Here is a 113,137-nt window from a genome sequence, read left to right as displayed (position 1 = left end):
ATCTAGCGCAGCGTCTGCGGTCACGAAAATAGGTACAAACCCGCCCTTCACCCCTGTCCGGCGGCCGCCTCGTACCCCAGCGTTCAACCGGTAACGATCGCGACGCAATCCACAGATCCTGTGGATAAGCTTGTGGACTAACACCCGCCACCACGCTGAACGGCCGATCCCGCGGGCACGTCACTAGATCGCTGCAAAATGATGCAACAAATTTTCACATGTAAATCATATACTTAAAAATACGCCTTTGATCCATAAGTGTTTTTTTCGGGGGATTGACATCGCCTAATGCGTGTGGATAGCAGGGCGCCGTCCGGCCCCTCCGGGCGTGTTCTGCCGCAGCGCGCACACCCGGCTGCTACACTCCGGCCCATGTCGCTGCAATCGAATCCTCCTCCACTGTCGAGCGCCCAGACCGAGGTCCTCAGCGTCTCCGCGCTCAACCGGCTGGCCAGAACGACCCTCGAGCGCAGCTTTCCGCTGCTGCGGGTGGCGGGCGAGGTCTCCAACCTGACCCGCGCCGCCTCCGGACACCTGTATTTCACGCTCAAGGACGAGCAGGCCCAGGTGCGATGCACGATGTGGCGCAACAAGGCCCAGTTGCTCGGTTTCCGGCCGGAGAACGGCATGCAGGTCGAAGCGCGAGTGCAGGTCACGCTGTACGAAGCACGCGGCGATTTTCAGCTGAGCGTCGAAGGCCTGAGACAGGGCGGATCCGGTAACCTGTTCGAAGCGTTCCTGCGGCTCAAGGACAGGCTGGCTGCCGAAGGCCTGTTCGATGGGGCACTGAAGCGGGACATTCCGCGTTTTCCGCGCCGGGTCGGCATCGTGACCTCACCCGCGGCTGCCGCGCTGCAGGATGTCGTGGCCGCGATGCGGCGACGCGCACCGCATCTGCCACTGGTGCTGTATCCGGCTCCGGTCCAGGGAGACGGTGCCGGTCAGGCGCTCGCCAGCGCGGTCCGCACCGCGTCGGCACGCGCGGCCGAAGACCAGATCGATGTGCTGCTGGTCGTGCGCGGCGGCGGCAGCCTGGAGGACTTGTGGGCATTCAACGACGAGTCGCTCGCACGCAGCATCCGCGCGTGCGCGGTACCGGTGATCAGCGGAGTCGGGCACGAGACCGACGTCACGATCGCCGATTTCGTCGCCGACCTGCGGGCGGCCACACCGACCGGCGCCGCGGAGCTCGCGTCCGGAGGATTCGTCGACGCGGCCGCCCGCCTCGGCGTGCTCGAGCATCTGCTCGCCCAGCGCTTCCGGACGCGGCTCAATGCGCTGGAACAGCGTGTCGACCGGGCTGCACTGCGCTTCAGACATCCGCGCGACCGTCTGTCGCGCTCGGCCGAGCAACTCGACGCGCTCGCGCGCCGCCTGCGACTCGGGCTCGATCAGCGCATCGAGCGCGCACAGGCGCGGACCCGAATGCTGCGACTACAGTTGCGCTCGCCGCATCCCGCGCTGACACGACATCAGGAACACCTCCAGCGCCTGGCCGAACGCCTCGCTCAGGCCGGTCGAACCAGGTTGCACCGACACGACGATCGCGTCGCAGCGCTCGGCGCCCACCTCGCCCATCTCGCGCCGGCGGGCGTGCTCGCACGCGGATACAGCATCACCCGCGACGCACGGGGACGCATCCTGCGCTCGACCGATGCGGTCGAGATCGGCGACAATGTCTCGATCGAGCTCAGCGACGGCGAACTGGCCGTAACAGTATCGGACCTGCGCCGGCGCGCGTCGCCCGGGTCGTCACCGGACAGCGGCACCCGCTGAAGCTCGGAGGGTGACACGGACGTTGTCATCCCGCGCTAATCCCGACTAGAATAGTCAGGCTTTGAACCGTCCCGGTTCGATGAACCCTTCAGGACTCAACACAGGAGAATCTCATGGAACATACCCTACCCGCCCTGCCCTTCGCCAAGGACGCACTGGCGCCGCACATCTCCGCCGAGACGTTGGAGTTCCACTACGGCAAGCATCACCAGGCCTATGTGACCAACCTGAACAATCTGATCAAGGGCACCGAGTTCGAGAACCTCGACCTCGAAGCCATCGTCAAGAAGGCCCCGGCCGGCGGCATCTACAACAACTCCGCCCAGGTCTGGAATCACACCTTCTTCTGGAACAGCATGAAACCCAACGGCGGCGGCGAGCCGACCGGCGCGCTGGCCGACGCGATCAAGGCGAAGTGGGGCTCGTTCGAGGACTTCAAGAAGGCCTTCACCGCATCGGCGATCGGCAACTTCGGCTCCGGCTGGACCTGGCTGGTCAAGAAGGCCGATGGCGCGGTCGACATCGTCAACATGGGTGCGGCCGGTACGCCGCTGACGACCGGTGACACCGCCCTGCTCTGTATCGACGTGTGGGAACACGCCTACTACATCGACTACCGCAACCGTCGTCCGGACTTCGTCGCGACCTTCCTCAACAGTCTGGCCAACTGGGACTTCGCGTCGCAGAACTACGCGGCCTGATACGCTCAAAGCGCCAGTCGACAAGGCACCTTCGGGTGCCTTTTTGTTTGTGTGCGACGGATTCCGGACCAGATGCGAGGTGGTCGGCCGCGCCTGAAAACGCTCATCGGGCACGGCCAGGCGTCTCACACCCAGGCGCGTTTGTGCGGCAGCGGATCGCAGGAATATCGATATGCCATCCAGCCCTAAGCATTTTTGCTGCTAAGCAACACAGATCTGATTGGTTCACGGATTCTCTCCCAGACTCTTTAATGCACTCCCGCAAGCATTCGTTTAGCAACTGAAAACATTACCCTCGGGAGTCCCCATGCGTCGTTTCAATTTCCGCAAGCTCGCCCTGACCGCACTTGCCACCGCCACACTCGGCGTGAGCGCCCTCGCGTCGGCACAGACCAGCATCCTCAATGTCTCCTACGACCCGACCCGCGAGTTCTATCGCGAATACAACGCGGCCTTCCAGCAGCACTGGCAAGCGCTCAAGGGAGAACAGGTCGATATCCGTCAGTCACATGGGGGCGCAGGTTCTCAGGCGCGGGCGGTCATCGACGGGCTGGACGCCGACGTGGTCACGCTGGCGCTGGCCTATGACATTGACGCCATGCATTCGCGCGCCGACCTGATCCCGGCCGACTGGCAGAGCCGCCTGCCATCCAACAGTTCGCCCTACACCTCGACCATCGTATTGCTGGTGCGTGCCGGCAACCCGAAGAACATCAAGGACTGGGATGATCTGGTGCGCGAAGGGGTCGAGGTGATCACACCGAATCCGAAGACCTCCGGCGGCGCACGCTGGAACTATCTCGCTGCCTGGGGCTTTGCGCTGGAAAAGTACGGCAGCGAGGAGAAGGCCTACGAGTTCGTGCGCGACATCTACAAGAACGTACCGGTGCTCGACCCGGCCGCCCGGGGTGCGACCAACACCTTCGTGCAGCGACGCATCGGCGACGTGTTCATCGCGTGGGAAAACGAAGCCTTCCTGTCGGTAGAGCAGCTGGGCAAGGGTGAATACGAGATCATCGTGCCGTCGATCAGCATCCTGGCAGAACCGCCCGTGACCGTCGTCGACAAGAACGTCGACCGCAAGGGCACCCGCGAAGTCGCGCAGGCCTATCTCGAATTCCTCTACACCGAAGACGCGCAGCGTCTGGCGGGCAAGCACTATTACCGCCCGTCCAACCCGACCATCGCCGCCGAGTTCGCCGAACGCTTCCCTGCGGCCAATCTGTTCGGCATCGACGACGTGTTCGGCGGCTGGAAGACCGCCCAGGAAACCCACTTCAACGACGGTGGCGTATTCGACCGCATCCTGAGCGAAATTCACAAGTAATCGTGCGTCACCACCAGGGCCGGCTCCCCGACAGGGGCGCCGGCCCTGGCACGAGCGTCGCACCGATGGAGAACAAGCAATGGCTTTCGCGCTACGCCGGCAGAGCGTGATTCCCGGTTTCGGCATCACGCTGGGTTTCACCGTCTTCTATCTCGGCTTCATCCTGCTGCTGCCGATCGCAGGCCTGTTGATCTATACCGCTCAGATGAGCTGGGACGACTTCTGGCATGCGGTCAGCAGCCGGCAGGTGGTCGCGTCCTACAAGCTGTCGTTTGGCGCCTCCTTCATCGCCGCAGTGATCAACCTGGTGTTCGGTGCGATCGTCGCATGGGTGCTGGTGCGCTACCGCTTCACCGGCAAACGCATCGTCGATGCGCTGGTCGACCTGCCGTTCGCGATGCCGACCGCGGTCGCGGGTATCGCGCTGGTGACGCTGTATGCATCCACCGGCTGGATCGGACAGTATCTCGACGTGTTCGGCATCCGCATCGCCTACACCCAGCTCGGCGTCGTGGTCGCGCTGACCTACATCGGTCTGCCCTTCGTCGTGCGCACGGTTCAACCCGTGCTGGAAGACCTGGACAAGGAGGTCGAGGAAGCCTCGGCGATCATGGGCGCGACCCGGCTGACGACGATACGGCGGGTGATCCTGCCGGCGTTGCTGCCGGCGCTGCTGACCGGCTTCGCGCTGGCCTTCGCGCGTGCTGTCGGGGAATACGGCTCGGTGATCTTCATCTCCGGCAACCTCCCCTACCGTACCGAGATCACGCCCTTGCTGATCGTCGCCAAGGCCGAGCAGTACGACTATCCGGGCGCAGCCGCGATCGGCACCGTGATGCTGCTCACCGCGTTCGTACTGCTGCTGATCATCAACGGCCTGCAGTGGTGGACCTCGCGCCGCTACCGATGAGAGACAATCCGATGAGTTCGCTTGCTTCAGAAATCCGGGCCCCGGGTGGCGCGGCCAGTGCCGCCTCCGGCCACAAACTTGCATGGCACCGCGCCACCGAGGAGCCGGCGTGGCTGCGGCGCGTGCTGATCGGCGTCGCCTTGACCTTCCTCGCGCTGTTCCTGGTGCTGCCCCTGACGGTGGTCCTCTACAGCGCCTTCGAGCAGGGTCTCAAGGTCTGGTACGACGCCATCGTCGAGCCCGACGCCGCCGCTGCGATCCGGCTCACGCTGCTGGTCGTCCTCATCGTCGTACCGCTGAATCTGGTCTTCGGCGTGGTCGCCGCGTGGGCGATCGCGAAGTTCGAGTTCCGTGGCAAGTCCGTGCTGATCACGCTGATCGACCTGCCGTTCGCGATCTCGCCGGTGGTGGTCGGCCTGATCTTCGTGATCCTGCTCGGTTCCCAGGGCTGGCTCGGGCCGTGGCTCGCCAGTCACGATTTGCGCATCATCTTCGCCGTGCCCGGCATCATCATCGTGATCGCGTTCGGCACGCTCCCTTTCGTCGCACGCGAACTGATCCCGCTGATGCAGCAACAGGGCAAGGAGGAGGAAGAGTCGTCGCTGACACTCGGTGCCAACGGCTGGCAGACCTTCTGGCGGGTCACGCTGCCCAACGTGAAGTGGGGCCTGATCTATGGCGTGATCCTGTGCAACGCCCGCGCGATGGGCGAGTTCGGCGCGGTGGCGGTGGTGTCGGGCCGCATTCGCGGCGAAACCAACACGATGCCGCTGCACATCGAGGTGCTCTATAACGAGTACATGTTCACTGCCGCCTTCGCGGTGTCGTCGCTGCTCGCCGGGCTGGCGATCGTGACCATCGCGGTGAAGAGTTTCGTCGAATGGCAAGACGAGCGCGCACGCAAGGCGCAGCAGGACTGACCGGACCTAGGAAGAAGACACCATGAGTATCGAAATCGAGAACGTGAACAAACGCTTCGGCGACTTCGTCGCGGTGGACAATGTCAGCCTGTCGCTTCCCGACGGCCAGCTGACCGCGCTGCTCGGCCCCTCGGGCTCGGGCAAGACCACGCTGCTGCGCATCATCGCCGGGCTCGAACATCCGGATTCGGGGCGCATCCGCTTTCACGGCGAGGACACCACCGACGTGCATGTCAGCGACCGCGGCGTCGGCTTCGTGTTCCAGCATTACGCGCTGTTCAAGCACATGAGCGTGTTCGACAATGTCGCCTACGGTCTGACCGTGAAACCGCGCCGCATCCGGCCGGACAAGGCGGAGATCAAGCGTCGCGTGATGCGACTGCTCGAACTGGTCCAGCTCGACTGGACCGCGCACCGCCTGCCCTCGCAACTGTCGGGCGGCCAGCGTCAGCGCATCGCGCTGGCCCGGGCACTCGCGGTCGAACCCAAGGTGCTGTTGCTCGACGAACCCTTCGGCGCGCTGGACGCGAAGGTGCGCACCGAACTGCGCCGCTGGCTGCGGCGACTGCATGACGAGATCCATGTGACCAGCGTGTTCGTGACCCATGACCAGGAGGAGGCGCTGGAAGTGTCGGACCGGGTCGTCGTGATGAATCACGGCAAGGTCGAGCAGGAGGGCACGCCCGAGGATGTCTATGATCGTCCGGCCAACCCTTTCGTCTACAAGTTCCTCGGCAACGTCAATCTGTTCCATGCGCGCGTCGAGAACGGTCATGCACGCATCGGCGATCTGACGCTGCCCGCGCCTGAGCATGGCGAGAGCCGAGAAGGCAAGGGTTATGCTTATGTACGCCCACATGAGATCGAGATCCTGTCGAACGGACAGGATGGATCGGGGGCGCTGCCGGCGAAGATCGAACTCGTATCCGTGGTCGGGCCGACCGTGCGCCTGGAGTTGCGGGTCGAGAACGGCGAAGACCTGGTGCACGCCGAACTGCCGAAGGCGCGCTTTCGTGAGCTGGGACTCGTGCAGGGCGGACAGGCCCGGATCAGGCCCTTGACCAGTCGGGTATTTCTGGACGGCGATACATTGCCGTCGGTTGGGAGTACGACTTGAATTTTCAGCAGCTTCGCATCATCCGGGAGACGGTCCGGCGCAACTTCAACCTGACCGAGGTCGCGAACACGCTCTACACAGCGCAGTCCGGCGTGTCCAAGCACATCAAGGACCTCGAGGACGAACTCGGCATCGAACTGTTCGTCCGCAAGGGCAAGCGCCTGCTCGGCCTCACCGAGCCAGGCAAGGAGTTGCTGCCGGTAGTCGAGCGCATCCTGCTCGACACCCAGAACATCAAGCGTCTGGCCGATCAGTTCTCCAAGAAGGACGAGGGCCATCTGGCGATCGCGACCACGCATACGCAGGCGCGCTATGCGCTGCCGCCGGTCGTGTCACGCTTCAAGCAGACCTTTCCGCGCGTGCACCTGCAGTTGCACCAGTGTGGCCCGAAGGAGATCGTCGCGCTGTTGCGTGCCGGCCAGATCGACATCGGCATCGCGACCGAGGCGATCGGCGAGGAAGAGGACCTTGTGACCTTCCCGTTCTACCAGTGGCAGCATGCGGTCATCGTTCCGGAAGAGCACCCGCTCGCCCGGGCCAACCCGCTCACTCTGGAGGCGATCGCCGAATTTCCGCTGATCACCTACCAGGAAGGCTATACCGGGCGGGCACGTATCGATGCTGCCTTCGCCGAGCAGGGGCTGGTACCGGACATCGTGATGTCTGCCCTGGACGCGGACGTGATCAAGTCCTACGTGGAACTGGGCCTGGGCATCGGCATCATCGCGGCGATGGCCTACCACCCGAAGCGCGATGCCGGCCTCGTGCTACTCGATGGCAAGGGCCTGTTCGAGCTCAACACCACCTGGATCGCGCTGCGGCGGGGTCACTACCTGCGCGACTATGCGTTGCGCTTCATCGAATACTGCGCACCGGCGCTGACCGAGGACCGGATTCGGGACAGCGTGTTCCCAAAGCCGACGTCCGCCTGAGCCGCAAGCGGCCCGGGGCATGCGCCGGGCCGCTTGCGGCTCAGGCGTGCTCGGGGCAGAACACGTCCCGAATCATCGATATCAGAACCAGCGTGCGCTCGTCGCCGACCCGATAGTAGACCTTGTTGGCATCCTTGCGACGCGCCAGCACCCTGTCCTGATGCAGGATGCCCAGATGCTTGGACGCGCTGCTGTGCGAGATCGACAACGCTTCGGCGACCTCCTGCACGCACAGCTCCCGCTCGGCGATGATGCACAGCATGTGCAGGCGCAACGGGTCCCCGATCGCCTTGAACACGTCGGCCGCGATCTCGATCTGCTTGGCGGTGTGGAAGGGTCCGATACTGGCTTCCACGGCCGGTTGAGAGCGCCGCAGACCGGCCGGCTCGCGTGTGTTCATGGCGGGTCAAGCGTTAAGTTGCGCAGACGGGAAGGAACGCTCGACGCAAACGCCGCCGACGGCCCCAAATCGAACCATACGAGGGGTATTGCGTCGATCATTTGTGGCGCGTCGATCAGTTTCCGTGCTTCTCGAGATCGCGGATACCGCGTACCGGGAGAGGCAGAGGATTGACATAGGCGTAACCCTGGCTCTGCAGCAACACGATCTCCGGAAAACCTGCCGGAACGACCGTGACGAAACCGTGCATGTCTTCCGGCTTGTAACCTGCCGCGCGAAGCGCGTTGTTGCACATGCGGAACTCGACGCCTGACTGGGCAAGTTCATGCATCCGGTCGATGACAGCCTGATAGGTTTCGTAGTTTTCCTTGGCGAATGCCCTCAACTCCGGTCCGTGGGTCACGATCACGGTTTTTCCCGGAACCGCCTTTCGGGTGTTCGTGACGAAACTGTAGAGGATGTTCAGGTCCCGCGGGTTATCGTAATTGACGTCGAAGACCTGGTTTATTTCAGGGTAGGCATGCATGTCTACCTTCGCAGTGCCATAGGGCGCGAAGGCTTCGTTCGCCACGGCGGCCGCGGGCGCGAGGAGCACCGTAGCCAGGCTGCACAAAAGAACCCGTTTGAGCATTTTTCTTTCTCCATTCAAAGCTGACACCGGTTATCGGTAAAAGCATCCGGATTAGGATGCAAAGGGCCTGAGACGACCCCCTTGACCAAGATGCATCGGGCTCCAGTCTAGCGACCGGAACGAACATCCATAAGAACAATTTCTTCCTTAATAATCTGAAATATGTCGCTTTCGACATCGACTTCTGACCGACCGGGATGTTCGCGCCCGCGCCTGCGCATCGGTCGCAACTGACCGTGGCGGGCAGTTCAGTGCGCGAGTTCGTCAGTCGAGGCAGTGTTCATGCGACCTCGCTACGGAAAATACGCAAGCCGAGCGGCACCAACCGAACGGTCTGCCCCTCCGACAGACAAAGGGCCTGGACCCGCTCCCGCGGGAGGACGACCTCGTAGTGAATCGGTGGCCCGATCTCGGCATCTCGGCGGACACCGTCGAGTTCGATACGGGCGCTTGCCCCAAAACCAAGGATCCGGCTCACGACGGCCTTCACCCCCTCCGATGCATCCGGATCGGTCACGATCTCGAGCTGGTGCGGCCGCGCGAAACCGACGACTTCGGAACCGTGATCCGCATCCCGTCCGTCATGCAGCAGGCTCGCGTCACCGACGACCACATGCTCCCCCTCCACCCGGCCGTGGAACAGATTGACCGAGCCGAGAAAGCCATAGACGAAGGGCGTGGCCGGATGCTCGTACACCTCGTTCGGCGTACCCATCTGCTCGACCTTGCCATGATTCATCAATACCACCTGGTCGGCCACTTCCAGCGCCTCCTCCTGGTCGTGCGTGACGAAGATCGAGGTCACGTGCAATTCGTCGTGCAGACGTCTGAGCCAGCGCCGCAGTTCCTTGCGCACCTTCGCATCCAGCGCACCGAAGGGTTCGTCCAACAGCAGCACGCGCGGCTCGACCGCCAGTGCGCGCGCGAGCGCAATACGCTGACGCTGCCCCCCCGAAAGCTGAGACGGATACCGGTCGGCCAGCCAGTCGAGTTGCACCAGATCGAGCAGCCGATGCACGCGCCGCGTGATCTCGGCGTTGTCCGGGCGCTCCTTGCGCGGTTTCACCCGCAGGCCGAAGGCTACGTTCTCGAACACCGTCATGTGGCGGAACAGCGCGTAGTGCTGGAACACGAAGCCGACCTGGCGCTCACGCACATGGGTGTCGGACGCATCCTCGCCGTCGAGGATCACCCGACCACTGTCGGCGGTCTCCAGCCCTGCGATCACGCGCAGCAGCGTCGTCTTCCCGCAGCCGGACGGCCCGAGCAGCGCCACCAGTTCCCCGGACGGAAACTCGAGGCTGACATCGTCCAATGCGACGAAGTCGCCGAAGCGCTTGCTGATACCGCTGACTTGAATGCTCATACGCAGGGTGATGAAGACCAATCGAAATGCGGAGACGAAGCAAGCGGTCACAAGGCGCGCACTGCCCCGCCCACTTCGGAATTGACACGCAAGCTTAATCGGCAAGCGCTGGGAGGCATAGCACCCCCGAGGAATTAGCATATTCCAATCCGCGCGATATGGATTCGACGATGCGGGCCGTTCGCCGCTTCACGAGAAACCGCAACCCCGCATCCGGTTCAGGCCGCGTCCAGCGATGCGAAACGACGGGCGCCCTCACTCACGGTCACCTTCCCCCCGGGCCCGGAGGACCGGAATCGGCCACGCCTTACCAGAAACCGTGTCGCCGTCTCGCGCAAGGCCTCGTAGAACACATACCCCTCCGGCCAGGGTCCGTAACCGGAATCGACATTGATATGGCCCGCCGCACCGATGTCGATGAAGCGGCACCCCCAACGCAGGGCCCAGTAGCGCGCCGTGGCGACCGTCATCCATGGATCGTTCTGACTCCCCACCACCGCACTCGGAACGTCGAGGCTCACCGAGGCGAGCCGGTTCGACACCCCGAACTTCTTCGGATCGGCCGGCGCCACCAACATTGCCCCCTTGATCCGTCCGGGCCGCAACATCGACGCCCTGACCGACGCAAGGCAACCGAAACTGTGTGCGACGACAATGGCGCCGCCGTCGCAGGTATCGATCTGCTCGGCAACCCGCGCCGACCAACGGTCGAGGTCGGGATTACCCCAGTCATCCTGCTCGACACGCCTCGCGCCGGGTATCAGCGTCTCCATCCAGCTCTGCCAGTGGGTCGGTCCGCTTCCGTGCAGTCCGGGAACGATGAGGGTAGTCAGCATATGGGGTGCCTTTCGGCAGTTCGGAATCGTGCCTCGAAGTATCCGACAGCGCACACGCTCGCCGAACAACAAATTTGTGCATTGCATATACCAGCAAGATGCACATCACCGCGCTGTCCGCTTATGCGTTTTTCTGCCTATCATCTCGTTTCTTCTTCGTTCGCCTCGCTCGGCCGGACTCCTAGAATCGACGCTTTTTCGACGCGCGCAGGCTCGGCAGGGATGCGCGCCAGACTCGCGGACCGATCATCGACCAGGACGCCACCCCATGCAGGACCCTGAAGCATCACAGGCCCGCCCCGCTCACCCTTCATTCACCGAGGCCTTGCTCTACTGGCTGAAACTCGGTTTCATCAGCTTTGGCGGGCCCGCCGGTCAGATCTCGATGATGCATCATGAACTGGTGGAGAGGCGCCGCTGGATCTCGGAGCGCCGTTTCCTGCATGCGCTCAACTTCTGCATGCTGCTGCCTGGCCCCGAGGCGCAGCAACTGGCCATCTATCTCGGATGGCTGCTTCATCGAACCTGGGGCGGCATCGTTGCCGGCGTACTGTTCGTGCTCCCTTCGCTGTTCATTCTCGCGATCCTGACCTGGATCTACCTCGCCTTCGGGGACGTGGGTCTGGTGCAGGGCGTGTTCACCGGCATCAAGCCGGCCGTCGTCGCCATCGTGATTTTCGCGGCCTGGCGCATCGGCTCGCGCGCGCTGAAGAACGAGGTCATGTGGGCGATCGCCGCAGCGGCGTTCATCGCGATCTTCGTTTTTCGCGTGCCCTTTCCGCTGATCGTGCTGGGCGCGGCGACGCTGGGGCTGATCGGCGGCAGACTGATCCCCGCAAAGTTCCAGCTCGGCGGCGGACACGGCTCGGACGGCAAACGCTACGGCCCGGCGGTCATCGACGACGACACGCCGGCGTTGCCACATACCCGTTACCGCAGCACGCATCTGGTGAAGCTGCTCGCCGGCGGGCTGGCACTCTGGCTGGTCGGCATTCTTCTGCTGCCCGCGGGCATACTGACCGACATGGGCATCTTCTTCACCAAGGCCGCCCTGCTCACCTTCGGGGGCGCCTACGCGGTATTGCCTTACGTCTATCAGGGTGGCGTCGACACCTACGGCTGGCTCACCGGCACACAGATGATCGATGGACTCGCCCTCGGCGAGAGCACCCCCGGACCCTTGATCATGATCGTGGCCTTCGTCGGATTCGTCGGGACGTGGACGCACCCACTCCTCGGTCCGGACTCGTTGTTTCTGGCGGGTTTGATCGGTGCGAGCGTCGCCACCTTCTTCACCTTCCTGCCGTCGTTCCTGTTCATCCTCGCAGGCGGAGCGCTGGTCGAGTCGACGCACGGCAATCTGAAGTTCACTGCCCCGCTATCGGCGATCACCGCGGCGGTGGTCGGCGTGATCCTCAACCTCGCGCTGTTCTTCGGCTGGCAGGTGCTATGGCCGGATGCGGTTGCGGATGCGCCATTTTCGGGCGGCTTCGACGCTTTCTCGGCCGGCGTGGCCGTCGCCGCCTTCATTGCGCTATGGCGCTACAAGGTCGACATCCTGAAGGTACTCGGCCTTTGCGCAGTGTTAGGCTTGATTCACGGTTTCGCGTTCGGTTATTGAGCCGACGGCCTGACGATTGTCGGTCGGGCGAAGCCTGTGGAGGCATTTTGCCCAAGACGCAATTCGACACGCTCCGGGCGATCGGCCATGGGGCAGCCCAGAACACGGTTGAAATGCAGTGCCGGACCGGCTTGGTCGTCCTATTCGGCCCTGAAAGTCGCCAGTTCAGTCCGACCCTGGTTGTCGCGCCAGCCAACGCCGACTTCGTCGCCGCGGCTGACGCCGTCGAGCGCGAAGGTGCGACGTTGGCGAACACGATCGACACAACCTTGTCGAAATGGAATATGCATCGCAGCAAATATTATTGGCAGTTATAAAAATCAGAATGCACAGTGCGTCTCTCGTTCAATCAGGGGAGCACAAGCCATGACGATTCATTCCATCAATGTCCGCAACCAGTTCCGCGGCAAGGTCAAGGAGATCATCCGGGGCCCGGTCGTTTCCGAAATCGATGTCGACACCGCGCACGGCATCGTCACATCCGTGATCACGACCCGATCAGTCGATGAACTGGCGCTTCAGCCCGGCAGCGAAGTGATTGCGCTGGTGAAATCGACCGAGGTGTCGATCGCCAAGATCTGAGCCATTACGTATTCCATGAGCTGACGCTGATCCCGCGCAAGCTCGACGTGCATGCCATCGTGTGGCGACCGCAACACTGATCACGCCGATCCCTTTCCCTTCCTGGTAGGAGCACCGCCATGACCAAACCCGAACACGCGGTACCGGGCTACAAACTGCTCGCGATCGAACCCTATACGCCCAACATCGGCGCGATCGTGCACGACCTCGATCTGGCCACGGCGAACGGAGACCCCGTACGCGAGGAATTGAGACGGGCGCTCGCCGAGTTCCAGGTCCTGTTTTTCCGGCGCCAGCAGCTGAGCCTGGAGCAGCATCTGGAGGTCGCGCGCATCTTTGGCGATCCGGACAAGGCCAAGGCCTTCTTTCCCCGGCATCAGGAACATGGCGCGATCGAGGTCATCGAAGCGAAGCCGGGCGGACATCGTTACACCACCGACCAATGGCACGCCGACATCACGTTCTCGCACAACCCGCCGACCGGAACGGTGCTGTATGCACGCGAGGTGCCCGCCAGCGGCGGCGACACCATCTGGACGAGCGCGACCCGCGCCTATGACGCGCTGCCGGCAGCGCTGCGAGCATGGCTCGAACAACTGGAAGCAGTGCATTCCTTCGAGCACAGCGGCTGGCCGCGATACTTCCTCGAGAAACCCGATGGCGTGGAGGTATACCGCAACGCCCGCAGCGAACACCTGCCGGTCGTCCATCCGGTGATCCGGACCCACCCGGTCACCGGCAGGAAGCTGCTCTACGTCAATCCCAACTTCACCAGCCATATCAAGGGGCTGACCCGCCAGGAAAGCGATCCGTTGCTCGCTTACCTGTTCGGCGTGCTACAACGCCCCGAGTTCCATGCCCGGCTACGCTGGGAGAAGGATACCGTGGCGATCTGGGACAACCGCGCGACGCAGCACTATGCGGTCGCGGACTATCACCCGCAGTACCGTCTGGTGCACCGGGTGACCTTCGGCGAAGACCGGGCTTTCTGAGCCGACGATCATGAACGGACGAATTCAGGCTGTATGAAGAATGCATCGTTTGAGAAGCCGGAGTCGCCGATGAACACTCATTTGCAAGGACTGAAGGATCCGTCTCACAATGTGCGCAAATTCCTCGATGAGTTGCCGCTGCACAAGCAGGCCGGACGGCACTTGCGCCGGCTGGCCGACGGCAGCGTCGTCGGCGACTGGTTCGGGTGCGAGCTGTCGAGCGTGTTTCAGCCGATCGTCGACTCGCGCACAGGCAATACGGTCGGTCACGAGGCCTTCCTCCGATGCGTGGGCGTCGGCGGCCAGCGCGATCTGTCGCCCTGGACGCTGTTCTCGGCCAACGCCGACGACGAACGGGTGGTCGCGCTGGACCGGCTCGCGCGCACGATCCATGCGCTCAACGTCATATCCTCGCTCCCGGACGACGGGCTGCTGTTCCTGAATGTTCACGGACGCCTGCTCGCGACGGTGACGTCGGACCACGGCGCGGCCTTCCGGCGGGTCGTGGACGCCCTCGGACTGCCACCCGAGCGCATCGTGATCGAAACCCCGCTGGCGGCGAGCGAGCAGGTCGATCTGCTCGCATTCGTGCTACGCAACTATCGCCAGAACGGCTTTCGCGTGGCAGTGAACGTCGAATCAGAAGCGCAGTGGCGGGCGCTGTCGACGACCGTCCTGGCGCAGTACATCAAGATCGACGGCGCAAAGCTGATCGCGAACGACGGCGCGCAACAGGAACTGGCGCGCCTCGCAGAACAGTCCAGTCATGCGCAGATCATCGTCACGCGGCTGGATGCACCGCTGGAGGTCGACCGGTCGATCGGCAATGTGTGGCTGCAGGGCTACGCCTATGGCCTGCCCGAGCAGCACGCCGCCCTCGCACCCCCCACGCGCCTGATCCTGAACCGCTTCGCCTGGTGAACGCCGGCTGCGCGCGACATTTCGTGCGGACGCACCCGAAAAAGCGCAAGGCGTTTATGCCCCAAATGTTATATGTAAAGCATCATCTTTTACTTCCGCAACATAAATCGCCGATACAGAATTGCGGTCTGCAAATCTTACGGCGACTGCCCCGAAAGCGTTCATCCCGAAAGTCCGGTCCCGTTCCGCATGAAACCCCCGAAGGAGAAATCACCCGCCATGTTGAAAAAACTTCTGCTCGCCAGCACGCTCGCCGCAACCGTCGTCACCAGCGGCGCGGTCTTCGCTCAGAGCCAGACCATCCTCAATGCCTCCTATGATGTCGCTCGCGAACTGTTCGGCGAGGTGAATCCCCGCTTCGTCGCACACTGGAAGCAGCAGACCGGGCAGGATCTGACCATCGACCAGTCCTTCGCCGGCAGTTCGCGCCAGGCGCAGAACATCATCCAGGGCATGAAGGTCGACACCGTCACGTTCAACCAGGTCACCGACGTGAACATCCTCGCCGAGCGCGGACTCGTCGCCGAGAACTGGGCCGAACGTCTGCCCAACAACGCGTCGCCCTACTACAGCACCATCGCCTTCCTGGTGCGCAAGGGCAACCCGAAGAACATCCAGAGCTGGGACGATCTCGCACGTGACGACGTCTCGCTGATCTTCCCGAATCCCAAGACATCCGGAAACGCGCGCTACACCTACCTGGCTGCATGGCTGCACGCGAACGAGAAGTTCGGTGGCGACGAAGTGAAGATCCGCGAGTTCGTCGGCAAACTGTTGCACAACGTCGAAAATTTCCCCACCGGGGGACGCGGCGCGACCGTGGCCTTCGCGCAGAACGGACAGGGCGACGTGCTGCTCAGTTTCGAGTCGGAAGTGGTGAATATCTCCAGGAACCCCGAGTTCGGCACCGGCGAGTATGAGGTCGTCGTCCCGCCGGTGAGCGTGCTGGCCGAGTTTCCGGTGTCGGTCGTCGATCGCGTCGTCGACGAGAAAGGCACGCGCGAGGTTGCCAACGCCTTCCTCGAATTCCTCTACACGAAGGACATTCAAACCTTGCTGACGTCGTTCAACCTGCGCGTGCATCACCCTGAGGTCGTCGCCGCCACGGCCGATCAGTTTCCCGAGATCCGCCTGATCAATCCGGTCGACGCCTTTGGCAGCTGGCAGAACATCACCGCGACCCACTTCGCCACCGACGGCGTGTTGGACCAACTGCTGGCGAGCAAGCCCTGATCTTGCGAGCGACACCCACCGGACCAGAGCCGCCCCACAGGCGGTCAGCGCGTCCCCGGTGAACCTCGTTCAGCGTTGTCGCGCCGCGTCGCCGATCATTCGGCGACGCGGCCTTTCTCTTGCAGACTCCCCGTTTCCGACAGCCAGCCCTCGCATCCGTGACTACAGCCCATCTCGCATCGCTCGCGGCGCCCCGCAAATCGTGGTTCTTCGCCCAGACACCGGTTCTGCCCGGTTTCGGGCTGAGCTTCGGCCTGTCCACGCTCTATATCTCGCTCATCATCCTGTTTCCGATCTCCGCGCTGCTGATCTACGTCAGCGAACTGTCGTGGGCGCAGTACTGGGCCGCGATCACCGACCGTAGAGTGCTCGCGAGCTACCGCGTGACCATCAGCGCGGCACTGTACGCGACGCTGGCAGCGATGCTGATCGGCCTGTTGCTGGCCTGGATCATCACGCGCTACGAGTTCCCCGGCCGGCGGATCCTGGATGCGCTGGTAGATCTGCCTTTCGCGTTGCCGACCGCGGTGGCCGGGCTGACGCTGGCGGTGCTGCTTTCACCGGCCGGCTGGCTCGGGCAGTACTTCGCCGCGATGGGCTTGCGGGTCGCCTACGCCTATCCGGGCATCGTCATCGCGATGACCTTCACCAGCCTGCCCTTCGTCGTGCGTACCGTGCAGCCGGTGCTGCAGGACATGGGGCCGGAGTATGAGGAGGCGGCCAGCACGCTGGGGGCGAACAAGCTGCAGATCTTCTGGCGCGTGATCCTGCCGACGCTGGTGCCGGCGCTGGTCACCGGTGCATCGCAGGCCTTCATCCGCAGTCTCGGCGAGTTCGGCGCGGTGATCATGATCGCCGGCAACATCCCGTTCCGCACCGAGGTCTCGTCGCTGATGATCTTCGTTCGCCTGCAGGAGTTCGACTACGCGGCTGCATCGGCGATCGCATCGGTCATCCTGCTCGCGTCGCTGCTGCTGATGTTCACGCTGCAGGTGGTGCAGGGGCGGCTGATGGCGTGGCAGAGGAGTTCGCGATGAAACGGCCTCGGCACTGGCATCAGTGGGCCCTGGTGGTGCTCGGGGTCGGCATCGCCTTCCTGCTGCTGATCCTGCCGCTGATCCTCATCTTTGCGCAGGCACTGTCGGGTGGCTGGGGTCTGCTGGTGTCGAATCTGGACGAGCGCTTCATGCGTCACGCGATCGGACTGACGCTGCTGGCGGCGGCACTGACCGTGCCGATCAACCTCGCCTTCGGCATCCTGCTCGCGTGGTGCGTGACACATTACGAGTTTCGCGGCCGCAAGCTGCTGACAACGCTGGTCGACATCCCCTTCGCGGTCTCGCCGGTGGTCGCCGGTCTGTGCTATCTGGTCGTCTATGGCCTGGAGAGCACCGTCGGACGCTGGCTGTACGGCAACGGCGTGCAGATCATCTTCGCGTGGCCGGGCATCGTGCTGGTCACGATCTTCGTCACCGCGCCCTATGTCGCGCGCATCCTGATCCCGCTGATGCAGGCCCAGGGCAGCGACGAGGAGTACGCCGCACTGACGCTCGGCGCCAATGGCTGGCAGATCTTCACCCGCGTGACGCTGCCCAACATCAAGTGGGCGCTGCTGTATGGCGTGGTCGTCACCAACGCACGCGCGGTCGGCGAATTCGGCGCAGTGGCGGTGGTCTCGGGCACCATCATCAACAAGACGCTGACCCTGCCCCTGCTGGTCGAGCAACTGAACAACGACTACAAGACCGCCGCCGCCTTCACCGCCGCCGCACTGCTCGCGTGCATGGCACTGGTGACGCTGTTCCTGAAGACGGTCATGGAATGGCGACAGCGACAGCGCGACGAACGCGTCGCGGCACTGCCGATGGAGAGACCGGTGCCGGCCCAGAGCTGAACGGAAGCCGACGCGGGTCGCGGCTCCAGGCACCGCGCGTGAGACCCGAATCAGCCTGCACTCAAATCCGAAGCGACACCAACATCGCGCGTACCTCGTCCGGTATCGCCGACAGCGGGGCCGCGCTTCGGGAAACCGTTCTCAGCAGTGGAACCACCGCCGTTTCGGTCGGCAGCGTCGTGCCGAAATAGAGCGGAACCCCGTCACGCACGAGCAGCAACGCCGGAAAGCTCTCCATCTCGAGATTCCCCACGATCTCGGCATCGTCTTCGATGTCGATCCAGCAAAATGCGATCTCCGGGTAGGTCGCCGCCAGGCCTTCCAACACGGTCCTGAATTCCCGGCATGTGCCACACCATTCTGCGCACAGCGCAATGGTCAACACCGAGCGCGGCGACGCATGCTGGCCGACTGCGAGTCCGGACGGATCAAGAATGGAAGTCATGGTGCAAGCAATTTCGAACGCGGGAATTCGCATTTTAGTGAAGGGCGCCTCGAATAATGCGACGTTTTTTTAAGGCGCCCGCAATGAGGGCGTTTATTCTTCCTGTCCCAACTACTGATGTAGTCGGGCATAAAAAGTGTTCTAATGGTCTTGTCCGCGCGCGATTGGAACGATATGTTGACGCGCGCGTTTTGTGATAATCACATTTCATGTTCAACCCCGTGCAGGAGCGTTTTATGAAAGTCGCTATCCGATCGTTTGTCACCTGTCTTTGCCTGGCCGTTCCCTTTGCCCCGGCTCTGGCTGATCCACTGGATATCACCGCGCTGATGTCGCCGAAGGAACAGTTCCGGCTGGATTTTCAGGATGACAGCAAGCGCTTCGTGCTGATGGTGCGCCGCGAGGGCACGGCCGAGGGAACCGGCTTTCTCGCGGGCGCGTCAGTAACCGAATTCGGCATGCACCCGATCGAGCCCGGCGTAGGCGGTCATCCGCGCGGCTATCTGGAATTCACCGATGGCGCCGACAAGGCCTATGTCGAATGGGACGTGCGCGCGGTATTCGTGCCGGGGCCCGAGGGCAAGCCAATGCTGCTCGATAACGGAACCTGGCAGGTCGTGGGTGGCACGGGTCGGTTCGAGGGGCTCAAAGGTGCCGGATCGCTCAATATCCGCGCGGCAAGTCCGACGGATCGCAATTTCATTCTGAAGGGTGAACTGTTCCCCGCGAAATAATTCCACGCTCCACCCGAGCGGGAGCGTGGAATGCGTAGTTCTCCATGGTGAATGAACAGTGTCGGTTTTTTGCGTGCGGCGAGCCTTAACCCGCGTTTCTCACACCAGCACGATTCGTCGAGGCCGAATAGACTTTTCGACCTCGCGAACTGATCCTGTCTTGGCGCGGATCCTTGAGCGGGCGCAGCACAGCGCCTCACTTCGCAGAGTGAGCGCGCCCGCCAGCCCTGCCGACAGCGCTACACAACAACAGGCAGGACGACATCGTGACGGTCCGTGACATTCTTTGCATGGGCGATCCACGGCTGCTGCAGACAGCCGCACCGGTGATTGCGTTCGGCACGCCGGCACTCGAGGCACTCATCACCGACCTGTCCGACACGATGGCCGCTGCGGGCGGGGTCGGGATCGCGGCACCGCAGATAGGTGTTGGTCTGCAGGTGATCATCTTCGGTTTCGAGCACAGCGCCCGCTACCCTGACGCCCCGCCCGTGCCGCGCACCATCCTGCTCAACCCAAGGATCACCCCGCTCGACGACGCCATGGAGGAGAACTGGGAAGGCTGCCTGTCCGTTCCTGGCCTGCGGGGCGTCGTCCCGCGCCACCGACGGATACGTTACCGAGGCTTCGATCCCCTCGGCCATCGGATCGAACGCGAGGCCGAAGGCTTCCATGCTCGGGTCGTCCAGCATGAATCCGACCACCTGTTCGGCACCCTTTTCCCGATGCGAGTTCGCGATTTCACCCGCTTCGGCTATACCGAGGTCCTGTTTCCGGAAGTTTCCGCTCAGTCACAAGCATAAGGGCACGCAGGTTCGATTCAGAAAAACCGGGGACGACGTAACGATGCTGCTGACCCATCCCTGGGGCTCACGCGCCGTCGAGCTGGAATGCCCGCCGACTGACCCGACTTTGACACTCCCGGTTACCACGCGTGGCCAGATAGCCCATCGGGTGTAATTTCCAGCGATTTGCCGGAAACCGCCGTAGATCTATGTGTGAGCCGTCCCCGATCGAGGCTGGGAATGCCCGGCGATGGTCTGAGCTTCGAATATTCAGCCGACCAGCTGAAGCTGGCGACGGATCGGTGACCTGCCGGGGCCTGCTTTCAAACGCGCGTTCGCGAGACGCTGAGGCTGGGGCTTTGCTTCAGGGTCTGATACACGACGCAGTATCGCTCTGACAGCGCGAGCAGGCTGTCGAGCTGTGCGTCGGTGGCGTCGGTGTCCAGCTCGAAATGCAGGCGAATCGCGCTGAAACCGACCGGAGCCTCGCGGCTCACCCCAAGGGTGCCACGAAAATCCAGATCACCTTCGGCGGTGATGACGGCGTCGCGCAAGGTTATCCCGAGCGCCGTGGCCACCGCCTTGAGTGTGACGCCCGAACAGGCTACCAGCGCCTCTAGCAGCATGTCGCCCGAGCAGGCATCGTTGCCGTCGCCACCGGTCGCCGGATGCAGCCCGGCGGTGACCCGGCCGTGGCCGGTCTCGACCTGCAGCGCGGGGCGATCGGCCAGCACGCGGCCGCGAGCGGAGAGCGTCCACAGCGCCGCTGCGGGGTCTTCCTTGTAGCGCGCCTTGAGCGGCGCCTGGGCTGCCTTGAGTTGCTCCGCGTCCATGATGTTCCTCAGAATCCACAACCGACATGACCCGGATGATAGCTGACCAAATGCCGGCCGGCTGCAATTCCTTCGCACAATTGCCTCGGACAAGATCGACATCCCGAGAGTACTGGCCACCTGCGCGACGCCAGGCCCGCTCCACAGCCCGATGCCGCTCTGAAGGCGATCCGTGAACGACGGCCCGGCGATCCGTTACGGCTCGACCGTGACGGCTTCGAACATGCCCGCCTGATAGTGCCCCGGGATCAGACACGCAAACTCGAAATCCCCGGTGCGATTGAAGGTCCAGATGATCTAGGAGGCTGTCGGACTTGAGCGATCGTCACGAGCCGGGTGGGAAAGCGAGGACAGATCTGGTCGATTTTGAGGCGCATAGTGGTTCTATGCAACGAAAAATCGGGCAGATATGGACCGCTTCTCCCACCGGCGCAGTAGATCAGCCTCAAGTCCGACAGCCTCCTAGGCCACCTCACCCGGCGGAACATGGGCCATGTACGGTTCGTCGTGCTGCATGCCGGGGAAGCGCAGCATCAGTTCGGCGTGCTCCTTCAGCGAATCGGCGTCTCCGATGACGAGTTCATGCATCATCCGGCCCGCGTTGCGTACGACGATTCGTAGCGTTTCGTCCTCGCGCACCCGAACCGCGGAAGGCGTGAAGCGCATGTCGCCGGTCATCGTAACCTCCACGGACCGGTTCGCCTGTTCGGGGTCGGCGGCTATACCCCAACCGGACTGTTCCTTCACGACGGGCGCAGCGTTCGAGTCGTGCCGCGCCTCGCCATGGGCATGGAGCGCGACGCTGATCATGGCGAGGACCAATCCGACCGCGGTCGAGGCAAGGGTACTTTTGTTCATACGGGTGAGGCTCCATCAGGTTGGCGAACAACGGGCTTATCAGTGCGGGGGAGCACCACCGCCGGGTTTGCGGACCTGGATCTCGAGGGCGGAGCGGCGCAACCCCGGAACCTCGGTGGTATTGAGGCGTTCGGCACTGAATCGTTTGGGTTCGGGCAGGGTGCCCTGCCATTCGAATGCCTGCGTGCCAGGAGGCTGTGCATACCAGCCCGGATCGGAATAGTCGCCCGGTTTCTGGTCACGACGCACCTTGAAGGTAGTGAACATACCACCCATGCCGATCGCACCGTGCGGGCCGAAGCCGGTCATCATCGCCAAGGTCTGCTCGGGCAGCATCATCGGCATCTCCTTCATGTCGGCCATGCCGCGCTCGCCCATCATCATGTACTCGGGCTCCAGCTGCTGGATGCGCCCGAGCAGCCCGCGGTGGTCGATGCCGATCATGGTCGGCACATCATGCCCCATCGGGTTCATGGTGTGATGGCTCTTGTGACAATGAAATGCCCAGTCACCCTCTTCGTCGGCGATGAACTCGACCTGGCGCATCTGCCCCACCGCAATATCGGTGGTGACCTCCGGCCAGCGCGACCCGGGCGGCGTGGGGCCACCGTCGGTGCCGGTGACCTCGAACTCGTGCCCGTGCAGGTGGATCGGGTGGTTGGTCATGGTCAGGTTGCCCACCCGGATGCGCACCCGGTCGCCCAGGCGCACGTTCATCGAATCGATGCCCGGAAACGCCCGGCTGTTGAAGGTCCACAGGTTGAAGTCGAGCATGGTATTGATCTTGGGGACCAGGCTGCCCGGGTCGATGTCGTAAGCGTTGAGCAGGAAGCAGAAATCCCGTTGAACATCGCTGATCAGCGGGTTGCGGGTGCGCGGGTGGGTCACCCAGAAGCCCATCATGCCCATCGCCATCTGCACCATCTCGTCGGCATGGGGGTGATACATGAACGTGCCGGGGCGTCGAGCGATGAACTCGTACACATAGGTCTTGCCGACCGGGATCGCGCGCTGGTTGAGCCCGACCACGCCGTCCATGCCGTTGGGCAGGCGCTGGCCGTGCCAGTGGATCGAGGTTGCCTCCGGCAGCCGGTTGGTCACGAACAGCCGCACCCGGTCACCCTCGACCACCTCGATGGTCGGACCGGGGCTCTGCCCATTGTAGCCCCACAGGCGCGCGACCATGCCGGGCGCGATCTCGCGCTCGACCGGTTCGGCGACCAGGTGAAATTCCTTGACGCCATTGTTCATGCGCCAGGGTGCGGTCCAGCCGTTGAGGGTGACCACCGGATTGTACGGGCGGCCGGTCGACGGCATCAGCGGCGGCGCGGTGTCGGGCGAGGTCTGGATGACCGGCTCGGGCAAACTGGCCAGGGCGGCCTTGCTCACGCTGGCGGCGGCCACCGCTCCGACGGCGGCGCCGGCGATGAATTGTCTCCTGTCCATGCTCAATGCCCTCCCGCTGCTTTCGAGCCTGCCGGCTGCGCGAGCCCGTCGGCACCCGGATAGTCCGCACCAGCCAGCACCGCCTGAAGATTCGCATGCGCGAGCCAGAAGTCCCGCAAGGCCAGAGCCGCCACGGTGTCCGCGGCGAGCCGCTCGCGGGCGCCATCGAGCAGATCCCAGGTACTCTTCAGCATGCCGTTGTAGCGCAGCAGCACTTCTTCCTGTTTCGCCGTCTGCATGTTCTTGCGGCTGAGCGCCTGTGCTGCGAGGTCGTGGGCAATGCGGTAGTTGATGTAGGCTTCGCGCACCTGCGAGCGCACGCTCACGGCCAGGCCCTCCGCCTTGGCAATGGTGCGAAAGGCGTGGGGCGCACCATCACCCACTGCGGCGCGTCGGACCTCGACCCATACGGCGGCAGTCGGCGGACGCCTCAGCACTGCGGCATCGTCGGCGAACTCGCCCAGCATCTGCTCGACCGCGTCGGCACCAAGTGCCTGCCAGCGCGCCTGCGCGTTCGCCCCCAGGGCGCGTCGCGCAAGCTCGGCCTCCTGCGTCGCCAGCGGCAGCATCGGATGACGCGACAAGGCCAGCGCTTCCAGACCCGAACCGTCCATGACATCGGCCGGCAACTCGGGCAAACTCGTCGGCAGCGTGAAATGCACCGCCTCACCCCACAACCCGGTCACCCGTGCCAGCGCTTCGCGCGCACGGGTCGCTTCCTGCCTGGCAGCGATCAGACCCACCCCCGCGTCCTTGAGCGACAGTTGCTCGCGCAACAGGCGATCCTGGCCCCAGTTGCCGACACGGGTCATTCTGGCAGCGAGTTCCGCGCCGGTCTCGGCCGCACCATAGGCTTTCGTGGCATTTTCGAGCGCCGTTTCAGCGGCGATCGCGCTCACCCAGGCACGCAGCACATCGCGGGAGAAAACCGCTGCGGCAATGTCGGCACGTGCTCGTTCAGCGCGACTCATCGCCGTGGTCGCCAACAGGTCGGGCCGCGCGGACAGAGCCGACCGGAGTGCTTCCGAGGCACTCATCAGCGCCCCTTCCGGGGTCGCCTCCATCTGCCCGGTGACCGGGTTCTCGCTCTCCCAGCGCAATATGTCGATATGCCCGCGGGTGAACCGCCCGACCGTCTCATTGGCCTGGCGCCAATCGATCTCACCCAGTTGTGGCATCGCACCCAGCAGAGGTAGCGGAGCGTATCGTGGCGCGGGAACCGGCGCAGTCGGCTCATAAGGCGGCGCGGACTGGACGGCCATCGGCAACAAGCCGACTGCGAGCAATCCGGCCAGATGGCGTTTGCAGATCACGTTCTGACTCCTTGTCCCTGGTTGGATGCCTCCACGCTTGTGTGCGCGCGGTAAGCCGGGTCCGTTGCGCAAGCGCTTTCGGGGCTCTGAAGTGACAGCCCCCACTGCTTGACCACCGCATAGATCGCCGGGATCACGATCAGGGTCAGGATGGTCGAGGACAGCATACCGCCGACCATCGGCGCGGCGATGCGACGCATCACCTCCGAGCCGGTGCCAGTGCTCCACATGATCGGCAGCAGGCCCGCGATGACGGTGATGGTGGTCATCATCTTGGGCCGGACCCGCTCGACCGCACCCTCCATCACCGCGCGGTAGAGATCGGAGACAGTGGGCGAACGCCCTTCGGCCACGCACCGCGCCTGCGCGTCGCGCCAGGCCTGGTCCAGGTAGATCAGCATGATCACGCCGGTCTCGGCGGCGACCCCGGCCAGCGCGATGAAGCCCACCGCGACCGCCACGCTCATGTTGTAGTCCAGCCACCACATCAGCCAGATCCCGCCGATCAGCGCGAAAGGCACCGTGCTCATCACGATCAGCGTTTCGGTCATGCGCCGGAAGTTGAGGTAGAGCAGCACGAAGATCAGCGCCAGCGTCAGCGGGATCACGATCTGGAGCTTTTCCTTGGCGCGTTCCATGTACTCGAACTGCCCGCTCCAGGTGGCATAGGTGCCGGGCGGGAAGCTCACCTGCTCGGCCACCGCTTGCTGCGCCCTGCGCACGAAGGTGCCGAGGTCTGACTCACGGGTGTCGACATAGATGTAGCCGACCAGCATCGCATTCTCGGTGCGGATCGCCGGCGCGCCGTTGCGGATGCTGACTTCGGCCACCTGGCCGAGCGGTACCATGCCGCTGGCGGTCGGCAGGAACACCTCGCGCGCGATGCGCTCCGGGTCGCTGCGCAGGCCGCGCGGATAGCGCACCGTCACACCATAGCGTTCCAGTCCCATCACCATGGTGGTCACCTGCTCGCCACCCAGCGCGGTCGCCACCACCTGCTGCAAGGCGTCGACCGTCAGACCGAAGCGGGCGAGCTGGTCGCGGCGCGGCTCGATGTCCAGGTACAGGCCGCCGGTGACCCGCTCGGCGTAGGCGCTGGTGGTGCCGGGCACCGCTTTCACCACGGCTTCGACTTCGCGCGCGACATGCTCGATCTCCTCCAGGTTGCGACCGAAGACCTTGACCCCGATCGGGGTGCGGATGCCGGTCGACAGCATGTCGATGCGCGCCTTGATCGGCATGGTCCACGAGTTGGCCAGGCCCGGAAAGCGCAGCGCGGCGTCCATCTCGGCGATCAGCGAATCGATCGTCACCCCTGGCCGCCATTCGGATTCCGGTTTCAGGTTGATCACCGTCTCGAACATCTCGATCGGCGCCGGGTCGGTGGCCGATTCGGCCCGGCCAGCCTTGCCATACACCGACTCGACCTCGGGGAAGGTCTTGATGATGCGGTTGGTGGTCGCCAGCAGGCGCCCGGCCTCGGTCACCGACATGCCCGGGATCGAGGCCGGCATGTAGAACAGCGTGCCCTCGTTGAGCGTCGGCATGAATTCCGAGCCGATCTGGCGCACCGGGTAAAGGGTGGCCGCCATCGCCGCGATCGCCACCACGATGGTGACCCACTTGAAGCGCAGCACACCGCTGATCATGGGCCGGTAGCTCCAGATCAGAAAGCGGTTCACCGGGTTCTTCGCCTCGGGCAGGATCCGCCCGCGCACGAAGAACAGCATCAGCACCGGGATCAGCGTCAGCGACAGGAAAGCGGCGCCGGCCATGGCGAAGGTCTTGGTGTAGGCCAGCGGCGAGAACAGCCGCCCCTCCTGGCCCTCCAGCGCGAACACCGGCAGAAAGGAGACGGTGATGATGAGCAGCGAGAAGAACAGCGCCGGCCCGACCTCCTTGCAGGCGTCGATGATCACCCGGGCGCGCTGGGCTTGGGTCCCTCCCCCTTGAATTGGGAGAGGCGGGTCCGATGGGATATTCCGAACGGAGCGGTCAGTTACGGTCCCTCCCCCTTCAAGGGGGAGGACAGGAGGGGGATGGGTTCTGCCTTGGGCCGCGCTAGACCCATCCCCACCCCGGCCCTCCCCTTGAAGGGGAGGGAGATGTCGAGTGCGCTCGAATTGCTCCAGCCGCTTGTGCGCGTTCTCGATCATCACGATCGCGGCATCGACCATCGCCCCGATCGCGATCGCGATGCCGCCCAGGCTCATGATGTTCGAGCCAATACCGAGCGCGTTCATCGCGATGAAGGCGAACAGAATGCCCAGCGGCAGCGTGACGATCGCCACCAGCGCGCTGCGCACATGGAGCAGGAACACGATGCACACCGCGGCGACGATCAGGCTCTCCTCGAGCAGCGTCCATTTGAGGTTGTCGATCGCGCGCTGGATCAGCTCCGATCGGTCGTAGACCGGCACGATCTCGATGCCGGTGGGCAGACCCGGGCCGATCTCGGCGATCCTCTTCTTGACGTTGGCGATCACGTCGAGGGCGTTCTCACCGAAGCGGGCCATGACGATGCCTGAGGCGACCTCGCCCTCGCCGTTGAGCTCGGTAATGCCGCGCCGTCCGGCCGGCACCAGCTCGACCCGCGCGACGTCGCTGACGCGCACCGGCGTGCCCCGATCGGTGCCCAACACCAGCGTCTCGATGTCCTCGATACCGCGCAGGTAGCCGCGGCCGCGCACCATGTATTCCTTCTCGGCCAGCTCGATCACCCGGCCGCCGACGTCACGGTTGGAGGCTGAGATGACCATGCCGACCTGTTCCAGCGGAATACCGTAGCTGGCCAGGCGATGCGGGTCGATGACGACCTGGAACTCCTTGACGAAGCCGCCGATGCTGGCAACCTCCGACACCCCGTGAGCCTGGCTCAACTGGTAACGCACATACCAGTCCTGCAGGCTGCGCATCTCGCCCAGATCCTTGCCCTCGCCGAGCAGTGCATACTGATAGACCCAACCGACGCCGGTCGCATCCGGCCCGATCTGCGGCGAAACCCCCTGCGGCAGGCGTCCGGCGACGGAGCTGAGATACTCCAGCACACGCGAGCGCGCCCAGTAGATGTCGGTGCCGTCCTCGAAGATCACATAGACGTAGGACGCGCCGAACATCGAGAAGCCACGCACCACCCGGGCGCCGGGCACCGACAGCATCGCGGTGGTGAGCGGATAGGTGACCTGATCCTCGACCACCTGCGGCGCCTGTCCGGGGAATTCGGTGAACACGATCACCTGCACGTCGGACAGGTCAGGGAGTGCGTCGAGCGCGGTGTTCTTGAGCGCGTAAAGGCCCGCACCGATCAGGAACAGCGTCGCGAGCACGACGATGAAGACGTTGCGCCCGGACCACTCGATGAGACGATTGAGCATGTCAGTGGCCCTCGTGGCGGGCGCCACCGGACACACCGGACGATGCGGGTGGAGGTACGGCAGTGGAATCGATAGAGCCCGAGGGCGCGGCACCCGCGGCCGCTTCGGACTGGATCTCGACCACGACGAACTCGCCATTGCCCCGGTCCTCGAAGGCGAAGCGGATGGGCGTGCCGGGTGCAAGCCCTTCGACCAGCGCCGGGTCGGCCAGCCCGAACTCCATCGTCATCGCCGGCCACGACAGCGCGGGGATGTCCTCATGGGCCAGCATCACCGTATTGCTGTCGTCGAAGAAATCCTCGAAGGCGCCACGGGTCTCGACCCGTGCCGGACCGGTTTCCGGGTCACCCTCGCCGAAATTCGCCAGCGCCGCCTGCAGATTGCTCTCCGCATCGATAAGGAAGTTGGCTGACACCACCACCCGTTCATCGCCTTCCAGGCCGGACAGGACCTCCACATTGTCGCGGTCGCGTAGCCCGGTCTCGACGATCTGGGGGCGGAAGCGCCCTTCGCCCTCGGCGACCAGCACGATGCGGCGCTGGCCGTCGTCGATGATCGCCGACATCGGCACCGTCAGGCGCGAGGCGTCGCCCCCTGTGACCAGTTCCACATGCGCGAACATGCCCGGCCGCAGCAAGCCCTCGCTGTTCGCCAGCTCGAGCCGCACCGGTGTGGTCCGGGTCGCGGCGTTCAGGGTCGGATAGATGAAGGTGATCCGTGCGTCGAAATCGCGCCCCGGAAAAGCGTCGATGCCGACGCGCGCCGACTGGCCGGTCTCGACCCGGGCGAGATCCTGTTCATAGACGTCCGCGAGTACCCACACCGTGGACAGATCGGCAATGCGATAGACCGGTGTGCCAGGCGTGAAACGCATGCCCTCGACCGCGGCTTTCTCGAGCACGATGCCGTCGGCCGGTGCGCTGAACACCACGCTGTGGCCCCCTGCCCCAACGCTCCCACCCCCGACCTGCCAGTTGCGCAGCCGCGCGCGCGCAGCCTCGGCGAGCCGCTGCGCGCCCTGTCGTGCCACGGGGTCGGACTCACCCGCGCGTGCCCGTAGTTGCTCGGCAATCGCCAGTTCCTGCCGCGCCGAAGCGAGCTCCGGGCTATACACCGTGAACAGCGGCTGCCCCTTGCGCACCGGATCTCCCGTCGCGCTCACGTGAAGTCGCTCGATCCAGCCCTCGAAGCGCGGCGACACGTCGTGGATGCGCCGCTCGTCCAACTCGATCCGGCCGACCGCTCGCAGCGCCGCGTCCAGGACACGTCGCTCGACCGGTGCGGTCCGCACGCCGAGACTCTGCAAGCGCGCCGGGCTGACCCGGACCGTGCCGACATCGTCACTCTGCTCGTCGGCATAGACTGGAATGTAGTCCATGCCCATGGAATCTTTCTTGGGTTCCGGCGAGGTATCCGGCAAACCCATCGGGTTGCGGTAATAGAGGATGACCCGCTCACCTGGCGCACCTGCGGGCGCCGCCGTAGCGGCGGCCGCTGCCCCGGACGCTTCGGCAGCAGTGGCCGGAGATGACACCGACGCAGGGCCCTCTGCGGCGCGCGAGTCGAGGATCAGTACGGAATGGCCAGGGTGACCGGGCGATGACGACTGGCCGGCCAGGTAGCCGGCGAAGAGCACAACCGTCACGACCGTGACGATCAGAACAGGCTTGAGGGCGGGTTTCACAATGGGGTTCCCAGGAGTTGTTCCAGATCAGCCACGCTCAGCGCGGCCTCGGCCTCGGCTTCGAGCAGCGCAAGACGGGCATTCAACACGCGCTGCTGGGCGGCCAGCACCGACGCGAAACCCACCGTGCCGGTTTCGTATCCGGACCGTGCCGAGGACAGACCCGCCTCGGTTTGCGGCAGCAGGCTGTCGCGTATCAGCACGGCCTGCCCCCGGCGCGCCTCGAGCGCGGCATGGGTTTCGCCCACGGCACCGGCCAGGCGGTCCTCTGCGGCGGCTCGACGCGCTTCGGCCGCGCCACGTGTGTACTCGGCCTCACGCTCGCGCGCACGGCGGCTCGCCTGCTGCAACGGGATGTTGAGTTCGAGCATCAGCTCCCAGCTGTCGCGCCCGCCACGAGGACTGTTGTTTTTGATGGACACCCCAAAATCCGGGTAGCGATCGCGATAGGTCAGGGCGCGGTTACGCTCGGCAGCGACCAGTTCGGAACGGGCACGTGCGAGCACTGGCGCATGCTGCGTCGCCTGCTCGATCAAGGACCCCAGAACGGCCGGCGGTGGCAGCGTCGGCAACGCGACCGGCTCGGCCAGTGGTGCATTGGGCGCACGCGGCAGCAGCGCATTCAGGCTGGCCTGTGCGGCGGTGCGGCGGCGCACCAGCTCGACCGCTTCGATCCTGAGCGACGTGAGTTCGCCCTGGACCTGCAGCACGTCCTGCTGGGTCGCGAGGCCCAGCTCATAGCGACTCAGCGCCAGTGCTTCGAGACTCTCGTTCAGCGCAATCGTCTCGTTCAGGATGCGCGCCTGATCGGTCGCGCGGAAGTAGGTCACATATGCGCGCCGGATCGCGGCCTCGATCTCGACCCGGGTCTGCACGACTTCGGCAGCCGCCCCGGTCGCGAGCGCACCGGCGACTTCCCCGCGCAGCGCGCGCTTACCCGGAAACGGCAGCATCTGCGACACCCTCAGCGTGGTCGTACCGACCTCACCGGGCACCAGCGTGGCCGAGCGCCCGGGGTTCATCGCGTTGGTCACATCCATCAACTCGATCTCGACGCGCGGATCGGGCAAGGCGGTCGCCGAAGCCACGCGCTCGCGTGCGGCGGCCGCATCCAGCCGGCGCGCGGCCAGGGCCGGGTTGTGCTCGCGCGCATGGGCGATCAGCGTGTCGAGATCGGTGCCAAGTCTGTGTTCCGACGCGGCCTGAAGGACAGGCGTGTCGCCGGCGAGGACGACCGGGCTCCCTGCAGTCAGGAGCGTCGCAGCGCAAAAAAGCGTGGTCCGCAGGGGGCGGATGAAGGATGTCATCGTAAGCATGGCGGAGGCGTTGATTTCGAATGGCCGGCAAGCGGGTGGCACGACGGTAAATGGACCTGGACACCCGATACCGGACAGCTCGTGACTGGCAGCAAACGGACCGCCCTGCAGCCCCGCGGCTCAGTCGCCCCGTTTCTCGATCGCGGTCACGATAAACTCGTCGCCGTCCTTGTCCGCGGCGAACCGGATCTTGTCGCCGTTGGTCAGCCCGTCGAGCGATGCATCACCACTGACCCGGAAGGTCATCGTCATGGGCGGCATGTCCAGATTCACCAGGGGACCGTGCGCGATCGTCACCGTGCCGGCGCCGGCATTGACGCGGCGGACCGTGCCTTCCGACAAACCCGTTGCGGCGGCTTCGGCGCTTTCTGTGGCGCCAGCGCTTGCTGCGGCCGCGCCGTGACCACCGTGGGATCCGGCGTGTCCGGCCTGCGCCATCACCTGGCCGGCGCTCAGGCCGACCAGGCCAGCGAGCGCGATCGACGCGACAACGAAACGGGGCAACGAGGTGGATGACAAGGTTCTCATGACAGTTCTCCTGATCGGATGGGGATGAAGAAACATGGTGACTTGCGCTGTGGATGGCGGTGGGCACAGCCTGTCGACTTCGGCATGATGCGAGTGCGATCCAAACAGCAAGCTGACACCGGGATTACATCTTTGTAATCTTCGTAACGCCCGTGACAGACACTGGCAAAATCGCCTCATCGCAACAGGCGGAACACATTGGTGAAAACTCTGCTCGTCGAGGACGAACCTAAAACGGGGAACGACCTGCGCCGGGGACTGGGCGAGGTCTCGCCGCGCGCTTGTAGCCTTCCAGGTGAGGGACATGACCTCCTACAGTGACACCCACGTGATCGAAGTGGCAGTTCGCCGGCTTCGGGCCAAGGGGGTTGATACCTTCGAACCCAAGCTGATCCGCAGCGCGCGTGGCCTGGGCTATTTACGCGAGGCGGACACCTGGGGATGAACACTCTGTCGCTACGCGGACTGTCGCTGACCGCCCGACTGGCGCTGCTGTTCGCCGCGATGGCGAGCGGGTTGCTGGTCGTCGTCGGTATCGCGGTCGATCGTGCGGTGTCGGCGCATTTCGACGAACTCGACCAGCACGACCTCGCCGCCAAACTGGCTGCGATCGAGACCTTGCTCGCGACGACCGTGTCCGACGACGCGCTCGTCGCACTGCAGGGCCGGTTGGACGATGCCCTGGCCGGTCATGACACGGTCGCGCTACGCGTCAGCATCCCCGCGCGCGGCTGGCGGCATGCGATTCTCGACGAACGCTTTGCGAATCGCTTCGACAACGGCGTCGATCAGCGCTTCGATCCCCGCGTCGATACAGGCAGCCACCCGCACTCGTCCGCCCCCCAGGCTTTGATGAAGTGGCGGGACGCGCACGGCACCCCCTTCATCGGCAAGGCGGCCACGATCATTGTTCACCTGCCCGAGCCGGTCGCAGCCGAAGTCGTGCTGGGACTCGACATTGCCCACCATGTTCGCTTCCTGCAGACGATGCGCGTCCAGCTGGGCATCGGCATCTCGGCCGCCACGCTGCTAGCGGCCATGCTCGGCTGGCTGGCCGCGCGCAAGGGGCTCGCGCCGATACGCCGGGTCACCGCCACGGCCGGTCGGTTGTCGGCCGAGCGCCTCGGCGAACGTCTGTCGGAGCAGGAGGCACCGGCCGAAATGCGCGAACTGGTCGAAGCCTTCAACGGCATGCTCGAACGCCTCGAAGCCTCGTTCCGCCAGCTGAGCGACTTCTCCGCCGACATCGCCCACGAGCTGCGTACACCGGTTTCGAACCTGATGACCGAGACGCAGGTCGCGCTGTCGCGCAGCCGCTCCGCCGAGCAATACCACGAGGTGCTGCATTCCAACCTCGAGGAGTTCGACCGGCTGGCGCGCATGATCGCCGACATGCTGTTTCTGGCCAAAGCGGACAACGGCCTGCTGCCCCGGCCGGCCGAACGCGTCGCACTTGAGGACGAAGCGGCGGCGCTGCTGGAGTTCTATGAAGCGCTGGCTGAAGAAAAGGCCATTCGCCTGAGCGTGTCCGGCCAAGCGGAAGTCACCGGCGACCGCTTGATGCTGCGCCGCGCCCTGTCCAACCTGCTGTCGAACGCGATTCGCCACACACCGGCTAGTGGCTTCGTCGACGTAGCGATCCAGCAGAACCAGGACGCGGTCTCGATCACCGTCACCAACCCGGGTGAGACCATTCCGCCGGAGCAACTGCCGCTGCTGTTCGAGCGTTTTCACCGGGTCGATGCCTCACGCACCCGTCAGGGCGAAGGCGCCGGCCTGGGCTTGGCGATCACCCAGTCCATTGTAAAGGCGCATGGGGGCACGATCACGGCCACCTCGGTAGAGGGCCTTACCCGTTTCACCATCCGGTTGGGGTCCTGATCAATGAACTGCACGAAGCAGGCAATTTCGGATAAGCCGTCCCTTGTTCTGGCTAAGTCTCCAGCGTCATAACGGGTAGCTCCAACGTCACGCACAAACCGCCTTGTTCAAGATTGGCTGCGCTGACGCGTCCACCATGAGCCTCAACCGCCCTGCGCACGATGGACAGCCCCAGCCCATGACCCGCGGCTGAGACAGCACCACGACCACGAAAAAACGGCTCAAAGACGGAAGTAAGTTCGTCCTCCGGAATACCGCCCCCGTGGTCACACACACTCACCCGCACCATGCCGGCGGCCTCTTGTATGACGCGGACATGCAACGGTGCTGCTGCCGGGGTGTGGACGATCCCATTGCGAATCACGTTCTCCAGCGCTCTGCGCAAGAGCTCGCTACGGCCTTTGATCAACACGGTGCCCTGCGCTTCAAGTTCAATCCGGTTACGGCTGAAGCCTGCCTCGAATTGGGCATCACTCACGATATCTTCCAGCAACTCGACCAGATTCACGCATTCTTCATCAGTCACGGGCGCGTTCGATTCCAGCCTGGACAAGCTCAGGGTTTCGGACAACGTACGATCAAAACGATCAATCTCGTACCCCATTCTATCAAGCATTTCGGGCGCCTTCTCGGGGCTGCGCCGCATCAGCGCCAGTGCCACATGCATGCGCGCCAGCGGTGCTCGCAACTCGTGCGAAACATCATGTAGCAAGCGTGTCTTGGCACTCACCGTCGCCTCGACACAACTTGCCATCTCATCGAAATCGCGCGCCAGATCAGTCACCTCATCGCTACGATTGCCAATCAAAGGCCCGATCCGCGTGCCCATGTCACCCGCGGCGAAGCGTCGGTTGGCCTCATGCAGATGACGAATCGGACGATACAGGTACCAGCTCAACCCAATTGCAAACAGCAGGCTGAGCAGCGTCATCGCTGAAAACTCAGCTAGCAGGGAACTCTTGGCTTGATACACATGCACGCTCGGAGGTGTCGCCGGCAACATGGGCAGCGGCACGAACAACAGGTACTGCCGTCCATCAAGCGCGCGCACCTCATGCACCGCAGTCGCCCCGGGATTGTCCTTCAGTAGCTGCCGAGCCTGCATCAGTGCCTCGGCAGCTACTGTTCGGTCGATCAGGTCGCGCCCCTCGTCATCAACGACCATCACAGGCAAAGGGCGCTTACCGGACCAGTTGTTGAACAAGGACCGCGTCGCTTCGACACCGTCACGGGTCAGGCTCATGGCAACCAGACCAGACGCCAGCTCGGCGCGGTAACCGACGGACAACTCCGGCGTTGCCCGCAGTTCGTGCTGAAACATCGCATCCACAATCCAGTCAACCGTTAGCGCAATCGCCACGATCGCCAGCCACAGCGACACAAAGATCTTCCAGAACAAGCGCGTCGGCATACACCCTCGCAACACATCCACGAGAAATACAGGCAAACGCACCGACTACTCCCTCAACAGCACAAAGCCACTGCCATGAACCGTTTGCAGCGGCATGCGGCCATCCTCGAGCTTACCCAGCTTGCGTCGCAAATTGCTCACATGCATGTCCAGGCTGCGGTCATAGCGCGTCAGTGGCCGAGCCAGCACCTGCAATGACAGTTCCGACTTGGATACCACACTGCCTGCGTTTTCGAACAAAACCGACAGGATGCTGAACTCGGTGCTGGTCAACTGCAGCGCTTCTCCGCGCCACGTCGCCACACGCTTCGCCTGCGAAATGGTCAGCGGCAAGGCTGACTGGCCGTGCGCCTCTCCGCGCCTGGCCAGTCCCGTACGCCGCAAAATGGCGTGAATGCGTGCGACAAGCTCACGCGGATTGCACGGTTTGGCCAGGTAATCATCCGCCCCCAACTCCAAGCCCAGGATGCGATCCAGATCGTCACCCCGTCCGGTCAGCATCAACACCGGCTGATCTGTTTCATGGCGCAACTGGCGCAAAACCTCGATCCCACTCATTCCGGGCAACATCACATCAAGAACGACCAGATCAAAGCACCCTCCCAGGGCTTCCTGGCACCCCATCTCACCGTCATGCACGGTCACGACCCGCATTCCCTCGGCTTCAAGGTATTCCATCAGCAAATGGCACAGGGATTCGTCGTCATCGATCAGCAGAATCTGTGGCAGACGTTTTCTCAAATCTGATTCTCTCTTGTTGCGCTACTGCGTTTACCAATGCCAAAACAGCACATCAGTTCGTTGCTGCATTAATGAGACATAAGTTTCCCGAACTTACAGCTCTTTACATATCTTTGCACTACACGCCCAATCTAACTATCGGAAGGCAGTCCTGATCGTACCGCCACCTCGCAATGCCACCATGCGACGCCAGCGCCTACGACTTTGGTCCGAGTGATTCGACAACTAAATTCACTTGATCGCATATGGTTATCGAAGCGCAGTCACACACGGCAGCACAACTCAGTGCGACGAAATGTCAGACCACCATCGTTGGCAGCGAAAAAACCCTAGCACTTCGCGGTTCCCATGCTTAAAACAAAACGTAAATATTCGTAAAGATCTTGTCAGCTCCAACCTTTGCCCTGCTTGACCCGCCTCAAGGGCGACCTCAACATCCTCCCCGAACCCTTTCGTAGAACCCGTTGTTCAGCTTTATTTGAGGTATGCCATGAAAAAGCTCACTACCCTCCTTATCTCCGGCGCCCTGCTGTTTGCTTTCAACGGCACCGCCACCGCAACCGTCGACGAGGCGGATGCCGAAAAGTTGCTCAAGAGCAGCAAGTGCTCGCGCTGCCATGAAGTCGACAAGGTCAAGAAAGGCAAGCCGTTCGCGCAGACAGCGGCCGATTACAAGGGCAATCCCGATGCCGTCGCCGAAGTCATAGCGCATATCTCCAAGCCCAGCAAGGTCGAAGTCGACGGTGAAAAAGTCGATCACGGCACGGTCAAGACGCGTGACGCCGATCGCATCCGCAACCTCGCCGAATGGATTCTCTCACGCTGACTCGGGCGGCCCTCTGCAGCATTGCTTGGCATCAAAACGATAACAACCTTTCAGGGAATACCATGAAGCGAACCCTTGTAACCCTCATCGTCGTCTTGGGGGCACTGCTATGCGCCCCAGCGGCCCTGGCACAATCCAGTGGTGGCGAACAATGCAGTAGCTGCCACGAGGAAGAGTCCCAGACCCACGCCAAGAACTATGGCTATCATGGGGAATGCACTACCTGTCACGTCAACGCCGTCGATCACGCGAAGACGGAAGAAGCGCGCGAAAGCGGTGAAGAGATCCTCAAGTCGATCGCGGCCACGCTGCCAAAAACCGAGCAATGCATGTCGTGCCACGTCAGCGACGCCAAGCACATGAACTTTGCCTTCTCCGAGCACAACAAGGCCGGCGTTCAGTGCAGCGATTGCCATGGTAATCACTCGCCGAAGATCAAGACGATCAACGCCAGTCTGGCCAGAGCCAATCCGGAGGTGGCCTTATGCGTCAGTTGCCACCAGGGCGTGCTCGCCAACTTCAACCAGCGCTCGCACCATCCGGTCAAGGAAGGCGCGATGACGTGTACCGACTGCCACAACACCCACGGCAGCCAGGTCACCACCCTCGCCGCCAACACCCAGCAGTGCACCCAGTGCCACCAAAACGTGCGCGGCCCGCATGCCTTCGAGCACCCACCGGCCGTGGAAGACTGCGCCAGTTGCCACAGCCCCCACGGTTCGCCCAACCGCAAGATGCTGACGCTGTCCGAGCCGATGCTGTGCATCCAATGCCATTCGGTTGCCGGTAACCGCCACGGACAAGCTGGCGGTAGCGCCAACGGGCAGCGTATTTCACCCACCGCCCTGCGTAACTGCAGCTCCTGCCACAACGCACCGCATGGCAGCAGCAACGACCAGCACCTGCGCTTCTGACCGGCACCGGATTGGAGAACAACATGAAAGCGAACAGCACGCTCAAGTACATCGTGCCCTGTCTGTCGGCACTGGCCGTTGCGATGGGTCAGGCTTATGCCGAGTCCGGCGCGTCGACAGTCAGCGGCGAAATCACGCCCAAGGCGGTCTATTTCAACAGCCATGGTGGCGCCCCCAACTGGGTGCAGTCATACAACAGTCAAAAGGCTTGGTCAGGTAGCCGCAGTAACGGCTTCTATGGCGACTTCGACCTCGATCTGACGATCGGCAATCTGCTGTCGATCGAACGTCAGGGCTTTGGTGCGGACAACCATCGCGGAAAGTTCAGCGGCGGTAACGCAGCATTCGGCATCAAAGGCTATTATTCGCATTATCGATCCCGCACTGGTGCGCTGGATTATGCGAACCGTCCGGGAACCGCCAACAATCCGACTGATCCTGCCTACGTACCTACAACTACCACCGAAGCAAATTCCGGTTTCATCAGCCAGTTCAACGACGATAGCGCTGCAAGGACTGATTTCCGCGTTGAACGCACCCGCTACGGGTTGGCGGTCAAGCTCAAACCCGAGTTGCTCGGCAAGGGCAGCAGCCTGACGCTGGGTTTCGATGGTTATGAGCGCGATGGAAACAAATTTGCAACCTGGGTTGCGGGTAATAGTGATTTCGGCCCCCCTAATCCCGCACTCCAGCGCGTTCCAGAGCGCTGGCGCGGTTACGACAAGGACGTTGACGAGCGCATGGGCAAACTGTCGCTCAACTTCACGGCGTCGCCAGGCGGACTGTTCCAGTTCGCCTACGACACCAGCTATGAAAAATTCGATAACAAGGCGCGTACGAGCCTGATCGGTGACTTCGCTGCTTTTCTTCAGAACGGCGTGACCGTCCGCAACCCGGATACGCCGCTTCATTTCGCACCCGACAGCACCCTGAGCACGCATGCCATACGGCTGTCGAAGACCTACGGTAGTACCGCTGTCGCGATGGGTTATGGCATGTCGACGCTGAAGCAGGACTCGCGCTCCGCCGAGCAGGCCGCAGTCGGGTTCCGCGGCGAAATCGGAACTCAGAACGCTTTCATCACCGCCACCCATCGTTACTCACCCACGCTGTCCTTCGACGGTCATGTCAAATACCGCAATCGTGACAACGATTCCACCGATACACCGAGCGGCATTCTCGATCGTAATGTGCGCGACGAGTGGGGCGTGCGCATCGCCCGCCTGGAGTCACTGGACTACGGCATATCGGCGACTTTTTCCGGTCTGCCCGCAAAGTCCAGTCTCACCGCGGGCTGGAAGCGCGAGGACACCGACCGCGATCTGGAATACAACTTCATTAGCGCAACCAGCAATATCGGGGTACTGCCGAGCGTATCCCTGTACGGTGAAGAGACGGTCTCGGACGAGGTCTACCTGAGGTGGGTTGCGAGACCGATCAAAGGTATGACGTTGCGCATCTCTCCGTCCTACGTCTGGGCAGACAAGACCGCGCTCATCACCCAGGCCGAAAAAGCCTTTGAGTTGAAGACCCATCTAAGCTACGCGGTGTCGAGCGAAATGCTGGTCAGCGGCTACTACAACTACAAAGACAAGGAAAACGGTGATCAGCGCTTTGTTGACACCATCAAGCCAACGGGTGGTCCTGTCGTCCTTGGCAATGCCTTCAAGCAAAAGGCCGACAACACCTTCCACAGCGCGGGCCTGAACCTCGGCTACACGCCCGACGAATGGACCAGTCTGGGCGTAAGTGTGGATTGGGCGCAGAACGATTTCGACAGCTTCTTCTTCGGGACGAACAGTCGGCGCTTCGAGACACCCATCCTCTTTGACCAGCGTGGCGCAGCCAGCTTCAAGGTAGACACCTGGTCGCTGACCTTCAATGGCGATTACCAGCCGACCGACCAACTCAAGTTGAGTGCCAGCTACACCTGGCAGCGATCCGATGGCAAGACACGCACCACCGGGCTGCAGGCCGCCGGTGATGCGCCCGAAACGCTCAGCGACAAGATCGACAACACGCTGCAGAGCCTGTCGTTCGGCGCGGCTTACGAGGTGCGTGAGAACGTCACCCTGCGTGGCCTTTACATCTACGATCGCTACGACGACAAAGCCTTCCGCAACCTGAACGGTGGTCAGCATACGGTCATGATGGGCGTATCGCTCGGCTTCTGATGGCTGGTGGCCGCCTCCGCACGGAGGCGGGCCTCTCTGCAGCGTTTCCGCAGTTCCCGAGGCACGATTCACACAATCGTGCCTTATTCTTTTGAGGCATCTGTTCATGCTCCAGAACACCCTTTTGACCCCTGCGCGACGCTGGCTGGCCGGCATCGTGCTGGGGCTGCTGGCGACTGCCGCCGGACCCGCAATAGCCCAGACGACGAGTGATGCGTCGCCGCATGCGGGACAATCTTTTACCAACCAACAATGCCTGGCCTGTCATGACGGCAGCGAGGGCGACTATGAAGTGGAGACGGCCGACGGCGACACCCGCACCCTGTTCGTGATTCCGCCCGAAGCGTTCGCCAAAGGCGTGCACGCCAACCTGCAGTGCATCAGCTGTCATGAAGGCATCGTCGACCTCGAGTCTCCGCACCAGGATACGGGCGTAAGCAAGCGTGCCGACTGCGCAAGCTGTCACGAAGACCTGTGGGCCAAGGCCGAAGCCGACGGCAGCAGTGCGCAGAAACCCCGCCTGGGAATCGTGGTGGACAACATCAAGGCGCATGCCGAGTCTTTTCATGCGCGGCCGAACCCGGATGATCCTTCTCGTCCGCTGGCCAGTTGCAACGACTGCCACAACACCCACACCTTCAACATCCCGCCCAAAGGCTCAGAAGAGCACCAGCAATGGCGAGTGACAACGCCCCTGCTGTGCGGCAGCTGTCACGATTTTGCGCTTGAGGAGTATGCCGAGTCCATTCACGGTCAGACCGTGCTGGAAAAGGGCGACCCCAAGGCTGCTGTCTGTGTGGACTGCCACACCAGCCATTCGGTGGCAGGCACGTCCGGCTCCGTTGCGCGCCTGGCTATCACCGACCAATGCGGCACCTGTCATGAAGACAACTTCAGGACCTATCGCTCCACTTATCACGGCCAGATCGGTGCACTGGGGCATGCCTACTCGGCGAAATGCTTCGACTGTCATGGCAGTCATGACATTTTGTCGCCCGACGACCCCGACTCGATGATGCATGTGGACAACCGTCTGGAGACCTGCCAGAACTGCCACAGCGACGACAGGGAGGGTATGCGTACCGCTACGGCTGGCTATATCTCCTTTGGCCCACATGCTCACGGCGGAGACTTCGAGAAGTACCCCGAAATGTGGATCGCGACCAAGTTCATGGTGGGGCTGCTGATCTTCGTGTTCGCCTTCTTCTGGGCTCACTCGGGACTGTGGTACTACCGCGAATGGCAGGACCGCAAGGCAGGCGTGGCGCGCGTGCGCATTCGCACCGGCGACCTGAAACTCGACGAGAAGAAGATGCACTTCCAGCGTTTCCACTGGGGCTGGCGTATTGGCCACCTGCTGTTTGCGCTGGCGACGATGACACTGGTGCTCACCGGCACCTCAGCCCTGTTTGCCGAAAGCGCCTGGGCACCCATCGTGTCTGACGCGTTTGGCGGTCCGCGGGCGCTGGGATTGGTGCACCGTGTGGCAGCCGCCATCTTCATTGCCATCTTCGTCATCCATTTCATCTATGTCATGCAGAAGCTCCTGCGCGATCGCAAGTTCCGTTGGTTCGGGCCGGACTCCATGCTGCCCAACTGGAAGGACTTCGCCGACTGCGCGGGCATGTTCAAGTGGTTCCTCGGCAAGGGTCCGCGCCCGCAGTTCGAGCGCTGGGCGTATTACGAGAAGTTCGACTACTGGGCCGTGTTCTGGGGTGTCAACGTGATTGGCTGGAGCGGTCTGATGCTGGCCTTCCCGCACGTTACCGCGCACTACCTGCCAGGCTGGGTGTTCAACGTGGCCACGCTGGTTCATGGCGAAGAAGCCTTCCTGGCCGCGGTGTTCCTGTTCACCGTGCATTTCTTCAACAACCACTTCCGTCCGGACAAGCTGCCGCCGCCTGACATCGTCATGTTCACCGGTACGCAAACCCTGGAGGAGTTCCGCCATGACCACCCAGCGCACTACCAGCGCATGGTAGATACCGGCGAGTTGCAGAAGTACCTGGTTGAAGCCCCGTCCGCGCCCATGACCCTGGCCTCCAAGATCCTCGGCCTGGTTCTGATAGGTGCCGGATTGATCCTGCTGGCGCTGGTATTGAACGGCTTCACGTACATCATCTGAACCCTGTTTCCCGTGTCAAGACACGGGAAACAGCCACCACTATGCCGCCCCGGGTCGTGATGACCGGGGCGGCATTCGCATGCTTGAGCCGGCCATGCAGCTTCCCATCCTCTATCAGGACGACCGGCTGGTCGCGATCCACAAACCCTCGGGCTTGCTGGTCCATCGATCGGTGCTGGACCGTCACGAGACCCGATTCGCGGTGCAGTTGCTGCGCGATCAACTCGGGCGGCACGTGTATCCGCTGCACCGACTGGACAAGGGCACGTCGGGCGTGCTGCTGTTCGCGCTCGATCGTGAAACCGCGAAACGCGTCGGTGCGGATTTCGAATCGCGCGCGGTGCGCAAGCACTATGTCGCGATCGTGCGCGGCCACCCGCCCGCAGACGGCCTCATCGATCACGCGCTGAGCCGCCGCCACGACGATGCCGAGTATGTGCCGACCGGCGCCATGACCGAAGCGCAGCCCGCGATCACACGCTACCGGACGCTCGCCACGGCCGAACTGCCGGTCCGGGTGGACCGCTATCCCAGCAGTCGATATGCGCTGCTGGCCCTCGAGCCGGAAACCGGCCGGCGTCATCAGCTTCGCCGTCACCTGAAGCATGAGTCCCACCCGATCATCGGCGACGCGACTTTCGGCAAGGGACGGCACAACCGGCTGTTCGCCGAACTGTTCGGCGTCAACCGCTTGCTGCTCGCATGTGTCGGCATGCAGCTGACCCATCCGTGGGAGTCACGCGCCCTCGAACTGGAATGCCCGCCGTCCGACGATTTCGCGCACGTGATGACGCAGCTCGGTTGGGCGCCTGCGCGGATCGCGGGCGTCTGATCGATGCGTCGGCCCGACCGCGGGCCCGACAGGCGCGCTTTCGATCTTCACCGAATCCATGCACAATGACTGGCTTCACGAACATGCCAATCGGCCTACAGACGATGAATCCGCTCCTACAGGCCCGCGATGCGGGTCAGCAACTCTGGCTCGACAACCTTTCACGCACGCTGCTCAACGACGGGCATCTCGCCCGCATGATCGCCGAGGACGGCATCGCCGGTGTCACCACGAATCCGTCGATCTTTCACAAGGCCATCGCGGACGGACGCTATTACGAGGACGATCTCGCCGAACTGAAGCGCCGCAGCATGGATGCCGAACAGCGCTACGAGGCGCTGGTGATCCCGGATGTTCAGCGGGCGTGCGACCTGCTCCGTCCTCGCTACGACGGCAGCCACGGCAATGCCGGCTACGTCAGCCTGGAGGTGTCGCCGGCGCTGGCGCACGATACGGCTGCGACGGTGGCCGCCGGGTTGCGGCTCAGGCAGACCGTGGACCGCGACAATCTGCTGATCAAGGTACCGGCCACCCCTGCCGGGTTGGACGCGATCGCCGAACTCATCGGCCAGGGCGTCAGCGTCAACGTCACGCTGATGTTCTCGCTGGCACATGTGGATGCGGTCGCCGAGGCCTACCTGAAGGGACTCGCGCGCCTGGCGGACATTGGTGGCGACCTGTCGCGCGTTATGTCGGTGGCCAGCCTGTTCCTGAGCCGGGTCGACACGCTCGTCGACGCCGAACTCGCGTCCTGCGGCGGCGATGCGCTCGCCTTGCGCGGCAAGAGCGCGGTGGCGATGGCGAAACTGGCCTACCAGTGCTATGAAGCACGCTTTCACGGGCCCGCCTTCGCCGCGCTGAAGTCCGCCGGCGCACGGCCCCAGTACATGCTGTGGGCGAGCACCGGCACCAAGAACCCCGCCTACAGCGACCTGCTCTACGTCGAGCCGCTGATCGGCGCGGAAACGGTCAATACGCTGCCCGACGCGACGCTGGCGGCGCTGCGCGACCATGGCAGGGTGAGCGAGGCGCTGGGCCGGGACGTCGATGCGGCACGGGCCCAGTTCGACGCACTCGCGGCCGCCGGTATCGACATGGACGCGGCCGGCGAACGGCTGCAGCACGAGGGCCTCGCGCAGTTCGAGCAGGCCTTCTCGGCTTTGCTCGAACTGACCGCCTGACCCAGACGCTCGGCTCGGGCGGTCGGCGCAGGGAGGCCTCGCCGATCAGCTCGCGCCGGGTCATGCCGCGCTTGTCGAGTTCACCGGCACAGGCGCAAGCGTCAGCGGCAGACGGATCACGAAGGTGGTGCCCTTGTCCGGCCGGGATCGGATCTCGATCGTGCCGTTGAGCTTGCGGATATTGGTCCGTACCACATCCATGCCGACGCCGCGTCCGGACACGTCCGACACCTGTTGCGCCGTCGAGAGGCCGGGCAGGAACACCAGATTGTAGCTCTGGCGCTCGTCCATCGCGTCGGCCGCTTCGTCGCTGATCAGACCTTTTTCTAAGGCCTTCGCGCGCAAGCGCTCCGCATTCATGCCACGCCCGTCGTCGGCCACCGCGATGACGATGTGATCGCCGTCCTGCTGCGCCTCGAGCCGGATGACGGAGGTGGCCCGCTTGCCGCCGGCGATGCGATCGGCCGGATCCTCGATGCCGTGGTCCACTGCGTTGCGGATCAGGTGGATGATCGGATCCCCGAGGTTCTCGATCATGGTCTTGTCGATCTCGATGTCCTCGCCCTTCAGTACCAGTTCGACATCCTTGCCGAGGTTGCGCGCGAGGTCGCGTGCGATGCGCGGATATTTCTGGAACAACCAGCCAATCGGCTGCATGCGGGTCTTCATCACCGCGTTCCGCAGATCCGACACCAGCAGGTCCAGCCGGGTCACCGCAAGATCCAGCGCGTGCAGCGTCTCGCTGTCGTTGCGACCGCCGAGGATGTCGCGGCGCATGGCGTCGAGGCGGTTCCTGATCAGACCGATCTCGCCCGTCAGGTACAGCACCTGGTCGAGCCGCGCAGTATCGACCCGAATCGACGTATCGCGCTGCCGCTCGCCCTCCCGGCGGCCGACAGGAACCGATATCGCACCTGGCCTGTCACTCGCGCGACGGCCGAGCGCACGCTCGATGATCTGCTCCGGAGTCTTCCTGGCCTGCACCTTGGTTTCGGTGTGCGGCGCAGCCTTGCCGGGCGGGTGCCCGGCACCGGTCACGGCCTGGTGAAGCCTTACCCAGTCCGGGCCGTCGGACGGTGCACCATCGGCGGGTCCGGACGCGGAATCGACCACGGACGCGGCGGACGACGCGTCGTCACGCCGACCGGGCCGGTCCGCCATCGGCTCACCTTGGATCGCCTGCTTCAACCGCGCGATCAGGGCGGGTTCGGCCGCGCGGGGCTGGGCGCCGCGCTCCAAGAGGTCGAACATGTCACGCATCGCGGCGGTCGCCGCCATGATCACGTCCATGAGTTCGGACGTCAGCACCATTTCGCCATCGCGCAACTTGTCGAAGAGGTCCTCGGTCAGGTGGCACAGCGTCACCAACTCGGCCGCATTCAGAAAGGCGGCCCCGCCCTTGATGGTGTGAAACCCCCTGAAGATTTCGTTCAGCAGACTCTTGTCGTCGGGCGAGCGTTCGAGATCGACAAGCTTGTTGTCGACGACCGACAGCATATCCCCGGCCTCGGTCAGAAAGTCCTGTAGCAGGTCGTCCATGCCGCCCGAATCATTCATGCGCGCCTCGCGTCATCGCAGAGGTCGGTCGGTTCACCCGCTCGAACCCACCAAGGTCGGAGCATCTCGCGCGACACGGCGGTCCTACTCTCAGAATCCGAGGCTGTCGAGCAGGTCGTCGACCTGCTCCTGCGATCTCACCACACCATCCCGGTCGCCAGCGTGGATGGCCGGTCCGTTAATGAAGCCTTCCGCCCTCGCACTGCGCCGCTCCGGAGGCGTGACCTCGATCAGCAACTGCAGTAAGTCGGTCTCCAGCCTTTGTGCCAGATCGAGCACCGTCTTCATGACCTGGCCGGTCACGTCCTGGAAATCCTGTGCCATCACGATTTCGATCAGCTGCGCATTGGTCGCATGGCTGCCGCTCTTCACATCGCCCAGGAAGCTGCGCGTTTCGGCCGCCAGCGTCTTGAAGTCCTCGACCGACATCTGATTCGAGAACAGCCTGTCCCAGCGGGCCTGCAGGTCCTCGGCACCGACCAGCATCCGGTCCTGCAGCGGCCGGGCGATGTCGGTCGCGTTGAGCACGCGGCTGGCGGCCTGCTCCGTCATCTGCGCGATCTGGGTGAGCCGCTGGCGCACGTCCGGAATTGCGTCGACCGCAACCTTGAGCGCGTCGTCGTCGCCGAGCGCGCGCAGCGTGTCATGCACCTGCCGCGTCATCACGCCGATCCGGTTGAAGACGGATTGCTCGGCCGACGCGGCGCGCACGACGTCGAACGACGCCGATCCGGGCGTCGAAACGGCTCTGGCCGCGGCGTTCGACCCGGCCCGGTCCCCCGCCGCGACGTCCGCATCGAAGCCGGCAGCGACCTGGTCGAAAAGCGCCTGCAACGCGTCGTCGTCATCGTCCGTGACCGGACTGATCACCATTTCCAGCCCCGGCCTCTGGTCTCCCGACGCGATCGAATCGAACAGGGCCTGCAGATCCTCCGAATCGACCAGATCCTCTTGTTTCTGTTTCTTCATCGTCCTCACGCTCCCGCTCGATGTCGACATCCACTGTCGCTGTGGCACATCATTTGCCCCGTTTGTCGAAGATCATCTGCAGCTTCTCGGCCAGGGTGGCCGACGTGAAGGGCTTCACGATGTAGCCGCTCGCGCCGGCCTGGGCGGCAGCGATGATGTTCTCCTTCTTCGCCTCGGCGGTGATCATCAGCACCGGCAGCTGACGCAAGCGGTGAGACTGGCGAATGTGCTCGAGCAACGCCAGTCCGTCCATGTTGGGCATGTCCCAGTCGGTCACGACGAAGTCGAACCCGCCAGCCTCCAGCTTCTGCAGTGCGACCGCGCCGTCCTCGGCCTCGTCCACATTCGTGAACCCCAGTTCCTTCAGCAGATTGCGAACGATACGACGCATCGTCGAAAAATCGTCCACTACGAGAAATTGCATGTTGGGGTCGGACATCCTCGTCTCCATGTCGCCTGACGGCCGATTCGGATTCACTGGCACCCGACCGGCAAGGGCGGCAGCGTGTCTCCCAGTACCTCGGCGTCGAATTTTGCCACGTTGGCATCGGCGCCGACCGATGACGCCGTTTCACTCGCGGAACGCACTCCACTCATCCGCGAGCGACGAGTCCACGCCCGCCGCGGCGCGGCGCACCCGCGGAACCGGCGACGCGACGCCATGACGTACCGGACGCAGCTGCGACACATTCGCGGATGGACATGCGTCCGACCCCAGGTCCGGACCCTCCTCGTCTCGGCGATCCAGAGCGTCGCGCATGACGAGCGGCGCCTGTCCGCGGTCCGGCGCCGTCTGACGCAGCGGAAGCTCCCTGTTCGCCCGGTAGTCGCGCCGATCGGTGGCCAGCCGCGTCAGGTGCAATGCATCCCGAGCGATGCTCGCGCTGCGGTCCAGGTCGCTGCGAACCGCCTCGTGCAGCCGCTGAAGGCCCTCGACGACATCGACAAGCCCCTGCCCGGACCCGTCCTCCTGGCCAGCGTCTACCGAAGCACAGGCGGCTTCCAGCGCCAACACGCGCTGCCGCAGGCCATCACGCCAGGCACGATCCGACCCGTCCGTTACGCCCGTATCGCCCGTGTCGCCCGTCGTGCGTCGAAGGCCTTCGTATAGGTCCCGGAGATCCCGGGCCAGCGTGCGTGCATCGACGACCGATCGACTTAGCGCGCTTGCCGCGCCTGCATCCACTCTCCCGCCTGCCAGTGCCAGGTTGAGCATCAACAGCCGCGCTTCGAACATCAGCGCTTCCAGCCGTGCAAGCATGGCGGAGTCACCGGAACCGGCCCCGACCGAACCGCCCGGCGCGTTCGTGTTCGCCGTCACCACATATTCCCTGAGCGCGTTCAGCGCATCGACGGGAAAACCGCCCTCAGCATGCAATTGCGCCGCACGGCTGCGCAGGTTGTCGACGTTCGCCAGCAGCGTTTCACTGCCCGCGAGCCGGGCCTGCTCGTCGGCGGCGATCCTGACCGCGAGTTCGACGACCTCGGCGAATTCAGCATCGGGTTCCGGATTAGCGTCGATCAGCGGCGAGGCGGCACGCGGCAGAGGATCGGCGCCGAGCGGACCCGCGCCATCGCGCTGCTGCGACGCGACGCCGAGCCGTATCTGCAACATCTGCAATTGCTGCATCAGGCGCCCGACGTCGTCGTCACGGTCGCAGGCTATCGGTACATCGAAATCGCCCTCGGCGATGCGAGCGATGATGCCGCCCGCCTGCCGCACGCCATCGGCGACGCGGCGCTCGGCCCGCCATACGATCCAGCCTGCGAACAGCACGCTGAACGCCGACAACCCGATCGCGGCGACCCCGAACTCGAAACCGGATCCGCTGTCAGGCATCGGCCATCCGGCCACGACCATGATCGCCAGCATGGCCGCCAGCAATGCAAAGCCCACGGCGAACGCGAGACGGGCACGAAGCGACAAATCACCCATCCAGCGCCCGAAACGCCCCGGCAGGCTCGGCGAGACGATCTGCCCGCGCACGAACCGGGCGGAGGAAGGCGACGCGTCGATCCGCTGGAAGGCCGCGCGCGCGCGCTCGATCTGATGGCTGAGCGCACGCTGCAGCGTCGCGACGAAAGCCACGCCCCTGCCCGGCATCCGTGCCGGCACAACCGTCAGCCGGGCCCAGTAGTCCGCACCGTCGCGGGTGCGGTTGCGCACCACGCCGGACCACGGACGCCCTGTGCGCAAGTCATGCAGCATGTCCTGGAACAGGTCTGTCGGGGTATCGGGGTGGGCGAGCGCCTCGAAGTACTCGCCGGTGAGATCGTCGCGGCCACACCCCTGCACCCGTGCGAAATCATCGCTGATCGATTCGATCCGGCCCTCGGCATCCAGCGCTACGATCAGTTGCGCGCGCAACGGCAGATCGATCCGGCCATAATCGGTTGCACGATGCGCGCTCATGTTCATCTCACGGCTGCCGGCAGCGGTCGACCGACGCCAACGGCCTCGACCAGCGCCACCAGATCGACGATCGGCAGCAGACCGTGCTGCCGCATCAGCAAGCCGACCGGCGCCAGCCCGTCATGCGCACTGAGCAGCGTGTGGGGCCGCTGGATGTCCGCCACGTCGATCGCGACGACGTCCTCGACCTCGTCGACCAGCAGGCTGACCGGGCCGGACTCGTGGTTCAGGACCAACTGCGGCACGAATCGCGCCGCCCCCTCGACCACGGGGCGCAGCCATCTGCGCAAGTCGATCACCGGTGCGAATCGACCGTCGAGAACCGCCAGGCCCTTCACCCCATCCGGCAATCCGGCCATACGCTGGACCTCACCGCACGCGCGGACCGACGCGATGCATTCGGCACGCACCGCAAAACGCTGCCCGCCCACGACGAAAACCAGGTGATCCTGCGGCCCGCAGGTATCCGACGCCGTCCGGTCGGCATCCCGAGGCCACGCTTCGCGCGCCGCCGTCCGTCGCTCGGCAGGACCGGCAGCGGGTGAACGTAGCGGAGGCGGATCGATCGCGCGCTCGACGCGGGGCGACGCCGACGGGATCCGGCCCTCGTCCGCTTCCGCAAACGGTTCCGGATCGTCCGATCGAATCTGCAGTGTCTCGGGGTCGGCGACCCGGCCCAGGATCTCGCGCAAGGCCGTCACCGGATGATGCGATGCGATGTCGAGCTGCCAGACGCCGTCACCCATGTCGGACGCAGGCCGCCTGCGCACCACCACCTGTCCGAGTTCGCCCAGGGCCTGGAGCATGTCGTCCATGACCAGAGCGGCGCTGATCAGACTGCGGGCCGGCCGAAAAACCACGTGATTGCGACGGATCGTGTGCTCGATGCAAACGACCGGCCGACCGCCGTCACCGCGGGGCAGGGGCGTACCGATCCGGTCGAGTTCGACGCGCATGCGCGCTATCTCGTCCTCGGCCAGCGGCTGACCCCTGCGCAACGCGACCAGCGACGCACGCAGCACGGAGAACGCGGAGCGGCAAAGGGCCATCAGATCGGGATCGGCAGTGCCGGTGGCGCCGGCGACCCGCTCCAACACCTGCTCGAGCGAAGCCGCAAGCTCGGCGACCTGGTCGAAGCCGAAGGTCTTCGCACCCCCCTTGATCGAGTGTACGCAGCGCTGCAATTGCTGCAACGCGTTCGGCATCCCGTCGGCACCGTAGTCCAGCAGCACGTTTCGGGCGTTCTCTAGCGATTCCTCGCATTCGTCGAAGAACATCTCGTGGAACTGGGCCAGGTCGATCATTCCGACACCCCCGACGGCGACGGGCCGGAGCGCAGCGCCTCGTCGGTACGCCTGTTCATCACGATGATGCTGATCCGTCTGTTGGCGGGATCGAGCGGATCGTCCGCGACCTGCGGAATGGTCTCGGCCAGCCCGACGACCCGGGCCACCTTGCCCGGCTCCAGTCCGCCGGCGATCATCTCGCGGCGCGATGCATTTGCCCGGTTGCTGGACAGTTCCCAGTTGGAAAAACCCCGCTCGCCCCCGGCAAAGGGCGCCGCATCGGTGTGGCCCGACAGGCTCAAGCGATTCGGCACGTCGTTCAAGGCCCGTCCGATCATCCTGAGCAGGTCGCGGGTGTAGGGTCGCAGTTCGGCACTCGCAGTCGCGAACATCGGGCGATTCTGCTCATCTACGAGCTGTATGCGAAGCCCCTCGTTGGTAATGTCCATCAGGATCTGGTTCTGGTAAGGGCGCAGCTCGGGATCGGCCTCGATGATCGCCTCGATCCGCCCCTTCAGATCGATCAGGCGGCCTCGTTCACGCATTTCCGCATCGGGATCGGCGCCCTCGCCGGGTTCTGGATACCGCGCACGGGCGGCATCCAGATTGATCCTGCGGTTCGCATCGACATCGCCACGCTTGACCTGGCCTATCGAGCGGGTCAGATCCTCGCCTCCGCCCGGGATCACGCTGGAGCTGTCACCGGCTCCACTGCCACCGAGCAGCGAGACCTTCAGCGGATTCTGGAAATGGTCGGCGATCCCCTCCAGATCCCCTTGCGCGGTCGAACCGAGCAGCCACATCAACAGGAAGAAGGCCATCATCGCGGTCACGAAATCCGCGTACGCGATCTTCCACGCGCCACCGTGGCCGCCACCGGCCACTTTCCTGATGCGTTTGACGATGATCGGTTGCTGGGTATCGTCGCTCATGACTCACCCCTTGCGGCTCTTGATGTCTTCCTCGAGTTCCAGGAAGGTCGGGCGATCCGACGCATACAGCACCTTGCGCCCGAACTCCACCGCGACCTGCGGCGCATAGCCGTTCATGCTGGCCAGCAGCACCGCCTTGATGCACTGGTAGATCTTGCCGCTCTGTTCGACCCGCTGCTCCAGTTGCCCCGCGAGCGGTTGCACGAAACCGTAGGAGAGCAGAATCCCGAGGAAGGTGCCGACCAGCGCGCCACCGATCATCTTGCCCAGCACCGCCGGTGGTTCACCGACCGAGCCCATCACGTTGACGACGCCCATCACCGCGACCACGATACCGAAGGCCGGCAGCGCATCACCGACCTTGGCCACGACATGCGGCGCAGCGTGCGACTCCTGATGATGCGTTTCGATCTCCAGGTCCATCAGGCCTTCGATCTCGAACGCGTTCAGATTGCCGCCCACCATCATGCGCAGGTAGTCGGTGAGAAACTCCACCGCATGATGATCGGCCATCACGTCGGGGTACTTGGAAAAGATCGGACTCGCATCGGGCTCCTCGATGTCGTTTTCGATCGACATCAACCCTTCCTTGCGCACCTTGGCAAGCAACTCGTAGAGCATCGCGAGCAGGTTCATGTACAGCGTCTTGTCGTAAGGCGAACCCTTGAATGCAGCCGGCAGCGCCGCGAGCGTCGCCTTGATCGCCTTGGAACCGTTGCCGGCGATGAATCCGCCGATCATCAGACCGACGATGGCTACATATTCCAGCGGAACCCACAAGGCCATCAGACTGCCGTGCATCGCATACGTACCCAGCGATGCAAGGAGAACGATGACGTATCCGACAATGACTAGCACGAGGCACCCCTGTCGTCACGCATTCGCGCGACGAAACGCTGATTTGCACATGGCCCGGACAGACCACGCGCCCGCATTTTAGATTAACGTCCCGTGGCGGCGAAACTTGACGAAAAAAAACCGCCTGGTCCAGGCGGCTCGGTTTCATGCGGGTCGAGCGCGCTCAGGCGATCGCCACGCGTCGGGCCGCCCGCGCGACCACGGACCGCTTCTTGCCCTTTCCCGCACGCGATGGCATGTTGCACAGACCGCATACGTATTCCCGGGTCGGATCGTAGGCATGGGCGACGTACTTGCCACTGCAAGACGTGCATGCGGCTAGGTGCAGCAGATCGGCGTCGAAAAACCGCACCAGCGTCCACGCCCGGGTGATGCTGAGTACCGGCTCCATCCGTTGGCTCTCGATCTGATCGAGATACAGGTTGTACGCCTTCAGTACCGAATCCAGATTGCTCAACGTCGCGCGCGCCCTGAAACTGCTGAAGTACGCCATGAACAGCGACGCATGCACGTTCGGCTGCCACGCCAAGAACCAGTCGGTCGAGAACGGCAGCATGCCCTTAGGAGGCGACATGCCGCGCACTTCCTTGTAGATCTTGAGAAGCCGCTCGCGGCTGAGTTGCGTCTCGGCCTCGAGCATCTGCATCCTCGCACCGAGACTGACCATCTCCGCGGCCCGCCGGATGTCTTCAGCTTCCTCGATCACGCTCTTGTTCTTCATGCACTCACTCCTTCGGGGGTCTGCTCGCCGCGATGATAGCGGCATGCATGCTGGCACTGGCCGGATCCCGCCCCTCGCCCGCAAGCAGGCCGACAAGCAGCGGATCATCGAAACGGAAGCTCGGCAACAACATCTGGCTGGTTGCCATCCTGACCAGGCGCGTGCTCGAAAGCCCGATGATCAGATCCGCGACCTCATCACCGATGCCCAGTCTGAGCATCGCCGTCTCGCGATCGTCACGAAGCATCTGCTGAGCCAGCATCAGATACGCAAGGTTCAGCTCCCTGATTTCGTCCTGAAAGTCCCGACGCTTCATTTATCAACCGATATCAGCGGAAACTGATTGGAACTTAAAGTAGATCCTCAAGAAAAGCAAACTCAAGCGTCACCGTCGTGTCAAGCGTGCAACAGTTGCGCCCGAGTGCGTCCGCGGGCACGGGGTTCTCGGGATGACCTTGGCCCGGTTGCGCCCCGACCCCTGCGCTCGCTCCGCTCCGCGCAGTCAGGGCAAGTCGCATGCGCGGCGTCCGGCGCCACGAGGCTGAACCAAACCCGTCCGTGCGGGTCTTGGTAGAATCACTTCATCAACCCTCTTGGCCGGACGACGATGCGCTTCTGTTCAAACTGCGGGTCCACGGTGGTGTTCAGAACGCCGCCCGGAGACACCCTGCCCCGTCACGTCTGCGACGACTGCGGCGAGATCCATTACGTCAACCCGAAGATCGTCGTCGGTGCCATTCCCGAATGGGAGGACCGCATCCTGCTGTGCCGCCGCGCGATCGAGCCCCGCCTGGGGTACTGGACGCTGCCGGCCGGCTTCATGGAGAACGCCGAGACCACGGCGGCCGCGGCCGCGCGGGAGACGCTGGAGGAAGCTTGCGCACGCATCGCAGTCGGGGAGATGTTCTCGCTGATCAACGTGCCGCATATCAGCCAGGTGCATATCGTCTATCGTGCGCAGTTGCTCGACCTGGACTTCAAACCGGGTGAGGAATCGCTGGAGGTGGCGCTGCTCGCAGAGCACGAGATCCCGTGGAACGACATCGCGTTCCGCACGATTTCGCTGACGCTCCGGCGTTACTACGAGGACAAGCACAGCGGCCGCTATCGTTTTCACGCCTGCGATCTGGAAGCGCCGCCTGCGGGCAGTCATTACAACACCCCAGTCACGATCGGCTCGTGAGCCACCCGATCCGCCAGCGGTTCGATCACCAGTGGGTCGAGATCATCCGCTGTCTGCTGCAAGCATCCGAAGCTGCTGATCATGGACGCCTCCCCCTCGGTGCTGATTCCGCAGGAGGTACGCACTGGCGGCTGCTCGGACGCCCCGGGCGCTTCCGCGCGCTGCAACGTTTTATCGATCACATCGAGAAGCACGATCGCGTGTAGGTGTGTCGCCGCGTCCACATCGCCCGGCACTGGATCGTGCAACATCCCTTTCAACCCGACCGTTGAACAAGGAAACAGACAACATGGCAAGTCACGCTACCCCGCCGATGTGTCCGACTGGGCCCGCCGCTCGGTCGATCTTGCCAACGCCCGCCTCGGCGCGCACGCGCTGCATGCGACGGACGATTTCTTCGGCAAGGTCTCACGCATGCTTGACCCTGCTCCGGCCGAATTCCACCCGGGCCGCTTCGACAACGAGATCGCCGCGCTCGGACCGGTCACCGATGTGCGCCAGAACATGATCCCGGACGGCGGCATTTCGCGCCTGCGTCTGTGGGGCAAGGTGGTCCGTTAGCGGCCGCGACGGTATCCCGGACGCCGTCTCGAACTTGCACATGCGCACACCCAGCCGACCATGACCCGACCGAACAGCGCCAGCGCGCCACTACCCGCGATCTGCGCCGTGCGCGGCGAGATCGTGCATTTCCTGGACGATCCGTCCGCTTGCGGTGCGCGGGCGGTGGAGCACTTTGCGGACGGCATGCTGATCGTGCGCGACGGCCTCGTCGCGGAAGTCGGCCCGGCCGATTCCATGCGGGCGAAGCTCGCGGCCGACATCCTGTTGCACGACTACCGCGGCAAGCTGATCCTGCCCGGCTTCGTCGACACGCACATCCACTGCGCGCAGACCGACATCATCGCGAGTCACGGCGAGCAGTTGCTGACCTGGCTCGACAGATACGCCTTCCCGGCCGAGATGCGCTTTGCCGATCCGGCCCATGCCACGGCGGTGGCCGAGTTCTTCTGCGACGAACTGCTGAGGAACGGGACCACCACCGCCATGATCTTCCCGACCGTGCACCCGACGTCGGTCGATGCGCTGTTCTCGTCCGCCCGGGCCCGCCGCGTGCGGCTGATCGCGGGCAAGGTGCTGATGGACCGGAACTGCCCGCAGGCACTGCGCGATACGGCCGAGCGCGGCGACGCCGAATCGCGTGCGCTGATCGAACGCTGGCATGGTCGGGATCGCCTACTGTACGCGGTGACGCCGCGTTTCGCCGCAACCTCGACCCCGGAGCAGATGGCACGCGCCGGTCGGCTCTTTCGCGACATTCCCGGTCTGTACCTGCAGTCGCATGTCGCCGAGAACCGCGGCGAGGTCGACTGGGTGGCGCGCCTCTTTCCGGAAACGCGCAGCTATCTCGATGTGTACGACCGTTTCGGACAACTGGGTGCGCGCGCGGTGTATGCGCACTGCATCTGGCTCGACGACGCCGACTGCCGGCGCATGGCCGACACCGGCACTGCGATCAGCTTCTGTCCGACCTCCAACCTCTTTCTCGGCTCGGGTCTGTTCAACCTGGAACGTGCCCGTGCACTGGGCATCCGGGTCGGCATCGGGACCGATGTCGGCGCCGGGACCAGCTTTTCGATGCTGCAGACGCTGAACGAGGCCTACAAGGTGCTGCAGCTCGAGGGCCAGAAGCTGTCGGCCGAAGGCGCCTTCCACCTCGCGACGCTGGGCGGTGCGCGCAGTCTGTATCTGGACGAGCGGATCGGAAACTTCCTGCCCGGCAAGGAGGCGGACTTCGTCGTGCTCGACCCGCAGGCAACCCCGCTGATCGCGCGCCGCATGGCCGCCTCGGCGACGCTCGCGGAACGCCTGTTCGTGCTGATGATACTGGGCGACGACCGCACGGTCGCAGCCACGCACGTGCTCGGAGAGGTCGCCTTCACGCGCCGATGACCCTCGCGCGGCGGTCGAATCGCTGGATTGACTGAAGACAGCAAACGGAAACTGAAACCATGCCGAAATTCGCTGCAAACCTGACCCTGCTGTTCAACGAGGTCGAATTCCTCGACCGATTCGCCGCCGCCGCCGAGACCGGCTTCACCGGTGTCGAGTACCTGTTCCCTTATGCGTGGCCGGCCGCGCAGCTCGCCGAGCGGCTCGACCGCCACGGCCTCGTGCAGGTGCTGCACAACCTGCCGGCCGGCGACTGGGCCGCCGGCGAGCGCGGTATCGCGTGCCACCCGGATCGCGTCAGCGAATTCCAGGACGGCGTCGGCCGCGCGATCGACTATGCGACCACGCTCGGCTGCAGACAGCTCAACTGCCTCGCCGGCATCGCACCGGCCGGGGTGGCCGCCGACGACGCGCACGACACCTTCGTCACGAACCTGCGCTTCGCCGCCGACAAGCTGAAGGCGGCCGGCATCCGCCTGCTGATCGAACCGATCAACACCTTCGACATCCCGGGCTTTCACCTGAGCCGTACCGCGCAGGCCGCTGACCTCCTGGACGAGGTGGGCTCGGACAACCTGTTCATCCAGTACGACATCTACCATGCCCAGCGCATGGAGGGCGAACTCGCGAACACGATCACGGCCCACCTGCCGCGCATCGCGCACATGCAGCTCGCCGACAATCCTGGACGGCACGAACCGGGCAGCGGCGAGATCAACTACGCCTTCCTGTTCGACTTGATCGACCGCAGCGGCTACGACGGATGGATCGGCTGCGAGTACAGGCCGGCCGGCGACACCCGCGCCGGGCTCGCCTGGCGCGAGCGGTTTGCCACGAGCCAAAGCACGCATACAATCCGTTGAAAGGGGGTCGTTCCGGGCATTCGTAGCGGACAGGGCCATGAATTGAATGAACAAACAACAAACACGCAGCGGAGACAACCATGACCCTCGAATCGACCAGCACGACTGCCAGCGTTCACCCGCTGCTCGCCAGCGGCGAACTACCGCGCCGCAGCAAGATCGTCAGCGCGGCCGATGCGGTGCGCCTGATTCGCACTGGGGACACGGTCGCGACCGGTGGATTCGTCGGTATCGGTTTCGCCGAAGGTGTCGCTTGCGCCCTCGAGGAGCGCTTTCTCGCCGGCGACCCGGGTCCTTTTGGCCGGCCTTCGGAGCTGACGCTGGTATATGCCGCCGGGCAGGGTGATGGCAAGACCCGGGGCCTGAACCATCTCGGCCATCCGGGGCTGGTGAGGCGCGTGATCGGCGGCCACTGGGGTCTGGTCCCCGCGCTGCAGAAGCTCGCGGTCGAGGACCGCATCGAGGCCTACAACCTGCCGCAGGGGGTCATCGCCCATCTGTTCCGCGACATCGCGGCCGGCAAGCCAGGCACGCTGACCCGGGTCGGTCTGGACACTTTCGTCGACCCGCGTCATGGCGGCGGCAGGATCAACGCGTCCACCACCGAGGACCTGGTGAGCCTGATGACGATCGCCGGCGAGGAATACCTTTTCTACAAGGCGTTTCCTATCCATGTCGGCATTATCCGCGGCACCACCGCCGACCCGGACGGCAACATCACGATGGAGAAGGAGGCGCTGACGCTCGAGGCGCTCGCGATCGCGATGGCCGCACACAATTCGGGCGGCATCGTCATCGTGCAGGTCGAGCGCATCGCCGAGCGCGGCAGCCTGAATCCGCGTCAGGTCAAGATTCCCGGCGTGCTGGTCGACTGCGTCGTCGTCGCCGAACGACCCGAACACCACATGCAGACCTTCGTCGACGCGTACAACCCGGCCTTTTCGGGCGAGATCCGGGTACCGTCGTCGTCGATCGCACCGATGGCGATGAGCGAGCGCAAGATCATCGCGCGGCGCGCGGCGCTCGAACTGGCGGCCAACAGCGTCGTGAATCTGGGCATCGGCATGCCCGAAGGGGTCGGATCGGTCGCGGCCGAGGAGAAAGTCATCGACCTGCTGACGCTGACCACCGAGCCCGGCGTCATCGGTGGCATCCCGGCCTCGGGTCTGAACTTCGGCGCAGCGGTCAACACCGATGCGATCATCGACCAGCCCTACCAGTTCGACTTCTACGACGGCGGTGGTCTGGACATCGCGTTCCTGGGTCTGGCACAGGCCGATCGGGCCGGCAACCTCAACGTCAGCCGTTTCGGTCCACGTCTGGCGGGTGCTGGCGGCTTCATCAACATCAGCCAGAATGCGCGCAAGGTGGTGTTCGTCGGAAGCTTCACCGCTGGCGATCTGCAGATTCATCTCGAACACGGCAGACTGCTCATCGACTCCGACGGTGGTACCAACAAGTTCGTCGACCAGGTCGAGCAGCGCACCTTCAGCGGCGAGTATGCCCACCGACGGGGTCAGCCAGTGCTGTACATCACCGAACGCTGCGTGTTCCGGCTCGGCGACGATGGGCTGGAGTTGTGCGAGATCGCACCCGGCGTCGATCTCGAGCGCGACATCATCGGGCACATGGATTTCCGTCCGAAAGTCGCACCCGACCTTCGGACCATGGATGCGCGCATCTTCCGCGACGAGCCGATGGGGCTGCGCGAGGATCTGCTGTCCCTGCCGCTGGACCAACGCCTCACCTACGACGCCGAGCATGATCTGTTCTTCGTCAATTTCGAGGGACTCGCGGTGCGCGATGCAAGCCAGATCCGGCACATCCGCGAACTGATCGACGAACGCCTCGGGCGGGTCGGCCATCGTGTTCCGGCGATTGTGAACTACGACAATTTCTCGATCACACCGGAACTGCTCGAACCCTATGTCGAGATGGTGCGCGACATCGTCGATGGCTATTATTCGAACGTCACGCGCTACACGACGAGCACCTTCCTGCGCGCCAAGCTCGGCGACGCGCTGGCTGCGAGGCAGTTGTCGCCGCACATCTACGAGAGTTCCGACAGCGCGCTCGCGCACCTGCATGCGCTGGATGCGGGTAGCGGCGAATGACCGCAGCCCCCGGGGCGACGCCGACCAACCCGGGCGGCGGGCGAAGCGACGACTTGACGGCGCTGGCTGACCCGCGCCGAGTTCGTCGAGCTGTATTCGCTCGCGCAGACGCTGCCGGGCGCGAACGTCGTCAATCTGTCGCTGATCCTGGGCGAGTGCCACTTTGGCTGGCGCGGCGCGCTCGCGGCGGTCGGCCGCATCTCGCTGATCCTGCTCACCGTGATGATCATGCTCGCCACCCGCCTCGGTCCGATCTGGCTGATCGCCGCCGGTGGCGCCGCCGGCGCAATCGGCTGGGTATGAACGCCCGGGCAACGGACGTCGCCCAGCACGGAACCGTTCCTGGTCCATGCGGTCCTCAACCCGGTATCCATTCAAGCGAGACCCAACGATGTCCACCATTCGACTGATCGCGATGTCCGGCAGTGCGCGCCGGGATTCCTTCAACCGACGCCTGCTTGCGACCCTCGCACGCGGCGCGGAACGCGAAGGCGTCGAAGTGACACAGATCGACCCGAACGACTATCGCATGCCGCTGTACGACGGGGATCTGGAGCACGACGAAGGCCTGCCCGAGGCCGCGGCGCGGCTGCAGGCGCTGTTTGCCGACCATCACGGCTTCCTGCTCGCATCGCCCGAGTACAACGGTTTCTTCACCCCCTTGCTGAAGAACACGCTGGACTGGGTGTCACGTCCGTTGCCCGACGGTTCGGGTCGGCCCGGCACCGTGCATGTGCGGGGCAAGCCCGCCGGTATCGTCGCAATCTCTCCGGGCGCGCTCGGCGGTATCCGCTCGCTGCAGCACACGCGGCTCTATCTGTCCAATCTGGGTTTCGTCGTCGTGCCCGAGCAGACCGGGATGCCGAATGCCGCGAAGGCCTTCGATGACCGCAACGAACTGATCGAAGAGCCTCTGCGCAGAGCGGTGGAAGGCGTCGGTGCCGCGGTGGCGCGACTCGCGATCCGGCTCAACCGCTGAGCCGGTGTTTCGGTACCGGATGCGCACGCATGTGCGGAACGACACAAGGATGAACTGAGGCGGGTGCGGCTCCGCCCCGCCCGCCGCGCGCGCACCGCGTGCGCCAGGACAGACTCAGACGCCCGGCAGGCGCAACCGGACGCGCAGGCCGCCGAGTGGCGAAGCCTCGAGCTCGACGTCGCCGCCATAAAGTTGCGCGAGATCCCGCACGATCGCCAGGCCCAGCCCCGAGCCGGGCGTCTGTTCATCGGCACGAACGCCGCGCTCGAAGACCGCATGGCGAACCTCGCTCGGCAGACCGGGGCCGTCGTCGTCGATGATCACAGTCACTTCGCCACTGGACCCGATCGCCCGCAGCTCGACCTTGGCCCTGGCCCATTTGCAGGCATTGTCGAGCAGATTCCCGACCATCTCCTGCAGGTCCTGTGCCTCGCCCCGAAATACGAGCCTCCCCGGGCAATCGGTCAGCACGATACTCAATTCGCGTTCCGCATGGACGCGCATCATCAGTCGCATCAGGCCCTCGATCGCCGGCTTCAGCGCGGTGCGCTGGCCCGGGGTCCCGGCCGCGGCGGCCGCGCGCGAACGCGCGAGATGATAGTCCACCTGCGTGCGTGCAAGCGAAACCTGGTCGGTCACAAGCCGGGCGAGCGGCCCGTCCGCCTCGGCGGCGGCGTTGGCGAGAACGGTCAACGGCGTTTTCACCGCATGAGCCAGATTCCCCGCGTGGGTGCGGGCGCGCGCCACGATTTCCGCATTTCGCGCCAGCACACCGTTGAATTCCTCGACCAGCGGCTGGACTTCGGACGGATACCGCCCCTCGATGATCGGGCTATGCCCGTCCTTCACGCCTTCCAGATCCTTGGCAAGGCGTCTGAACGGCTGCAGGCCGAGCCGGACCTGCAGCCACGCAGCCACCAGCAGGCCGGTCGCCAGCAGGCCGAGCGACATCGCCAGGAGTCCATTGAAGCGCGCCACCGGCGCATCGACCAACGACTCGTTCGCCGCAACGATCAGTCGCCGCGGGAACTCCGGATGCTCGGCCGGTCGCAGCACCCGCTCGATCACGCGCAAGGCTTCGCCATCCGGGCCTTCGACCCGATGGGCATGGAGCTCACCGTCAGCCGGCGCGTCTTCGGGTACGACCAGCAGCGTGTCCCACAAGGAACGCGAACGCAGCGAGGCGGGCTGCGCCCGGACGTCGCCATCCCCGATCGAGTCCACCTGCCAGTACAGCCCCGAATAAGGTCGGGCGAAGCGGGGGTCACTGAGGGCGAGGTCGAGCTCCGGGTGACCCGATTCGTCGAAACGCAACTGCGCCGCGAGCTGGTTCAGATGCGTGCCCAGTTCTGTGTATAGTTGCTGCTCGACATGCCGCTCGAAGAGTCTGGCCAGCCCCCAGCCGGCCACCAGCACCGACAAGACGATCCACATCAGCGTGCCGGCCAGCAGCCGCAGACGCAGCGAACCTCGCCACCGCACCGCTTCCCGACCCGATTGGCTCAATCGGGGCATGCCAGTCGATAACCCAGGCCCCGGACGGTCTCGATCAGGCCGGACGGCAGTTTCTTGCGCAGGCGCGCGACGAAGACCTCGATCGTATTGGAGTCGCGATCGTAGTCCTGCGCATAGATATGCTCATTGAGTTCGGTACGCGACACCAGTTCACCCTTGCGGTGCATCAGATAGGCGAGGATCCGGTATTCGTGGCCGGTCAGCGTCACCGCCTGCCCGGCCAGCATCACGCGCCCGCTGCGGGTGTCGAGCGTGACCGGGCCGCAGATCAGGTCCGGACTGGCCTGCCCCGCCGCCCGTCTGAGCAGCGCGCGCACACGCGCCAGCAGCTCTTCCATGTGAAACGGTTTGGTCAGATAGTCATCGGCGCCCGCATCGATGCCGGCCACCTTCTCGTGCCAGTCACCTCGGGCAGTCAGGATCAGCACCGGCATCGTCAGCCCCTTCGCCCGCCAGCGCTTCAGCACGGTGATGCCGTCCATCAAGGGAAGTCCGAGATCCAGCACGACCGCATCGATGGGTTCGACCTCGCCGGTAAAGCAGGCATCCCGCCCGTTGTCGGCCGTGTCGACCGCATAGCCGGCCGCCTTCAGCGCCTGCGCCAGCTGGGTGGCCAAGGTCGGTTCGTCTTCGACCACGAGGATCCGCATCAGTCACCCTTCCCGCGCGGGGCCGAAGGCCGCGTGTCGCGACCCTTGATCCGCAGCACGTCGCCATTGCGCGCATCGATTTCGAGTTCCACCAGCGCGCCGCCGCTGCGGATCAGCTTGACCTCGTAGAGCCACATGCCGTCGTCGCGTTCGAGTTCGACCTCGATGACCTGGCCCGGGAAATCCCGCTCGACACGTGCGAGCACGGTCCCGAGCGGCAGCACCTCGCCCGCTTCCAGCGCCCGACGCGCGCGCTCATGGTCGTCGCGATCACCGGCCACACCGACCGCAGGCATGGCGCCGACGAGCGCCGCTACGAGCGCCAGCACAGGCAGGTATTTCGATGCTTTCATGCGAAGACTCCTGAAGGATGCAGTGCGAGCTTACGCCTGCGATTCTTAACATCGCGTGAACGCCACTCGGCCACCGGGCCGCCCGGCTACCGGCCCTATCGTCGGCCTCGTGCCCGCGGCGATCGAAGCTGAACGCGACATGAACGCCGGCTTCAGCCTGCGTTAAGACCGTGCCGCGCAGAATGGCTCCACGGTCACCAGATGACCGCTCAAACACCCTCGGGAGAACCATCATGACCACCTCGAAAATGAACATCCTCGGCACCCTCGCGATCACGGCCGGACTGGCCGTCGGCGCTGTCTGGCTCGTCCCGGCCGTCTTAGCACAGTCCTCGAGCGTCGCCGCATCCAGCACGCAGTCCGAGTGGCTGACGATTCCGCAGCTCCACGACAGGCTCGAGACGGCCGGCTACACCGCGATCGACGACATCGAGCGCGAGAAGGACGGCTATGAGGTCAAGGCCACCGACCGCAGCGGCCGCCGCGTCGAACTCGACGTCCATCCGGTCACCGGCGAAGTCCTGAAAACCGAAACCAAGAGCGACAAGAGCCGCGCCGACAGCCGGAACCAGCGTGCCGACTGGCTGACCATCCCGCAACTGTACGGGAAACTCGAGGCCGCCGGCTATACCGGAATCGACGAGATCGAGCGCGAGCAGGACGGCTACGAGGTCAAGGCTACCGACCGCGACGGCCGCCGCGTCGAACTCGACGTCCATCCGGTAACCGGCGAGGTCCTCGAGACCGAAGTCAAGAACGACAAGCGCAGCGACGCCGGCCGCAGCCAGCAGAGCCTGCTTGCGCCGGAAGCGCTGAGCTGATCGTCGTGCAGGATCAGGCCCGGGCCGCAGACCGGCCCGGGCGCTGATACGCATGGTCCGGATCATTGCCACGGAAGACCATCATGATTGCCGCACTGACCTCCCTCATCGCCGTCATCGTGCTGTCCTGGGGCGCCGCGCTCGCGGTCACCGGACCCGGAACGACTTCCATGGCTTGGGCCGCCTACGACCAGGCACTGTATCTGAGCGGCCTGCTCGCGATCGGCCTGATGTCGTTCGCGATGGTGCTCGCGACACGGCCGCGATGGCTGGAGAAACCCTTCGGCGGCATGGACCGGATCTATCGCGCCCACAAGTGGAGCGCCATTCTCGCGGTCGGGTTCGCGACGCTGCACTGGCTGGTCGAGATGTCCGACGATGTGGTGAAGTCCCTGGTCGGCCGTGCCGGACGTGTACCCGAACAGCACTACACCGGTCTGCTCGACAGCCTTCGCGACGCCGCCGAGGAATTCGGCGAGTTCGCGATCTACGTCGTCATCGCGATGGTCTTGCTCGCGCTGTGGAAACGCTTTCCGTACAAGTTCTGGCGGCATATCCACCGCGCGATGCCGGCGCTCTATCTGCTGCTGGCCTTTCATGCGGCGATGCTCGCACCGACCACTTACTGGAGCCAGCCGATCGGCATCGTGCTCGCTTTCATGCTGACCGCGGGTTCGATCGCAGCCGGCCTGTCGCTCACCGGCCGGATCGGTCGCAGCCGCCAGGCGCAGGGTACGGTCCTGTCGGTCGAGACGCCGACGCCCGACATCACCGAGATCATCTGTCGTCTGGAGGGTCCGTGGCGCGGACACCGGGCCGGGCAGTTCGCGTTCGTGCGCTTCGACCGTTTCGAGGGGGCCCACCCCTTCACGATCGCCAGTGCCGATCGGGGCGACCGCAGCGTCCGCTTCGAGATCAAGGCGCTGGGCGACTACACGCGAGGGCTGTCGAAGCGTGTGCACGTGGGACAGAGCGTAACCGTCGAAGGCCCCTATGGCCGCTTCGAACTCGACCGACGCGATACGAAGGCTCGACAGATCTGGATTGCGGGCGGCATCGGCATCACGCCGTTCATCGCGTGGCTGGAGGCCTTGCGAGCGAACCCGGACGCGGCGCCGGCGGCCGAACTGCATTACAGCACTAGAAACGCCGAACGGGACCCCTTCGTCGCGAGGCTCCATTCGCTGTGCGCAACGCTGCCACACATCACGCTGACCGTTCATGACTCGAGCGAGCCGGATGGCAGCCTGACCGCCGAACGACTGGCAGCTGCCCACGGCGATGCGAAACATACCGAGGTGTGGTTCTGCGGTCCCCGTGCGTTCGGCGAGCAACTGCGCGCAGGACTGGCGCGCAGCTGGGGCCGTCGCCTGCGCTTTCATCAGGAGGCCTTCGACATGCGTTGAGCCCGGGGAGGCTGGTGGACTAGCGGGGCAGCACCACCTCGACCTGCAGTCCTCCCAGCGGCGAATCGCGCAGCACGATGCGGCCCCGATGAAGTTCGACGATTCGACGGACGATTGACAGGCCGAGGCCGGCCCCGTTGCCCACGCCTCCACGAAAGAAACGCTCGAACAGCCGCGGCTGCATCGCCTCCGGCACGCCGGGACCGTCGTCATCGATGAAGAGCGCAATTTCGCGCGGTCGCGCCTCGAGCTGGACCCGGATCCGGCCGTCGTCCGACGTGTGCTGGATCGCGTTGCCGACGAGATTCTGCAGCAGGATACCCAGCCTGGCCGTATCGCCGCGCACGCGGTGATCCGCGTCCTCGTCCGCGTCCAGGCTCAGCTCCTGTCCGCGCTCGAGCGCGAGCGGAATCAGTTCGGCCAGTTCGGCGACCACGAAGGCATGCATGTCGATGTCGCGCACCGATAGCGCCTCGGCATTCGGTTCGAGGCGCGCCAGCGTCAGCAATTGCGCGACGAGCCGCGTCGCACGCTCGACGCTGCCTTCGATGTGACGCAACGCGTCGCTGCGGTCGGCCGGATCCGGTGACTCGAGGGCGTTCTGCGCATGAATGCGCAGAACGGCCAGGGGCGTGCGCAATTCATGCGCCGCATCGGCCAGAAAACGCTTTTCGCGTTCGAGCAAGGCATTGAGCTGATGCAGCAGACGGTTCAGCGCCGCGACGATCGGTTCGAGTTCGGCCGGCAGCGGCTCGATCAGCAAGGGGCTCAGGGCCTCGGGCTCGCGCGCCCTGATCAGGTCGGCCATCTGCTGCAACGGACGCAAGCCCCAGCCGATCGCCAGCCACACCAGCACCGCGATCAGCGGCAGGCCTAAGACATCGGGCAGGATGCTGCGCAAGGTGATGCTGCCGACCAGTTCGCCGCGCACATCGTCGCGCTCGCCGACCAGGATCCAGCGGTCGTCGCTGCGGTCACGCAGCATGAACAACCGCCAGCCGTGACCGTCGATCGTCACGTCGTGGTACCCCGGCAAGCTATCGCGCAGGCCGGCGAATACCGATGGATCCGCCGAAGCGTTGCGGTTGGCAGGCGTAAGCCCTGCGACCAGCACCTCGACCCAGCCGGACGGTGCGCTGGCCGACTGCAGCAATACGCCCGCGTCGTCCTCCAGTACCTGAAATGCGAGCTTGCTCTCGTAGCGATGCCCGCCGGTCTCGGCGCGCGGCGCACTGACGGCAGTATCGAGCGATTGCTGCAGCGCCAACCTTGCGGTCGACGGCATGTCCGCGCCGACCATCCCGGCGATCAGGCGCGCGCCATGTGCAAGCTGCGCATCGAAGAGTTCCTCGATCTCGTGCTTCGCGTCGACATAACTCTTCAACGACAACAGCGTCATCGAGACGCCGAGCAAGCCAAGCACCAGAAAGACCGTTCGGGACCGGATGGAGCGCATCAAGGCTTGTCCACCATGTAACCGACACCGCGCATGGTCCGGATCAATTCAGGCGCGAATTTCTTGCGCAGATGATGGATATGCACCTCCAGCGCATTGCTCTCGACTTCTTCGCCCCAGCCGTAGAGCACCTGCTGCAGCTTGTCACGCGTGAGCACACGCCCCGGCTGCGCGATCAATTCGTGCAGCAGCAGGAATTCCTTGCGCGGCAACACGACCGGCGTGCCCTGCCAGCTCACCGCCTGCGTGCTGGGATCCAGCGTGATGCCGCGATACTCCAGCGTCGGCTGCGGACGATTGAAGCTGCGGCGCAACAGCGCGCGCAGACGGGCCTTGAGCTCGGCGACATCGAAGGGCTTGACCAGATAGTCATCGGCTCCGGCGTCCAGCCCCGCGATCCGGTCGCTGGTCGCATCACGCGCGGTCAGCACGAGTACGGGAAGCGGATTGGCGGCCGCCCGCAGCGATCTGATCACGTCCAGACCATCCATGCGCGGAAGCCCCAGATCCATGATCGCGATGTCGAAGCTCTCGTGGGTGAGCGCGTGCAGTGCGCTGGCGCCGTCGCGAACCCAATCCACCGTGTAGTTTTCCGGTTTCAAGGCGGTCAGGATACCTTCGCCCAGCCCGGGATCGTCTTCGACAAGCAGAATCCGCATTCTTGCGTTCTCGCTCCTCAGTCGAGCTTCTCGGCCACCTTGGCGAGCAGCGCGTCGATCTCCGCCCGCCGGCCTTGATCGGCCAGCGCGCGACCCGGCCGGTCCGGCGCGGCACGGGCACGTAGCAGCGCCCTGCGCGCTTCATCATAGCGCTTCTCGCGGTACAGGTAATCGCCATAGAAATAGTTGGCATCGATTCCGTCCGGGTTGATCTCGATCGCCTGCTTCAGCATCTGCTCGGCGCGATCATCGTCGCCGAAACCGATCGGCCATCCGGGCACCTGATAGTACAGCGAACCCAGGCTGGTATACGCGGAGCCGTCGAGCGCCCCGGGATCGAGCACCAATGCGGCTTCGAGGCTCGCACGCGCCTGCTTGGCCAGATCGAGCGCGCCGAGACCGCCCTTCGCGCCCGCCCAGGAGCCGAGAACGATGCCGCGCCAGATCAGCAGTTCGGGCGATTCCGGTATCTGCGCCAGGGCCTGCTCCACCTCGTCGCGCAGCGTCGCAAATGCCGCTTCGCGATCGGCGGCCGGCGTGCCGTAGTTGATCTCGGCCCAACGCGCCTGCAGGCGCGGCAGTTGTTCGGGTTCGCCTTCCAGCGCGAATGCAGACAGATTCCACAGGCATGCGGTGACGATCAGTATGTTTCGTATGCTTCTCATCGGGTCTTCCTTCAATGTTCGTTACGGGCGAAACGTTCGACGGTGGGCAACTGCCGGTGCAGGGCCCGGTCCACCAGCCGCGGCAGCAGGCCGTTGAGCTGGACGAAGAACTTCTCCGGCCAGCCGAGATAGGTCTCCTTGCGCTCCGCGCCCAATGCGGCCAGCAACGCGTCGGCAACGCTCTCGGGCGCATCCATCGACACCTTGAGATCCTCGTTCATGGCCACCAGCGCGGCTGAATTCAATGCGGTACGCGTCGCGCGCGGCGCCACGTACAGGACCTTGATGCGGGTATCGGCAAGTTCGCGGCGCAGGGCCTCCGAGAAACCGCGCAACGCGAACTTGCTGGCGCAATAGGCGGCAAAGCCGGCGTAGCCGATCGAACCGAAGATCGATCCCACATTGATGATGGCAGCCTGATCGGCCTCTCGCAGCAGCGGCAACAGGCGATGGGTGAGCTGGATCGCGCCAGTCACGTTGACGTCGATCAGTGCCGCGATGGATTCCTCATCCTGCTGTTCGAGCAACGCGAAACAATTGACCCCGGCACCGTTGATCAGGCAGTTGATGCCTTCGAATTTCCGCGCGGCAAGGCACACCGCGTCGCGACCTGCGCGCTCGGTCAGGTCGGCCTGTACGATCACCACCTGGCCCGGATGGCGCTGCGCGAGGTTCTCGAGCGGCTCCAGGCGTCGCCCCACCGCGACGATACGGGCGCCCTCGCGGCACAGCGCATCCGCGATCGCCTGCCCGATGCCGCCGCTCGCGCCGGTGACCAGCGCCCTGCATTCACTCGTTTTCATCGGATCCACCTCAGCTCACCATCGACAGACTGCGAAACATGTCGCCATAGAGGCGATACACGACGCTTGCGGTGTGCACCACCGCGCGTCGGTCTTCCGGGTCGTCCAGGCGGTTCATCAGCTGCTTCAACAGCTCGATGTGTTCGAGATCCAGGCTGCCGTGCGACTTTAGATAGCTGAATGCATTGTCGGGTAGCGCCAGCCTGTCCTGGATGATGCCGGCCGCGCGGGTCGCCAGCACGATGCTGGTGCCCTCCAGTACATTGACCATGCCGAAGAAGCTGACCGGGTTGTCCCGCGCGATACGGTCGTACACATAGCTCACCATCAGCTCGGTCGGAAGCGCGGGGGAGGCGGTGCGCACCGCCTCCGCGTCGCCCCCGCAGGCGCGGATGTCGTTCAGAATCCATTCCTGATGACCGGTTTCCTCTTCGATGTACTCCGCGACCGCCGTACGCAACCACTCCAGCCGCTCCGGCAGGCGTGCGCCGCAGGCCATCAGCAGCGGCACCGTGTGCTTCACATGGTGGTAGGCCTGGCCGAGAAAGGCCAGATAGTTGCGCAGCGAGACCTGTCCGCCCAGCGCCTGCCGGATGATCGGCGCGCTCATCAGGTATTCGCGGTCCGCGGCGGTGCGTTCCTGCAGGGTTTCAAAAAAGCTCATCAAATTTCTCCATGGGTGAGTTCGGTATTTGCAAGTCGGGCCAGGGTCGTCCGGTAGTGCTGCTCGAGGGCGGCCCTGCGAAGACGGCCGTTGGCCGTCGCGAGGCCATTGGCCGAGCTGAAAGGCCGGTCGGCGCGCAACCAGCGGTGCACGCGTGCATAGTCAGGAAGACTGCGATTGACGATGTCGACGACGGCCTCGAGTGCGCTGTCGGGCGCGGACGGATCACGCGGTACGAGGACCGCCGTGTTATGCACCATCGCCTCGCCGTAAAGCCAGGCCTGGGCAATGACGCCGTGCTGCACGAGCTCCGTCTCGACCCACTCCGGATCGACGTTCCGTCCGAAGGCGGTGATGAATTGATTCTTCTTGCGTCCGCACACCTCGAGAAAGCCGTCATCCAGTCGTCCGAGATCTCCGGTCGCCCACCATTCCCCCAGAGATTCGGGTTCGCCCAGATATCCGAGCATGCGCCCACCCCGGACCAGGATCTCGCCGTCATCGGCGAGTCGCACATCGACATGCGGCAGCGGCCGTCCGACCGTGCCGATCCGACCTGCCTGCGGCGTATTCAGACAGACCACCGACGCGCACTCGGACAATCCGTACCCCTCGAACACCGGCAAGCCGAGCGCTTCGGCGCGTCTGAGCAGTGCCGGGGCGACGCGCCCCCCGCCAACGGCGATGAAGCGTAACGCGTCGGGCCGGGGCAGGCCCGCCTCGATCGCGGTCACCAGCGCATGCAGCAATTGTGGCAACAGAATCACGCTGTGCGTGTCGCTGTCGATCAGCGTGCTCAGGAATCTCGGCACATCCAGCCGGCTGGAGCCCTGAAGCCCCGAATCGGCCATCGATAGCAATTCGACCCGCACGCCGGCAAGCAGCGGAGCGTAGACGCCCGCAATGTTCTCCAGCAGCACGGACAGGGGCAGCACGCACAGGTGTCGCGACACGCCGCTGGCGCTGCAGGCGTCGCGCAGGCTCCGGGCGACATCGAGCAAGGCATCGACACCCAGGCATACGCCCTTCGGCTCACCGGTCGTACCCGATGTAAAGGTGAGCTTCACCGTGCCAGCCGGCAACACGGCGACCACCCCCGGCTCGCGCATCGCCAGCCGTTCGTCGACGCTGCCGAAGCCCGCCGCAACCCATGGCGTGACATCGTCCGTGATGAGGCTGTCGACACCCGCACTGTCGAGCACATGGCGCTGCTGGTTCGGAGAGAAGAAACCGGGCAAGGGCACGCACACCCGGCCAGCCTGCAGGATCGCGAGATCCCACAGCACCCATTCGAGCCCGTTGTCGAGCGCCAGTGAGATTCGCTCGCACCGATGTCGACGCAAGCGCGCCGCGCGTTCGGAGACCTCTTGCAGCACCTGCGCCCCGGTCAGTTGCCGCTCGCCCTGCTTGAGCACGACGCTGTGCGCATGCGTCGACAACGCATCGAACAGGCGTTCAGGCGGCCGCGACATGGCTCACCCCGAAAGACACATGGCGCGCACGAATCACGACCTGCCGCAGCAGGTCGGCACTGGACAATCGCTCCCGGCCTCGGACGATATGTCCGGCCATCACCTGCGGGTGGGCATCGTAGTACGACCCCCAGTGCGCAAGCTCGGCGCCCATGCGGGCAGCTTGTGCATCACCGAGCGCCATCGGCTCCAGTTCGAGCCGATGGAAGCTATTGACGACTTCCGGCGTCGCCGTGAACACGACCCAGTCGAAGCCCTCCGCCGCGAGCAGGTCGGTGAGCGCGACAATCAGCACACGCGCGGCACCACCGCTGCGCGCCGCGAGATTGCCGACTTCGACGATGCGTTCCCTGGGTGGCGTGTAGCCGCATGCAGCCCGGATTTCGCACTCCACCGGATGATCAAGGTAACGTTCCAGAAACAGCGACTCGCTGCCCGCGTCACGCAAACCAACGCTTGCGCGCAGCTGCCCGGCCCCGTCCTCGAGTCCCAGCAGTTCGGGCATGAAATGGCGGATCCGTGCCCCGTATCGCTCGGCAAACCGGTCGCCGATGAAACCTTCCAGTGCAGCTCTGTCCCTTGCCGGCGCGGTCGGTCCCACTCGGCGAAGCGCAAATCGCGGTGCGACGCGCTTGCGCGCAAGCACATGTCTGTCGGGTTCGCCTGTTTTCGTCATGAAGAATCGCTCCGTGATCTCAGGACACGATTCTTCACCCCATTGCTTAAGGAAAACTTAAGCGGCGTCCGCGAGCACACCGCGAGGCTGCGGCGGGCAGGCAGCTAGGGCCGGGTATTCACCGCAGCCCGCCCATCGGGGCGCGACACGGAGCATCGCTCGTCCAGGAAGACCGATTGCAGCGCAAACTTGAATAAAAGAGTCGGAAACGCTTGTGCTGACGGGGCTGCGGCCTCATACTGCGCCGAGCGGGTTTTCAAAGTACGTCAGCTTTTCGCAGTGCCTCATGTAGTGGCGCCATGGTTCGATAGCTCCAAGCCTTGATTCTCGTCATTCCGGGCAGATGCCCATTTAATTATCATTGCAAGGATGCATCAAATGGCACAAGGTACTGTTAAGTGGTTCAACGACGCTAAAGGCTTCGGTTTCATCACCCCGGCTGACGGTGGCGACGATCTGTTCGCTCACTTCTCCGCGATTCAGGGCAACGGTTTCAAGTCCCTGGCCGAGAACCAGAAAGTCAGCTTCGACGTGACCACCGGCCCGAAAGGCAAACAGGCAGCTAACATCCAGCCGATCGACTGATTGTCCGATCGCCTGATGTAAAAGATGGCCCGGCTCTGCCGGGCTATTTTTTTTGTCGACCTGCAGATCGAGCACTGCAGGACGCGACTGCAACGATCAGGACAAGGTCGCGGTCGCCAGTTTCACCCCGAAGGCGATGAACAACCCGCCGATCCCGCCGGTCGCAGTCGCCGCGAGGCGGCGCCGACGACGGAACTGACCGGCCATGTATGCACCCGCGAAGATCAGCAATGACAGGTACAGCAGGCTGCAGATCTGCACGATGCCCCCCAGGATCAGGAAGGACAGGCCCGGGTATGCATAGCCCGGATCGACGAACTGGATGAAGAAGGACACGAAGAACAGGATCGCCTTCGGGTTCATCAGACTGATCAGCAACGCGGTGCGAAACGTCTTCGGTGTACCGCAGATCGATTGCGCCACCGCCGATCCATCGGGTTCCGGCGTACGCCGCCCCGACCAGTTGGCAAGGGCCGAGCGCATCAAGCCGATGCCGACCCAGGCAAGATAGACGGCCCCGGCATACTTGACCACCATGAACAGCTCCGGTGTCGTGCGCAGCAGCGACGCGGTGCCTGTCGCGGCCAGCACCATCAGGATGAAATCACCGGCGAATACGCCACAGGCACCGCGATAGCCCGCACCGGTCCCCCAGCGCGCAGCGGCCGACATCACGTAAAGCGAGTTTGGCCCTGGCAACAACACGATGAAGATCGTGCCCAGGATGAAGGTCGCGAGATCGGTGATGCCGTAGAACACGTGAGCACCCGCAATGTCCAAATGTAAGAGGCTTAATGTGCCATGCGGCCGCGATGGATTCCAGCGCCGCATGGAGAAATCCTCGGTGAGACCGCCAAAAGCGATCGTCGGAACAGCGGTTGGACGACGGTTTTCAGGATGGACCTGACGAGCGAGCGGAACAGGCCTGACTCCGGTCGAGGCAAGGCTTCGGTGAAGGCTCGTCCGGTCGAGGCAAGGCTTCGGTGAAGGCTCGCACTGCGCGATAATATTGCGATGAGGCCAGACACATCATCCACGCGCAAGCTGCTCTTCGATTTCTCCGTCCCCGGCTCGCTGGCCGACTGGTCGGCTGTCGATGACGTCGTAATGGGCGGCGTGTCCCGCAGCGCGCTTCATGGCTGCGGGGACGGGCATGCCAGCTTCGAGGGCTTGGTGTCGCTCGCCAATGGCGGCGGCTTCGCGTCGGTACGCTGCCGACCGCTGGCGCTCGGCCTGCCCGGGGCAACGGTCTGCTCGATCGAGGTGTGCGGCGACGGACGACGCTACAAGCTCAACCTGCGCACCGACGACACTTTCGACGGCGTGAATTATCAGATCGGATTCTCGCCACCGGCTGGCGAATGGGCGCAGGTCAGGCTGCCACTGGCCGCTTTCGCACCGAGCTGGCGCGGGCGCCCGGTGCCGGATGCGCCGCCGCTCGACCCTGCACGAATCCGGCAGGTGGGTTTGATGATCGCCGACCGCCAGGCCGGTACGTTCCGGCTCTTCATCCGGCGCATCGAATTGATGAGTGCGGCTGACGAAGATTAGGCCGCCGATCACCCGGGTTCCTTAAAGAGCCCGTTGAGAACAAAAAGGCCACCCTCTCGAACATCTCCCTGCTTGATCGTTTCGCCCCCAAAAACCATCAGCAGGAGTGACCATGCTCATAATGGTCCCGATTGAGTCACGTACGACTGACGTCACACCCAACGATTCCAGGCCATCCGCAGCAAGGCTGCATTGGCGGCATGTCGGTCGAACCGCGCCGCGTCAAAATCCTCGCCAGCCCATTGCAGCAGCCGGCGACCTTCATCATCGAGCGGCCGCTGTGAAATCTGCTCCATGAAGTCCATGTAAGCCCCTGCGCCACCAACATCCTCAGGCGGACAGGCTCTCTCGCCAGCCGACACATAGGCGTAGCCTCGCTGGTCACCCTCAAGAGACTCAACGCGCTCGACCACAACACGATGCCGCCAGCTATCACCGAAATCGTAAAGGTAGGAGAAGTGGTCCCCGGTGCTCGCTACGCGGTCCAGCCTCACTCTGCGCTCATCGAAGATGTCTCGCTCCGGGTCATCTTCCGGATGCGGCGTTGCATAGGTCTTGCCACCAATCTCGAACTCATGCAGATGCGCGTCCGTCCAGCCCATCGCAGCTTGGATGTAGTGGTGCAGCTTAACCAGCGTCGTATCGCCATCGACGAGCAGTCGGCGCCAGACAAGCGGCTCGACATCCTGAAGCTCGACGCGAAGGGTGTAGGCTTTAACTTCGGATTTTCGTGACATTCGACCTTCCTCTTTCCTGTCTGCCCGCCACCACCAAGGCAGCGGGCCTTTGCTTATCCAGACCGCTTTCGAAGCGGTTCGACCAAAGCACGTAAGTTGTTGTGGTCCAGCTCATACATGAGCGCCAACAACTGGCCAAGCTGCCCGTTTGGAAACCCTTCACGTGCGAACCAAGCCAGGTAATGCCCGGGCAGGTCTGCAATGAGACGACCCTTGTATTTTCCGAAGGGCATCTCCCGGGTCACGAGCAACTCCAGCAGTTCCGGCGTCACAGCGCATCCAGCAGTTTCATGAAGTTCCGCTTGCGCTTCCACTCCAGCCGGATTTCCGCCAGTTCATCGCCGAACATGGCCAACTGCTTGTGTGCCGCGCGCAGTGCGCGAATTTTTTCGACGATGGCAAAGGCCTCGTCGTAGTGGGAACCGCGTGAGCCGCCCTCGACTCGATGCGGGACCAGACGTTTGTAGAGCACTATCGCCTCCTCGTGGTGCGTCTTGCCCCGCGCATCGGCCACTGGCTCCCAAAGACCGATATCGACCTTTCCCCCTTTGAATACATCCCACATGGCCTCGGCATCGCCCTCTCGCAGAAAAATGGAGACGATGTCACCCCGGCGGGCTTTGTCCCAAGGACTGCGGCTGATGCTCGGGCGCAAACACCAGCTCGAACACCGGATGCTGCGGCTTGAACACCTGCGGCAGCATGCGCGCGGCGAGCTTGCCCGCCAGTTCCCATTCGCTGCGCGCGCCCATCGCCATCTCGGGGTGGTGGTCGACCATCTCGCGGCAGTCCTGCAGCGACACCGCCGCGCCCGGCTCCCACAGCAGCAGGCCGTTTTCGGCGAGGAAGCGGGCGAACAGCATGCGGTGCCAATGCTCGTAGGCTACCTCCCACACCAGCCGTTGGATGGTTTGCCCCTCACCCCCAGCCCCTCTCCCATTGGGAGAGGGGAGAAAACTGTCGCCCAGGCTGCGGCCGAGGGCACGCAGACGGCGGCGCAGGATGCGCTGGGCGTCGTTGAGATAATCCGGCACCCTGCCCTCACCCACCGCGAGCTGCTGAAGGGCGGCACGGGCGGCGCGGTCTCGGCGATGTCGCGGGCGGCCTTGACGGTGTTTTCAAGCTGGGTGCGCAGCGGCTTGGCGAGGGGAGCGTGGGTCATGCAGAACATTGATGTCGTAAGCGATGGGCGCAATCAGGCCGCGACCCAGTTTTCCAGCTGCAGGCCAGGGTAGTCGCGGAAGTCGTCTTCGTTGTTGGTGACCAGCACCGCGCCGGCGGCGATGGCGTGGGCGGCGATGAGGCGGTCGAGGGCGTCGCGGCGGCGGTCGCGGACAGCAGCCAGCACACCATACTGGGCCGATGCATCGGTATCGAGCGGCAGTACCGGTACCAGCCGAATGAGCTGGCGCAGGCTGGTGGCAGCTTGCGCATGGTCAGCACCCGTGCAGCGCTCGACGCCATGACTCAGTTCGGCGTGCGTGACCACCGACATCACCACCTCACCCACGCTGACCTGCTGAAACCGCGCGATGACCTGAGGTGGATGGTTTTGCATCAGGTGAATGCAGATGTTGGTGTCGAGCATGTAGCGCATGCCCATCAGTCCTTCTCAGGTGATGCGGTTGCCTCGTTGGACTGCGGCTCCTCCGGTGCGTTACGACCAAAGATGCCGCTCCAGTCGCGCTCCTTTTGCTCGTGAAACTCCCGTCCTTCTGCCATGAAACTTTTTGGAAACGACGCAAAAATCGCCGGCACGTCCGCCAGGGTTTCGCGCTCGACCGGGCGCAACACCAGGGTGTTGCCCACGCGCTCAATTTCGACCTCGGCGGCCGGGTCGAGAAAGGCCAGCTCTTTGGGAATGCGCACGGCCAGCGAGTTGCCACTCTTGAAGATGCGGGTGAGCATGATTCACTCCTTAATGTATATACCAGATATACAAGTTTAGAAGGTCAGCGGCCCTTTTACCACCTGGGTGAGCAGGAGTTGCTCTACCTCCACCAGCCAGGCTTTGACCTCTTCAGCGTCGTTGAGCGTGCGTTGCGGCCGCTTGACCTGAACCACGTTGGGCTTGAGGAGCTTGGCCGCATCCATGCGCACCGCAGCGAAGCGGGTGGTGAGCGCCTGAGTGCGTTCAATCCAGCGCTGCAGGTCGCACGCATCCAGCGCATCCGAGAGCTTCTCGGCGGTCGAGAGGTCGAGCGTGGTTGGCGAGTGTATATGGTGAGCGCGAATCAGCTCGGCGTGCTTTTCGTTGTTGAGCTTTTGCCAGTTGCTGTCAGCCTCCAGTTGCGCCATCTGTGCTTCATGTTCGGTACGATAGGCGTCGAGCTTGGCAGTCAGCGCCTTGCGCAAGGTGTCGGTAGCCCGCTCCAGCACCGGGCGCACGGGGTCTGGCTCGGCCAACAGGCTGCGCTGGGCGGAGATGGCCGCGACCTCTGCCTTCAGGTCGGCATAGGGACCAAGTGACTTGGCGTAATTCAGCAGGTCGTCGAGTTGGTTCCAGAGAGGCAAGCGCTTCGCAATGAGCTGTGCGGTCTGCTCCCATTGCTTGGCCAACGCGGTGAGTTCATCAGCCTTGGAAACAAGCTCCAGTAACAGTCCATTGCCGCTCGCTTGTTCCAAGGTGGCAATGGCTGGGGCGTTGGGCGGTTCGGGCTGGGGCGCGGGGCCGCCGGCCGTTGCGGCCAGGCTCTTGAGCTTGGCAATGAAGGTCGGTGCCTTGGCCAGCTCCTCGCCGGGTTGGCATCCAACGCCCAGATTCTGGAACAGCCCGCGAATCTTGATTTTCTGGATGGGGGTGATGTTGACCGATTCCGGCTCGAAGAAGGCCTGGGTGAGCTTGCTGCGCTCCAGCGATTTGGCGTCGACCGCTTTGTGTGCGAGGTCACGCGCCTTGAGTTCGCCGGTGGCGAGCAGGATGTAGAGCGCGCCGTCGATGGTGTCACGCGGCCAACCGTAAGGGGGTGACTCGAAGTTGTCGCGGATGTCGGCGCCTTTCTTGCCCGCGCCCAGGAAGCCGACAATCTTCTGGCAAACAGGGTGGGACTTGGGCTCCTGCAGGTGGTTGATGGCGCGCATGGCCTCGGCGTTGCCCTTGCGGGCTTCGTCCAGCACCTTGTCCCAGCCTTTCTGGTCAGCGATGTCGAACTCGCGATAGAGCCGGATGACCGATGACTTGACACCCGCGTTGAGTCGCTCAGCGAGGTCGTTGCCTTGCGTGACCTCTTGCCCGCCGGCCTGGAATACCCGCACGCCATCGAAGAGCTTGCCGACGATGGTTTCGATTTCTTTCTCGGCATTGCGCTGGCGGCTTTCCATGGAGCGCTGCGCATTGCGCCCTTCCTCGGTGGCCGGGGTGCCCTTGCGGTTCAGCGTGGCTTTGGCGGCTTCCAGGGTCACGATGGCGTTGGCCAGGTCGGTCTTGCTCTGTGCCGGCAGGAAGGCGAACAGCGTGGCGTTGTCGGCGCTGCGGGTGCGGGCTTCGGCAATGACCGATTTTTCGTCGGTCTGCCAACCGTCCTGAATCCAGAGGTAGAGGGCGTGGTCGTTGTCCTTGGGCAGCGTTTCGTCGAAGCACGGGGTGAGCGCGCGCACTTCAGGCGCTGCACCTTGCACCGCGCGCACCTTGCTCAACACCGAGCGGAAACGGGCCTTGAAGTAATCCGCGCGCTTGACTTCGATGTTTTGCGGCGAGGCTTTGAGCTGGGACTCCTGGGCGCGGAACTCCTCGTACCAGGCGCTGGATTCGCGGGTCTGCAGGTGGTACTCGGCGCCACTCGGGCCGTCGAGCGCCATCACAAGGTGGTCTTTCTCTTGCAGTTCTTCGAGGAGACCGGGGATGAGCTTGCGCAGTTCGGCCGAGCCACGCTTGAGGTCGGTGACCAACAGGTCGGCGAGCACGTCCTCCGTCGGCTTGAGGCCGATGGCGAGCGCCTTCTCTGGGGGGAGCTTGTTGATGAGATAGATGAGCTTGAGCAGCTGGGCCTTGAGCTGTGAAGACTCATCGCCGGCAGCGAACTTTTGTACGCTTTCGAAGACTTCACGCGACAACTGGGCAGTGGAGACCAGGTTGGCGGAAATCTGGTCGTAGAGGAAGTCACCCGAGACCACATGGCCCAGCGGACGCTCGGCGGTTTCCAGTGCCGCCTCATGGACCACGCGCAACTGGCTGCGCAGTTGGGCGACGGTGCCGGTGGCATCGATGGTGCGCAGGATGTTTTCCCTCCACAATGCGCGCAGCATCTTGGCCAGATGCGACTTGCCGGAACCGTAGAAGCCTGAAATCCACACGCCGGGCTGCTCGGACTTGGTGCCGAGGTTTCGCAGAAAGGTTTCCAGGATGGTCTCGATACCCCTCTCGTACTGGCTATCACAGACGAAGGTTTCGAGTTCATAGCGCAGCACTTCAAGCGCGGCAGCGGAGTGGTCTTCGGAGACTTCGGCCACGCCGTTGTTGGCAATCTTGTGTCGTGCCATCGGGCACCGCCATGCATAGATTGTCTTTACATTGTGAAGACTATCGGCTGCGTCTTGGATTGTAAAACCCGGGATGAAATATCAATATCCGCCCTGATGCTTCTCAGTTCTCAGTTGCAGCGAATCGGGAGGGCAACGGTGCGCAGGACCAGCGGGATCAATAGCAGCGTCAGCGGCGAACGACGGCGAGATTGTTTCATGTCACCCTCCCGCACGGATTGGGTCGGCAGTCCATGCCCACACCCGCCCGAAGAAGGACGGTCAGTCGGTGAAGTCGAGTTTGGCGCTCGCAGCCTGCACCGCTGAAGTCAAACAAGGTGCCGCAGGCGTCGAAGACGCAGGCATCTATGTCGTACAGTTCCGGATTGACCGTCCGAGTTCTCCTCACATCGTTGTGGCCATGTTCAGCGGCCGGGGTCGCGCTCGATCTGCAGGCCCTCGGCCATCTTGTTGAATCCGCTGAAGAGATCGACCACCGCCATCAACTCGACGAGTTCGGCATCACTGCACCCGAGCGCGCGTAGCGCCGCCGTATGCCCGCTGACGCAGTAGTCGCAGCCGTTTGCCGCCGACACGGCGACGGCGATCATTTCCTTGGTTTTGCGGTCGAGCAGCCCGGGCCCCATGATCGCCTTGACGCGCTGCCAGCTCGCCTGCAGATAGGCCGGGTTGTGCGCCATCACCTTGAACAGGTTCGGGACAAAGGGCAGTCCCAAGGTCTTGCGGATGTCATCATAGACGTCGCGCACGACGTCGGTCACGTCCGCTTCAGCCAGATAGCTCACTGTCGCCATAATCGACTGCTCCATGTGTAGGAGATACGTTCCGACGGACCCGGCACGGGACCATCCCGGCCGGGCCTGCGCCGATCAGCCCCGCTTGTCGGCCCAGCGACGACCCTCGAAGACCGGGTCGAGCGAGGTATGGAAAAGATGGTTGGTGTAGTTGCTGAGCGTCTTGACGGCGATCGCGAGCACGATCTCGAGGATGTGACGCTCGCTGTAACCGGCCGACAGGAAGGCGTCGACCTGCTCGCGATTAGGTAGCCCGCGAGCATTGACGACGACGGCAGTGAACTCGGCCAGCGCCGCGAGCTTGGTGTCGGCGATTTTACGTCCTTCACGGATCGCATCGGTGACCTCCGTGGGAACGCCGGACTTCGCGTCGGCGAGGAAGCTGTGCGCACTGACACAGTATTCGCAGCCATTTTCATACGAGATCACCAGGAAAACGACTTCCTGCTCCACCGAGGAGAAACCGGAGTCCTCGCGGAACGCCGCATATCCGTCCAGATAAGTGTTGAGCACGCCCGGCGAATTCGCCATGTTGCCGTACATGTTGGGGATGAATCCGACCTGCTTGAGGGCCTTCTGCAGAACCTCCTTGGCTGGGCCTTCGGCGTTGTCCAGGGTGACGGGGGGAAGAGTGAGCTGATATTCGGCAAGCATGAGTGACTCCTTGGGTTGAAAAACGTGGGACTTCGATGATTCGCAAAACGCAGAGGCAGTCACATCGAGAAGCGTTGCTGCCCCTGCTGCTACGAATCACACAAACGGACCCAACGGTCCATAAGTGGTAAAAAAATTAGTGCAGCGCGCGGATCGCGACTTCAGCGATCTGCTCGATCTCGTCCGCATCGCGCCCGGCCTTGACCATCGTCCGGATACCCGCCATGACCGTAAGCAAATAGCCTGCGAGCACGGCCGGATCGCGCTCACGGGGAATCTCGCCCTGCTCCTGCGCCTGCTCGACGGCAAGGCGGAACATGCCAGCGAAGTCCTGAGCCGCATTCGCCACCAAAGCGGCCACCGAGGGGTCACGCCCTGACAGCTCGGTCGCCGTATTCATGATCAGGCAGCCGCGCGGCGGCGTCGGTTCGCGTGCCTCCGCCGCAGCCGAGAGCAATAATCCGCGCACGAACGCCATTGGCGATGGCGCCGATGACAGGCCATGACGCATCCGCCCGACCTGACGCGACCTGAAACGCGCAAGGCAGCATTCGAACAATGCATGCTTGCTTCCGAAAGCGTTGTAGAAACTGCTCTTCGAAAGGTTCATCGCAGCCAGGAGATCGGCGAGCGAGGTTGCCTCGAATCCGTGCTGCCAGAATACCGCCATCGCCGCATCGAGCACGAGCTCTGGATCAAATTCTATGGGGCGTCCGGTTTGCATGAGTCGATTATGGACCAGTCAGTCCAAGAGTCAACACTCATGTCACGCTGAATACTCCGTACTGTGGAGTACCGTTCAGGCGCGAGGCGAAGGCATGCGCCAAAAAACTTTCGCGACGGGTGCGGAAGCATGCTCCGTTTCTTGAAGCAAAAATGGAGCGAAACCCTTGGGGTTTCGCTCCATCGTACGGCAAACCAGACGCGCCATGCGGACCCGCAACTCAGTCCGAACGACATTGATCTGGAAGTCTAATTGTGGTCGGGGAAAGAGGATTCGAACCTCCGGCCCCTGCGTCCCGAACGCAGTGCTCTACCAGGCTGAGCTATTCCCCGACGGCCTTGCTTGGATTCCTGCAGTCGTCAATGATCTCGCTCGACCGCAAAGAGGCATAATTTTAGCAGCGCATCCTTGAAAATGGAAGATGGAATTGCGTCCATTTCGGCGATCGCAAGTCGCGCTTCCTGATCGGCGCGCTCGCGCGCGAGACCGAGTGCGCCGGTGTCGCGGATGATGTCCAGCACGCGGGCGAAGGCATCGCGACCGCCGTTTTCGATGGCCTGACGAACCTCGACCGCTTGCGCCGGGCTACCCTCTTGCATCGCGAAGATCAGCGGCAGCGTCGGCTTGCCCTCGGCGAGGTCGTCGCCGAGGTGCTTGCCGGTGGCGGCTTCCTCGGACGAGTAGTCCAGCACGTCGTCGATGATCTGGAACGCGGTGCCCAGATGCATGCCGAAACGGGCCAGGCGTTCTTCGGTGGCCAGATCCGACCGACCGAGGATAGCGCCGAGCCGGGCCGCGGCCTCGAACAGCTTTGCGGTCTTGTAGCGGATCACGCGCAGGTAGCCGTCGATGTCGACATCGGCATCATGGCAGTTCAGCAACTGCAACACCTCGCCCTCGGCGATGACGTTGGTCGCATCCGCGAGCACCTGCATGACGCGCATGTCGTCCACGCCGACCATCATCTGGAACGCCCGCGAATACAGGAAGTCGCCCACCAGCACCGACGCGGCATTGCCGAACAGCGCGTTGGCGGTCTGGTTGCCGCGCCGCAGTTCGGATTCATCGACCACGTCGTCGTGCAGCAGCGTGGCGGTGTGGATGAACTCGACCACCGCGGCCAGTTCATGGTGATCCGTGCCCCGATAGCCCATCGCGTTGGCCGAGAACAGCACCAGCGCGGGGCGAAGGCGCTTGCCGCCACTGTTGATGATGTATTCGGCAACCTGACGGATCAGCACCACATCGGAATGCAGGCGCTGACGAATGACGGCGTCGACCGCCTGCATGTCTGCGACGATCGGTCCGAATAGCTGCTGGGTCGACAAGGCTCGATGCTCGCTGGCAAAAGAGCGGATGGTATGGGGCGGCACGGTCCCAGTCAACAAATCAGGTCGGGCCGATCGGTGATGACACAATCGACCCCCCATTCGAACAGCCGGTGCGCCGCTTGCGGGTCGTTCTCGGTGTAGACGACCAGCCACAGGCCGGCCGCCTTCACCGCCCTCGCTTGCGCCTGATCCAGCCTTTCCGCCTGCGCGTGCAGGGCACGCACGCCCAGGCGGCTGCAGCGTGCTTCCCAGTCGGGGGGGATGGTTGTGAGCAGCAGGCCTCGCGGCAGTCCCGGGGCCGTCCGTGCGGCCACTTCGAGCGCGCGCTCGGAAAACGACGAAAGCAATGGGGGCAGTGGGTAGCCCCACCACAGCTCCGACGCAAGCCGGCTCACGACAAGCGCGGTGGATTCGTCGGCACCGGCTGACGGCTTGATCTCGATGTTCACGTCCAGCCCCAGTTCGATGCAGCGCCGCCCCGTCTCCACCAGCGTGGGCAGCGGTTCGCCGGCGAAGGACGCGCCAAACCAGCCTCCGGCATCCAGCCGCTGCAAGGCCTCATCCCGGGTTTCGGCCATCGCGCCCCGCCCGTCGGTGGTGCGTTCGAGCGTTTCGTCGTGAATCAGGAACGGCGTCGAATCGGCGCTCAGCATCGCGTCGAATTCGACCCCGCAGCGATGGCGGTGCGCCACCGCAAGTCCGCTCAGCGTGTTCTCGGGTGCCAGCGTCCCGCCGCAGCGGTGTGCGAACACGCGCGCATACGGCCAATCCTCAGCCTGTGAGATCATGGATGCAGCCCATCGTTTGCAAATCCGGCATCAAGATTCGACCGCCGCGGTCGATAACAAGCACATATCACCGCATCGGCCTTTCCGACACCATGCCTGCAAGACATCTGCTGCTCGCGTTGCTCTTCCCGCTGCTGACCGGCTGCGAGCTCCTGTACGAGCTGCTCGACGTACCTGACCCGAAGAAAGAGGCGGCGGCCAAGGAAGCCGAAGGCCGCGCGATCGGCAGCGCCTGCCGCCATGCGGGCCGGTCGCTCGAAGACTGCTACCTGCTCAATCAGGCCGCTTCCAAAGCCGCGATCTTCGACGGCTGGCGGGACATGAACGACTACATGCTGATGAACGACATGGAGGTCGTGCCGTCCCGGATTCCGCAACCGGGCGACATCATGCCCAGGGCACGTCCGCCGATCGACCTGCCCGCCGCCATCGAGCTCGTCGAACCGCCGGCAGACGTCGGTCCCGCGCCCGATCGCTGACTGGTGAATCACGGAGCCGGATTGGTGAAGCGCAGGTGTAGCGCCTCAATGTCGGCCACCACCTCATCGGACAGCTCCACGTCCCAGGCCGCCAGATTCTCGTCGAGCTGATCCATCGTCGTCGCGCCAATGATCGTGGTGCCGACGAACCAGCGCCGATACACATAGGCCAGCGCCATGGCGGTCAGCGAAAGGCCATGGCGCTTGGCAAGGTCCGCATAGGCCTCGACCGCTGGCTGTACATTGGGCTTGGTGTAGCGCTGACCGAAGTTGTCGAACGCGTTCAGACGGCCCGGAGCGGCCGGATCCGCAAGATACTTGCCGGTCAGGTGTCCGAAGGCCAGCGGAGAGTATGCGAGCAGACCCACGCGTTCGCGATGGCACAGCTCGGTCATACCATATTCGAACACCCTGTTGAGCAGGTTGTATGCGTTCTGGACCGAAACGACCTTCGGCAGGTCGTATTCCCGGGCCAGTCGCACGAACTCCATCACTCCCCACGGGTGCTCGTTCGACAGACCGACGTAGCGGACCTTGCCCTGCTCGACGAGCATCGCGAGTGCCTCCAGCTGCTCCCGTATCGACGTGCACTCGCGCTCCTTGCCCGGGTCGTAAGCGACCGTGCCGAACATCGGCTGATTGCGCTCCGGCCAGTGCAGCTGGTACAGGTCCACATAGTCGGTGCGCAGGCGCTCGAGGCTGCCTTCCAGCGCCGCACGGATGTTGCCGTCATCGAGCGCCAGCGGGCCTCCGCGAATCCACGTCAGGGACCGTGAAGGCCCCGCCACCTTGGTCGCGAGCACGATCCGGTCCCGGGGTTGCGTCGCCAGCCAGTCACCGACGATGCTCTCGGACCGACCATAGGTTTCCGCCCGGGACGGTACCGCGTACATCTCGGCCGTGTCGATGAAGTTGATGCCCGCATCCATCGCACGGTCGAGCTGGGCATGCGCATCGGCTGCGGTGTTCTGCTGGCCGAAGGTCATCGTTCCCAGGCAGATGCCGGACACCTCGAGTTCGCTTTCACCCAGTCGCCGATAGTCCATTCCCGTTCTCCTCAGTCCGTGTTGATCGAGCGACCGGCTTTGCCCGGTGGACTTCGGGGCTTATCATCGGCCGTTGCATGCGTCACGCCAATGATACGACACCCCGTCTTCGAGCCCCCAAATGCACCCACAGAACACCGACCAGAACGCGATTGCCTACGGGCTGCTTGCGCTATGCCGCGCAGGATTCGAGAAGGAGGTCGCGGGCGAGCTGGACGAACTGGCTGCGCGAATCGGTCTGACCGGATTCGTCCGTGCCCGCGAGGGGACGGCTTTCGTGACCTTCGAGACCCACGAAGCGGTTCCCTTTACCGAGCTGGCCGCGAGCTGCGACTGGCGCAGCCTGGTGTTTGCGCGCCAGCTGCTGCCCTGGTTCGCGCGGGTGGATGGCCTGCCCGACCGGGATCGCGCCACGCCGCTGGTCGAGGCGGCCCGATCCGGAGGACAGCGCTTCGTATCGGTGACGCTGGAGACGCCCGATACCGACGACGCGAAGCAGCAGTCCGGCTTCTGTCGGCGCTTCACGCCGCCGTTCGAGGAGGCGCTCGCCGGGGCCGGATTGCTGCCGGCCCGCAGCCGGAACCTGGCCGAACTGCACGTGATCTTTCCGGATGCGTCGACCGCCTGGCTGTGCGCGTGCGAACCCGGCAAGGCCGCACTGTGGCCGATGGGCGTGCCGCGTCTGCGCATGCCGCGCGAGGCGGGCAGCCGATCGACGCTGAAACTGGCCGAGGCGATCTTCACGCTGCTCACCGAGGAGGAGCGCACCCACACCCTGCGTGCCGGTTTGCGCGCGGTCGACCTGGGCGCCGCGCCAGGCGGATGGACCTGGCAACTCGCCCATCGCGGACTGCATGTCGTGGCGGTCGACAATGGCAACATCGCGCCGTCGGTGATGGCGACCGACATGGTCGAGCACGTACGCGCGGACGGTTTCACCTGGCGCCCCCAGCGCAACGTCGAATGGATGGTCTGTGACATGGTGGAGCAACCGTCGCGGATCGCATCCCTGGTGGCCGACTGGGTCGGCAGCGGGCGCTGCCGCCGATCGATCTTCAACCTGAAGCTGCCGATGAAGAAACGGCTGGAAGCGGTCGCCCAATGCCGAACGCTGATCCACAAGCGGCTCGCCAGCGTCGGGCCGTACGAGCTGCGCATCAAGCACCTGTATCACGATCGGGAAGAGGTCACCGCCTACCTTGCGCTGAAGCAATAGGCACGCCCGCAGCTACGATGCAGGAAGCACCTGTTAAGTAAAGAAAATGTCCAAGCGTGTATAATGCCGCTTTTAACCCATTCGGGCGGTCGCGGAGCTTGCACTTTTGCCCAACCCTGAAGGGGTCGATCACGCATCGTGACGACACCGTTCCGGCCTGGCATGCAGCGGCTGCCTCCACTCAAGAAAGTCGTCTATGAGCTTCGCCGATCTCGGGCTGATTCCCGAGTTGCAACGCGCGGTTGCGGAAACCGGTTACACCACCCCGACCCCGATCCAGCAGCAAGCCATCCCGGTCGTCCTGCAAGGGCTCGACGTCATGGGCGGCGCGCAGACCGGCACCGGCAAGACCGCCGGCTTCACGCTGCCGCTGATCCAGCGACTGGCGCGCCATGCGAACACGTCGGCGAGTCCGGCGCGGCATCCGGTGCGCGCGTTGATCCTTGCACCGACCCGCGAACTGGCGGTGCAGGTCCACGAGTCGGTTCAGACCTATAGCAAGTACGTGCCGCTGCGCTCGATCTGCATCTATGGTGGTGTGGACATGCGCGCCCAGACCAACCAGTTGCGTCAGGGGATCGAGATCGTCGTCGCAACACCGGGACGCCTGCTCGATCACGTGCAGCAGAAGACGATCCAGCTCGGTCAGGTCGAGGTCCTGGTGCTGGACGAGGCGGACCGGATGCTGGACATGGGCTTCATCCCGGACATCCGGCGCATCCTGGACCTGCTGCCGGCGGCCCGTCAGAGCCTGCTTTTCTCCGCGACCTTCTCCGAAGAGATCAAGAAGCTCGCCGATCAGATGCTGAAGAATCCACAGCTGATCGAGGTCGCGCGACGCAACATGGTGTCCGAGACGATCAGCCACACGGTGCACCCGGTCTCGGCGGGCCTGAAGCGCAACCTGCTGGCGCATCTGCTGCGCCACCACCCGGACGCGCAGACGCTGGTCTTCGTGGACACCAAGATGTTGTGCGGGCGCCTGGCGCATTTTCTCGAACGCCATGGCATCGCCGCGGACTCGATTCACGGCGACAAGAGTCAGATCCAGCGCACCGAGACGCTGGAGGCCTTCAAGTCGGGACGCCTGCGCGTGCTGGTCGCCACCGATGTCGCCGCGCGCGGCCTGGACATCGACGATCTGCCCTGGGTGATCAACTTCGAGTTGCCGCATACGGCGGAGGACTACATCCACCGGATCGGACGTACCGGCCGGGCCGGTCGGCAGGGCCAGGCAGTGTCACTGGTCTGCGCCGAAGAGAAACATCGGCTGGTCGAGATCGAAAAGCTGGTGAAACTCCAGATCCCGCAGGAAATCGTACCCGGCTTCGAACCCGAACCTGATTTCCACGAGAGCGGTTCGCGCAGGAAGCGACCGGACCGTGAGAAGAGTGAAAAACCGGCGGCGGCTGCGGCCACACCGCGCAGCGCAGACCGGAGCCCGCCGCGTCGGCCAAAACAGCGTTCGACGATCGCCCCGGACGGTTTCGATTTCCGCAAACCCTACGAAGCGGCGGTGCCGGCAACGGCCTTTTCCGGCGATCAGGGCGACGGTGCGTCTGCGCAGGATGCGCCGACTACGAGCCTGCGCAAGGGACAGCGGCCCATTGCCGTGCTGCTGGGCGGCATTGGACGTAAATAGAGCGGTCTTCACCCCTTTATTCGGCATCACCAGGCGCACGCATTCAAGTATTCTGAGCTTCAGCCCTCTGTCTGGCCGAGCACAGGAATCGTGATCCCGACAATGAACACCGCCCCGGGCGCCGGGGGAGGCAAGCCCTCCTCCGAGCCATTCATCGCAGACTTCTCCGAAGGCCTCGAGGCCGGGCTCTATCTCGCCTTGCTCGAACTGCTCGACGAGGGGATGATCATCACCGGCGACGAGGTGGTTCTCGAAGCCAACAGCGCTGCCTGCCGCCTGCTCGAACGTGATTATCGCGACATCGCAGGCAAACCGCTGGCCAGCCTGTTTCCGTCCGAACGCGCATTTCTGGATGCCCGCGCCCGGCTCTTCATCCAGGGCGAGATGCGAGGCAGCCTCCAGGTCGCGCTGCCCGCAGGGCGCCACCGCAACCTGCGTTTCATCGCTGCGGCACGCCTGCGGCCCGGCATCCATGCCCTGATCCTGAGTCCGGACGTCATCGCCGACACCTACGCGCATTCATCGTCCGAGGAGCGCGGCGACAGCCTGTGGCCGAGGCTAGCCGCGGTGCTCGAACAACCGGTCATCGTCATCGACGGGGGCGGCGTCATCACCGCCGCGAACGCACCGGCCGTGCGTTCGCTAGGCCTCGCGCGGGAGGATTTCGTCGGTCGTGCGCTCGCGTCGGTATTCGACATCGAATGGCCGGAACGCGAGGGTCGCCAGGTCGCAGCGCTGCGCCGCCCGGGCCTCGCGACGGCCTTCAGTGCGCGCGTGCTGCCCGGCCCGAAACCCGGATGGAAGCTGCTTGTACTCCCGCCGACGACCGGTCCGACGGAAGGATCCGGCGGCGACGCGTCGGACGGCGGCGAGGCTTTCGACCGCGCTTTCGCCGACAGCCCGCTGCCGACCTTTCTGTGTGACAGCGCAGACATGCGGATTCTGGCCGCGAACGACGCGGCGGTGCGCGGCTACGGGTATCCGCGCGAACGACTGTGCCAACTCCGGATGCCGCAACTGAGCACCGACTCCGAAACCTCACCGATGACACCGGGCAGCGGCACATGGCGCTACCGGCGCAGCGACGGGAGGCATTTCGAGGCCGACATGCTCGCCTATCCGGTCAAGCTCCCGAGCCTTCCGGACACGGTGGTGATCATGCACGACATTCCACACAGCCCCACGCTGGGCGGGCGCAAACCGCTGCCGGCCGCGGTCATCGAGGCGGCCAGCCGAGCCATCGACCGGGACCAGCTCGATGTCCATTTCCAGCCGCTCGTCGATGCGCGCACCGGTCTGATTCGGGCGGGCGAAGCCCTGCTGCGCTGGCATCACCCCGCGCTCGGCCTGATCCCGTTCAGTCGTTTCATGAACCTGGCGCGAAGCGGCGGGCTGCTCGCAAGCATGGGCGACTGGGTACTCGACAGGGCATGTGCGCATGCCCGGACCTGGCCCCGGCGCGGTGACCTCCAGCCCGGTCTGACTGTGAACATCGCGCTCGAACAGGTGGTGTCCGGCAAGCTGGCCGACAGGATTCGCGCCGTACTGGATGCCACCGGACTGACCCCGCAACGGCTCGAACTGGACCTCGACGAACGGATTCTGGGCGAGGACAGGGCACATGTACCGAGCACGCTGTCCGCGATCCATGCTCTTGGCGTGAGGCTCGCGATCGACGATTTCGGTCGTGGCCCCGCCTCCATTCTCAAGCTGAAGCGCTACCCGCTGAGCGCGCTGAAGCTCGACCCTGCCCTGGTGTCCGACGTTGGACGATGCGACCAGAGCAAGGCCGTGATTGAAGCAATCGCGAGCATGGCGAATGTGCTCGGTCTGGACGTGCTCGCTCGCGGGGTGAAGAACAGCTCCCAGCAAGCCTGCCTCTCGAGCCTCGGTTGCCACCTGCAGCAGGGCCCGCTGTACGGCCCGCCGTTGAGCGCCGCCGACTTTCACGCGCTGCTGACCGAGGCGGAATCGTGCCGACGCGCAGGCCGATCCGTATTGGAACCTCGCGCTTTCAGGGGCACCACGGTAGAGACCGTTCGCGGCGTTCAATAGTCCTTCAGGCTGGCGCAGGTCTCTTCTCGGCCTGTGAGCAGGCTGAAGCGCGCGAGTTGCACCCTGACGAATTCGTCCGATACCCGATCATCGGCACAGTAATCGCGCAGCTGAAGCGCGTAGGCGAGATGCTGCATGTCCCGGACGGTGCGCGACAGCGCAGCGAAAGGGTTGGCGCTGGTATCGCGAAAATCGCCGCGTCCGATGATCCGAGCGGTTTCCGAGGCATCTGGGCCGATGCCGATGGCTTCAACGCCTGCATCTGCCCCTTGCTGCGCACTCGCAGACAGCGCGAACAGCATTATCGACAGCGTCATCAGTGTACGGACCGTCATCATTCTCACCAGATCGTCGAGCGCATGGCTGAATGTTACCGGTCATGCCGGTCCGGGTGAAAGTCCCGACAGCGGTGCATGTCATCACCTTTGCAAAAATGCGAACGGCGCTCCGGTTGCCCGTGAGCGCCGTTCGACCGGGCGAAGTCCCGATCAGGCTTCCAGCGCCTTCACGTGCTGGATGACATCGGCCACGACCTGCTGGGCGCTGCCGTAGAGCATGCGGCAGTTGTCCTTGTAGAAGAGTGCGTTCTCGATCCCCGAGTAACCCGCACCCTTGCCGCGCTTGACCACGATCACGTTCTGCGCCATGTCCGCGTTCAGAATCGGCATGCCGTAGATCGGGCTCGACTTGTCGGTGCGCGCAACCGGATTGACCACGTCGTTCGCCCCGATCACCAGTGCCACGTCGGTCTGCGCGAAGTCCGCGTTGATCTCCTCCAGGTCGAAGATCTTGTCGTACGGCACCCCGGCTTCGGCCAGCAGCACGTTCATGTGGCCCGGCATGCGGCCCGCGACCGGGTGGATCGCGAACGCGACCTCGACCCCGCCTTCCTCGAGCAACTGCGCCATCTCCCACACCTTGTGCTGCGCGCCGGCCACCGCCATCCCGTAGCCCGGCACGATCACGACCTTGGACGCGTAGCGCATCACCGCGGCCGCGTCGAGCGGCGCGAGTTCGCGCATCGTCCCCTCGACCTCGCCACTCGACTCGGCCGCCTCGCCGGTGATCGGCTTGAAGATGATGTTTCTCAGCGGCCGATTCATCGCCTTGGCCATCAGCTGGGTGAGCAGCATGCCCGAAGCGCCCACGACGATACCGGCCACGATCAGCGCCGGGTTGCCGAGCACGAAGCCCTTGAAGCCGACCGCCAGGCCCGTGAAGGCGTTCAGCAGCGAGATCACCACCGGCATGTCGGCCCCGCCGATCGGCAGCACCAGCACCGCCCCGAGCGCCAGCGCGAGCACGAAGAACAGGAAGATCTCGAAGCCGCTCGGACTGTCGGCGTAGCCCACCGTCAGACCGATACCGAAGGTGAGCATGGTCAGAAAGAAATTGACCGTGTTCTGCTGAGGGATCTTGATTGCTTTGGTCAGCAGTCCCTGCAGCTTCGCGTAGGCCACGCAGGAGCCGGAAAAGGCCACCGATCCGATGATCGCCCCGAACACGAGCAGCGTCGAGGTGACCGCGCCATGCGGCACGCCCTTGACCAGTTCGACCGCCGCGATTGCCGCCGCCGCGCCGCCGCCCATGCCGTTGTAGATCGCCACCATCTGCGGCATATCGGTCATCTTGACCGTCTTGCCCGTGTACCACGCGACCCCGCCACCGAGCACGATCGCCAGCACGATCAGCCCAACGTTCTTCAGTTCCGGGATGAAGAAGGTCACGACCGTGGCCGCGATCATCGCGACGCCCGCCCACACGATGCCCCGCCGCGCGGTCACCGGCGAACTCATCGCCTTGAGCCCGAGAATGAACACCACCGCGACCGCGAAGTAGGACGCGCTTACGAACCAGTTATAAGTCATTTCGCGCCCCCTTGCTTCCGATCACCCGTCTTGAACATCGCCAGCATCCGTTCGGTCACCACGTAACCACCAGCCGCGTTGGCCGCGCCCAGGAACACAGCGATGAAGCCGATCAGCAGTTGCAGACCGTCGTCGGGGTCGGCCTTGCCGAGCGTCACCATGCCCCCGATCAGCACCACCCCATGCACGAAGTTCGAGCCCGACATCAGTGGCGTGTGCAGGATCACCGGCACGCGCGAGATCACCTCGTAACCGGTGAACGCGGCCAGCATGAAGATATACAGTGCGGTAAAACCTTCCATGTCGATTTCCTCCCGCTTACAGTCCGAGCGCGGCTTTGACGCCGGCGTGCTTGATCTCGCCGCCATGGGTCAGACACGCCCCGGCCATCACCTCGTCGTCCCAGTTCAAGCTCAGCGCCCCGTCCTTGATGAACGGCGAGATGAAGTTGAACAGGTTCTTGGCGTACATCTCGGACGCGTGCACCGGCATGCGGCTGGCAATATGGGTCGGGCCGATGACCAACACGTCGTTGATCCAGGTCTTCTCGCCCGCGACCGTGCCTTCGACGTTGCCCCCGGTCTCGGCCGCCATGTCGACGACGACCGCCCCGGGTTTCATGCGCGCGATCATGGCGGCAGTAATGATCCTGGGGGCCTTCTTGCCCGGGATCGCGGCGGTCGTGATCAGCGCGTCGCACTGCGCCACCGCTTTGCCCAGACGCTCGGCCTGGGTGGCGATCTCCTCGGCTGTCAGTTCGCGCGCGTAACCGCCCGCGCCGACCGCGGCCACGCCGGTATCGACGAACTTTGCACCGAGCGACTCGATCTGCTCACGCACCTCGGGACGCACGTCGTAGGCCTCGACCATCGCGCCGATGCGGCGCGCGGTGGCGATCGCCTGCAGGCCCGCGACGCCCGCGCCGATGACCAGCACCTTGGCCGGACGGATGGTGCCAGCCGCGTAGGTCAGCATCGGGAAGAACTTGGGACTGTGATCGGCCGCGATCAGCGCGCATTCGTAGCCGGCCACCGCCGACTGCGAACTCAGTGCGTCCATGCTCTGCGCGCGCGAGATGCGCGGCAGCAACTCGAGCGCGAACGCGGTGATCTGCTTGTCGGCGAGTTGCTTCACGCGCTTCGCGTCGAACCACGGCTGAAGCATGCCCAGCAGCACGGTCCCCGGCTTCATCTTCGTGATCAGCTTCGACGGTGGCGGCTGCACGCACAGCACCACGTCCGCTTCGGCAAACACTTCCGCGCCGCTGCCGCCGATACGCACCTCGGCGAAGCTCTCGTCACGGTAATGCGCAGGCACCCCCGCGCCGGCCTCGATCAACACCTCGGCTCCGAGGCCGATATATTTCTTGACCACCTCCGGAACCACGGCGAGGCGTCGTTCGCCTGCCATGGTTTCCGCCGGCACTCCTATCAACAGAGGCATTACTGTCCTCCCCATTCAGTGATGTGTTTGTAGAATCGCCCGAAACCGGTGATCCACTTACCGGTTTCGACGTTCGACGACGGCAGGCCATCGAGCCGCAGATCGGATAGTCGACGCTCCGCTGCCGCCGCCGGGCCGCTCGCTCATCGCTATCGATCTGTTGTTGTTTCTCTCCACCGCCTGCGCCAAGCATGCAGGCACCGCACTTCGGATAATACTGATGCGGCCAGTAATCGCAAATCTGTTTCGGCACGGGTGCGGCCACGCATCGCCGATTCGCACGCCCGCATGAATGCGCCGACCGCCCGTTCCGGCTGACGGCGTCAGCCTGCCACGACCTTGATGATGGACAGGGAGATGTTGTCTCCATTGACGCCGGCATGCGCGCGAGCCTCCCTGATCAGCACGCTCGCGGCGTCGCGTGCAGGCATCGAAGCGACCGTGCGCGCCAGTTCCTCGTCTGGCACGCACGACCACAGGCCGTCCGAACACAGCAGAAAGCTGTCTCCTGCCGTCAATGGCGCAGCGTCACCGAAGCTCATGTCCGGTTCCCGCTCGCTGCCGACACAGGACATCAGCACGTTGCGCTGCGGATGCGTCATCGCCGCGGCCGAATCGAGCCTGCCGCGGCGCTGCAGTTCGCCGACCACGGAATGATCGATGCTGCGGCTGACCACGGTGTCGCCCCGAAAATGGTAGATGCGTGAATCGCCGCAATGGACCCAGTCGACCCGATCGGGTTGCAGCAACAGTGCCACGACGGTGCTGTGCGGATCCTTCTCGGTCGTGTAGCGGGTCAGGCGGATGACGATATGAGCCTCGGTGACGATGCTACCGAGCAGGTCGCGCGCCGTCTCGGAGGCCGGCTTGAACGCGTCGAAATTCTGTTTCGCCTTCAGCAACACCTGCTCGGCAGCCATCGAGCCGCCGCTGTGGCCGCCCATGCCATCGGCAAGCACGGCCATCATCATGCCCGGCCGCGTCGGGTGCGGAAAGATCGCGACGCGGTCCTGCTGCTCCTTGCGGTCTCCGGTGTGACGCGCTACGCAGGTTTCGATGGTGATGGGCATGATTCAACGCGATGGGTCGATGCGTGATGATAGCAATCCACCCGGACATTCGTGGCACACTCCGATACGTCCAGTCCCACACATTGCCGAAAGTGTGAAATATGTCACACCGGCCTGCCTGATCGGCGCTTCCCATCAACCCATCAATCGGAGAGAAACATGTTTCCAGGACGCGGTTATGACGAGGTGAAAAAAGAAGATGTCTTCTCGACCACGATGACCTTGACCGAAACTCATATCGTGCTCGGGGCGGGCCTGTTCGGTGACTTCAACCCCCTGCACGTCAATCAGAGTTTCGCCGAAAAGAGTCGCTTCGGCACCCGGATTGCACATGGCTACCTGACGACGTCGTTCATGGCCGCCCAACTGGGCATGGTCTTCCACGGCACCGCGATCGCATACGTCGAGCACACGTCGCGCTTCACGGCGCCGGTCCGGGCCGGCGATACGCTGTGCATCGAGTGGACTGTCACCAAACTGGAAGACAAACCCAGGCACGACGGCGGCATGGTGAGCCTGACCGGGGTATGCACCAACCAGGACGGCGTGAAGGTCGCCGAGGCCGAGGCCAAGATGCTGATTGCGAACAATCCGCGCAACTGATCCGCCGGCAACCGGGGGTCGGGGATCGGGGGTCGATACACGGCGCGCCGACGGCATCGCCCCCGAGGGCTGGTCGCGGACCACGGTGGGGGTACCCGCCCGACAGTTTCCTGGGTCGTACGACGACACTCGGAGTAGTATCGTGTCTCTGCTTGCCGAGTGAGCAGCGGCAACTTCGTTTCCCGGCAGATCGGGATGCTGCTTCAACGCACATGGATCGCGCTCCGAAGCCTGGAGAGCCCACTTCGAAGGATCGACCGCCATGACACAGACTCAAAGTACTTCAAGCCCTGCGTCGTCTCCCCGCGTCGGGCTGTTCGTCACCTGCCTGGTCGATGCGATGCGCCCCAACGTCGGCTTCGCGACCCTCAAGCTGCTGCGCGACGCGGGGTGCAGGGTCGAGGTTCCGGAGGCCCAGACCTGTTGTGGGCAGCCTGCCTTCAACAGCGGAGATACCGCCGACACGGCCGTGCTGGCGCGTCATTTCATTGAGACCTTCGAGGGCTACGACTATGTGGTCGCGCCCTCCGGGTCGTGCGTCGGGATGACGCGGGCGCATTATGCGGAGGCCCTGGCCGACGACCCCGCGTGGGCCGAACGAGCGCGCCGGCTCGGCGAGCGCACCTACGAGCTGATGAGTTTCCTGGTCGACGTGATGCACTGCGCACCTGTCGACGTGAGGCTTGACACGAGTGCGACCTATCACGACAGCTGCGCCGGTCTGAGAGAGCTCGGCGTCTATGAACAACCGAGAGCCCTGCTGGGCAAGGTCTCGGGCTTGACGCTGAAACCGCTCGAAGGCAACGACGTGTGCTGTGGCTTCGGCGGCACCTTCTGCGTCAAGTACCCGAGCATCTCCAATGCCGTGGTGACCGAGAAGGCGGACGCCATCGAGCGCAGTGGCGCGCAGGTTCTGCTCGGTGGCGATCTCGGATGCCTGATGAACATGGCCGGCAAGCTGATGCGCAAGGGTTCGAATGTGCGCAGCTTTCATGCCGCCGAGGTACTGGCCGGCATGGCCGACGGCCCCGCGATCGGCGAGGAGCGCTGAGCCATGACCGACACCCCCATGAGCTTCAAGGCCCGTGCCGAACTCGCGCTGGCCGATCCGACGCTGAAGGTGGCGATCGGCCGCACCACCGGCACTGCCGAACGCAAGCGTGCAGTGGCGATCTCGGAGTTCCCGCAGTACGATGCGGCCCGCGAGCGCGGCAAGCGCATCAAGGACCACGTCATCGCCAACCTCGACCATTACCTGCTCGAGTTCGAACGCAATGCGATCAAGTCCGGCGCACAGGTGCACTGGGCATCGACCGCAGACGAAGCCTCGCAGATCGTCGTTCGCCTGTGCCGCGAGGCCGGGGCGAAACGTGTCACGCGCGTAAAGTCGATGCTCGGGGAGGAAATCGGGCTGCCGCACGCGCTCGACGAAGCCGGGATCGAGCGCGTCGAGACCGATCTCGCCGAGCATATCGTGCAACTCGGCGGTGACCGGCCGTCGCACATCGTATGGCCGTCGATGCACCGTACACGCGAGCAGGTCTCCGAGATGTTCAAGCGCATCCATCGCATCCCCCACCAGGAAGAGACGATCGAGGCGATGGTCGCAAGCGCCCGGCGCGAGCTTCGGGACAAGTTCCTCTCCGCCGACGTCGCGATCTCGGGGGCGAACTTCCTGCTCGCCGACACCGGTGCCACCTGCACCGTCACCAACGAAGGCAATGCGGAGCTGACCACCACGCCGCCGCGGGTCCATATCGTGACCGCCGGCATCGAGAAGCTGGTTCCGAGCCTCCCGCACGCATTCGCGATGTTGCGTCTGCTGGTGCGTTCGGCGACCGGCGCGGACATCACCCAGTACACCACCTTCCACTGCGGGCCGAAGCAGCCGGGTGATCGAGACGGTCCCGAGCAATTCCACATCGTACTGGTCGACAACGGTCGCAGCCGCATGCTGCGCGAGGGGCTGAAGGAGATGCTGCGCTGCATCCGCTGCGGCGCCTGCATGAACCATTGCGTGGTGTTCCGTCAGCTCGGCGGCCATGCCTATGGCGGCGTCTACCCCGGTCCGATGGGTGCGGCGCTGACACCGGTGTTCGACGGACTGGAGAACTCCCGCGACCTGCCCCATGCGTGCACGCTCAACGGCAAGTGTCAGGAGGTGTGCCCGGTCGACATTCCGCTTCCGACGCTGCTGCGCGGCTGGCGCGATCGATCCTGGCGCGAAGGACTCGAACCGACGACGATGCGCTTAGGGCTGGGGGCGTACACGTTCGTCGCGTCACGACCCCGCCTGTACAGGCTGATGACCGACATGGCGATCCGGGTGATGCGAATCTTCAACCGTGGCGGCAAGGTGCGCGCGATGCCCGGGCTTGGCGCCTGGACCGCTCACCGAGAATTCCCCGCACCGGCAAAGCGCAGTTTCATGGCGATGTACAAGGACTCAGGGGGTGAACGATGAGCGCTCGCGACACGATCCTCGACGCGGTGCGAAGCGCGCTCGGTCAGCGGACCGACGATGCCGCAGCCGTCAAACGCGAGGCGCAAGCCTTGCTGGACGAACCTTCATCCATACGGCCCAGGCTGCTTGCCGATTCCCTGGTAGATGCCTTCATCGCGCGCGTCACGTCCCCCAAGGTCGCAGCGACCGCCGAATGCATCGCGGAGGACGGCGATCTGCCCGCGGCGGTGAAGCGCTATCTCGATGCGCGTGACCTGCCGCCGGTAGTCGCGGTGCAGCCAGCGGCCGTGCTGCAGGCGCTGGACTGGTCCGGGCTGGAGACGCGCGACGAAGTCGAACCCGACAACGCGGTCGCCGTCGGCATCGCGCGCTGGGGCATCGCCGAAACCGGTTCGCTGGTGTTTCACTCCGACGCCGAGACGCCGATCCTGGCCAACTTCCTGCCGCTCTATCACATCGTGATGGTGCGCGCGCGCACCATCCTCGCCTACCTCGATGATTACGCCGCAGCGGTCGCCGGACAGCGCCCGCCACGCAACCTCAACATCATCACCGGCGCGAGCGGGACGACGGACATCGAGGGCAGCCTGGTGCTGGGCGCGCACGGTCCGCGCTACCTGCATGTCGTCATCGTCGGCGAGCATGCGGTTGAAGCGAAAGCGGACGTGTCGTCATGAGCGCACCTTCGTGCGCTGCTCATAAGCCGTCTTTCCGCTCCCTGCGCCGCAATCGACCCGGCCAGCGAACGAGAGGCGCTTAGACAAGAAAAACCACAACCTGCGTCAGCCGGGGTCAAGGCCTCGGCGCAGCAGGAAAATCCGGATACGGGTTTCGTATTCGATCCACAAAGGAGGTTCCCGGTGAATCAGACACTCTTGTCCCTGCTTGCCTTCGTCCCGCTGATTCTGGCTGCGGTGTTGCTGGTCGGCTTCAACTGGCCTGCCCGGCGCGCGATGCCGGTCGTCTACCTCAGTGCCGCGGTGATCGGCCTGACCGCGTGGGAAATGACCTTCAACCGCGTCATCGCCTCGACGCTGCAAGGGCTCATTCTGACCGGCGCCATCCTGTGGATCATCTTCGGTGCGATCCTGCTGCTGAACACCTTGAAGCACTCCGGCGCGATCACGGCGATCCGCAGCGGCTTCTCGAACATCAGCCCTGATCGTCGCGTTCAGGCGATCATCGTCGCGTGGCTGTTCGGCTGTTTCATCGAGGGCGCTTCCGGCTTCGGCACACCTGCAGCCATCGCGGCACCGCTGATGGTGGCGCTCGGATTCCCTGCGCTCGCCGCAGTCATGGTCGGCATGATGATCCAGTCGACGCCGGTGTCCTTCGGCGCGGTGGGTACACCCATCGTGGTCGGCGTCACGGCGGGACTTGACAGGGCTGGCATCAGCGCCCGCCTCGCCGAGCAGGGCTCGAACTGGGAAGCCTTCTTCCGGCTGATCACGTCCGAAGTCGCGCTGACGCATGCGGTCATCGGCATCCTGATGCCCTTGTTCATGTGCGTGATGCTGACCCGCTTCTTCGGCAGGAACAAGTCATGGACCGAGGGCCTGTCGATCGCGCCCTTCGCCATCTTCGCCGGCATCGCCTTCGTGGTGCCGTATGCGCTCGCAGGCGTGTTTCTGGGACCGGAGTTTCCGTCGATGATCGGTGCGCTGGTCGGCCTGCTGCTCGTGGTGCCGGCGGCCAGGGCCGGTTTCCTGGTACCGAAAACGGTCTGGGACTTCGCCGACGCGAAGGACTGGCCTGCGCACTGGATGGGCAACATCCAGATCAAGCTCGACAGCCTTGCCGCGCGCGCCCCGATCTCGATCGGCATGGCCTGGCTGCCTTACCTGCTGCTGGCCGGGTTGCTGGTGCTGTCGCGCGTCAATGCCGACGTCAAGGCCTTCTTCAGCAACAATCTGGTGCTCGGATGGAGCAATCTGCTCGGCGAGACGGGCGTGTCGGGCAGCATCCAGTTCCTCTACCTGCCCGGCGGCATCATGGTCATGGTCGTGCTCGCCACCTTCCTGCTGCATCGCATGAAGTTCTCCGAGCTGACCGCGGCGGTGGGCGAATCCTCCCGCACGCTGATCGGCGCGGGCTTCGTGCTCATCTTCACGATTCCGATGGTCCGGATCCTGATCAACTCGGGGGTCAATATGGGCGACCTGCCGTCGATGCCGCGGGCGATGGCGGAACTGGTCGCCAGCAGTGTCGGCGACGTCTATCCGTTCTTCGCGTCGTGGGTGGGTGCGCTGGGGGCGTTCATAGCGGGCTCCAACACCGTGTCCAACCTGATGCTGGCGCAGTTCCAGTTCGACACTGCGCAGTTGATCGGCGTATCCAGCGCGATGCTGGTGGCCTCCCAGGCCGTCGGCGCAGCCGCCGGCAACATGATCGCAATTCACAACGTCGTGGCGGCCTCCGCAACGGTGGGCCTGCTCGGACGCGAGGGCGAGACGCTGCGGATGACCATCATTCCGACGATCTATTATCTGATCATGGCAGGCCTGATCACGATGATCGCGATTCACGTCATCGGTATCAGCGACGGTCTGATGTGAGCCGAAACGCACTGCGTCGATGCCGGCGGGGTTCAGGCCTTGGACGCCCGAACCCCGAGCCGGATATACGCCGGCCCACCGGCCGTCTGCGCTGCGCGGCCGACGCGCGTCAGGCGCCGAGCCGTTCGTCGATCAGCTCGATCCAGTGCAGCACCGGCAGCGCCGTTCCGGCCTGCAGATGGGTGATGCAGCCGATGTTGGCCGACGCGATCTTCTGCGCGCCGCCTTCGGTCAGCGCCGCGAGCTTGTTTTCGCGCAGGCGCCCGGACAGCTCCGGCTGCAACAGCGAGTAGGTCCCGGCCGAACCGCAACAGAGGTGGGAATCGCGCACCGATGTGGGCACGTAACCGGCTGCAGTCAGCAGGCTTTCGACCACGCCCCGAATCTTCAGGCCGTGCTGCAGCGTGCACGGCGCATGGAAGGCCACCGGTTCGCCCGCTGAGCTTCGTGCCTTCAGCGCGGCCACCAGCGGCTCGCTTTCCGCGGCGATGATCTCGCTGATGTCGCGGGTCATGGCGGCGACTGTTTCGGCTTTTTCGGCGTAGGCCGGATCTCCGGCCAACATGTGCCCGTATTCCTTCACCTGCGTCGCGCACCCTGACGCGGTCATCACGATCGCCTCGATCTCGCCACGCGCGATCGCGGGCCACCAGGCGTCGATGTTGCGTCGAGCATCGTCGCGTCCGCCGTCGTGGTCGTTCAGGTGGAATCGCACCGCACCACAGCATCCCGCCCCGGGCATCTCTTCGAGCGAGATGCCCACGGCGTCGAGCACGCGTGCGGACGCGGCATTGATCGACGGCGCCATCGACGGCTGCACGCAGCCGGCCAGCGCGATCATGCGCCGCGCATGGCGGGGCTTGGGCCACGCACCGGGCGCGCGCGCGTCAGGCACCTTGTCCTTCAGCACGGCCGGCAGGATTCCCTTGACCGCACGCCCCATCCCCATCGCCGCACCGAACAGTCTGGTGCGCGGCACGAATTCGCGCAGGGCCCAGCGAACGGCGCGATCCATGCCGCGCCGCGGCACCCGCTCCTCGACGATGTGCCGCCCGATGTCGGCCAGCCGGCTGTAATGAACGCCCGACGGGCAGGTCGTCTCACAGGACCGACAGGTCAGGCAGCGATCCAGGTGCAGACGGGTCTTTTCAGTGACGTCCTCACCCTCGAGCAACTGCTTGATCAGGTAGATGCGCCCGCGGGGACCGTCCAGTTCGTCGCCGAGGAGCTGGTAGGTCGGACAGGTCGCGGTGCAGAATCCGCAGTGAACGCACTTGCGCAGAATCTCGTCCGCCTCGCGCCCTTCGGGTGTGTCCTTGATGAAATCGGCAAGCTGGGTCTGCATGTTCAGAATCCGTTGTAGAGGCGGCCCGGATTGAAAATCCCCGCCGGATCGAAGGACTGCTTGAGACGTCGATGTATCTCCATCACGGCCGGAGACAGCGGATGGAACACGCCGGCGCCGCGATCGCCGCCGCGAAACATCGTGGCCGTTCCGCCGAGTGCGGCGGCACGCGCGCGGATCGCGGTCGACGGGGCGCTCGAGCGCAGCCAGCGCAGACCGCCCCCCCACTCGATGAGTTGGGGCCCGTCCAGGCCGAGCGGCGCGGCCGCCGTCGGTACCGAGATCCGCCACAGCACAAGCGCAGGATCATCCTCTGGCGCGAAGAAGCCGTCGGACTGTTCCCGGATACCCCGCCAGAAGGCCGTCGCCTCGTCGTCGGGAACGGGCTGCCCCCCCATCCTCGTGGCGGCAGAACCGACCGCATCCGGCGCCCCGGACAGACGGACGGTCAACTGACCCTGGTGCCAGGCCGACGCCGACACGGGCAGCGGCTGGCCGCCCCAGCGGTTCAGCATGTCGATCGCGTCCGCCTCGGGCACCGGGAAACGCAGGCTGCGCTCGGACGGCGGTATGGGCAGGACCTTCAGCGACACATCCACGATCAGACCCAACGTGCCGAGACTGCCGGCGATCAGGCGGGACACATCGTAACCTGCGACGTTCTTCATGACCTGACCGCCGAAGGCCAGCAAATCGCCGCGACCATCGATGATCCGGGTGCCGAGGACGTAGTCGCGAAGCGCACCCGCCATCGGACGACGGGGACCCGACAGACCGGTCGCGACTGTGCCGCCGATGGTCGCGCCGTCACCAAAGTGCGGCGGCTCGAACGCGAGCATCTGACCCTGAGCGGCCAGCAGCCGCTCCAGTTCGGTCAGCGGCGTACCCGCAAGCACGGTCACGACGAGCTCGCTCGGTTCGTAGCTGACCACTCCGGCCAGCGCTCGGGTATCGAAGAGTTCGCCCTGCGCAATGCCCCCGTAGAAATCCTTGGTTCCACCACCCCGGATTCTGAGGACCGCTCCGGCAGCGGCCGCGTCGCGTATCCGCGCCTGGCAACTTTCAATCAGTTCTTTCATCGGTGCTCCACCGCATCATTCTGATCCTTCTTCGCCTGCCAGTCGGCCACCGCCCTGAGCGCCAGCCACGAGCCGATCAGAGACAGCACCGGCACCACCACCAACAGAAACTGAATCCAAGCCGTACTCATCGATCGTGCTCTCCCCTCGTCAGAATCGCGGAAGATCCGGATGAGGCAACTCGCCGCCAGTGACCCGCATGCGGCCATATTCGGCGCAACGGTTCAGGGTCGGGATGGCCTTGCCCGGATTGAGCAGTCCGGCCGGGTCGAACGCCGCCTTGACGCGGAAGAACATGGCCAGTTCCGGGCGTGAGAACTGGGAGCACATCTGATTTATCTTCTCGATGCCTACACCATGCTCGCCGGTCACCGTACCGCCCAGTTCGACCGACAATTCCAGAATGTCGGCACCGAAAGACTCGGCGCGCTCCAGTTCCCCAGGCTGATTGGCATCGAACAGAATCAGCGGGTGAAGATTGCCGTCACCCGCATGAAAGACGTTGATGCAGCGCAGCCCGTAAGTGCGCTCCATGCTCTGGATCGCTTCGAGCATCTCGCCCACCCGTTTGCGTGGAATCGTGCCGTCCATGCAATAGTAGTCCGGCGAGAGGCGACCAGCCGCCGGAAACGCCGCCTTGCGTCCCGCCCAGAAACGCATTCGTTCGGCTTCGTCCCGCGAGACACGCACCTCGGTTGCGCCACTGTGCTCCAGCACCGCGCGCATCCGCGCGATCTCGTCCGCCACCTCCTCCGGCGTGCCATCGGACTCGCACAGCAGAATGGCCTTCGCGTCGAGCGGGTAGCCGGCATGGACGAACTCCTCGACCGCGGCGGTGGCGGGCTGATCCATCATCTCGAGACCAGCCGGGATGATGCCGGCGGCGATGATCGCCGCAACCGCATCGCCCGCCTTCACCACGTCGTCGAAGGCCGCCAGCACACACTGGGCAAGCTGCGGCTTGGGGGTGAGCTTGACGGTGATCTCGGTCGCCACCGCCAGCATGCCTTCGGAGCCGATGACGGTGGCCAGCAGGTCGTAACCCGGGATATCCGGTGCGTGGCTGCCGAACTCGATGATGTCGCCGGTGATCGTCACGCCCCTGACCCGGAGCACGTTGTGCACGGTCAAACCGTACTTCAGACAATGCACGCCACCGGAATTTTCCGCCACGTTCCCTCCGATCGTGCAGGCAATCTGGGATGACGGATCGGGCGCATAGTAGAGGCCGTCCGCGGCGACCGCGTCGGAGATCGCGAGGTTGCGCACGCCGGGTTCAACGACCGCAATACGCGAATGCGGATCCACCTTCAGAATGCGGTTGAACCGGGCCAGTGAGAGCACAACGCCTGACACATGCGGGGTGGCACCGCCCGATAATCCGGTGCCCGCCCCCCTGGCCACGACCGGTACCGCCATGTCGTGACAGATCTTCAGGATCGCGACCACCTGCTCTTCGGTGGTCGGCAGCGCCACCACCATGGGCAAGCGCCGATAGGCCGCCAGACCATCGCATTCGTACGGTCTGAGATCCTCGGATTCGTACATCAATGCGCCCGCCGGCAGGATCCGCGACAGGGCTTCGACCACCTTCGCCTTGTCCACTGTGGAAAAATCGCCTTCCTGTTCGCCGGCCAGAACCGCCTCGATCGTCGCGCTCATTCACCCTCCTCCACATTGTCGGCTGCCCGCCAGCGCAGCGGATCCAGACCCAGCCTGCGCGCCGCGCCGACCAGATGCCGTGCCGCCGCCCGCCGTGCCGCGACCGGATCACCGACCCGGATCGCCTCGTAAATTTGCTCGTGCTCCAACTGAGCCTGCATCGCCCGGCCGGATGCATGACCGGCCCGATTCCATGTCGGCGCCCGCGAGGCCGATAGCTGGCGCCCCATGAAAGCCTGGAAGCGCTCCAGTTGCGGATTCTGCGTCGCCGCAGCGACCGCGACATGGAACGCGTCGTCGTCGCCTACCGCGTCACGCTGTTCGGCCAGCGCCGACCGCATGCGCTCCAGCGCAACGAGCATCCGCTCCAGATCGGCCGAAGTACGTCGGGCCGCGGCCAGTTCGGCCGCCCCGGTTTCCATCAGGTAGCGAAACTCGAAAACGTCCGACACCTCCTGAGGCAGTGCCTGTTCGGCATCGCGACCCGACGGGACCAGCTTGAAGCTCCCTTCGCCCGGCAACGCGGCCACGAAGGCACCGGATCCCTGACGGGTCTGGATGCAGCCATCAGCCTTCAGTTGCGCGATCGCTTCGCGGATGACCGCGCGGCTGACACCGAAGCGCTCGCACAAGGCCTTCTCGGTCGGCAGCTGAACGCCCGGCGCAAACTGCTCCGCCAGCATCCAGCGCCCGAGCTGTTGCGCCACATGATCACTGAGCCTTGCCGACCGGGCACGCTTGTAAGTCAAGCTCATGCAATCGACTCACGGTTGTCTGACAAATTGCAATACTAGACCACGCCGGACCGACTGTCACGAGCAGATTGACGCTCATATCGGCACCATCGCGTCGACCCGCCCTTCGGCGTTCGGACCGACCAGGCCGCGTAAGTTCACACGTAGTCCTGACAGTGCAAGCGCGTAAAGCACGAATCCACGGGCCGGACAGTTGCCGTTTGCTAATATCCGGGTTTAGTCGCTGGCCGCTACCGACCCGATGCTCGCCGCTCACTCGAACCTTGCCGAACGACTGCTGCCGTTCCTGACCTGGCGAAGGAAGTGGCGTGAACATGGAGTCAGAGGCGATCTGATCGCCGGCGTGACCGTTGCGCTGGTCATGATTCCGCAGGCGCTCGCCTACGCGCAACTGGCATCGCTGCCGCCTTACATCGGGCTTTACGCGTGCGTACTGCCTGCGATCATCGCTGCGCTGTTCGGCTCCTGCGCACAGCTCTCGACCGGCCCGGTTGCACTGACCGCGCTGCTGACCGGGGCCAGCCTGATGCCCTTCGCCCGACCGGACAGCCCCGAGTTTCTGACCCTCGCAATCCTGCTCGCGCTGATGTCCGGCGCCATACAACTGGCCCTGGGTGCCCTCCGTCTGGGGTGGTTGCTGAACCTGTTGTCCCGATCGGTCATGACGGGATTCATCAATGCAGCCGCATTGTTGATCTGCCTGTCGCAGATTCCGGCACTGCTCGGACTCACGATGAATCGCTCCGACCACTTCCTGGTCGATTTCTGGCAGCTCGTTTTCGAGTTCGGCGCCGCAGACCTGATGTCCCTGCTGTTCGGTGCCGGGTCCTTCCTGTGCCTGATCGGCCTGCGTCGGATTGCACCCAGGCTACCCGGCGTACTGTTGGTGGTCGCGGCGGCGACCGCAATTTCGGCGCTCACCGGTTACGCGGCGCGCGGGGGCGCGGTGATCGGCGAGATTCCGGCCGGTCTGCCGCTTCCGTCGGTGCCGGCGATAGACTGGAGCATGGCGCTTGCCCTTCTCCCGGCCGCCTTCGTCATCGGGCTGGTGAGTTTCATGGAAGCGACGTCCAGCGCAACGCTGATCACCGGCCGGACCGGCGAAAAATGGCATCAGAATCAGGAGCTCATCGGCCAGGGGCTGGCCAAGATCGCTTCCGCCTTCACTGGCTCGATGCCGGTCAGCGCATCGTTCTCGCGCTCGGCACTCAATTTCGCGACCGGCGCGCGCACCGGTCTGGCGTCCATCGTGTCGGTCGCTGTCGTGGTCCTCACCCTGCTCTATCTGACGCCTCTTCTGTGGCACCTTCCGAACGCGGTGCTCGCCGCCGTCATCCTGCTGGTCGTATCGGGCCTGATCGACTTCAATGCGTTGCGCCGGGCGTGGCAGGCGAGCCGCGACGACGGCATCGCCTCCGCGATGACATTCGGCATGACGCTCGCGTTCGCGCCGAATATTCAGATCGGAATCATGACGGGTCTGCTGCTGTCACTGTCGCTGATGCTCTATCGTGACATGCAGCCGCGCACGGTCCTGCTCGGTCTGCACCCGGACGGGACCTACCGGGATCTGGAACGATTCGGGCTGGCGCACCCACACCCGCGACTCGTGATCCTGCGTTTCGACAGCCCGCTGACCTTCGTCACGTCGGAAGCCTTCGAAAAGGCCGCGCTGAACGCCGTCAAGGCCCAGCCCAACGTATCAACGCTGCTCATTTCGGGGGTCGGCATCAACGCGATCGACGCCAGCGGCCTGCACACCATCTCGAGCCTGCAGGAACGCCTGCGCACCGACGGGCGCACGCTCGCATTCTGCGGCCTCAAGAAACAGATCATCGATCCCATGGAGCGCACCGGTCTGTGGGAACGTCTGCAACCACACGCCCACTACCGCAGCGTGGGTCATGCGCTCGATGCGCTGCTGCCGACGCTCGGCCCCGGATCCGAGTCGACCGAGTCGGTTGACGGCTGATTATCTTGACTAATATCGGCCTGGCCATCAAAATGCGCGATTCTTTGCAACACTCATCAACTGGAGCTTTACCATGTACGCGGTGATAAAAACCGGGGGCAAGCAGTATCGCGTTGCCGCTGGCCAAAAGATCAAGGTAGAACAGATACCGGCCGACGTGGGCTCTGAAATCACTCTCGACCAGGTTCTGATGGTCGGTGAAGGCGAATCCGTGCAGATCGGAACGCCGGTGGTCTCGGGCGCCGCAGTCACGGCCACCGTGGTGTCTCACGGTCGTCACGACAAGATCAAAATCTTCAAGATGCGCCGGCGCAAGCACTACCAGAAGCACCAGGGCCATCGTCAGAACTACACCGAAATCCGCATCGAAGCGATTTCGGCCTGAAGCAGGAGGTAATGCGTCATGGCACACAAGAAAGCCGGCGGCAGTTCCCGTAACGGTCGCGATTCCGAATCAAAACGCCTCGGCGTGAAGCGCTACGGCGGCGAGGCCGTCATCGCGGGCAACATCATCGTTCGCCAGCGCGGCACCGAATACCACCCGGGCGACAATGTCGGCATGGGCAAGGATCACACGCTGTTCGCCCTGACCAATGGCACCGTCCAGTTCTCGGTCAAGGGGCCCACCAAGCGTCGTACCGTCACGATCCTGCCCGAAGCGGCCTGATCGTCGGCATCCGACCTGGAAAAGCCCTATCCTTGCGGTAGGGCTTTTTTGTTTTTGCAAGACATCCAATCATGAAATTCTTCGACGAAGCGCGTATCGAGGTCATCGCCGGTGACGGCGGAAATGGTAGTGCCTCCTTTCGCCGCGAAAAGTTCGTCCCGCGCGGCGGCCCTGACGGCGGCGACGGCGGACGCGGCGGCAGCATCTATGCGGTGGCCGACCGCAATCTCAACACGCTGATCGATTTCCGTTACAAGCGCACCTTCCACGCCGAGCGCGGGGAAAACGGCGCGAGCAAGGACTGTTACGGCAAGGGTGGCGACGATGTGGTGCTGCGCATGCCGGTCGGCACGGTCATCAAGAATCTCGAAACCGGCGAACTGATCGCGGACCTCGACGAAGACGGCAAGAAGGTGCGCGTGGCCCGTGGCGGCAAGGGCGGGCTCGGCAACATCCACTTCAAGTCCAGCGTCAACCGCGCCCCGCGCAAGCGCACACTCGGCGAGGAAGGCGAACGGCTCAGCCTGCACCTCGAACTCAGGGTGCTGGCCGACGTCGGTCTGCTGGGCATGCCCAACGCCGGCAAGTCGACCTTCATCCGCGCGGTTTCGGCCGCCCGTCCGAAGGTCGGCGACTATCCGTTCACGACCCTGCACCCCAGCCTGGGCGTGGTGCGGACCGACGAGAACCGCAGCTTCGTCATCGCCGACATCCCCGGCCTGATCGAGGGCGCGGCCGAGGGTGCCGGACTGGGTCACCAGTTCCTGCGCCATCTGCAGCGCACCCATCTGCTGCTGCATCTGGTCGATCTGGCACCCTTCGACCCCGACGCCGACCCGGTTCGGGAAGCGCACGCCATCGTCGAGGAACTGCGCAAGTACGACGAGGCGCTGCATCAGAAACCGCGCTGGCTGGTGCTCAACAAGATCGACCTGATCCCGGAGAAGGAACGCGGCGCGCGTATCGAAGCCTTCCTCGCCGCCTATGGCCCGGTGGACCGACACTTCGAGATCTCGGCGCTGAAGGCCGACGGCGTGCGCCCGCTGGTGTTCGCGATCCAGGACCATCTCGACGCGGAGCGCGCCCGCATCGAAGCCGAGCGCGCCCGACGCGTCGCCGAAGAGACGGCTGTCGCTCGAGCCGAGCTGACGCCGGATCCGGACGCCGACGCGGCACCCGAGGCCACCTCGTCCGACCTTTCAGACCACTAGTTCACGTCAGACGAGCATGAGAGAGAAAGTCCGTTCCGCGCGCTGCCTCGTGGTCAAGGTCGGCAGCGCACTGGTCACCAACAATGGCACCGGGCTGGACAAAGCGGCGATGGCCGACTGGGCACGGCAGATCGCCGCGCTGCGTGCCGCGGGCAAGCGGATCGCGCTGGTGTCCTCCGGTGCGATCGCGGCCGGCATGCAGCGCCTGGGCTGGACGCGACGTCCGCACGAGATGAACCGGCTCCAGGCGGCAGCCGCGGTCGGGCAGATGGGTCTGGTCGAAGCCTACGAGGAGGCGTTCTCGCAGCACGGTCTGCATACCGCGCAGATCCTGCTCACGCACGAGGACCTGGCCGACCGCGGGCGCTACCTGAACGCCCGCTCCACGCTGACCACCCTGCTCGATCTCGGCGTGGTGCCCATCATCAACGAGAACGACACAATCGTCACCGACGAGATCAAGTTCGGTGACAACGACACGCTCGGCGCGCTGGTCGCAAACCTGATCGAAGCGGACGTGCTGATCATCCTGACCGACCAGCAGGGGCTGTACACGGCCGACCCGCGAAAGGATCCGGACGCAACCCTGATCTCGGAGGGACGGGCCGAAGATCGCGTCTATGAGGCAATGGCCGGGGGCGCGGGCTCCGGCATCAGCCGCGGCGGCATGATCACGAAGATCCGCGCGGCCCGGCGAGCGGCCCGCAGCGGCGCGCACACCTGCATCGCGAGCGGACGCGAACCGGACGCGCTGATCAGGCTCGCCAGTGCCGAGCCGCTCGGCACGCTGCTCTATGCCACCAGCACGCGACTGGCGGCCCGCAAGCAATGGCTTGCCGACCATCTGCAACTCGCGGGCAGCCTGATCCTGGACGACGGCGCACTGGCTGCGCTGCGCGACGGACGCAGCCTGCTGCCGGTGGGCGTGATCGAGGTCCGGGGCGAGTTCGAACGCGGAGCGGTGGTCGCCTGCCGCTCCCTCTGCGGCGAGGAGGTCGCACGCGGACTGGTCAATTACGCCAGCTCCGAATGCCGCCGCATCGCGCGCAAGCCCAGCCACCAGATCGAATCCATCCTCGGCTACATGGATCAGCCCGAGCTGATCCACCGCGACAACATGATCGCGACCTGATTCGGCTGCCGGACGGGCCCGACCACATGGCGTCGTGTCCGCCCGTAAATGGCTGTAGACTGGCCGTACCGTTTCCTGCCAGCCGTTTCGAGCATCGCATGAACACCGCACCCGACCATGTCCTCATCGTCGATGACGATCGCGAGATCCGCACGCTGCTGGCCGATTACCTGATCAAGCAGGGTTTGCGCTGCACCGTCGCGGCCAACGGCCGGGAGATGAAGGCGGTCCTCGAGCACCACCGCATCGATCTGATCGTGCTCGACATCATGATGCCGGGCGAGGACGGGCTGACGCTGTGTCGAAATCTGCGTGCCGGCAACCGTCACGCAGGCGTACCCGTGCTGATGCTCACCGCACGCGGCGACGATATGGATCGCATCCTGGGGCTCGAGATGGGCGCGGACGACTATCTGGCCAAACCCTTCGTGCCACGCGAACTCCTTGCGAGGGTGCGCGCGATCCTGCGTCGCGCCCGGGCGCTGCCGCCGAACATGGACGACACGGTCGTGCCGAATGCGCGCGAACTGCACTTCGCCGGCTGGACACTGGATACGGTCGCACGCCAGCTGACCGATGCCAAGGGCACGACCGTGCCGCTGTCCGGTGCCGAGTACCGCTTGCTTGGCGTATTTCTCGCCCACCCGCAACGGGTGCTGACCCGGGACCAGTTGATGGAACTCACGCAGGGGCGCGAGGTAGAGGTGTTCGACCGATCGATCGATCTGATGGTCAGTCGATTGCGGCAGCGTCTCGGTGACAACGCCCGCGAGCCCGCCATCATCAAGACCGTCCGCAACGAGGGCTACGTGCTCACCAGCGCGGTCGAGTCGGTCCAGGGTTCCGGAGCATGACCTGCCACGACCGTCTCGCGGTTCGAATCCTGTCGTATCCCGGACCGACATGATCGGACTGCGCGGCCCACGCACGCTGTTCGCGCGCCTGATGCTGATCTGGCTGATCGGCATCACCGTGGTGCTCGCTGTCAGCTTCACGCTGTTTCTCGGGGAGCGCGACCGCTTCGACCGGAACGTGCTGTTCGAAGGCATCGCGCGCGAGATCGCGGCTACGGTCGACCTGATCGACCAGTTGTCGCCATTGGAGCGGGAACGCTCGATCGAATCGATGGGTCGGCGGCGGCTTCGCTTCGCGCTGGCGCCCCCACCGGCCGATGCGCACCCGCTGCCGACACGTTTCGCGCTGGTGCAGGCGCTCGAGAAGGCCCTGCCGGAACGCGAGATCAGCCTGCTTGCGCTGCAGACACCGGGCCGCGGCGCGGACCGGCCCCATCATGCCCGACTGCTCGCCTTCGTGCAGTTGTCCGACGGTTCGCCGCTTACGATCCGCCTGCAGCTACCACCGATGGCGCCATCGGCGTCGGCCGCGAGTGCGCCGACGCCACCCGTGCGCGCGCTTGCGGCGCTGGCCGCGTTGATCCTGGGCGTGAGCCTGCTGACCTGGTTTGCGGTGCGCATCGCAACCCGCCCGCTGTCACGCCTGGCAGACGCGGCCAAGGCGCTCGGCGAAGACCCCAACCGCGCGGCCATCGACACCCGCGGACCGACCGAAGTGGCGCAGGCCGCGTCCGCATTCAACCAGATGCAGCAGCGCATCCGCGAGCATGTCAGCGAACGCACCCGCATCCTCGCCGCGATCACGCACGATCTGCGCACACCGATCACACGCCTGCGTCTGCGCGCCGAGCAGGTCGAGGACGTGGACCTGCGCCAGCGCATCCAGTCGGATCTGGACGCGATGCAGGCGCTGGCGCAGGAAGGCATGGCGTTCGCACGCAGCCTCGATGCCCCGATGCCGGTCCGTGCGACCGACCTGAACGCCATGCTCGATACCGTGGCAGAGGATGCACGCGAACTGGGCTGGGCCGTCGCTTGCACAGGACGGGCCGATGCACCCTGCATCGCCGACGCGAACGCGTTGCGCCGCGCGTTATGGAACCTGGTCGAGAATGGCATCAAGTTCGGCGCGCGGGTCGAGATCGCGGTCGATTCGCGCCCTGACGGCCACATGATCCGCATCCGCGACCATGGCCCGGGACTGCCGGACGCGGAAATCGACAAGGTCTTCGAACCCTTTTATCGCACCGAGTCGTCACGCAGTCGTGAAACCGGAGGCACCGGACTCGGCCTCGCGATTGCGCGCAACCTGCTGCGCGCCCAGGGCGGGGACGTGACGCTCGCCAATGCGCCGGGCGGAGGACTGGTCGCCGAGGTCAGACTCAGACGACAGACGCCCGACTGAGCACCGCCGGCTTCGAGCCGCACCCCCGTTCGGCACCATTGGAGAACTGCGGACCGCCGCGGCAGGCTTCAACGATGCTCCGCAGCCGGATGATGCGTATGGGACGAAACGCGCCTTCGACGCAATCCTTGCTCAGCGTTGCGCCGCAGGCGCCCCCGATACCTGATACCCGGCGGCGAGCACGCGAAATGATCTGAGTTGCGCCTCGACCCACCCGCCCGACCGCCTCAGTTCCTCGGCCAGGATCGCCGCGACCGCCGGTGCGACCTCGAGCGCCGCGGCCGCGTCGAGGAAAAGCAACCGGTCGCGGCGCGCAAGCACATCCTCGACGGTTCGGGCCTGTTCGAAGCGCACGGCGTGCCGGACCTGTGCGCCAGTGATCGAGCAGGACCCGGAGAGCGCATGATCGCCACCGCGCTCGCACTCCAATTCATAGGCCACCAGGCCTGCCGGCATCGAGGCCGGCCCGGGCGCGGTCGCGCCGTGCAGTGGCAGCGCCGCAGTCATGCAGGCCACGCGCGGCAGCTTCGCCTGTGCCTCGGCCCGATCGACCGTGTCCTCGGCCATGCGCCGGTAAGTGGTCCACTTCCCGCCGGCGATCGTGATCAGGCCGCCCGGGGACACCTCGATGAAATGCTCGCGCGACAGCTTGCCCGTGGCCGCATCATGATGCGGGTCGATCAGCGGACGCAGGCCGGCGAACACGCTGCGCACATCGGCACGCGTGGGCGGATTCACGATATAGCGCGCTGCCGTCTCGAGGATGAACTCGACCTCTCCGGCCAGCGGAACGGGTTCCAGCGGCAAGTCGTCGCGACCGGTGTCGGTCGTGCCGATCAGCACCTTGTCCTGCCACGGGATCACGAACAAGACCCGCCCGTCGGACGTCTCCGGCACCAGCAGCGCGTCCGTACCCGACAGAAAGCTGCGATCCACGACCACATGCACGCCCTGGCTGGGCCGAAGCAGGCGGCGTACCGCGGGGCGTTCGCTGCGCCGCAGCCCGTCCGCCCACACGCCGGTCGCGTTGATCACGACCCGTGCGCCGATGTCGAAGGATTCACCGGTCTCGGCATCGCGCGCGCCGACCCCGACGACATGTCCATCCGCGACGATCAGCCGCTCGACCGGGACGTAGTTGAGCAACACGCCTCCCAGCCCGATGCCGGTCCGCATCAGGCTGATCGCCAACCGGGCATCGTCGAACTGCGCATCCCAGTACGCGATTCCTCCGCTCAGGCCATCGGATCGGATCGAAGGCAAGGCCTGCAGCGCCTGCGAGCGGTCGAGCACCCGGCAGGGCCCGATGCCGTGCCGACCCGAAAGCAGGTCGTAGAGCGTCAGCCCGATGCCGAATCTGGCCTTATCGAACCAGCCATGGGTGGGTACGACGAAGCGCAGCGGATGCACCAGATGCGGCGCATTGGCGAGCAGGCGCGAGCGTTCGAGCAAGGCCTCGCGCACCAGCGGCAGGTTGCCCTGCGCGAGATAGCGCACACCGCCATGGATCAGCTTGGTCGCCCGCGAACTCGTGCCCTTCGCAAAGTCGTGCGCCTCGAGCAACAGCACCGAATGGCCCCGAGCCGCGGCATCCACCGCACAGCCCAGTCCGGTCGCACCGCCACCGACGATGATGATGTCCCAGCACGTCCGTTCGCGAGTCCGCGCAATCAGGCGGGCCCGATCGATGCCACCCGCCGCAGCAACGAACGACGCCGGGTTCACGCCTCTACCCAGGCTCTTGCCCGCTCGACTGCCCTGTGCCATCTCGCCAGCGTGCGCTCACGCTCGGCGACCCCGATACGCGGTTCGAAACGACCCGCCTCGACGCACTGGGCCGACAGCGCATCGGTGCCGGACCACACGCCGACGCCGAGACCGGCCATGAAGGCTGCACCGAGCGCAGTGGTCTCCAACATCGCGGGCCGCACCACCGGCACACCGAGCAGATCCGCCTGGATCTGCATCAGGAGGTCGTTTGCGGCCGCGCCACCATCGACCCGCAATTCGGTCAGCGGCGTCGCACCGTCCCGATTCATCGCGTCGACCAGATCCACCGTCTGCAGCGCGATCGCCTCGAGCGCGGCGCGCGCGATATGTGCGGCGCCGGTGCCACGGGTCAGCCCGAGCACCGTGCCGCGCGCGTAGGGGTCCCAGTAGGGCGCACCCAGCCCGGTGAATCCCGGCACGATCACGACGCCGCCGCTGTCGGGCACCGACGCGGCCAACGCTTCCACATCCGAGGCCGCGCCAATCAGGCCCAGACCGTCGCGCAGCCACTGCACCAGCGCGCCGCCGATGAAGATGCTGCCTTCCAGCGCATAGGTCGTCGGGCCCAGACCGCTCCACCCGATCGTGGTAAGCAGACGATTGGACGACGGCACCGGCATCGTGCCGGTGTTCATCAGCACAAAACAGCCGGTCCCGTAGGTGTTCTTCGTGC

Annotated in this window: 111 protein-coding genes, 1 tRNA gene and 2 pseudogenes; 53 read left to right on the top strand and 61 right to left on the bottom strand. The window is 64.4% G+C overall.

The window, feature by feature from the left end; genetic code table 11:
- The first annotated feature begins 372 nt into the window (after positions 1–372).
- The 7 genes from xseA to ACKVEX_RS12245 all read left to right on the top strand — a co-directional run bounded on the left by xseA (position 373) and on the right by ACKVEX_RS12245 (position 7,683).
- On the top strand, positions 373–1,776 hold the full coding sequence (gene xseA, locus ACKVEX_RS12275; protein ID WP_473216022.1) for an exodeoxyribonuclease VII large subunit: 1,404 nt from the start codon (positions 373–375) through the stop codon (positions 1,774–1,776).
- Positions 1,777–1,889: 113 nt separating this feature from the next.
- A complete protein-coding gene (locus ACKVEX_RS12270) occupies positions 1,890–2,477 on the top strand; it encodes a superoxide dismutase (RefSeq protein WP_473216021.1) in 588 nt (195 codons plus the stop codon).
- A gap of 307 nt (positions 2,478–2,784) precedes the next feature.
- The gene (locus tag ACKVEX_RS12265) at positions 2,785–3,804 is read left to right on the top strand and encodes a sulfate ABC transporter substrate-binding protein (protein WP_473216020.1); all 1,020 of its coding nucleotides are present in this window, start codon (positions 2,785–2,787) and stop codon (positions 3,802–3,804) included.
- A 79-nt stretch (positions 3,805–3,883) separates the two neighbouring features.
- Positions 3,884–4,714, top strand: a complete 831-nt coding sequence (gene cysT / locus ACKVEX_RS12260; RefSeq protein WP_473216019.1) for a sulfate ABC transporter permease subunit CysT — start codon at positions 3,884–3,886, stop codon at positions 4,712–4,714.
- An 11-nt stretch (positions 4,715–4,725) separates the two neighbouring features.
- Complete coding sequence (gene cysW, locus ACKVEX_RS12255; RefSeq protein WP_473216018.1) at positions 4,726–5,634, top strand: sulfate ABC transporter permease subunit CysW; 909 nt, start codon at positions 4,726–4,728, stop codon at positions 5,632–5,634.
- Positions 5,635–5,656: 22 nt separating this feature from the next.
- Complete coding sequence (locus tag ACKVEX_RS12250) at positions 5,657–6,751, top strand: sulfate/molybdate ABC transporter ATP-binding protein (protein ID WP_473216017.1); 1,095 nt, start codon at positions 5,657–5,659, stop codon at positions 6,749–6,751.
- Positions 6,748–7,683 carry a CysB family HTH-type transcriptional regulator gene (locus tag ACKVEX_RS12245; RefSeq protein WP_473216016.1) on the top strand — a complete coding sequence of 312 codons (936 nt, stop codon included), beginning with the start codon at positions 6,748–6,750 and terminating at the stop codon, positions 7,681–7,683. Before ACKVEX_RS12250 ends, ACKVEX_RS12245 begins: the two co-directional genes overlap by 4 nt.
- Before the next feature lie 40 nt (positions 7,684–7,723).
- On the opposite strand, the gene ACKVEX_RS12240 is transcribed toward ACKVEX_RS12245, so the two are convergent.
- The 4 genes from ACKVEX_RS12240 to ACKVEX_RS12225 all read right to left on the bottom strand — a co-directional run bounded on the left by ACKVEX_RS12240 (position 7,724) and on the right by ACKVEX_RS12225 (position 10,916).
- Positions 7,724–8,083, bottom strand: a complete 360-nt coding sequence (locus ACKVEX_RS12240; RefSeq protein ID WP_473216015.1) for an ArsR/SmtB family transcription factor — start codon at positions 8,081–8,083, stop codon at positions 7,724–7,726.
- A 115-nt stretch (positions 8,084–8,198) separates the two neighbouring features.
- Positions 8,199–8,714 (bottom strand): DsrE family protein, encoded by a 516-nt coding sequence (locus ACKVEX_RS12235; protein ID WP_473216014.1) that lies wholly within the window; start codon positions 8,712–8,714, stop codon positions 8,199–8,201.
- Positions 8,715–8,994: 280 nt separating this feature from the next.
- Positions 8,995–10,080, bottom strand: coding sequence for a sulfate/molybdate ABC transporter ATP-binding protein (locus ACKVEX_RS12230; RefSeq protein WP_473216013.1), 1,086 nt, complete (start codon positions 10,078–10,080; stop codon positions 8,995–8,997).
- A 218-nt stretch (positions 10,081–10,298) separates the two neighbouring features.
- Positions 10,299–10,916 (bottom strand): RBBP9/YdeN family alpha/beta hydrolase, encoded by a 618-nt coding sequence (locus ACKVEX_RS12225; RefSeq protein WP_473216012.1) that lies wholly within the window; start codon positions 10,914–10,916, stop codon positions 10,299–10,301.
- A 268-nt stretch (positions 10,917–11,184) separates the two neighbouring features.
- Between ACKVEX_RS12225 and chrA the strand changes: the two genes are divergently transcribed.
- From chrA to cysW (ACKVEX_RS12185), 8 genes are all read left to right on the top strand, one after another.
- Complete coding sequence (gene chrA / locus ACKVEX_RS12220; protein WP_473216011.1) at positions 11,185–12,537, top strand: chromate efflux transporter; 1,353 nt, start codon at positions 11,185–11,187, stop codon at positions 12,535–12,537.
- A gap of 47 nt (positions 12,538–12,584) precedes the next feature.
- Positions 12,585–12,854 (top strand): hypothetical protein, encoded by a 270-nt coding sequence (locus tag ACKVEX_RS12215; RefSeq protein ID WP_473216010.1) that lies wholly within the window; start codon positions 12,585–12,587, stop codon positions 12,852–12,854.
- Between the two features lie 49 nt (positions 12,855–12,903).
- The gene (locus ACKVEX_RS12210) at positions 12,904–13,119 is read left to right on the top strand and encodes a TOBE domain-containing protein (RefSeq protein WP_473216009.1); all 216 of its coding nucleotides are present in this window, start codon (positions 12,904–12,906) and stop codon (positions 13,117–13,119) included.
- A gap of 119 nt (positions 13,120–13,238) precedes the next feature.
- Positions 13,239–14,111, top strand: a complete 873-nt coding sequence (locus tag ACKVEX_RS12205; protein WP_473216008.1) for a TauD/TfdA dioxygenase family protein — start codon at positions 13,239–13,241, stop codon at positions 14,109–14,111.
- A 69-nt stretch (positions 14,112–14,180) separates the two neighbouring features.
- Positions 14,181–15,032 carry an EAL domain-containing protein gene (locus ACKVEX_RS12200; protein ID WP_473216007.1) on the top strand — a complete coding sequence of 284 codons (852 nt, stop codon included), beginning with the start codon at positions 14,181–14,183 and terminating at the stop codon, positions 15,030–15,032.
- 219 nt (positions 15,033–15,251) lie between these two features.
- Positions 15,252–16,265, top strand: a complete 1,014-nt coding sequence (cysP, locus tag ACKVEX_RS12195) for a thiosulfate ABC transporter substrate-binding protein CysP (RefSeq protein ID WP_473216006.1) — start codon at positions 15,252–15,254, stop codon at positions 16,263–16,265.
- Between the two features lie 158 nt (positions 16,266–16,423).
- Positions 16,424–17,302 carry a sulfate ABC transporter permease subunit CysT gene (gene cysT, locus ACKVEX_RS12190; protein ID WP_473216005.1) on the top strand — a complete coding sequence of 293 codons (879 nt, stop codon included), beginning with the start codon at positions 16,424–16,426 and terminating at the stop codon, positions 17,300–17,302.
- On the top strand, positions 17,299–18,159 hold the full coding sequence (gene cysW, locus ACKVEX_RS12185; RefSeq protein ID WP_473216004.1) for a sulfate ABC transporter permease subunit CysW: 861 nt from the start codon (positions 17,299–17,301) through the stop codon (positions 18,157–18,159). Before cysT (ACKVEX_RS12190) ends, cysW (ACKVEX_RS12185) begins: the two co-directional genes overlap by 4 nt.
- Before the next feature lie 61 nt (positions 18,160–18,220).
- On the opposite strand, the gene ACKVEX_RS12180 is transcribed toward cysW (ACKVEX_RS12185), so the two are convergent.
- The gene (locus ACKVEX_RS12180) at positions 18,221–18,604 is read right to left on the bottom strand and encodes a thioredoxin family protein (protein ID WP_473216003.1); all 384 of its coding nucleotides are present in this window, start codon (positions 18,602–18,604) and stop codon (positions 18,221–18,223) included.
- A gap of 236 nt (positions 18,605–18,840) precedes the next feature.
- Between ACKVEX_RS12180 and ACKVEX_RS12175 the strand changes: the two genes are divergently transcribed.
- Together ACKVEX_RS12175 and def are read left to right on the top strand one after the other, a co-directional pair.
- The gene (locus ACKVEX_RS12175) at positions 18,841–19,338 is read left to right on the top strand and encodes a hypothetical protein (RefSeq protein WP_473216002.1); all 498 of its coding nucleotides are present in this window, start codon (positions 18,841–18,843) and stop codon (positions 19,336–19,338) included.
- A gap of 266 nt (positions 19,339–19,604) precedes the next feature.
- Positions 19,605–20,141, top strand: a complete 537-nt coding sequence (def, locus tag ACKVEX_RS12170; protein WP_473216001.1) for a peptide deformylase — start codon at positions 19,605–19,607, stop codon at positions 20,139–20,141.
- Positions 20,142–20,446: 305 nt separating this feature from the next.
- On the opposite strand, the gene ACKVEX_RS12165 is transcribed toward def, so the two are convergent.
- From ACKVEX_RS12165 to ACKVEX_RS12130, 8 genes are all read right to left on the bottom strand, one after another.
- On the bottom strand, positions 20,447–20,956 hold the full coding sequence (locus tag ACKVEX_RS12165; RefSeq protein WP_473216000.1) for an OsmC family protein: 510 nt from the start codon (positions 20,954–20,956) through the stop codon (positions 20,447–20,449).
- Between the two features lie 462 nt (positions 20,957–21,418).
- Positions 21,419–21,814 carry a cupredoxin domain-containing protein gene (locus ACKVEX_RS12160; protein WP_473215999.1) on the bottom strand — a complete coding sequence of 132 codons (396 nt, stop codon included), beginning with the start codon at positions 21,812–21,814 and terminating at the stop codon, positions 21,419–21,421.
- A 39-nt stretch (positions 21,815–21,853) separates the two neighbouring features.
- Complete coding sequence (locus ACKVEX_RS12155) at positions 21,854–23,260, bottom strand: multicopper oxidase family protein (RefSeq protein WP_473215998.1); 1,407 nt, start codon at positions 23,258–23,260, stop codon at positions 21,854–21,856.
- A 2-nt stretch (positions 23,261–23,262) separates the two neighbouring features.
- Positions 23,263–24,573 carry a TolC family protein gene (locus ACKVEX_RS12150; RefSeq protein ID WP_473215997.1) on the bottom strand — a complete coding sequence of 437 codons (1,311 nt, stop codon included), beginning with the start codon at positions 24,571–24,573 and terminating at the stop codon, positions 23,263–23,265.
- A complete protein-coding gene (locus tag ACKVEX_RS12145; protein ID WP_473215996.1) occupies positions 24,570–27,947 on the bottom strand; it encodes an efflux RND transporter permease subunit in 3,378 nt (1,125 codons plus the stop codon). The genes ACKVEX_RS12150 and ACKVEX_RS12145 overlap by 4 nt, the downstream gene beginning before the upstream one ends.
- 1 nt (position 27,948) lies before the next feature.
- On the bottom strand, positions 27,949–29,631 hold the full coding sequence (locus ACKVEX_RS12140; RefSeq protein WP_473215995.1) for an efflux RND transporter periplasmic adaptor subunit: 1,683 nt from the start codon (positions 29,629–29,631) through the stop codon (positions 27,949–27,951).
- Entirely contained in the window at positions 29,628–30,938 is a 1,311-nt protein-coding gene (locus tag ACKVEX_RS12135; protein WP_473215994.1) for a TolC family protein, read from the bottom strand. The genes ACKVEX_RS12140 and ACKVEX_RS12135 overlap by 4 nt, the downstream gene beginning before the upstream one ends.
- Before the next feature lie 129 nt (positions 30,939–31,067).
- Positions 31,068–31,475, bottom strand: a complete 408-nt coding sequence (locus ACKVEX_RS12130) for a copper-binding protein (protein WP_473215993.1) — start codon at positions 31,473–31,475, stop codon at positions 31,068–31,070.
- A 274-nt stretch (positions 31,476–31,749) separates the two neighbouring features.
- On the opposite strand from ACKVEX_RS12130, the pseudogene ACKVEX_RS12125 reads away from it, so the two are divergent.
- Positions 31,750–31,920, top strand: a pseudogene (locus tag ACKVEX_RS12125) (winged helix-turn-helix domain-containing protein); the annotation flags it as partial.
- Entirely contained in the window at positions 31,917–33,356 is a 1,440-nt protein-coding gene (locus ACKVEX_RS12120) for a heavy metal sensor histidine kinase (RefSeq protein WP_473215992.1), read from the top strand. The pseudogene ACKVEX_RS12125 and the gene ACKVEX_RS12120, both read left to right, overlap by 4 nt.
- Positions 33,357–33,408: 52 nt before the next feature.
- Here the strand turns inward: ACKVEX_RS12120 and ACKVEX_RS12115 are convergent, their stop codons facing one another.
- Together ACKVEX_RS12115 and ACKVEX_RS12110 are read right to left on the bottom strand one after the other, a co-directional pair.
- Positions 33,409–34,767, bottom strand: a complete 1,359-nt coding sequence (locus ACKVEX_RS12115; protein ID WP_473215991.1) for a sensor histidine kinase — start codon at positions 34,765–34,767, stop codon at positions 33,409–33,411.
- Positions 34,768–34,812: 45 nt separating this feature from the next.
- Entirely contained in the window at positions 34,813–35,508 is a 696-nt protein-coding gene (locus ACKVEX_RS12110) for a response regulator (RefSeq protein WP_473215990.1), read from the bottom strand.
- Between the two features lie 490 nt (positions 35,509–35,998).
- On the opposite strand from ACKVEX_RS12110, the gene ACKVEX_RS12105 reads away from it, so the two are divergent.
- The 6 genes from ACKVEX_RS12105 to tal all read left to right on the top strand — a co-directional run bounded on the left by ACKVEX_RS12105 (position 35,999) and on the right by tal (position 43,560).
- On the top strand, positions 35,999–36,334 hold the full coding sequence (locus tag ACKVEX_RS12105; RefSeq protein ID WP_473215989.1) for a c-type cytochrome: 336 nt from the start codon (positions 35,999–36,001) through the stop codon (positions 36,332–36,334).
- Positions 36,335–36,396: 62 nt separating this feature from the next.
- A complete protein-coding gene (locus ACKVEX_RS12100; protein ID WP_473215988.1) occupies positions 36,397–37,248 on the top strand; it encodes a cytochrome c3 family protein in 852 nt (283 codons plus the stop codon).
- A 23-nt stretch (positions 37,249–37,271) separates the two neighbouring features.
- Entirely contained in the window at positions 37,272–39,422 is a 2,151-nt protein-coding gene (locus tag ACKVEX_RS12095; protein ID WP_473215987.1) for an MtrB/PioB family outer membrane beta-barrel protein, read from the top strand.
- A gap of 106 nt (positions 39,423–39,528) precedes the next feature.
- On the top strand, positions 39,529–41,547 hold the full coding sequence (locus ACKVEX_RS12090) for a cytochrome C (protein WP_473215986.1): 2,019 nt from the start codon (positions 39,529–39,531) through the stop codon (positions 41,545–41,547).
- A gap of 94 nt (positions 41,548–41,641) precedes the next feature.
- The gene (locus ACKVEX_RS12085) at positions 41,642–42,379 is read left to right on the top strand and encodes a pseudouridine synthase (protein ID WP_473215985.1); all 738 of its coding nucleotides are present in this window, start codon (positions 41,642–41,644) and stop codon (positions 42,377–42,379) included.
- A 104-nt stretch (positions 42,380–42,483) separates the two neighbouring features.
- Positions 42,484–43,560 (top strand): transaldolase, encoded by a 1,077-nt coding sequence (gene tal / locus ACKVEX_RS12080; protein WP_473215984.1) that lies wholly within the window; start codon positions 42,484–42,486, stop codon positions 43,558–43,560.
- Between the two features lie 60 nt (positions 43,561–43,620).
- Here tal and ACKVEX_RS12075 read toward each other — a convergent pair whose 3' ends face one another.
- From ACKVEX_RS12075 to flhD, 9 genes are all read right to left on the bottom strand, one after another.
- Positions 43,621–45,117 (bottom strand): chemotaxis protein CheA, encoded by a 1,497-nt coding sequence (locus ACKVEX_RS12075; RefSeq protein WP_473215983.1) that lies wholly within the window; start codon positions 45,115–45,117, stop codon positions 43,621–43,623.
- A 90-nt stretch (positions 45,118–45,207) separates the two neighbouring features.
- Positions 45,208–46,086 carry a protein phosphatase CheZ gene (gene cheZ / locus ACKVEX_RS12070; RefSeq protein WP_473215982.1) on the bottom strand — a complete coding sequence of 293 codons (879 nt, stop codon included), beginning with the start codon at positions 46,084–46,086 and terminating at the stop codon, positions 45,208–45,210.
- A gap of 49 nt (positions 46,087–46,135) precedes the next feature.
- The gene (gene cheY / locus ACKVEX_RS12065; protein WP_473215981.1) at positions 46,136–46,525 is read right to left on the bottom strand and encodes a chemotaxis response regulator CheY; all 390 of its coding nucleotides are present in this window, start codon (positions 46,523–46,525) and stop codon (positions 46,136–46,138) included.
- Between the two features lie 132 nt (positions 46,526–46,657).
- Positions 46,658–48,499, bottom strand: a complete 1,842-nt coding sequence (locus ACKVEX_RS12060; protein WP_473215980.1) for a PAS domain S-box protein — start codon at positions 48,497–48,499, stop codon at positions 46,658–46,660.
- Between the two features lie 2 nt (positions 48,500–48,501).
- Positions 48,502–49,803 carry a chemotaxis protein CheW gene (locus ACKVEX_RS12055; protein ID WP_473215979.1) on the bottom strand — a complete coding sequence of 434 codons (1,302 nt, stop codon included), beginning with the start codon at positions 49,801–49,803 and terminating at the stop codon, positions 48,502–48,504.
- Positions 49,800–50,717, bottom strand: a complete 918-nt coding sequence (motB, locus tag ACKVEX_RS12050) for a flagellar motor protein MotB (protein ID WP_473215978.1) — start codon at positions 50,715–50,717, stop codon at positions 49,800–49,802. Before motB ends, ACKVEX_RS12055 begins: the two co-directional genes overlap by 4 nt.
- Positions 50,718–50,720: 3 nt before the next feature.
- Complete coding sequence (gene motA / locus ACKVEX_RS12045; RefSeq protein WP_473215977.1) at positions 50,721–51,575, bottom strand: flagellar motor stator protein MotA; 855 nt, start codon at positions 51,573–51,575, stop codon at positions 50,721–50,723.
- A gap of 163 nt (positions 51,576–51,738) precedes the next feature.
- A complete protein-coding gene (flhC, locus tag ACKVEX_RS12040) occupies positions 51,739–52,296 on the bottom strand; it encodes a flagellar transcriptional regulator FlhC (RefSeq protein WP_473215976.1) in 558 nt (185 codons plus the stop codon).
- 4 nt (positions 52,297–52,300) lie between these two features.
- Positions 52,301–52,612, bottom strand: a complete 312-nt coding sequence (gene flhD / locus ACKVEX_RS12035) for a flagellar transcriptional regulator FlhD (RefSeq protein WP_473215975.1) — start codon at positions 52,610–52,612, stop codon at positions 52,301–52,303.
- Between the two features lie 291 nt (positions 52,613–52,903).
- Here flhD and ACKVEX_RS12030 point away from each other — a divergent pair, with 291 nt between their 5' ends.
- The 8 genes and pseudogenes from ACKVEX_RS12030 to ACKVEX_RS11995 all read left to right on the top strand — a co-directional run bounded on the left by ACKVEX_RS12030 (position 52,904) and on the right by ACKVEX_RS11995 (position 59,388).
- Positions 52,904–53,479, top strand: a complete 576-nt coding sequence (locus ACKVEX_RS12030; protein ID WP_473215974.1) for an NUDIX hydrolase — start codon at positions 52,904–52,906, stop codon at positions 53,477–53,479.
- Complete coding sequence (locus tag ACKVEX_RS12025; RefSeq protein ID WP_473216081.1) at positions 53,476–53,685, top strand: hypothetical protein; 210 nt, start codon at positions 53,476–53,478, stop codon at positions 53,683–53,685. The genes ACKVEX_RS12030 and ACKVEX_RS12025 overlap by 4 nt, the downstream gene beginning before the upstream one ends.
- Before the next feature lie 43 nt (positions 53,686–53,728).
- A pseudogene (locus ACKVEX_RS12020) lies at positions 53,729–53,938 on the top strand (hypothetical protein); the annotation flags it as partial.
- A gap of 162 nt (positions 53,939–54,100) precedes the next feature.
- Positions 54,101–55,432, top strand: a complete 1,332-nt coding sequence (gene guaD / locus ACKVEX_RS12015) for a guanine deaminase (RefSeq protein WP_473215973.1) — start codon at positions 54,101–54,103, stop codon at positions 55,430–55,432.
- Positions 55,433–55,491: 59 nt separating this feature from the next.
- A complete protein-coding gene (hyi, locus tag ACKVEX_RS12010) occupies positions 55,492–56,295 on the top strand; it encodes a hydroxypyruvate isomerase (RefSeq protein WP_473215972.1) in 804 nt (267 codons plus the stop codon).
- A gap of 80 nt (positions 56,296–56,375) precedes the next feature.
- Positions 56,376–58,409 (top strand): acyl CoA:acetate/3-ketoacid CoA transferase, encoded by a 2,034-nt coding sequence (locus ACKVEX_RS12005; protein ID WP_473215971.1) that lies wholly within the window; start codon positions 56,376–56,378, stop codon positions 58,407–58,409.
- Between the two features lie 66 nt (positions 58,410–58,475).
- Positions 58,476–58,712, top strand: a complete 237-nt coding sequence (locus ACKVEX_RS12000; protein ID WP_473216079.1) for a chromate transporter — start codon at positions 58,476–58,478, stop codon at positions 58,710–58,712.
- A gap of 88 nt (positions 58,713–58,800) precedes the next feature.
- Complete coding sequence (locus ACKVEX_RS11995) at positions 58,801–59,388, top strand: NADPH-dependent FMN reductase (RefSeq protein WP_473215970.1); 588 nt, start codon at positions 58,801–58,803, stop codon at positions 59,386–59,388.
- 114 nt (positions 59,389–59,502) lie between these two features.
- Here the strand turns inward: ACKVEX_RS11995 and ACKVEX_RS11990 are convergent, their stop codons facing one another.
- Genes ACKVEX_RS11990 through ACKVEX_RS11980 form a run of 3 tightly spaced genes read right to left on the bottom strand, consistent with a single transcriptional unit; the run spans position 59,503 to position 61,906 of the window.
- Complete coding sequence (locus ACKVEX_RS11990) at positions 59,503–60,894, bottom strand: ATP-binding protein (protein WP_473215969.1); 1,392 nt, start codon at positions 60,892–60,894, stop codon at positions 59,503–59,505.
- Entirely contained in the window at positions 60,891–61,553 is a 663-nt protein-coding gene (locus tag ACKVEX_RS11985) for a response regulator transcription factor (protein ID WP_473215968.1), read from the bottom strand. The genes ACKVEX_RS11990 and ACKVEX_RS11985 overlap by 4 nt, the downstream gene beginning before the upstream one ends.
- The gene (locus ACKVEX_RS11980) at positions 61,553–61,906 is read right to left on the bottom strand and encodes a PepSY domain-containing protein (RefSeq protein ID WP_473215967.1); all 354 of its coding nucleotides are present in this window, start codon (positions 61,904–61,906) and stop codon (positions 61,553–61,555) included. Before ACKVEX_RS11980 ends, ACKVEX_RS11985 begins: the two co-directional genes overlap by 1 nt.
- Before the next feature lie 233 nt (positions 61,907–62,139).
- Between ACKVEX_RS11980 and ACKVEX_RS11975 the strand changes: the two genes are divergently transcribed.
- Both ACKVEX_RS11975 and ACKVEX_RS11970 read left to right on the top strand, forming a co-directional pair.
- Positions 62,140–62,727, top strand: coding sequence for a PepSY domain-containing protein (locus ACKVEX_RS11975; protein ID WP_473215966.1), 588 nt, complete (start codon positions 62,140–62,142; stop codon positions 62,725–62,727).
- Between the two features lie 83 nt (positions 62,728–62,810).
- Complete coding sequence (locus tag ACKVEX_RS11970; RefSeq protein ID WP_473215965.1) at positions 62,811–64,133, top strand: ferredoxin reductase family protein; 1,323 nt, start codon at positions 62,811–62,813, stop codon at positions 64,131–64,133.
- Positions 64,134–64,152: 19 nt separating this feature from the next.
- Here ACKVEX_RS11970 and ACKVEX_RS11965 read toward each other — a convergent pair whose 3' ends face one another.
- The 7 genes from ACKVEX_RS11965 to ACKVEX_RS11935 are packed head-to-tail and all read right to left on the bottom strand — an operon-like array spanning position 64,153 to position 70,528.
- Positions 64,153–65,589 carry a sensor histidine kinase gene (locus tag ACKVEX_RS11965; protein ID WP_473215964.1) on the bottom strand — a complete coding sequence of 479 codons (1,437 nt, stop codon included), beginning with the start codon at positions 65,587–65,589 and terminating at the stop codon, positions 64,153–64,155.
- Positions 65,589–66,248, bottom strand: a complete 660-nt coding sequence (locus ACKVEX_RS11960; protein WP_473215963.1) for a response regulator — start codon at positions 66,246–66,248, stop codon at positions 65,589–65,591. The genes ACKVEX_RS11965 and ACKVEX_RS11960 overlap by 1 nt, the downstream gene beginning before the upstream one ends.
- 17 nt (positions 66,249–66,265) lie before the next feature.
- Entirely contained in the window at positions 66,266–66,913 is a 648-nt protein-coding gene (locus tag ACKVEX_RS11955; protein WP_473215962.1) for a tetratricopeptide repeat protein, read from the bottom strand.
- An 11-nt stretch (positions 66,914–66,924) separates the two neighbouring features.
- Entirely contained in the window at positions 66,925–67,716 is a 792-nt protein-coding gene (locus ACKVEX_RS11950) for an SDR family oxidoreductase (RefSeq protein WP_473215961.1), read from the bottom strand.
- Positions 67,717–67,726: 10 nt separating this feature from the next.
- Complete coding sequence (locus tag ACKVEX_RS11945) at positions 67,727–68,380, bottom strand: TenA family transcriptional regulator (RefSeq protein WP_473215960.1); 654 nt, start codon at positions 68,378–68,380, stop codon at positions 67,727–67,729.
- A complete protein-coding gene (locus ACKVEX_RS11940; protein WP_473215959.1) occupies positions 68,380–69,852 on the bottom strand; it encodes an AMP-binding protein in 1,473 nt (490 codons plus the stop codon). Before ACKVEX_RS11940 ends, ACKVEX_RS11945 begins: the two co-directional genes overlap by 1 nt.
- Positions 69,836–70,528, bottom strand: coding sequence for a thermostable hemolysin (locus ACKVEX_RS11935; RefSeq protein WP_473215958.1), 693 nt, complete (start codon positions 70,526–70,528; stop codon positions 69,836–69,838). Before ACKVEX_RS11935 ends, ACKVEX_RS11940 begins: the two co-directional genes overlap by 17 nt.
- A gap of 378 nt (positions 70,529–70,906) precedes the next feature.
- Here ACKVEX_RS11935 and ACKVEX_RS11930 point away from each other — a divergent pair, with 378 nt between their 5' ends.
- Positions 70,907–71,113, top strand: a complete 207-nt coding sequence (locus tag ACKVEX_RS11930; protein ID WP_473215957.1) for a cold-shock protein — start codon at positions 70,907–70,909, stop codon at positions 71,111–71,113.
- A 96-nt stretch (positions 71,114–71,209) separates the two neighbouring features.
- On the opposite strand, the gene leuE is transcribed toward ACKVEX_RS11930, so the two are convergent.
- Positions 71,210–71,872 (bottom strand): leucine efflux protein LeuE, encoded by a 663-nt coding sequence (leuE, locus tag ACKVEX_RS11925; protein WP_473215956.1) that lies wholly within the window; start codon positions 71,870–71,872, stop codon positions 71,210–71,212.
- 255 nt (positions 71,873–72,127) lie between these two features.
- Between leuE and ACKVEX_RS11920 the strand changes: the two genes are divergently transcribed.
- Positions 72,128–72,664 carry a CIA30 family protein gene (locus ACKVEX_RS11920; protein WP_473215955.1) on the top strand — a complete coding sequence of 179 codons (537 nt, stop codon included), beginning with the start codon at positions 72,128–72,130 and terminating at the stop codon, positions 72,662–72,664.
- A 152-nt stretch (positions 72,665–72,816) separates the two neighbouring features.
- On the opposite strand, the gene ACKVEX_RS11915 is transcribed toward ACKVEX_RS11920, so the two are convergent.
- The 13 genes from ACKVEX_RS11915 to ugpQ all read right to left on the bottom strand — a co-directional run bounded on the left by ACKVEX_RS11915 (position 72,817) and on the right by ugpQ (position 82,171).
- Positions 72,817–73,401: a plasmid pRiA4b ORF-3 family protein gene (locus ACKVEX_RS11915; protein WP_473215954.1), complete on the bottom strand. Its 585-nt coding sequence runs from the start codon at positions 73,399–73,401 to the stop codon at positions 72,817–72,819.
- 53 nt (positions 73,402–73,454) lie between these two features.
- Positions 73,455–73,673: a DUF3820 family protein gene (locus ACKVEX_RS11910; RefSeq protein WP_287366384.1), complete on the bottom strand. Its 219-nt coding sequence runs from the start codon at positions 73,671–73,673 to the stop codon at positions 73,455–73,457.
- Positions 73,670–74,056 (bottom strand): hypothetical protein, encoded by a 387-nt coding sequence (locus ACKVEX_RS11905; RefSeq protein WP_473215953.1) that lies wholly within the window; start codon positions 74,054–74,056, stop codon positions 73,670–73,672. The genes ACKVEX_RS11910 and ACKVEX_RS11905 overlap by 4 nt, the downstream gene beginning before the upstream one ends.
- Positions 74,007–74,450, bottom strand: a complete 444-nt coding sequence (locus ACKVEX_RS11900) for a hypothetical protein (RefSeq protein WP_473215952.1) — start codon at positions 74,448–74,450, stop codon at positions 74,007–74,009. Before ACKVEX_RS11900 ends, ACKVEX_RS11905 begins: the two co-directional genes overlap by 50 nt.
- Before the next feature lie 146 nt (positions 74,451–74,596).
- On the bottom strand, positions 74,597–74,998 hold the full coding sequence (locus tag ACKVEX_RS11895) for a PIN domain-containing protein (protein WP_473215951.1): 402 nt from the start codon (positions 74,996–74,998) through the stop codon (positions 74,597–74,599).
- 5 nt (positions 74,999–75,003) lie between these two features.
- On the bottom strand, positions 75,004–75,309 hold the full coding sequence (locus ACKVEX_RS11890; RefSeq protein WP_473215950.1) for an antitoxin: 306 nt from the start codon (positions 75,307–75,309) through the stop codon (positions 75,004–75,006).
- Positions 75,310–75,345: 36 nt separating this feature from the next.
- Positions 75,346–77,880 carry a BREX system P-loop protein BrxC gene (gene brxC / locus ACKVEX_RS11885; RefSeq protein ID WP_473215949.1) on the bottom strand — a complete coding sequence of 845 codons (2,535 nt, stop codon included), beginning with the start codon at positions 77,878–77,880 and terminating at the stop codon, positions 75,346–75,348.
- 404 nt (positions 77,881–78,284) lie between these two features.
- Positions 78,285–78,641 (bottom strand): carboxymuconolactone decarboxylase family protein, encoded by a 357-nt coding sequence (locus ACKVEX_RS11880; RefSeq protein ID WP_473215948.1) that lies wholly within the window; start codon positions 78,639–78,641, stop codon positions 78,285–78,287.
- A 108-nt stretch (positions 78,642–78,749) separates the two neighbouring features.
- Entirely contained in the window at positions 78,750–79,328 is a 579-nt protein-coding gene (locus ACKVEX_RS11875) for a carboxymuconolactone decarboxylase family protein (protein ID WP_473215947.1), read from the bottom strand.
- A 136-nt stretch (positions 79,329–79,464) separates the two neighbouring features.
- On the bottom strand, positions 79,465–80,013 hold the full coding sequence (locus tag ACKVEX_RS11870) for a TetR/AcrR family transcriptional regulator (protein ID WP_473215946.1): 549 nt from the start codon (positions 80,011–80,013) through the stop codon (positions 79,465–79,467).
- A 294-nt stretch (positions 80,014–80,307) separates the two neighbouring features.
- Positions 80,308–80,384, bottom strand: a tRNA-Pro gene (locus ACKVEX_RS11865).
- 27 nt (positions 80,385–80,411) lie between these two features.
- The gene (locus ACKVEX_RS11860; RefSeq protein WP_473215945.1) at positions 80,412–81,380 is read right to left on the bottom strand and encodes a polyprenyl synthetase family protein; all 969 of its coding nucleotides are present in this window, start codon (positions 81,378–81,380) and stop codon (positions 80,412–80,414) included.
- A 53-nt stretch (positions 81,381–81,433) separates the two neighbouring features.
- Positions 81,434–82,171, bottom strand: a complete 738-nt coding sequence (gene ugpQ / locus ACKVEX_RS11855) for a glycerophosphodiester phosphodiesterase (RefSeq protein WP_473215944.1) — start codon at positions 82,169–82,171, stop codon at positions 81,434–81,436.
- Between the two features lie 92 nt (positions 82,172–82,263).
- Here ugpQ and ACKVEX_RS11850 point away from each other — a divergent pair, with 92 nt between their 5' ends.
- The gene (locus ACKVEX_RS11850) at positions 82,264–82,650 is read left to right on the top strand and encodes a hypothetical protein (RefSeq protein WP_473215943.1); all 387 of its coding nucleotides are present in this window, start codon (positions 82,264–82,266) and stop codon (positions 82,648–82,650) included.
- 8 nt (positions 82,651–82,658) lie between these two features.
- Here the strand turns inward: ACKVEX_RS11850 and ACKVEX_RS11845 are convergent, their stop codons facing one another.
- Positions 82,659–83,696, bottom strand: coding sequence for an aldo/keto reductase (locus ACKVEX_RS11845; protein ID WP_473215942.1), 1,038 nt, complete (start codon positions 83,694–83,696; stop codon positions 82,659–82,661).
- A 121-nt stretch (positions 83,697–83,817) separates the two neighbouring features.
- Here ACKVEX_RS11845 and rlmM point away from each other — a divergent pair, with 121 nt between their 5' ends.
- From rlmM to ACKVEX_RS11830, 3 genes are all read left to right on the top strand, one after another.
- Positions 83,818–84,912, top strand: a complete 1,095-nt coding sequence (rlmM, locus tag ACKVEX_RS11840) for a 23S rRNA (cytidine(2498)-2'-O)-methyltransferase RlmM (RefSeq protein WP_473215941.1) — start codon at positions 83,818–83,820, stop codon at positions 84,910–84,912.
- 196 nt (positions 84,913–85,108) lie between these two features.
- Entirely contained in the window at positions 85,109–86,554 is a 1,446-nt protein-coding gene (locus tag ACKVEX_RS11835; RefSeq protein WP_473215940.1) for a DEAD/DEAH box helicase, read from the top strand.
- Between the two features lie 102 nt (positions 86,555–86,656).
- On the top strand, positions 86,657–88,609 hold the full coding sequence (locus ACKVEX_RS11830) for an EAL domain-containing protein (RefSeq protein WP_473215939.1): 1,953 nt from the start codon (positions 86,657–86,659) through the stop codon (positions 88,607–88,609).
- Here the strand turns inward: ACKVEX_RS11830 and ACKVEX_RS11825 are convergent.
- From ACKVEX_RS11825 to ACKVEX_RS11805, 5 genes are all read right to left on the bottom strand, one after another.
- Positions 88,603–88,911 (bottom strand): hypothetical protein, encoded by a 309-nt coding sequence (locus ACKVEX_RS11825; RefSeq protein ID WP_473215938.1) that lies wholly within the window; start codon positions 88,909–88,911, stop codon positions 88,603–88,605. The genes ACKVEX_RS11830 and ACKVEX_RS11825 overlap by 7 nt on opposite strands.
- A 186-nt stretch (positions 88,912–89,097) precedes the next feature.
- Positions 89,098–90,477 carry an NAD(P)(+) transhydrogenase (Re/Si-specific) subunit beta gene (locus tag ACKVEX_RS11820; protein WP_473215937.1) on the bottom strand — a complete coding sequence of 460 codons (1,380 nt, stop codon included), beginning with the start codon at positions 90,475–90,477 and terminating at the stop codon, positions 89,098–89,100.
- On the bottom strand, positions 90,474–90,779 hold the full coding sequence (locus ACKVEX_RS11815; RefSeq protein WP_473215936.1) for an NAD(P) transhydrogenase subunit alpha part 2: 306 nt from the start codon (positions 90,777–90,779) through the stop codon (positions 90,474–90,476). Before ACKVEX_RS11815 ends, ACKVEX_RS11820 begins: the two co-directional genes overlap by 4 nt.
- Before the next feature lie 16 nt (positions 90,780–90,795).
- Positions 90,796–91,920 carry an NAD(P) transhydrogenase subunit alpha gene (locus ACKVEX_RS11810; RefSeq protein ID WP_473215935.1) on the bottom strand — a complete coding sequence of 375 codons (1,125 nt, stop codon included), beginning with the start codon at positions 91,918–91,920 and terminating at the stop codon, positions 90,796–90,798.
- 323 nt (positions 91,921–92,243) lie between these two features.
- Positions 92,244–92,990, bottom strand: coding sequence for a PP2C family protein-serine/threonine phosphatase (locus tag ACKVEX_RS11805; protein WP_473215934.1), 747 nt, complete (start codon positions 92,988–92,990; stop codon positions 92,244–92,246).
- A gap of 159 nt (positions 92,991–93,149) precedes the next feature.
- Here ACKVEX_RS11805 and ACKVEX_RS11800 point away from each other — a divergent pair, with 159 nt between their 5' ends.
- The 5 genes from ACKVEX_RS11800 (at position 93,150) to ACKVEX_RS11780 (ending at position 98,612) form a co-directional block, all read left to right on the top strand.
- Entirely contained in the window at positions 93,150–93,593 is a 444-nt protein-coding gene (locus ACKVEX_RS11800) for a MaoC family dehydratase (RefSeq protein WP_473215933.1), read from the top strand.
- 262 nt (positions 93,594–93,855) lie between these two features.
- Positions 93,856–94,644, top strand: coding sequence for a (Fe-S)-binding protein (locus tag ACKVEX_RS11795; protein ID WP_473215932.1), 789 nt, complete (start codon positions 93,856–93,858; stop codon positions 94,642–94,644).
- 3 nt (positions 94,645–94,647) lie between these two features.
- Positions 94,648–96,057: a LutB/LldF family L-lactate oxidation iron-sulfur protein gene (locus ACKVEX_RS11790; RefSeq protein ID WP_473215931.1), complete on the top strand. Its 1,410-nt coding sequence runs from the start codon at positions 94,648–94,650 to the stop codon at positions 96,055–96,057.
- Positions 96,054–96,734 (top strand): LutC/YkgG family protein, encoded by a 681-nt coding sequence (locus ACKVEX_RS11785; protein WP_473215930.1) that lies wholly within the window; start codon positions 96,054–96,056, stop codon positions 96,732–96,734. The genes ACKVEX_RS11790 and ACKVEX_RS11785 overlap by 4 nt, the downstream gene beginning before the upstream one ends.
- A 183-nt stretch (positions 96,735–96,917) precedes the next feature.
- Positions 96,918–98,612 (top strand): L-lactate permease, encoded by a 1,695-nt coding sequence (locus ACKVEX_RS11780; protein ID WP_473215929.1) that lies wholly within the window; start codon positions 96,918–96,920, stop codon positions 98,610–98,612.
- A 109-nt stretch (positions 98,613–98,721) separates the two neighbouring features.
- Here the strand turns inward: ACKVEX_RS11780 and glcF are convergent, their stop codons facing one another.
- From glcF to ACKVEX_RS11755, 5 genes are read right to left on the bottom strand one after another with little or no spacing between them, the layout of a single operon-like run.
- Positions 98,722–99,957: a glycolate oxidase subunit GlcF gene (gene glcF, locus ACKVEX_RS11775; protein WP_473215928.1), complete on the bottom strand. Its 1,236-nt coding sequence runs from the start codon at positions 99,955–99,957 to the stop codon at positions 98,722–98,724.
- A 2-nt stretch (positions 99,958–99,959) separates the two neighbouring features.
- Positions 99,960–101,036: a glycolate oxidase subunit GlcE gene (gene glcE / locus ACKVEX_RS11770; RefSeq protein WP_473215927.1), complete on the bottom strand. Its 1,077-nt coding sequence runs from the start codon at positions 101,034–101,036 to the stop codon at positions 99,960–99,962.
- Positions 101,033–101,167, bottom strand: a complete 135-nt coding sequence (locus tag ACKVEX_RS11765) for a hypothetical protein (protein WP_473215926.1) — start codon at positions 101,165–101,167, stop codon at positions 101,033–101,035. Before ACKVEX_RS11765 ends, glcE begins: the two co-directional genes overlap by 4 nt.
- Positions 101,168–101,186: 19 nt before the next feature.
- On the bottom strand, positions 101,187–102,698 hold the full coding sequence (locus tag ACKVEX_RS11760; protein ID WP_473215925.1) for an FAD-linked oxidase C-terminal domain-containing protein: 1,512 nt from the start codon (positions 102,696–102,698) through the stop codon (positions 101,187–101,189).
- Positions 102,695–103,453 carry a FadR/GntR family transcriptional regulator gene (locus ACKVEX_RS11755; RefSeq protein WP_473215924.1) on the bottom strand — a complete coding sequence of 253 codons (759 nt, stop codon included), beginning with the start codon at positions 103,451–103,453 and terminating at the stop codon, positions 102,695–102,697. Before ACKVEX_RS11755 ends, ACKVEX_RS11760 begins: the two co-directional genes overlap by 4 nt.
- A gap of 241 nt (positions 103,454–103,694) precedes the next feature.
- On the opposite strand from ACKVEX_RS11755, the gene ACKVEX_RS11750 reads away from it, so the two are divergent.
- The 7 genes from ACKVEX_RS11750 (at position 103,695) to ACKVEX_RS11720 (ending at position 110,694) form a co-directional block, all read left to right on the top strand.
- On the top strand, positions 103,695–105,425 hold the full coding sequence (locus ACKVEX_RS11750) for a SulP family inorganic anion transporter (protein ID WP_473215923.1): 1,731 nt from the start codon (positions 103,695–103,697) through the stop codon (positions 105,423–105,425).
- Between the two features lie 73 nt (positions 105,426–105,498).
- A complete protein-coding gene (gene rplU, locus ACKVEX_RS11745) occupies positions 105,499–105,810 on the top strand; it encodes a 50S ribosomal protein L21 (protein WP_473215922.1) in 312 nt (103 codons plus the stop codon).
- 18 nt (positions 105,811–105,828) lie between these two features.
- The gene (gene rpmA, locus ACKVEX_RS11740; protein WP_473215921.1) at positions 105,829–106,092 is read left to right on the top strand and encodes a 50S ribosomal protein L27; all 264 of its coding nucleotides are present in this window, start codon (positions 105,829–105,831) and stop codon (positions 106,090–106,092) included.
- A gap of 71 nt (positions 106,093–106,163) precedes the next feature.
- The gene (gene obgE / locus ACKVEX_RS11735; RefSeq protein ID WP_473215920.1) at positions 106,164–107,303 is read left to right on the top strand and encodes a GTPase ObgE; all 1,140 of its coding nucleotides are present in this window, start codon (positions 106,164–106,166) and stop codon (positions 107,301–107,303) included.
- A 16-nt stretch (positions 107,304–107,319) separates the two neighbouring features.
- Positions 107,320–108,435, top strand: coding sequence for a glutamate 5-kinase (gene proB / locus ACKVEX_RS11730; protein WP_473215919.1), 1,116 nt, complete (start codon positions 107,320–107,322; stop codon positions 108,433–108,435).
- 98 nt (positions 108,436–108,533) lie between these two features.
- Positions 108,534–109,289, top strand: a complete 756-nt coding sequence (locus ACKVEX_RS11725; RefSeq protein ID WP_473215918.1) for a response regulator — start codon at positions 108,534–108,536, stop codon at positions 109,287–109,289.
- Positions 109,290–109,338: 49 nt separating this feature from the next.
- Positions 109,339–110,694: an ATP-binding protein gene (locus tag ACKVEX_RS11720; RefSeq protein WP_473215917.1), complete on the top strand. Its 1,356-nt coding sequence runs from the start codon at positions 109,339–109,341 to the stop codon at positions 110,692–110,694.
- 132 nt (positions 110,695–110,826) lie between these two features.
- Here ACKVEX_RS11720 and ACKVEX_RS11715 read toward each other — a convergent pair whose 3' ends face one another.
- Positions 110,827–112,461 carry a glycerol-3-phosphate dehydrogenase/oxidase gene (locus ACKVEX_RS11715; RefSeq protein WP_473215916.1) on the bottom strand — a complete coding sequence of 545 codons (1,635 nt, stop codon included), beginning with the start codon at positions 112,459–112,461 and terminating at the stop codon, positions 110,827–110,829.
- On the bottom strand, positions 112,416–113,137 hold a 722-nt coding region (locus ACKVEX_RS11710; protein ID WP_473215915.1), incomplete at its 5' end, for an FGGY family carbohydrate kinase. The genes ACKVEX_RS11715 and ACKVEX_RS11710, both read right to left, overlap by 46 nt.

This window comes from Denitraticella aggregata, assembly GCF_048158365.1.
Lineage (GTDB): Bacteria > Pseudomonadota > Gammaproteobacteria > Burkholderiales > Rhodocyclaceae > Azoarcus_F.
The sequence above is the reverse complement of the archived record's forward strand: the minus strand, read 5'-3'. Positions and strand labels throughout refer to the sequence as shown.

Coding starts and splice junctions, on each gene's coding strand:
- xseA (WP_473216022.1), top strand. CDS start 373: ATGTCGCTGCAATCGAATCCTCCTCCACTGTCGAGCGCCCAGACCGAG.
- ACKVEX_RS12270 (WP_473216021.1), top strand. CDS start 1,890: ATGGAACATACCCTACCCGCCCTGCCCTTCGCCAAGGACGCACTGGCG.
- ACKVEX_RS12265 (WP_473216020.1), top strand. CDS start 2,785: ATGCGTCGTTTCAATTTCCGCAAGCTCGCCCTGACCGCACTTGCCACC.
- cysT (WP_473216019.1), top strand. CDS start 3,884: ATGGCTTTCGCGCTACGCCGGCAGAGCGTGATTCCCGGTTTCGGCATC.
- cysW (WP_473216018.1), top strand. CDS start 4,726: ATGAGTTCGCTTGCTTCAGAAATCCGGGCCCCGGGTGGCGCGGCCAGT.
- ACKVEX_RS12250 (WP_473216017.1), top strand. CDS start 5,657: ATGAGTATCGAAATCGAGAACGTGAACAAACGCTTCGGCGACTTCGTC.
- ACKVEX_RS12240 (WP_473216015.1), bottom strand. CDS start 8,083: ATGAACACACGCGAGCCGGCCGGTCTGCGGCGCTCTCAACCGGCCGTG.
- ACKVEX_RS12235 (WP_473216014.1), bottom strand. CDS start 8,714: ATGCTCAAACGGGTTCTTTTGTGCAGCCTGGCTACGGTGCTCCTCGCG.
- ACKVEX_RS12230 (WP_473216013.1), bottom strand. CDS start 10,080: ATGAGCATTCAAGTCAGCGGTATCAGCAAGCGCTTCGGCGACTTCGTC.
- ACKVEX_RS12225 (WP_473216012.1), bottom strand. CDS start 10,916: ATGCTGACTACCCTCATCGTTCCCGGACTGCACGGAAGCGGACCGACC.
- chrA (WP_473216011.1), top strand. CDS start 11,185: ATGCAGGACCCTGAAGCATCACAGGCCCGCCCCGCTCACCCTTCATTC.
- ACKVEX_RS12210 (WP_473216009.1), top strand. CDS start 12,904: ATGACGATTCATTCCATCAATGTCCGCAACCAGTTCCGCGGCAAGGTC.
- ACKVEX_RS12205 (WP_473216008.1), top strand. CDS start 13,239: ATGACCAAACCCGAACACGCGGTACCGGGCTACAAACTGCTCGCGATC.
- ACKVEX_RS12200 (WP_473216007.1), top strand. CDS start 14,181: ATGAACACTCATTTGCAAGGACTGAAGGATCCGTCTCACAATGTGCGC.
- cysP (WP_473216006.1), top strand. CDS start 15,252: ATGTTGAAAAAACTTCTGCTCGCCAGCACGCTCGCCGCAACCGTCGTC.
- cysW (WP_473216004.1), top strand. CDS start 17,299: ATGAAACGGCCTCGGCACTGGCATCAGTGGGCCCTGGTGGTGCTCGGG.
- ACKVEX_RS12180 (WP_473216003.1), bottom strand. CDS start 18,604: ATGACTTCCATTCTTGATCCGTCCGGACTCGCAGTCGGCCAGCATGCG.
- ACKVEX_RS12175 (WP_473216002.1), top strand. CDS start 18,841: ATGAAAGTCGCTATCCGATCGTTTGTCACCTGTCTTTGCCTGGCCGTT.
- ACKVEX_RS12165 (WP_473216000.1), bottom strand. CDS start 20,956: ATGGACGCGGAGCAACTCAAGGCAGCCCAGGCGCCGCTCAAGGCGCGC.
- ACKVEX_RS12160 (WP_473215999.1), bottom strand. CDS start 21,814: ATGAACAAAAGTACCCTTGCCTCGACCGCGGTCGGATTGGTCCTCGCC.
- ACKVEX_RS12155 (WP_473215998.1), bottom strand. CDS start 23,260: ATGGACAGGAGACAATTCATCGCCGGCGCCGCCGTCGGAGCGGTGGCC.
- ACKVEX_RS12145 (WP_473215996.1), bottom strand. CDS start 27,947: ATGCTCAATCGTCTCATCGAGTGGTCCGGGCGCAACGTCTTCATCGTC.
- ACKVEX_RS12135 (WP_473215994.1), bottom strand. CDS start 30,938: ATGACATCCTTCATCCGCCCCCTGCGGACCACGCTTTTTTGCGCTGCG.
- ACKVEX_RS12130 (WP_473215993.1), bottom strand. CDS start 31,475: ATGAGAACCTTGTCATCCACCTCGTTGCCCCGTTTCGTTGTCGCGTCG.
- ACKVEX_RS12120 (WP_473215992.1), top strand. CDS start 31,917: ATGAACACTCTGTCGCTACGCGGACTGTCGCTGACCGCCCGACTGGCG.
- ACKVEX_RS12115 (WP_473215991.1), bottom strand. CDS start 34,767: ATGCCGACGCGCTTGTTCTGGAAGATCTTTGTGTCGCTGTGGCTGGCG.
- ACKVEX_RS12105 (WP_473215989.1), top strand. CDS start 35,999: ATGAAAAAGCTCACTACCCTCCTTATCTCCGGCGCCCTGCTGTTTGCT.
- ACKVEX_RS12100 (WP_473215988.1), top strand. CDS start 36,397: ATGAAGCGAACCCTTGTAACCCTCATCGTCGTCTTGGGGGCACTGCTA.
- ACKVEX_RS12095 (WP_473215987.1), top strand. CDS start 37,272: ATGAAAGCGAACAGCACGCTCAAGTACATCGTGCCCTGTCTGTCGGCA.
- ACKVEX_RS12090 (WP_473215986.1), top strand. CDS start 39,529: ATGCTCCAGAACACCCTTTTGACCCCTGCGCGACGCTGGCTGGCCGGC.
- ACKVEX_RS12085 (WP_473215985.1), top strand. CDS start 41,642: ATGCAGCTTCCCATCCTCTATCAGGACGACCGGCTGGTCGCGATCCAC.
- tal (WP_473215984.1), top strand. CDS start 42,484: ATGAATCCGCTCCTACAGGCCCGCGATGCGGGTCAGCAACTCTGGCTC.
- ACKVEX_RS12075 (WP_473215983.1), bottom strand. CDS start 45,117: ATGAATGATTCGGGCGGCATGGACGACCTGCTACAGGACTTTCTGACC.
- cheZ (WP_473215982.1), bottom strand. CDS start 46,086: ATGAAGAAACAGAAACAAGAGGATCTGGTCGATTCGGAGGATCTGCAG.
- cheY (WP_473215981.1), bottom strand. CDS start 46,525: ATGTCCGACCCCAACATGCAATTTCTCGTAGTGGACGATTTTTCGACG.
- ACKVEX_RS12060 (WP_473215980.1), bottom strand. CDS start 48,499: ATGAGCGCGCATCGTGCAACCGATTATGGCCGGATCGATCTGCCGTTG.
- ACKVEX_RS12055 (WP_473215979.1), bottom strand. CDS start 49,803: ATGATCGACCTGGCCCAGTTCCACGAGATGTTCTTCGACGAATGCGAG.
- motB (WP_473215978.1), bottom strand. CDS start 50,717: ATGAGCGACGATACCCAGCAACCGATCATCGTCAAACGCATCAGGAAA.
- flhC (WP_473215976.1), bottom strand. CDS start 52,296: ATGAAGAACAAGAGCGTGATCGAGGAAGCTGAAGACATCCGGCGGGCC.
- flhD (WP_473215975.1), bottom strand. CDS start 52,612: ATGAAGCGTCGGGACTTTCAGGACGAAATCAGGGAGCTGAACCTTGCG.
- ACKVEX_RS12030 (WP_473215974.1), top strand. CDS start 52,904: ATGCGCTTCTGTTCAAACTGCGGGTCCACGGTGGTGTTCAGAACGCCG.
- guaD (WP_473215973.1), top strand. CDS start 54,101: ATGACCCGACCGAACAGCGCCAGCGCGCCACTACCCGCGATCTGCGCC.
- hyi (WP_473215972.1), top strand. CDS start 55,492: ATGCCGAAATTCGCTGCAAACCTGACCCTGCTGTTCAACGAGGTCGAA.
- ACKVEX_RS12005 (WP_473215971.1), top strand. CDS start 56,376: ATGACCCTCGAATCGACCAGCACGACTGCCAGCGTTCACCCGCTGCTC.
- ACKVEX_RS11995 (WP_473215970.1), top strand. CDS start 58,801: ATGTCCACCATTCGACTGATCGCGATGTCCGGCAGTGCGCGCCGGGAT.
- ACKVEX_RS11985 (WP_473215968.1), bottom strand. CDS start 61,553: ATGCGGATCCTCGTGGTCGAAGACGAACCGACCTTGGCCACCCAGCTG.
- ACKVEX_RS11980 (WP_473215967.1), bottom strand. CDS start 61,906: ATGAAAGCATCGAAATACCTGCCTGTGCTGGCGCTCGTAGCGGCGCTC.
- ACKVEX_RS11975 (WP_473215966.1), top strand. CDS start 62,140: ATGACCACCTCGAAAATGAACATCCTCGGCACCCTCGCGATCACGGCC.
- ACKVEX_RS11970 (WP_473215965.1), top strand. CDS start 62,811: ATGATTGCCGCACTGACCTCCCTCATCGCCGTCATCGTGCTGTCCTGG.
- ACKVEX_RS11965 (WP_473215964.1), bottom strand. CDS start 65,589: ATGCGCTCCATCCGGTCCCGAACGGTCTTTCTGGTGCTTGGCTTGCTC.
- ACKVEX_RS11960 (WP_473215963.1), bottom strand. CDS start 66,248: ATGCGGATTCTGCTTGTCGAAGACGATCCCGGGCTGGGCGAAGGTATC.
- ACKVEX_RS11955 (WP_473215962.1), bottom strand. CDS start 66,913: ATGAGAAGCATACGAAACATACTGATCGTCACCGCATGCCTGTGGAAT.
- ACKVEX_RS11950 (WP_473215961.1), bottom strand. CDS start 67,716: ATGAAAACGAGTGAATGCAGGGCGCTGGTCACCGGCGCGAGCGGCGGC.
- ACKVEX_RS11945 (WP_473215960.1), bottom strand. CDS start 68,380: ATGAGCTTTTTTGAAACCCTGCAGGAACGCACCGCCGCGGACCGCGAA.
- ACKVEX_RS11940 (WP_473215959.1), bottom strand. CDS start 69,852: ATGTCGCGGCCGCCTGAACGCCTGTTCGATGCGTTGTCGACGCATGCG.
- ACKVEX_RS11935 (WP_473215958.1), bottom strand. CDS start 70,528: ATGACGAAAACAGGCGAACCCGACAGACATGTGCTTGCGCGCAAGCGC.
- ACKVEX_RS11930 (WP_473215957.1), top strand. CDS start 70,907: ATGGCACAAGGTACTGTTAAGTGGTTCAACGACGCTAAAGGCTTCGGT.
- ACKVEX_RS11920 (WP_473215955.1), top strand. CDS start 72,128: ATGAGGCCAGACACATCATCCACGCGCAAGCTGCTCTTCGATTTCTCC.
- ACKVEX_RS11915 (WP_473215954.1), bottom strand. CDS start 73,401: ATGTCACGAAAATCCGAAGTTAAAGCCTACACCCTTCGCGTCGAGCTT.
- ACKVEX_RS11895 (WP_473215951.1), bottom strand. CDS start 74,998: ATGCGCTACATGCTCGACACCAACATCTGCATTCACCTGATGCAAAAC.
- ACKVEX_RS11890 (WP_473215950.1), bottom strand. CDS start 75,309: ATGCTCACCCGCATCTTCAAGAGTGGCAACTCGCTGGCCGTGCGCATT.
- brxC (WP_473215949.1), bottom strand. CDS start 77,880: ATGGCACGACACAAGATTGCCAACAACGGCGTGGCCGAAGTCTCCGAA.
- ACKVEX_RS11875 (WP_473215947.1), bottom strand. CDS start 79,328: ATGCTTGCCGAATATCAGCTCACTCTTCCCCCCGTCACCCTGGACAAC.
- ugpQ (WP_473215944.1), bottom strand. CDS start 82,171: ATGATCTCACAGGCTGAGGATTGGCCGTATGCGCGCGTGTTCGCACAC.
- ACKVEX_RS11850 (WP_473215943.1), top strand. CDS start 82,264: ATGCCTGCAAGACATCTGCTGCTCGCGTTGCTCTTCCCGCTGCTGACC.
- ACKVEX_RS11845 (WP_473215942.1), bottom strand. CDS start 83,696: ATGGACTATCGGCGACTGGGTGAAAGCGAACTCGAGGTGTCCGGCATC.
- rlmM (WP_473215941.1), top strand. CDS start 83,818: ATGCACCCACAGAACACCGACCAGAACGCGATTGCCTACGGGCTGCTT.
- ACKVEX_RS11835 (WP_473215940.1), top strand. CDS start 85,109: ATGAGCTTCGCCGATCTCGGGCTGATTCCCGAGTTGCAACGCGCGGTT.
- ACKVEX_RS11830 (WP_473215939.1), top strand. CDS start 86,657: ATGAACACCGCCCCGGGCGCCGGGGGAGGCAAGCCCTCCTCCGAGCCA.
- ACKVEX_RS11825 (WP_473215938.1), bottom strand. CDS start 88,911: ATGCTGTTCGCGCTGTCTGCGAGTGCGCAGCAAGGGGCAGATGCAGGC.
- ACKVEX_RS11820 (WP_473215937.1), bottom strand. CDS start 90,477: ATGACTTATAACTGGTTCGTAAGCGCGTCCTACTTCGCGGTCGCGGTG.
- ACKVEX_RS11815 (WP_473215936.1), bottom strand. CDS start 90,779: ATGGAAGGTTTTACCGCACTGTATATCTTCATGCTGGCCGCGTTCACC.
- ACKVEX_RS11810 (WP_473215935.1), bottom strand. CDS start 91,920: ATGCCTCTGTTGATAGGAGTGCCGGCGGAAACCATGGCAGGCGAACGA.
- ACKVEX_RS11805 (WP_473215934.1), bottom strand. CDS start 92,990: ATGCCCATCACCATCGAAACCTGCGTAGCGCGTCACACCGGAGACCGC.
- ACKVEX_RS11800 (WP_473215933.1), top strand. CDS start 93,150: ATGTTTCCAGGACGCGGTTATGACGAGGTGAAAAAAGAAGATGTCTTC.
- ACKVEX_RS11795 (WP_473215932.1), top strand. CDS start 93,856: ATGACACAGACTCAAAGTACTTCAAGCCCTGCGTCGTCTCCCCGCGTC.
- ACKVEX_RS11790 (WP_473215931.1), top strand. CDS start 94,648: ATGACCGACACCCCCATGAGCTTCAAGGCCCGTGCCGAACTCGCGCTG.
- ACKVEX_RS11785 (WP_473215930.1), top strand. CDS start 96,054: ATGAGCGCTCGCGACACGATCCTCGACGCGGTGCGAAGCGCGCTCGGT.
- glcF (WP_473215928.1), bottom strand. CDS start 99,957: ATGCAGACCCAGCTTGCCGATTTCATCAAGGACACACCCGAAGGGCGC.
- glcE (WP_473215927.1), bottom strand. CDS start 101,036: ATGAAAGAACTGATTGAAAGTTGCCAGGCGCGGATACGCGACGCGGCC.
- ACKVEX_RS11765 (WP_473215926.1), bottom strand. CDS start 101,167: ATGAGTACGGCTTGGATTCAGTTTCTGTTGGTGGTGGTGCCGGTGCTG.
- ACKVEX_RS11760 (WP_473215925.1), bottom strand. CDS start 102,698: ATGAGCGCGACGATCGAGGCGGTTCTGGCCGGCGAACAGGAAGGCGAT.
- ACKVEX_RS11755 (WP_473215924.1), bottom strand. CDS start 103,453: ATGAGCTTGACTTACAAGCGTGCCCGGTCGGCAAGGCTCAGTGATCAT.
- ACKVEX_RS11750 (WP_473215923.1), top strand. CDS start 103,695: ATGCTCGCCGCTCACTCGAACCTTGCCGAACGACTGCTGCCGTTCCTG.
- rplU (WP_473215922.1), top strand. CDS start 105,499: ATGTACGCGGTGATAAAAACCGGGGGCAAGCAGTATCGCGTTGCCGCT.
- rpmA (WP_473215921.1), top strand. CDS start 105,829: ATGGCACACAAGAAAGCCGGCGGCAGTTCCCGTAACGGTCGCGATTCC.
- obgE (WP_473215920.1), top strand. CDS start 106,164: ATGAAATTCTTCGACGAAGCGCGTATCGAGGTCATCGCCGGTGACGGC.
- proB (WP_473215919.1), top strand. CDS start 107,320: ATGAGAGAGAAAGTCCGTTCCGCGCGCTGCCTCGTGGTCAAGGTCGGC.
- ACKVEX_RS11725 (WP_473215918.1), top strand. CDS start 108,534: ATGAACACCGCACCCGACCATGTCCTCATCGTCGATGACGATCGCGAG.
- ACKVEX_RS11720 (WP_473215917.1), top strand. CDS start 109,339: ATGATCGGACTGCGCGGCCCACGCACGCTGTTCGCGCGCCTGATGCTG.
- ACKVEX_RS11715 (WP_473215916.1), bottom strand. CDS start 112,461: ATGGCACAGGGCAGTCGAGCGGGCAAGAGCCTGGGTAGAGGCGTGAAC.